Origin of the sequence: Roseivivax sediminis (assembly GCF_900112685.1) — a bacterium.
Lineage (GTDB): Bacteria > Pseudomonadota > Alphaproteobacteria > Rhodobacterales > Rhodobacteraceae > Roseivivax > Roseivivax sediminis.
Window position 1 is genome coordinate 1 of the sequence record NZ_FOMS01000011.1, and the last position, 110,745, is coordinate 110,745.

General features: G+C 68.1%; 108 protein-coding genes, 2 tRNA genes, 2 pseudogenes and 1 riboswitch (1 of these 113 only partly in view). Of the genes and pseudogenes, 58 read left to right on the forward strand and 54 right to left on the reverse strand.

Annotated elements, in window-relative coordinates; genetic code table 11:
- Nucleotides 1–275 (forward strand): annotated as a pseudogene (locus tag F3H57_RS16405) (hypothetical protein); the annotation flags it as partial.
- Between the two features lie 69 nt (nt 276–344).
- On the opposite strand, the gene F3H57_RS22305 reads toward F3H57_RS16405, so the two are convergent.
- The 6 genes from F3H57_RS22305 to F3H57_RS16435 all read right to left on the reverse strand — a co-directional run bounded on the left by F3H57_RS22305 (nt 345) and on the right by F3H57_RS16435 (nt 5,528).
- Nucleotides 345–773, reverse strand: a complete 429-nt coding sequence (locus tag F3H57_RS22305) for a hypothetical protein (RefSeq protein ID WP_188129721.1) — start codon at nt 771–773, stop codon at nt 345–347.
- A gap of 477 nt (nt 774–1,250) precedes the next feature.
- Nucleotides 1,251–1,733, reverse strand: a complete 483-nt coding sequence (locus F3H57_RS16415; RefSeq protein ID WP_149757023.1) for a YciE/YciF ferroxidase family protein — start codon at nt 1,731–1,733, stop codon at nt 1,251–1,253.
- 176 nt (nt 1,734–1,909) lie between these two features.
- Nucleotides 1,910–4,111: a pyrroloquinoline quinone-dependent dehydrogenase gene (locus F3H57_RS16420; protein ID WP_149757025.1), complete on the reverse strand. Its 2,202-nt coding sequence runs from the start codon at nt 4,109–4,111 to the stop codon at nt 1,910–1,912.
- Nucleotides 4,108–4,467: a hypothetical protein gene (locus F3H57_RS16425; protein WP_149757027.1), complete on the reverse strand. Its 360-nt coding sequence runs from the start codon at nt 4,465–4,467 to the stop codon at nt 4,108–4,110. The genes F3H57_RS16420 and F3H57_RS16425 overlap by 4 nt, the downstream gene beginning before the upstream one ends.
- Nucleotides 4,468–4,564: 97 nt before the next feature.
- Nucleotides 4,565–5,221, reverse strand: coding sequence for a winged helix-turn-helix domain-containing protein (locus tag F3H57_RS16430; RefSeq protein WP_394349842.1), 657 nt, complete (start codon nt 5,219–5,221; stop codon nt 4,565–4,567).
- A 19-nt stretch (nt 5,222–5,240) separates the two neighbouring features.
- On the reverse strand, nt 5,241–5,528 hold the full coding sequence (locus tag F3H57_RS16435) for a hypothetical protein (RefSeq protein WP_149757031.1): 288 nt from the start codon (nt 5,526–5,528) through the stop codon (nt 5,241–5,243).
- Nucleotides 5,529–5,675: 147 nt separating this feature from the next.
- On the opposite strand from F3H57_RS16435, the gene F3H57_RS16440 reads away from it, so the two are divergent.
- From F3H57_RS16440 to F3H57_RS16450, 3 genes are all read left to right on the forward strand, one after another.
- A complete protein-coding gene (locus tag F3H57_RS16440; RefSeq protein WP_149757033.1) occupies nt 5,676–6,299 on the forward strand; it encodes a ribonuclease HII in 624 nt (207 codons plus the stop codon).
- Between the two features lie 101 nt (nt 6,300–6,400).
- Complete coding sequence (locus F3H57_RS16445; protein ID WP_149757263.1) at nt 6,401–7,501, forward strand: site-specific DNA-methyltransferase; 1,101 nt, start codon at nt 6,401–6,403, stop codon at nt 7,499–7,501.
- 288 nt (nt 7,502–7,789) lie between these two features.
- A complete protein-coding gene (locus tag F3H57_RS16450; protein ID WP_149757035.1) occupies nt 7,790–8,668 on the forward strand; it encodes a DMT family transporter in 879 nt (292 codons plus the stop codon).
- A 34-nt stretch (nt 8,669–8,702) separates the two neighbouring features.
- Here the strand turns inward: F3H57_RS16450 and F3H57_RS16455 are convergent.
- Nucleotides 8,703–8,786, reverse strand: a tRNA-Tyr gene (locus F3H57_RS16455).
- Between the two features lie 157 nt (nt 8,787–8,943).
- Here F3H57_RS16455 and rlmB point away from each other — a divergent pair.
- Nucleotides 8,944–9,723 carry a 23S rRNA (guanosine(2251)-2'-O)-methyltransferase RlmB gene (rlmB, locus tag F3H57_RS16460; RefSeq protein WP_149757037.1) on the forward strand — a complete coding sequence of 260 codons (780 nt, stop codon included), beginning with the start codon at nt 8,944–8,946 and terminating at the stop codon, nt 9,721–9,723.
- Between the two features lie 6 nt (nt 9,724–9,729).
- Here the strand turns inward: rlmB and nusB are convergent, their stop codons facing one another.
- The 6 genes from nusB to F3H57_RS16490 form a co-directional block, all read right to left on the reverse strand.
- Nucleotides 9,730–10,218 (reverse strand): transcription antitermination factor NusB, encoded by a 489-nt coding sequence (gene nusB / locus F3H57_RS16465; RefSeq protein ID WP_149757039.1) that lies wholly within the window; start codon nt 10,216–10,218, stop codon nt 9,730–9,732.
- The gene (locus F3H57_RS16470) at nt 10,215–10,766 is read right to left on the reverse strand and encodes a 6,7-dimethyl-8-ribityllumazine synthase (RefSeq protein WP_149757041.1); all 552 of its coding nucleotides are present in this window, start codon (nt 10,764–10,766) and stop codon (nt 10,215–10,217) included. The genes nusB and F3H57_RS16470 overlap by 4 nt, the downstream gene beginning before the upstream one ends.
- A complete protein-coding gene (gene ribB, locus F3H57_RS16475) occupies nt 10,766–11,893 on the reverse strand; it encodes a 3,4-dihydroxy-2-butanone-4-phosphate synthase (protein WP_149757043.1) in 1,128 nt (375 codons plus the stop codon). Before ribB ends, F3H57_RS16470 begins: the two co-directional genes overlap by 1 nt.
- A 65-nt stretch (nt 11,894–11,958) precedes the next feature.
- Nucleotides 11,959–12,198: a hypothetical protein gene (locus F3H57_RS16480; RefSeq protein ID WP_149757045.1), complete on the reverse strand. Its 240-nt coding sequence runs from the start codon at nt 12,196–12,198 to the stop codon at nt 11,959–11,961.
- 322 nt (nt 12,199–12,520) lie between these two features.
- Nucleotides 12,521–13,273 (reverse strand): COG3904 family protein, encoded by a 753-nt coding sequence (locus tag F3H57_RS16485; protein ID WP_149757046.1) that lies wholly within the window; start codon nt 13,271–13,273, stop codon nt 12,521–12,523.
- Nucleotides 13,270–14,622: a hypothetical protein gene (locus F3H57_RS16490; protein ID WP_149757048.1), complete on the reverse strand. Its 1,353-nt coding sequence runs from the start codon at nt 14,620–14,622 to the stop codon at nt 13,270–13,272. Before F3H57_RS16490 ends, F3H57_RS16485 begins: the two co-directional genes overlap by 4 nt.
- 113 nt (nt 14,623–14,735) lie before the next feature.
- Here F3H57_RS16490 and F3H57_RS16495 point away from each other — a divergent pair, with 113 nt between their 5' ends.
- A complete protein-coding gene (locus F3H57_RS16495; RefSeq protein ID WP_149757050.1) occupies nt 14,736–15,203 on the forward strand; it encodes an MmcB family DNA repair protein in 468 nt (155 codons plus the stop codon).
- Here F3H57_RS16495 and F3H57_RS16500 read toward each other — a convergent pair.
- Nucleotides 15,181–15,381: a DUF6324 family protein gene (locus F3H57_RS16500; RefSeq protein WP_149757052.1), complete on the reverse strand. Its 201-nt coding sequence runs from the start codon at nt 15,379–15,381 to the stop codon at nt 15,181–15,183. The genes F3H57_RS16495 and F3H57_RS16500 overlap by 23 nt on opposite strands.
- Before the next feature lie 114 nt (nt 15,382–15,495).
- On the opposite strand from F3H57_RS16500, the gene F3H57_RS16505 reads away from it, so the two are divergent.
- From F3H57_RS16505 to gltX, 3 genes are all read left to right on the forward strand, one after another.
- Nucleotides 15,496–15,975 carry a GNAT family N-acetyltransferase gene (locus F3H57_RS16505; protein ID WP_149757054.1) on the forward strand — a complete coding sequence of 160 codons (480 nt, stop codon included), beginning with the start codon at nt 15,496–15,498 and terminating at the stop codon, nt 15,973–15,975.
- 54 nt (nt 15,976–16,029) lie between these two features.
- Nucleotides 16,030–16,106, forward strand: a tRNA-His gene (locus F3H57_RS16510).
- An 85-nt stretch (nt 16,107–16,191) separates the two neighbouring features.
- Complete coding sequence (gene gltX / locus F3H57_RS16515) at nt 16,192–17,529, forward strand: glutamate--tRNA ligase (RefSeq protein ID WP_149757056.1); 1,338 nt, start codon at nt 16,192–16,194, stop codon at nt 17,527–17,529.
- Nucleotides 17,530–17,580: 51 nt separating this feature from the next.
- Here gltX and F3H57_RS16520 read toward each other — a convergent pair whose 3' ends face one another.
- Nucleotides 17,581–18,045: a gamma-glutamylcyclotransferase gene (locus F3H57_RS16520; RefSeq protein WP_223163111.1), complete on the reverse strand. Its 465-nt coding sequence runs from the start codon at nt 18,043–18,045 to the stop codon at nt 17,581–17,583.
- Nucleotides 18,046–18,243: 198 nt separating this feature from the next.
- On the opposite strand from F3H57_RS16520, the gene F3H57_RS16525 reads away from it, so the two are divergent.
- From F3H57_RS16525 to metG, 5 genes are all read left to right on the forward strand, one after another.
- Nucleotides 18,244–18,747, forward strand: coding sequence for an RrF2 family transcriptional regulator (locus tag F3H57_RS16525; RefSeq protein ID WP_149757060.1), 504 nt, complete (start codon nt 18,244–18,246; stop codon nt 18,745–18,747).
- Nucleotides 18,748–18,767: 20 nt separating this feature from the next.
- Nucleotides 18,768–18,857: riboswitch (glycine riboswitch) on the forward strand.
- Nucleotides 18,858–19,032: 175 nt separating this feature from the next.
- Nucleotides 19,033–20,286 carry a glycine cleavage system aminomethyltransferase GcvT gene (gcvT, locus tag F3H57_RS16530; protein WP_149757062.1) on the forward strand — a complete coding sequence of 418 codons (1,254 nt, stop codon included), beginning with the start codon at nt 19,033–19,035 and terminating at the stop codon, nt 20,284–20,286.
- A 37-nt stretch (nt 20,287–20,323) separates the two neighbouring features.
- Nucleotides 20,324–20,686 (forward strand): glycine cleavage system protein GcvH, encoded by a 363-nt coding sequence (gene gcvH, locus F3H57_RS16535; protein ID WP_149757063.1) that lies wholly within the window; start codon nt 20,324–20,326, stop codon nt 20,684–20,686.
- Nucleotides 20,687–20,955: 269 nt separating this feature from the next.
- A complete protein-coding gene (gene gcvP / locus F3H57_RS16540) occupies nt 20,956–23,805 on the forward strand; it encodes an aminomethyl-transferring glycine dehydrogenase (protein ID WP_149757065.1) in 2,850 nt (949 codons plus the stop codon).
- 237 nt (nt 23,806–24,042) lie between these two features.
- On the forward strand, nt 24,043–25,752 hold the full coding sequence (gene metG / locus F3H57_RS16545; RefSeq protein WP_149757067.1) for a methionine--tRNA ligase: 1,710 nt from the start codon (nt 24,043–24,045) through the stop codon (nt 25,750–25,752).
- Nucleotides 25,753–26,018: 266 nt separating this feature from the next.
- Here the strand turns inward: metG and F3H57_RS16550 are convergent, their stop codons facing one another.
- A complete protein-coding gene (locus F3H57_RS16550) occupies nt 26,019–26,453 on the reverse strand; it encodes an FKBP-type peptidyl-prolyl cis-trans isomerase (protein WP_149757069.1) in 435 nt (144 codons plus the stop codon).
- A gap of 335 nt (nt 26,454–26,788) precedes the next feature.
- On the opposite strand from F3H57_RS16550, the gene F3H57_RS16555 reads away from it, so the two are divergent.
- From F3H57_RS16555 to F3H57_RS16565, 3 genes are all read left to right on the forward strand, one after another.
- Nucleotides 26,789–27,355, forward strand: a complete 567-nt coding sequence (locus F3H57_RS16555) for a L,D-transpeptidase (RefSeq protein ID WP_149757071.1) — start codon at nt 26,789–26,791, stop codon at nt 27,353–27,355.
- Between the two features lie 161 nt (nt 27,356–27,516).
- The gene (locus tag F3H57_RS16560) at nt 27,517–27,717 is read left to right on the forward strand and encodes a hypothetical protein (protein WP_149757073.1); all 201 of its coding nucleotides are present in this window, start codon (nt 27,517–27,519) and stop codon (nt 27,715–27,717) included.
- Nucleotides 27,718–28,033: 316 nt separating this feature from the next.
- Nucleotides 28,034–28,240, forward strand: a complete 207-nt coding sequence (locus tag F3H57_RS16565) for a cold-shock protein (RefSeq protein ID WP_085792329.1) — start codon at nt 28,034–28,036, stop codon at nt 28,238–28,240.
- A gap of 189 nt (nt 28,241–28,429) precedes the next feature.
- On the opposite strand, the gene F3H57_RS16570 is transcribed toward F3H57_RS16565, so the two are convergent.
- Nucleotides 28,430–29,092, reverse strand: coding sequence for an arylesterase (locus F3H57_RS16570; protein ID WP_188129722.1), 663 nt, complete (start codon nt 29,090–29,092; stop codon nt 28,430–28,432).
- An 18-nt stretch (nt 29,093–29,110) separates the two neighbouring features.
- Between F3H57_RS16570 and F3H57_RS16575 the strand changes: the two genes are divergently transcribed.
- Together F3H57_RS16575 and F3H57_RS16580 are read left to right on the forward strand one after the other, a co-directional pair.
- On the forward strand, nt 29,111–29,803 hold the full coding sequence (locus F3H57_RS16575) for an ABC transporter ATP-binding protein (protein WP_149757075.1): 693 nt from the start codon (nt 29,111–29,113) through the stop codon (nt 29,801–29,803).
- Nucleotides 29,800–32,316 carry an ABC transporter permease gene (locus F3H57_RS16580; protein WP_149757077.1) on the forward strand — a complete coding sequence of 839 codons (2,517 nt, stop codon included), beginning with the start codon at nt 29,800–29,802 and terminating at the stop codon, nt 32,314–32,316. The genes F3H57_RS16575 and F3H57_RS16580 overlap by 4 nt, the downstream gene beginning before the upstream one ends.
- A gap of 41 nt (nt 32,317–32,357) precedes the next feature.
- Here F3H57_RS16580 and F3H57_RS16585 read toward each other — a convergent pair whose 3' ends face one another.
- Nucleotides 32,358–32,648, reverse strand: a complete 291-nt coding sequence (locus tag F3H57_RS16585) for a DUF6476 family protein (RefSeq protein WP_149757079.1) — start codon at nt 32,646–32,648, stop codon at nt 32,358–32,360.
- On the opposite strand from F3H57_RS16585, the gene F3H57_RS16590 reads away from it, so the two are divergent.
- From F3H57_RS16590 to F3H57_RS16605, 4 genes are all read left to right on the forward strand, one after another.
- Entirely contained in the window at nt 32,647–33,699 is a 1,053-nt protein-coding gene (locus F3H57_RS16590; RefSeq protein WP_149757081.1) for an RluA family pseudouridine synthase, read from the forward strand. The two genes, F3H57_RS16585 and F3H57_RS16590, sit on opposite strands and share 2 nt — an antisense overlap.
- A gap of 148 nt (nt 33,700–33,847) precedes the next feature.
- Nucleotides 33,848–34,744 carry an RNA polymerase sigma factor RpoH gene (rpoH, locus tag F3H57_RS16595; protein WP_149757083.1) on the forward strand — a complete coding sequence of 299 codons (897 nt, stop codon included), beginning with the start codon at nt 33,848–33,850 and terminating at the stop codon, nt 34,742–34,744.
- A 114-nt stretch (nt 34,745–34,858) separates the two neighbouring features.
- Nucleotides 34,859–35,827, forward strand: a complete 969-nt coding sequence (locus F3H57_RS16600; RefSeq protein ID WP_149757085.1) for a Gfo/Idh/MocA family protein — start codon at nt 34,859–34,861, stop codon at nt 35,825–35,827.
- 28 nt (nt 35,828–35,855) lie between these two features.
- Entirely contained in the window at nt 35,856–36,158 is a 303-nt protein-coding gene (locus F3H57_RS16605; RefSeq protein ID WP_149757087.1) for a sll1863 family stress response protein, read from the forward strand.
- A 12-nt stretch (nt 36,159–36,170) separates the two neighbouring features.
- Here F3H57_RS16605 and phaZ read toward each other — a convergent pair whose 3' ends face one another.
- Nucleotides 36,171–37,439 (reverse strand): polyhydroxyalkanoate depolymerase, encoded by a 1,269-nt coding sequence (phaZ, locus tag F3H57_RS16610; RefSeq protein ID WP_149757089.1) that lies wholly within the window; start codon nt 37,437–37,439, stop codon nt 36,171–36,173.
- Between the two features lie 112 nt (nt 37,440–37,551).
- Here phaZ and F3H57_RS16615 point away from each other — a divergent pair, with 112 nt between their 5' ends.
- The 4 genes from F3H57_RS16615 to phaR all read left to right on the forward strand — a co-directional run bounded on the left by F3H57_RS16615 (nt 37,552) and on the right by phaR (nt 41,490).
- Nucleotides 37,552–39,357: a PHA/PHB synthase family protein gene (locus tag F3H57_RS16615; RefSeq protein ID WP_149757091.1), complete on the forward strand. Its 1,806-nt coding sequence runs from the start codon at nt 37,552–37,554 to the stop codon at nt 39,355–39,357.
- Nucleotides 39,358–39,485: 128 nt separating this feature from the next.
- Nucleotides 39,486–39,941, forward strand: a complete 456-nt coding sequence (locus F3H57_RS16620) for a phasin family protein (protein ID WP_149757093.1) — start codon at nt 39,486–39,488, stop codon at nt 39,939–39,941.
- A 299-nt stretch (nt 39,942–40,240) separates the two neighbouring features.
- Nucleotides 40,241–40,699: a phasin, PhaP gene (locus F3H57_RS16625; protein ID WP_149757095.1), complete on the forward strand. Its 459-nt coding sequence runs from the start codon at nt 40,241–40,243 to the stop codon at nt 40,697–40,699.
- A 242-nt stretch (nt 40,700–40,941) separates the two neighbouring features.
- A complete protein-coding gene (gene phaR / locus F3H57_RS16630) occupies nt 40,942–41,490 on the forward strand; it encodes a polyhydroxyalkanoate synthesis repressor PhaR (RefSeq protein ID WP_149757097.1) in 549 nt (182 codons plus the stop codon).
- A 42-nt stretch (nt 41,491–41,532) separates the two neighbouring features.
- Here the strand turns inward: phaR and F3H57_RS16635 are convergent, their stop codons facing one another.
- The 15 genes from F3H57_RS16635 to F3H57_RS16705 all read right to left on the reverse strand — a co-directional run bounded on the left by F3H57_RS16635 (nt 41,533) and on the right by F3H57_RS16705 (nt 54,953).
- Nucleotides 41,533–42,723 (reverse strand): DegT/DnrJ/EryC1/StrS family aminotransferase, encoded by a 1,191-nt coding sequence (locus tag F3H57_RS16635; RefSeq protein WP_149757099.1) that lies wholly within the window; start codon nt 42,721–42,723, stop codon nt 41,533–41,535.
- A gap of 102 nt (nt 42,724–42,825) precedes the next feature.
- On the reverse strand, nt 42,826–44,130 hold the full coding sequence (locus tag F3H57_RS16640) for an NAD(P)/FAD-dependent oxidoreductase (RefSeq protein ID WP_149757101.1): 1,305 nt from the start codon (nt 44,128–44,130) through the stop codon (nt 42,826–42,828).
- A gap of 85 nt (nt 44,131–44,215) precedes the next feature.
- On the reverse strand, nt 44,216–45,577 hold the full coding sequence (locus F3H57_RS16645) for a glutamine synthetase family protein (protein ID WP_149757103.1): 1,362 nt from the start codon (nt 45,575–45,577) through the stop codon (nt 44,216–44,218).
- Entirely contained in the window at nt 45,574–46,257 is a 684-nt protein-coding gene (locus tag F3H57_RS16650; RefSeq protein WP_149757105.1) for a type 1 glutamine amidotransferase, read from the reverse strand. Before F3H57_RS16650 ends, F3H57_RS16645 begins: the two co-directional genes overlap by 4 nt.
- A gap of 118 nt (nt 46,258–46,375) precedes the next feature.
- Nucleotides 46,376–47,710 carry a glutamine synthetase family protein gene (locus F3H57_RS16655; RefSeq protein ID WP_149757266.1) on the reverse strand — a complete coding sequence of 445 codons (1,335 nt, stop codon included), beginning with the start codon at nt 47,708–47,710 and terminating at the stop codon, nt 46,376–46,378.
- Between the two features lie 32 nt (nt 47,711–47,742).
- The gene (locus F3H57_RS16660; protein ID WP_149757107.1) at nt 47,743–48,549 is read right to left on the reverse strand and encodes an ABC transporter permease; all 807 of its coding nucleotides are present in this window, start codon (nt 48,547–48,549) and stop codon (nt 47,743–47,745) included.
- Nucleotides 48,550–48,640: 91 nt separating this feature from the next.
- Entirely contained in the window at nt 48,641–49,525 is an 885-nt protein-coding gene (locus F3H57_RS16665; RefSeq protein WP_149757109.1) for an ABC transporter permease, read from the reverse strand.
- Nucleotides 49,526–49,528: 3 nt separating this feature from the next.
- Nucleotides 49,529–50,341 (reverse strand): alpha/beta fold hydrolase, encoded by an 813-nt coding sequence (locus tag F3H57_RS16670; RefSeq protein WP_223163112.1) that lies wholly within the window; start codon nt 50,339–50,341, stop codon nt 49,529–49,531.
- A gap of 48 nt (nt 50,342–50,389) precedes the next feature.
- Nucleotides 50,390–51,115 carry a transporter substrate-binding domain-containing protein gene (locus F3H57_RS16675; RefSeq protein ID WP_149757113.1) on the reverse strand — a complete coding sequence of 242 codons (726 nt, stop codon included), beginning with the start codon at nt 51,113–51,115 and terminating at the stop codon, nt 50,390–50,392.
- A gap of 29 nt (nt 51,116–51,144) precedes the next feature.
- Nucleotides 51,145–51,915: an ABC transporter ATP-binding protein gene (locus F3H57_RS16680; RefSeq protein ID WP_149757115.1), complete on the reverse strand. Its 771-nt coding sequence runs from the start codon at nt 51,913–51,915 to the stop codon at nt 51,145–51,147.
- Between the two features lie 283 nt (nt 51,916–52,198).
- Nucleotides 52,199–52,639 (reverse strand): tellurite resistance TerB family protein, encoded by a 441-nt coding sequence (locus tag F3H57_RS16685; RefSeq protein ID WP_149757117.1) that lies wholly within the window; start codon nt 52,637–52,639, stop codon nt 52,199–52,201.
- Nucleotides 52,640–52,681: 42 nt separating this feature from the next.
- Entirely contained in the window at nt 52,682–53,095 is a 414-nt protein-coding gene (locus F3H57_RS16690; RefSeq protein WP_149757119.1) for a tellurite resistance TerB family protein, read from the reverse strand.
- Between the two features lie 89 nt (nt 53,096–53,184).
- Complete coding sequence (locus F3H57_RS16695; protein WP_149757121.1) at nt 53,185–53,967, reverse strand: 23S rRNA (adenine(2030)-N(6))-methyltransferase RlmJ; 783 nt, start codon at nt 53,965–53,967, stop codon at nt 53,185–53,187.
- Between the two features lie 39 nt (nt 53,968–54,006).
- Nucleotides 54,007–54,330, reverse strand: a complete 324-nt coding sequence (gene cutA / locus F3H57_RS16700; RefSeq protein ID WP_149757123.1) for a divalent-cation tolerance protein CutA — start codon at nt 54,328–54,330, stop codon at nt 54,007–54,009.
- Nucleotides 54,327–54,953 carry a DUF2306 domain-containing protein gene (locus F3H57_RS16705; protein WP_149757126.1) on the reverse strand — a complete coding sequence of 209 codons (627 nt, stop codon included), beginning with the start codon at nt 54,951–54,953 and terminating at the stop codon, nt 54,327–54,329. The genes cutA and F3H57_RS16705 overlap by 4 nt, the downstream gene beginning before the upstream one ends.
- 446 nt (nt 54,954–55,399) lie before the next feature.
- Here F3H57_RS16705 and F3H57_RS16710 point away from each other — a divergent pair, with 446 nt between their 5' ends.
- Together F3H57_RS16710 and F3H57_RS22990 are read left to right on the forward strand one after the other, a co-directional pair.
- A complete protein-coding gene (locus tag F3H57_RS16710; protein WP_149757128.1) occupies nt 55,400–56,260 on the forward strand; it encodes an inositol monophosphatase family protein in 861 nt (286 codons plus the stop codon).
- A 72-nt stretch (nt 56,261–56,332) separates the two neighbouring features.
- Nucleotides 56,333–56,555 (forward strand): annotated as a pseudogene (locus F3H57_RS22990) (ATP-dependent Clp protease adaptor ClpS).
- Nucleotides 56,556–56,871: 316 nt separating this feature from the next.
- Here the strand turns inward: F3H57_RS22990 and F3H57_RS16720 are convergent.
- On the reverse strand, nt 56,872–57,477 hold the full coding sequence (locus F3H57_RS16720) for a hypothetical protein (RefSeq protein ID WP_149757130.1): 606 nt from the start codon (nt 57,475–57,477) through the stop codon (nt 56,872–56,874).
- A gap of 235 nt (nt 57,478–57,712) precedes the next feature.
- Between F3H57_RS16720 and modA the strand changes: the two genes are divergently transcribed.
- From modA to F3H57_RS16790, 14 genes are all read left to right on the forward strand, one after another.
- Complete coding sequence (modA, locus tag F3H57_RS16725; RefSeq protein WP_149757132.1) at nt 57,713–58,465, forward strand: molybdate ABC transporter substrate-binding protein; 753 nt, start codon at nt 57,713–57,715, stop codon at nt 58,463–58,465.
- A gap of 3 nt (nt 58,466–58,468) precedes the next feature.
- The gene (gene modB / locus F3H57_RS16730) at nt 58,469–59,161 is read left to right on the forward strand and encodes a molybdate ABC transporter permease subunit (RefSeq protein ID WP_149757134.1); all 693 of its coding nucleotides are present in this window, start codon (nt 58,469–58,471) and stop codon (nt 59,159–59,161) included.
- The gene (modC, locus tag F3H57_RS16735) at nt 59,158–60,246 is read left to right on the forward strand and encodes a molybdenum ABC transporter ATP-binding protein (protein WP_149757136.1); all 1,089 of its coding nucleotides are present in this window, start codon (nt 59,158–59,160) and stop codon (nt 60,244–60,246) included. Before modB ends, modC begins: the two co-directional genes overlap by 4 nt.
- A 366-nt stretch (nt 60,247–60,612) precedes the next feature.
- Nucleotides 60,613–61,656 carry an aldo/keto reductase gene (locus tag F3H57_RS16740; protein WP_149757138.1) on the forward strand — a complete coding sequence of 348 codons (1,044 nt, stop codon included), beginning with the start codon at nt 60,613–60,615 and terminating at the stop codon, nt 61,654–61,656.
- A 31-nt stretch (nt 61,657–61,687) separates the two neighbouring features.
- A complete protein-coding gene (locus F3H57_RS16745; RefSeq protein WP_149757140.1) occupies nt 61,688–62,581 on the forward strand; it encodes a DMT family transporter in 894 nt (297 codons plus the stop codon).
- Nucleotides 62,582–62,670: 89 nt separating this feature from the next.
- Nucleotides 62,671–63,624 (forward strand): zinc-binding metallopeptidase family protein, encoded by a 954-nt coding sequence (locus tag F3H57_RS16750; RefSeq protein WP_149757143.1) that lies wholly within the window; start codon nt 62,671–62,673, stop codon nt 63,622–63,624.
- A gap of 47 nt (nt 63,625–63,671) precedes the next feature.
- Nucleotides 63,672–64,382 carry a tRNA (guanosine(46)-N7)-methyltransferase TrmB gene (gene trmB / locus F3H57_RS16755; protein ID WP_149757145.1) on the forward strand — a complete coding sequence of 237 codons (711 nt, stop codon included), beginning with the start codon at nt 63,672–63,674 and terminating at the stop codon, nt 64,380–64,382.
- Between the two features lie 72 nt (nt 64,383–64,454).
- Entirely contained in the window at nt 64,455–65,804 is a 1,350-nt protein-coding gene (gene aroA, locus F3H57_RS16760; RefSeq protein WP_149757147.1) for a 3-phosphoshikimate 1-carboxyvinyltransferase, read from the forward strand.
- Nucleotides 65,804–66,430 carry a (d)CMP kinase gene (locus F3H57_RS16765; RefSeq protein ID WP_149757149.1) on the forward strand — a complete coding sequence of 209 codons (627 nt, stop codon included), beginning with the start codon at nt 65,804–65,806 and terminating at the stop codon, nt 66,428–66,430. The genes aroA and F3H57_RS16765 overlap by 1 nt, the downstream gene beginning before the upstream one ends.
- A gap of 131 nt (nt 66,431–66,561) precedes the next feature.
- Nucleotides 66,562–67,038 (forward strand): DUF4168 domain-containing protein, encoded by a 477-nt coding sequence (locus tag F3H57_RS16770; RefSeq protein ID WP_149757151.1) that lies wholly within the window; start codon nt 66,562–66,564, stop codon nt 67,036–67,038.
- A gap of 273 nt (nt 67,039–67,311) precedes the next feature.
- Entirely contained in the window at nt 67,312–69,018 is a 1,707-nt protein-coding gene (gene rpsA / locus F3H57_RS16775) for a 30S ribosomal protein S1 (protein WP_149757153.1), read from the forward strand.
- A gap of 296 nt (nt 69,019–69,314) precedes the next feature.
- The gene (ihfB, locus tag F3H57_RS16780; RefSeq protein WP_085792311.1) at nt 69,315–69,599 is read left to right on the forward strand and encodes an integration host factor subunit beta; all 285 of its coding nucleotides are present in this window, start codon (nt 69,315–69,317) and stop codon (nt 69,597–69,599) included.
- 1 nt (nt 69,600) lies between these two features.
- A complete protein-coding gene (locus F3H57_RS16785) occupies nt 69,601–69,951 on the forward strand; it encodes a lipopolysaccharide assembly protein LapA domain-containing protein (RefSeq protein WP_149757154.1) in 351 nt (116 codons plus the stop codon).
- Nucleotides 69,952–70,073: 122 nt separating this feature from the next.
- Nucleotides 70,074–70,751 (forward strand): phosphoribosylanthranilate isomerase, encoded by a 678-nt coding sequence (locus F3H57_RS16790; RefSeq protein WP_149757156.1) that lies wholly within the window; start codon nt 70,074–70,076, stop codon nt 70,749–70,751.
- A 16-nt stretch (nt 70,752–70,767) separates the two neighbouring features.
- On the opposite strand, the gene F3H57_RS16795 is transcribed toward F3H57_RS16790, so the two are convergent.
- Nucleotides 70,768–71,820, reverse strand: coding sequence for a quinone-dependent dihydroorotate dehydrogenase (locus F3H57_RS16795; protein WP_149757158.1), 1,053 nt, complete (start codon nt 71,818–71,820; stop codon nt 70,768–70,770).
- A complete protein-coding gene (locus F3H57_RS16800) occupies nt 71,820–72,158 on the reverse strand; it encodes a DUF952 domain-containing protein (RefSeq protein ID WP_149757160.1) in 339 nt (112 codons plus the stop codon). Before F3H57_RS16800 ends, F3H57_RS16795 begins: the two co-directional genes overlap by 1 nt.
- A gap of 102 nt (nt 72,159–72,260) precedes the next feature.
- On the opposite strand from F3H57_RS16800, the gene F3H57_RS16805 reads away from it, so the two are divergent.
- Nucleotides 72,261–73,820: a bifunctional metallophosphatase/5'-nucleotidase gene (locus F3H57_RS16805; protein WP_149757162.1), complete on the forward strand. Its 1,560-nt coding sequence runs from the start codon at nt 72,261–72,263 to the stop codon at nt 73,818–73,820.
- Between the two features lie 103 nt (nt 73,821–73,923).
- Here F3H57_RS16805 and F3H57_RS16810 read toward each other — a convergent pair whose 3' ends face one another.
- Nucleotides 73,924–74,286 (reverse strand): DUF1428 domain-containing protein, encoded by a 363-nt coding sequence (locus tag F3H57_RS16810; protein WP_149757164.1) that lies wholly within the window; start codon nt 74,284–74,286, stop codon nt 73,924–73,926.
- Nucleotides 74,287–74,354: 68 nt separating this feature from the next.
- Between F3H57_RS16810 and F3H57_RS16815 the strand changes: the two genes are divergently transcribed.
- The 5 genes from F3H57_RS16815 to rpoC all read left to right on the forward strand — a co-directional run bounded on the left by F3H57_RS16815 (nt 74,355) and on the right by rpoC (nt 85,014).
- On the forward strand, nt 74,355–74,846 hold the full coding sequence (locus F3H57_RS16815; protein WP_223163113.1) for a MarR family winged helix-turn-helix transcriptional regulator: 492 nt from the start codon (nt 74,355–74,357) through the stop codon (nt 74,844–74,846).
- Between the two features lie 439 nt (nt 74,847–75,285).
- Nucleotides 75,286–75,804, forward strand: coding sequence for a 50S ribosomal protein L10 (gene rplJ / locus F3H57_RS16820; protein ID WP_149757166.1), 519 nt, complete (start codon nt 75,286–75,288; stop codon nt 75,802–75,804).
- A gap of 76 nt (nt 75,805–75,880) precedes the next feature.
- Entirely contained in the window at nt 75,881–76,264 is a 384-nt protein-coding gene (gene rplL / locus F3H57_RS16825; RefSeq protein WP_149757168.1) for a 50S ribosomal protein L7/L12, read from the forward strand.
- 253 nt (nt 76,265–76,517) lie between these two features.
- Nucleotides 76,518–80,657 carry a DNA-directed RNA polymerase subunit beta gene (gene rpoB, locus F3H57_RS16830; RefSeq protein WP_149757170.1) on the forward strand — a complete coding sequence of 1,380 codons (4,140 nt, stop codon included), beginning with the start codon at nt 76,518–76,520 and terminating at the stop codon, nt 80,655–80,657.
- Between the two features lie 97 nt (nt 80,658–80,754).
- Nucleotides 80,755–85,014, forward strand: coding sequence for a DNA-directed RNA polymerase subunit beta' (gene rpoC / locus F3H57_RS16835; RefSeq protein ID WP_149757172.1), 4,260 nt, complete (start codon nt 80,755–80,757; stop codon nt 85,012–85,014).
- 283 nt (nt 85,015–85,297) lie between these two features.
- On the opposite strand, the gene kdsA is transcribed toward rpoC, so the two are convergent.
- From kdsA to F3H57_RS16855, 4 genes are all read right to left on the reverse strand, one after another.
- Nucleotides 85,298–86,119 (reverse strand): 3-deoxy-8-phosphooctulonate synthase, encoded by an 822-nt coding sequence (gene kdsA / locus F3H57_RS16840; RefSeq protein ID WP_223163114.1) that lies wholly within the window; start codon nt 86,117–86,119, stop codon nt 85,298–85,300.
- A complete protein-coding gene (locus F3H57_RS16845) occupies nt 86,116–86,910 on the reverse strand; it encodes a 3-deoxy-manno-octulosonate cytidylyltransferase (protein WP_149757176.1) in 795 nt (264 codons plus the stop codon). The genes kdsA and F3H57_RS16845 overlap by 4 nt, the downstream gene beginning before the upstream one ends.
- A gap of 130 nt (nt 86,911–87,040) precedes the next feature.
- Complete coding sequence (locus F3H57_RS16850; protein WP_149757178.1) at nt 87,041–87,442, reverse strand: hypothetical protein; 402 nt, start codon at nt 87,440–87,442, stop codon at nt 87,041–87,043.
- Nucleotides 87,443–87,454: 12 nt separating this feature from the next.
- Nucleotides 87,455–88,657 carry a pyridoxal phosphate-dependent aminotransferase gene (locus F3H57_RS16855; RefSeq protein ID WP_149757179.1) on the reverse strand — a complete coding sequence of 401 codons (1,203 nt, stop codon included), beginning with the start codon at nt 88,655–88,657 and terminating at the stop codon, nt 87,455–87,457.
- A gap of 97 nt (nt 88,658–88,754) precedes the next feature.
- Between F3H57_RS16855 and F3H57_RS16860 the strand changes: the two genes are divergently transcribed.
- From F3H57_RS16860 to F3H57_RS16870, 3 genes are all read left to right on the forward strand, one after another.
- The gene (locus F3H57_RS16860; RefSeq protein WP_149757181.1) at nt 88,755–89,150 is read left to right on the forward strand and encodes a helix-turn-helix domain-containing protein; all 396 of its coding nucleotides are present in this window, start codon (nt 88,755–88,757) and stop codon (nt 89,148–89,150) included.
- On the forward strand, nt 89,147–89,419 hold the full coding sequence (locus F3H57_RS16865) for an FAD assembly factor SdhE (RefSeq protein WP_316633608.1): 273 nt from the start codon (nt 89,147–89,149) through the stop codon (nt 89,417–89,419). Before F3H57_RS16860 ends, F3H57_RS16865 begins: the two co-directional genes overlap by 4 nt.
- A gap of 84 nt (nt 89,420–89,503) precedes the next feature.
- Complete coding sequence (locus tag F3H57_RS16870; RefSeq protein WP_223163115.1) at nt 89,504–90,001, forward strand: MarR family winged helix-turn-helix transcriptional regulator; 498 nt, start codon at nt 89,504–89,506, stop codon at nt 89,999–90,001.
- A gap of 150 nt (nt 90,002–90,151) precedes the next feature.
- Here the strand turns inward: F3H57_RS16870 and F3H57_RS16875 are convergent, their stop codons facing one another.
- The 9 genes from F3H57_RS16875 to F3H57_RS16910 form a co-directional block, all read right to left on the reverse strand.
- Nucleotides 90,152–91,156 (reverse strand): P1 family peptidase, encoded by a 1,005-nt coding sequence (locus F3H57_RS16875; protein ID WP_149757274.1) that lies wholly within the window; start codon nt 91,154–91,156, stop codon nt 90,152–90,154.
- A complete protein-coding gene (locus tag F3H57_RS16880; protein WP_149757183.1) occupies nt 91,153–91,893 on the reverse strand; it encodes a glucose 1-dehydrogenase in 741 nt (246 codons plus the stop codon). Before F3H57_RS16880 ends, F3H57_RS16875 begins: the two co-directional genes overlap by 4 nt.
- A complete protein-coding gene (locus tag F3H57_RS16885) occupies nt 91,884–93,485 on the reverse strand; it encodes an ABC transporter ATP-binding protein (protein ID WP_149757185.1) in 1,602 nt (533 codons plus the stop codon). The genes F3H57_RS16880 and F3H57_RS16885 overlap by 10 nt, the downstream gene beginning before the upstream one ends.
- Nucleotides 93,482–94,297, reverse strand: coding sequence for an ABC transporter permease (locus F3H57_RS16890; RefSeq protein WP_149757187.1), 816 nt, complete (start codon nt 94,295–94,297; stop codon nt 93,482–93,484). Before F3H57_RS16890 ends, F3H57_RS16885 begins: the two co-directional genes overlap by 4 nt.
- Nucleotides 94,294–95,238, reverse strand: a complete 945-nt coding sequence (locus F3H57_RS16895; RefSeq protein WP_149757189.1) for an ABC transporter permease — start codon at nt 95,236–95,238, stop codon at nt 94,294–94,296. Before F3H57_RS16895 ends, F3H57_RS16890 begins: the two co-directional genes overlap by 4 nt.
- A gap of 10 nt (nt 95,239–95,248) precedes the next feature.
- Nucleotides 95,249–95,410 carry a hypothetical protein gene (locus tag F3H57_RS22310; RefSeq protein ID WP_188129723.1) on the reverse strand — a complete coding sequence of 54 codons (162 nt, stop codon included), beginning with the start codon at nt 95,408–95,410 and terminating at the stop codon, nt 95,249–95,251.
- A gap of 65 nt (nt 95,411–95,475) precedes the next feature.
- Nucleotides 95,476–96,945, reverse strand: a complete 1,470-nt coding sequence (locus F3H57_RS16900; protein ID WP_149757191.1) for an ABC transporter substrate-binding protein — start codon at nt 96,943–96,945, stop codon at nt 95,476–95,478.
- A gap of 96 nt (nt 96,946–97,041) precedes the next feature.
- Nucleotides 97,042–98,316 carry an acetylornithine deacetylase/succinyl-diaminopimelate desuccinylase family protein gene (locus F3H57_RS16905; RefSeq protein WP_149757193.1) on the reverse strand — a complete coding sequence of 425 codons (1,275 nt, stop codon included), beginning with the start codon at nt 98,314–98,316 and terminating at the stop codon, nt 97,042–97,044.
- A gap of 116 nt (nt 98,317–98,432) precedes the next feature.
- Nucleotides 98,433–99,368, reverse strand: coding sequence for a DUF2125 domain-containing protein (locus F3H57_RS16910; protein WP_149757195.1), 936 nt, complete (start codon nt 99,366–99,368; stop codon nt 98,433–98,435).
- Nucleotides 99,369–99,433: 65 nt separating this feature from the next.
- Here F3H57_RS16910 and F3H57_RS16915 point away from each other — a divergent pair, with 65 nt between their 5' ends.
- From F3H57_RS16915 to F3H57_RS16925, 3 genes are all read left to right on the forward strand, one after another.
- Nucleotides 99,434–99,973 carry a gamma-glutamylcyclotransferase gene (locus F3H57_RS16915; protein WP_149757197.1) on the forward strand — a complete coding sequence of 180 codons (540 nt, stop codon included), beginning with the start codon at nt 99,434–99,436 and terminating at the stop codon, nt 99,971–99,973.
- Nucleotides 99,974–100,039: 66 nt separating this feature from the next.
- A complete protein-coding gene (locus F3H57_RS16920; RefSeq protein WP_223163116.1) occupies nt 100,040–101,257 on the forward strand; it encodes a biopolymer transporter ExbB in 1,218 nt (405 codons plus the stop codon).
- Between the two features lie 3 nt (nt 101,258–101,260).
- Nucleotides 101,261–103,228: a peptidoglycan -binding protein gene (locus F3H57_RS16925; protein ID WP_149757199.1), complete on the forward strand. Its 1,968-nt coding sequence runs from the start codon at nt 101,261–101,263 to the stop codon at nt 103,226–103,228.
- A 39-nt stretch (nt 103,229–103,267) separates the two neighbouring features.
- Here F3H57_RS16925 and F3H57_RS16930 read toward each other — a convergent pair whose 3' ends face one another.
- The 3 genes from F3H57_RS16930 to gloB form a co-directional block, all read right to left on the reverse strand.
- Complete coding sequence (locus tag F3H57_RS16930) at nt 103,268–104,227, reverse strand: M23 family metallopeptidase (protein ID WP_149757201.1); 960 nt, start codon at nt 104,225–104,227, stop codon at nt 103,268–103,270.
- Nucleotides 104,224–106,551: an ATP-dependent Clp protease ATP-binding subunit ClpA gene (gene clpA, locus F3H57_RS16935; RefSeq protein ID WP_149757203.1), complete on the reverse strand. Its 2,328-nt coding sequence runs from the start codon at nt 106,549–106,551 to the stop codon at nt 104,224–104,226. Before clpA ends, F3H57_RS16930 begins: the two co-directional genes overlap by 4 nt.
- A 174-nt stretch (nt 106,552–106,725) precedes the next feature.
- Nucleotides 106,726–107,493: a hydroxyacylglutathione hydrolase gene (gene gloB / locus F3H57_RS16940; protein WP_149757204.1), complete on the reverse strand. Its 768-nt coding sequence runs from the start codon at nt 107,491–107,493 to the stop codon at nt 106,726–106,728.
- A 66-nt stretch (nt 107,494–107,559) separates the two neighbouring features.
- Here gloB and F3H57_RS16945 point away from each other — a divergent pair, with 66 nt between their 5' ends.
- The 3 genes from F3H57_RS16945 to atpA form a co-directional block, all read left to right on the forward strand.
- Entirely contained in the window at nt 107,560–108,297 is a 738-nt protein-coding gene (locus tag F3H57_RS16945) for a class I SAM-dependent methyltransferase (RefSeq protein WP_149757206.1), read from the forward strand.
- A 544-nt stretch (nt 108,298–108,841) separates the two neighbouring features.
- Entirely contained in the window at nt 108,842–109,402 is a 561-nt protein-coding gene (locus F3H57_RS16950) for a F0F1 ATP synthase subunit delta (protein ID WP_188129724.1), read from the forward strand.
- On the forward strand, nt 109,403–110,745 hold the 5' portion of the coding sequence (gene atpA, locus F3H57_RS16955) for a F0F1 ATP synthase subunit alpha (RefSeq protein ID WP_149757210.1). It continues 196 nt past the right edge of the window; only the first 1,343 of its 1,539 coding nucleotides appear in the window; its start codon is at nt 109,403–109,405; its stop codon lies off the right edge, out of view. It begins immediately after the preceding gene.

A 110,745-nucleotide genomic window follows, 5' to 3' on the forward strand; every position in this document is an offset into this window, starting at 1 on the left:
GCCAGGAACGAGGCGCTGCGCGCAACGAAATACCTCGGCCGCGCCATCTGACGAAAGTGGAGCGGGTACCACCGCCGAAGCCGCGCCGAGACGAAACCTCTCGTGACATTGCTGCGCAATGCACTGCCGGTCAATGGATGCATTGCGTAAAGCTGCTGGGTCAGAGCCTGATGGCACGCGATTTCGATCGTCAGGTTGCAGAACTCCAGGTCCGCGCCGCCGTACTCAACGGCTACACCGCGCTCGGCATACCTGTCACAGAGCCCATGGGATAAGTGCGTCTGGGGAAAGGGGAGGTCCGCACTTCACGTTCTTTGCGCAACAAAGCCGCGCCGATGGTACAATCAAACCCGCCTGCCGACGTTCTTTGTTGATGGCCCTGACGTGCCCGCAGGCGCGTCCCGCCGCTGGATCAGGGCCAGACCGAAGCTGTCACTGGCTTGCGTAAGCCTTCTCTTATTCGTGCCTGTCACGGTGCAGGCCCGAGCGAAGCCGGACGGCCCGGATTCATAGACGACATGCTTGATCCGGCAGCGAAGGCCGGAAAGCTGCGCGGCAAGAGCATCTTCCCCTGCCGGACAGGTCCACGTCTCGACCGGACCATCCTGCGGATTAAAGAGCGCGACCGAGTAGGTCTTCTTGTGAACGTCAAGCGCGGCGACTCGGCTGCCGCGATGAAGCGTGTGATGCGCGATGCCCTCTTGACCATGCTGAACCTCCCGAGGCTGAAGAACCCCAGCATCGCAGCCCGCAAGCGCAACGCCGTCCAGCATAGTATTTTTGGCTCTGACCGTTGGGGCTAGGCACTGCCCGTCCGGCACCTTTGGTGCGCAACAGGTGCACTTCGTCTGGCCCTGTTGGTACTGTGTTGCCGATCCCGGACGCGGGCGGGGCCGAAACGGCGAAGGCCCCGGCGGAACCGCCGGGGCCTTGCTTTCGAGTACCTCGAACTGTCGGGATTCAGCGCGGCTTGCGCGCATGGTCCCAGACGATCGCGCCGCCCGAGACGAGCGCGAAGCCGATGATGGCGACGGTGATGATTTCGACGAACATGGGCGGTGTTCCTGTAGTGCGGGTGGGCGTTGCGGTGACAGGGGGCATATAGGGATCGAGTTGACGAAACCCGACTCTCAAAGCGTCTCTTCGATGTCCGAAAACGACCTCTGGGCCGATTTATTTCCGACAATTCGAGCGGCCTGGCCGGATCGGCCAAGCGCGCGCCGGCCCGAGGGTCGACGCGCGGGGGCAGCTTACGCCGCTTCCTTGTTGATCTCGGTCTTGCCGAGCTTCGACAGCTTCTGGTCGGCCGCGTATTCCTGTTGCAGGTTGCGGTTCAGCAGCTCCGCGATCTCGGGATGGCCGAGCTGCTTGGCCCAGGCGACGAGCGTGCCGTAGCGGGTGATCTCGTAATGCTCCACGGCCTGTGCGGCCGCGATCATGCCGGCGTCGCGCGTCTCTCCCGATTCCGCTTCGTCCATGATCTCGGAGCCTTCCTCGAGGATGCCCTCGATCGCCTCGCAGGTGACGCCCTTGACCTTGAGCCCGAGGCTCTCGAACGCCTTCTTGAGGTTCTCGATCTGCTCTTCGGTCTCTTCCTGGTGCTCCTCGAAGGCAGCCCGCAGATCGTCGTCGGTCGCCTTGCGGGCCATCTTGGGCAGGGTCTTCAGGATCTGCTTCTCGGCATAGTAGATGTCGCGCAGGAAGTGTTCGAAAAGTCCGCTGAGGTCTTTCATGTCAGTCTCCTTATCGCGTCCGGCGGGGCACCGTGCCGCCGCCATGCGAGCCGGAAACAGGTGGCGCGGTGCTTCGTTCCGGCGTCGGGAGACCGATTGAATTATAGCAATCGCCCCTGCATCGGCGGGAACATGCAGGGCGGCCCCGCGCGGCGTACGCGGAGCCGCCCGGATCGTCACTCCGGCAGGGCGTAGACGGCGATCTGGTCACCGACCTGCGGTTTGAGGATCGTGTTGCCGCCGCCGATGAAGGCGACGTATTGTCGGCCCTCGTGCTCGTAGACGGCCGGGTTGGACACTGACGGCGCCTCGACGGTGTCTTCCCACAGCTCCTCGCCGGTCTCGATGTCGAAGGCGCGCACCTTGGCGTCCATGGTCGAGCCGATGAACACCACACCGCCCGCCGTGACCGCCGGGCCGCCGATTGTGGGCGAGCCCATGCTCTCGGGCATGTAGAAGCCGAACTTCTGCGACGATCCCAGCGGCTCGCGCCAGTTGACGTCGCCGGTCTTCATGTCGATGGAGACAAGCTCGCCGTAGGGCGGCTTCCAGCAGGGCATGCCGAGCCAGTTCATCGCCACCTGCAGCGACATCCCGTAGGGTGCGCCGATCTGCGGGTAGTAGCCCGCCTCGTTGCCCGAACCGCCCTGGATCTCGTCGAATTCCTCGCGGGTATAGAGCTGGATGTACTGCGCGATGTGCGAGGTGTTGACGATCGCGGTCTGGCTCTCGGGATCGAACGCGACGCCGCCCCATTGCACACCGCCGGCGCTGTCGGGGAAGGTGTAGACGCCTTCACCCTCGGTCGTGGGCGGGGTGTACATGCCTTCGTACCAAAGGTCGTCGAAGAGGCGGGAGCACTGTCCGAAGCCGACAAGATCGGCGAGCCACCAGACATCCGCCTTCTCGGCCTGGTCGAGCAGGGGCGCGGGTTTGGTCGGGAAGGGCTGGGTCTCGGCGTATACCTCGCCCTCGACGGTACCGTCGCCGGTGGGCACTTCGCGTTCCTCGATGGGCCACACGTCCTCGCCGGTTTCGCGGTTCACCACGAAGAGGAACCCCATCTTTGTCGCCTGCATCAGCGCCGGGATCTCTTCGCCGTCGACGGTGATGTCCATGAGCGTGGGGGCGGAGTTGGTGTCGTAGTCCCAGATGTCGTGATGCACCCACTGGCGCGACCACTCGACCTCCCCGGTCTCCAGGTCGACGGCGGTGGTCGAGGTGGCGAGAGGGATCTCCTGCGTGCGGTTGCCGCCCCAGTAATTCGGGGAGGGGGAGGCCACCGGCAGGTAGACCATGCCCAGTTCCTCGTCGACGGACATCGCCGTCCAGACGTTCGCGGTGCCGGTCTCCTGGCGGATGTCTTCGGGGATCGTGTCGACCGCCCATTGAAGCTCCCCGGTTTGCGGATCGACGGAAAAGACCGATCCCGGCGGTGCCTCGGCGTATTTCCAGTCATTGCCGGCCCAGCCGATGATGACGTGGTTGCCCGCGACCGTCGGTGGTTGCAGCAGCGAGAACGGCCACTTGTTGTTGGTGTCGTTCCACTGGTTCACGTCAAGCGCGCCGTTGTCGCCGAAATCCGAGCAGAGTTCGCCGGTATCGGCATCCATCGCGAAGAGCCGCGCGTCCATCGTGCCGAGATAGATGATCTTCTGGCAGGTTTCGCCCTCGACCGGGTTTTCCGCTTCCCAGTATGACACGCCGCGGTTCTTGAGCGCCGGCTGGGTCAGCGCCTCGAGCCGGCTTTCGCTGTCGAAGCTCCAGACTTCCTCGCCGGTGGCGGGGTCGAGCGCGAGGACGCGGTAGAAGGGCGTGCCGATGTAGAGCAAGCCGTTGGCGTAGACCGGCGTGGCCGACCAGACGGTCGTGGGCAGATCGCCCGATCCGTCCGATACGTCGCCGGTATGCACTTCCCAGACCTTTTCGAGATCGCCGACATTGTCGGGCGTGATCTGGTCAAGCGGGGAATATTTCTGCGCCGAGAGCTGCCCGTGGAAGCTGTTCCAGGTGGGTTCTTCGGGGACCAGCGGGACGGGCGTGCGCTGCGTGGCCTGTGCGCCCTGTCCGGTGGCCGAGCCGTCGCCGGTGGCCTCTGCGTCCTCGGTGCCGGCCCCGGTTTCCGCTTGCGGGGCCTCTTGGCCCTCGGTGTCCTCATCCGGGGCCGATGGTTCTTCGGGGTTTTCGCCTTGCGTGCCGTCCTCCGACGTGGAGGTGTCGCCGGACTCTCCGGCGGTCGTGTCGCCTTCGGCGCCGTCGCCTTGTCCGGTGTACTGACCGGAGCCCTCGTCCGTGCCGGTGTCCTGCGCCAGCAGGGGCAGGGGGGCGGTGCTGATGGTCAGAGCGGCGGCGAGGGTGAGCGTGCCTGTACGGATCATGTCGCGGCTCCTTGTTCCTTGCGGACCGGGCCGATGCCGTCGAGGACGATGCCGACCAGCGCGACGATCATCGCCACGACGATCCACCAGCCATGCAGGAAAGCGGCGGCGATGGCGGTGCCGATGATGCCCAGGATGGTCAGCCAGCGCCAGACGGGGTGGCCCGTCGTGGCAATCAGGATTGCGCCGAGCGCAACGAGGAGCGCGGCCACCACGACGATCAGCGCGCCGATCGTGCCGGTCACGCCGGTCAGGGGCGTCAGGTAGAGGTAAAGGGCGAGGCCGGCGCCGGCGAGCGCGGCGAGGGCCGTCACCGTGGCCCCGAGGGGCGAGCGACGTTTTCGGGTATGGGCCATTCGAAATTCCTTCTGTTCCCTATTCGGGAATGGTCGAAGGCCCGCGATGTTCCCGGAAAATGGCGGGTTCCCGCCGATTGCATGACTGTGATCGGTCTCAGACGACCTCTATCACGCCCTTGTCGACGGCCAGCACGTAGCCGCGCCGCGCGATCGTCTTGACGATCAGTTCCGACACGAGCTGGTTGCCGAGACCGTCGCGCAGGCGCTTCACGCGGGTCGCGCCGGAAGCTTCCTCGCAATCCGCCTCGGGCCGGCCGGTGATCATCGCCTCGATCTGCGCACCGGTCAGCATCTCGTCGTCGAGCCGCGCCTCGGCAAGGATCGCCAGCGTCTCCATCATCGCCTCGGTGAGCTTGAAACCCATCGTGTTGAGATAGACGGTATTCTCTTCCCGGCTGACGATGAGTGACGACACCTCGATGCCCGAGCGCTCGATCTCCGCCATGCGGCGGTTGAGCGTGACCAGCATCACCAGGAACACCAGCGCGGCGATCATCAGCGCGGTGGCGAAGACCAAAAGCACGAAGATCGCCATCCGGTAGGAGGCGAGCGTTTCGGAGAATGCGGTGCCCGACTGGGCGAGGATCTCAAGCAGCGTGACCTCGGCCGCGCCGGTGAGGGTGTCGTTCTCGACGAAGATCCGCTCCACCCGGTCGTTGAAGGCGCCCGCCTCCGGCAGGGTCAGGAGCAGCCACGCGCCCGCGCCGAGAAGCAGCAGGACGATGGCGGCGATCCCGCCGGTGACGATCAGGGAGCCCGAGCGGCGGGCCTCAGTAGCGAAGGAAGTTCTGGCCGGCACTGTCGCGTCTTTCCTCGAGCCCGCTTTCGTCGAACACCGATACCACGTTGAGAAGCGTCCATCCCGCCTGCGCGAGGCGCGGCGCCAGTTCCTGCCGCGCCGCGGCCCGGCCGCATTCGCCGCCTATCTCGGCCACACCGTAATGCAGGCGCAAGGGGGACTCGCGCTTGGCCTTGTAGTCCGCGTAGCACGCGGCCCGTGCGGCGCCGGGGACCAGGATCGGCACGAGAAGCGCCAGGATGAGCAGGTATCGGATCATGACCCCTTGATGCGCAGCAGCGCGCTGAAAGGCAATGACCGGGTGGCGGCGCCGGGCGGTTATCGCATGACCGCGTCGTGGGTGGACTGGCCCCCGCCCCCCCGGTCGCGGTAGACCGTCGCACGGGACAACGGTGAAACGGACGGTATGGACGACAGTCACGAACGGGCGTTGATCACGCGCGGGGCGCGCAGTGTCGCGGGTGTCGACGAGGTCGGGCGCGGGCCGCTTGCCGGCCCGGTGGTGGCGGCGGCGGTGCTCTACGATCCGGCGACGCTGCCCGAGGGGCTGCGCGACTCCAAGGTGTTGACGCCCAAGCGGCGCGAGGTCCTGGCCGAGGCGCTGCGCGGCGTCTGCGCCTTCGGGGTCGGCATCGCCTCGGTCGAGGAGATCGACGAGGTGAACATCCTGCGTGCCTCGCACCTGGCGATGATGCGGGCGGTCGCGGCGCTGCCCGAGCCGCCGGGCCATCTGCTGATCGACGGGCGCGACGTGCCCCGCACCTGCACGCTTCCGGCCACCCCGCTGATCGGCGGCGACGGGCTGTCGGTGTCGGTCGCGGCGGCCAGCATTCTGGCCAAAGTTGCGCGCGATGCGCTCATGCGGGATTTGGCGCAACACTTCCCAGGTTACGGCTGGGAGACAAACATGGGCTATCCGTCACAAAGCCACAGATCGGCGCTCCGAAATCTGGGGGTGACCCCTCACCATAGGCGCAGCTTCCGGCCCGTGCGCAATATCTTGTATCAAGGCGATTTGCCAAGTTCCTGATTCAAAAATGGAATTGACGACGAATCGCCTTTGACTCATCCTTCTGTCCAAGCAAGACGCGCCCGTCAGAGGCGCCGCGAACGAGGCAGAGAATGACGAAGATGGACCGGCTCAAGAGCGCCCAGGCGCTCCCTCTCAACACGATTCTGGCCGGCGACTGCGTCGCCGGGATGGCCGCGCTTCCCGCGGCCTCGGTCGACCTGATCTTCGCGGATCCGCCGTATAACCTGCAACTCAGGGGTGACCTGCACCGGCCTGACAACAGCCGGGTCGATGCCGTCGACGACGACTGGGACCGGTTCGAGGGCTTTTCGAGCTACGATGCCTTCACCCGTGCCTGGCTGAAGGAGGCGCGGCGCGTCCTCAAGCCGGACGGTGCGATCTGGGTGATCGGATCGTACCACAACATCTTCCGCGTCGGCGCGGCGCTCCAGGACGAAGGCTACTGGATCCTCAACGACGTGGTGTGGCGCAAGTCCAACCCCATGCCCAATTTCCGCGGCAAGCGCTTCACCAACGCGCACGAGACGCTGATCTGGGCTTCGCGCAGCGAAGGTGCGCGCTACCAGTTCAACTACGAGGCGCTGAAGGCGCTGAACGAGGGTATCCAGATGCGTTCGGACTGGGTGCTGCCGATCTGCACGGGGGGCGAGCGTCTGAAGGACGCCGCCGGCGATAAGGCGCATCCGACGCAGAAGCCGATCAGCCTGCTGCACCGGGTTCTGGTGGGCTGTTCCAAGCCCGGGGACGTGATCCTCGATCCGTTCTTCGGGACGGGGACGACGGGCGCGGTGGCCAAGATGCTGGGCCGCGACTGGATCGGCATCGAGCGCGAGGCGAAGTACCGCGAGGTCGCCGAGGCGCGCATCGCCAAGATTGCCAAGTTCGACAAGGCGGCGCTGGAGGTCACCCGCGCCAAGCGCGCCGAGCCGCGCGTGCCCTTCGGCACGCTGATCGAGCGCGGCATGCTGCGTCCGGGCGAGACGCTTGTGTCGGCCACGGGCAAGAGCGCTCGGGTGCGCGCCGACGGCACGCTCGTCGGGCTCGACGTGACCGGATCGATCCACCAGGTCGGCGCGGCGCTCGAGGGGGCCCCGTCCTGCAACGGCTGGACCTACTGGCATTTCACCAAGGACGGCGCCCAGGTGCCGATCGACGTGCTGCGCCAGCAGATCCGCGCGGAGATGCGCGAGAGCGGCTGAGCCCCGAGACTTCAGGACTTCATGGTTACCGCCAGCGCCCGCGGATCTCCGCAGGGCGCCACTGGCCCCGCCTGCCTGGCAGGCGGGGTCCTTTTCGTTCCCGGCCGTTGTGCAGGGTGGCTGGGGTTGGAGCGAGGGGCCAGCCCCTCGCGCTCCCCGGGATACTTATGGGCAGATGAAAACCAGGGGCCGGATCGGAAAGGGGGCGGTTTCCGGGGTGGCGATCGTCTTGACCCCGGGGCGCGGGCGCGGTCTTGTGCGCGCCACTGCGCCGGGCCGGGAGACATCATGGACATTCGCGCCAGCCTCATGGGCTTCGCCTTCGCGGCGATGTGGTCGTCGGCCTTCACCTCGGCGCGGATCATCGTCACCGCCGCGCCGCCGCTGTCGGCGCTGGCGCTGCGTTTCCTCATATCCGGGCTGATCGCCGTGGCGCTGGCGCGCGCGCTTGGGCAGAGCTGGCAGCTGACGCGGCCACAATGGCGCGCGACGATCGTCTTCGGGATCTGCCAGAACGCCCTTTATCTCGGGCTCAATTTTGTCGCGATGCAGAGCGTCGAGGCATCGCTCGCGGCGATCATCGCGTCGACCATGCCGCTTATGGTCGCCTTCGCGGGCTGGGCGATCTTCGGAGAGCGGCTGCCCGTGATGGGCGTGCTCGGGCTGGTGGCCGGCGTGGCGGGGGTGAGCGTGATCATGGGCGCGCGGCTGTCCGGTGGCATGGACCCGGTGGGCGTGGCGCTCTGCGTCGTCGGTTCTGCCTCTCTCGCCGCGGCGACCCTGTCGCTCCGGCAGGCCAGTTCGGGTGGCAACATGCTCATGGTCGTGGGGCTGCAGATGCTGGTGGGGGCGGCCGTGCTCGCGGTGCCGGCGGGCTTCGAGACGCATGTGGTGGAGCCGTCCTGGGCGCTGTTCTGGGCCTTCCTTTACACCACGCTGGTGCCGGGGCTGGCGGCGACGCTGGTGTGGTTCTGGCTGGTGGACCGGATCGGCGCGGTACGGGCCGCGACCTTCCACTTCCTCAACCCGTTCTTCGGTGTGGCGATCGCGGCGGTCCTGCTGGGCGAGGCGCTCGGCCCGCTCGATGCCATTGGCGTGGCGATCATCGCGGGGGGTATCCTCGCGGTGCAGCTTGCCCGGGCGCGGGTGCGCCGGGCCGCGGTCTGAACGCGGAGCCATCTTGCGAAATCGGGGTGGAGAGTGGTGGGCGACCCTGGAATCGAACCAGGCGTGGGTCTCCCCGGCGGATTTACAGTCCGCTGCCGCACCTTGCAGCGCGTCGCCCACGGCGGCGAAAAGGCAAGGCCCCGCGCCGACGTGACGGCGGACATACAAGCGGCCCCCGAGGGGGTCAACAGGAAATTCCCCGGCGCTGCGACCTGTCCGGCTTGTATCGCGGCGCGGGCGGTGCGAAGGCATCGAGAGGCCGCGCGGAGAGAGCGATGAAGAAGCCCGACTGGGTGATCCGGAAGGAACAGGCGGCGCGCGCCGGCGCGCGCGAGACGCTGTGGCTGTTCGGGCTGCACGCGGTGCGGGACGCGCTTGCCAATCCGCGCCGGGAGCGGCTGCGCCTGATCGTGACGGAGAACGCGCGGGCGAAGCTTGCAGACGTCATCGGGGCGGCAGGGATGGAGCCGGAAATCAGCGATCCGCGCCGGTTTGCCGCGCCGCTCGATCCGGGGTCGGTGCATCAGGGGGCAGCGCTCGAGGTGCGTCCCCTCGACTGGGGATCGCTGGACGAGGTGGCGATCTCTGGCGAAGGCGCGGCGCCGGTTGTGGTTCTACTCGACCGGGTGAGCGATCCGCATAACGTCGGGGCGATCCTGCGCTCGGCGGAGGTGTTCGGGGCGCGCGCGGTGATCGGCACGCGGCACCATTCAGCGCCCGAGACCGGCGCGCTCGCCAAGACAGCGAGCGGCGCGCTGGAGCGCCAGCCCTACCTGCGCGAGCGCAACCTGTCGGACGCGATGACGCGGCTGAAGGACATGGGATTCGTGCTGCTCGGCCTCGACGGGGAGGCGGACACGACGCTCGAACAGGCGCTGTCGGATGCATCGGATCGGCCCGTGGGGCTCGTGCTCGGGGCGGAGGGGCCGGGTCTGCGGCCAAAGACGAAGGCGACCTGCGACCGGCTGGTGCGGATCGACTTTCCCGGCGCGTTCGGCTCGCTCAACGTGTCGAACGCCGCGGCGGTGGCGCTTTACGCCGCTTCGCGGCGCTGACGGCGCTCAGAACGCGTCGGGGCGCGCCTCCCGCGCCATGTGGTCGAGGACGGCGTTGACGAAGCGCGGCTCGCGCCCATCGGGGTAGAACGCTTTCGCGATCTCCACGTATTCCACGATGATGACCTTGGGCGGCGTCTTGGTGGCGACGAATTCCGCCCCGGCGGCGCGGAAGAGCGCGCGCAGCGTCGGGTCGATCCGGTCGATCGGCCACTTGGCCACCAGCGCCCGGTCCGTCATCTGGTCGACGCGCGCCTGCCAGTTCACCGCCTCGTCGATGACCATGCGGAAATGGTCGATGTCGCCGTCGATCATCTCCTCGCCCTCTTCGAGCTCCAGCCCGAAGCGGTGCGCCAGGAATTCCTCGCGCACCTGATCGGAGGAGAGCGACGAATGCTCCATCTGGAACAGCGCCTGCACCGCGTGCAGCCGCGCGGCGGAGCGGCGCAGCTTCTTCAGTTCGCGGGCGTCGGGCTGGGCGGGGTCTGCGGTCATGTCGTCTGGGGGTCCTCGGGCTGGCCGGCGATGCGGTATTCCTCGCGCGCGGGCACGAAGCCGATGCCCTTGCGCGAAGCGCCCCACTTGCGCGAAAGCGCGAGCAGATGCAAGGCCGCCGCGGCTGCGCCGCCGCCCTTGTTCTGACCGTCCGGATCGGCCCGGACCTCGGCCTGGCCCATGTTCTCCACCGTCAGGATGCCGTTGCCGATGCACAGGCCCTGCAGGCCGAGCAGAGTCAGCCCGCGGGAGCTGTCGTTGCACACGGTTTCGTAATGCGTGGTCTCGCCGCGGATCACGCATCCGAGCGCGACATAGGCGTCGAAATCGGACATCCGCCCGGCGATGCCGATGGCGCTCGGGATCTCCAGCGCGCCGGGGACTTCGGCGGTGTCGTACCAGCCGCCCGACGCCTCGATCTCGGCCCGGGCGCCGGCGATCAGCGCATCGGCGATGGCGCGGTAGTAGGGCGCGACCACGATCAGGACCTTGGGGCCCTCCTCGAAGGTGGGGCGGGGCAGCGTGTAATGTTCCGTGGCGGAGGCCATCAGCCGAGCTCCGATATCTTGCGGGTGCCGACGATCTCGAGCCCGTAGGCCTCGAGGCCCACGACCTTGGGGGTCGGCGAATTGGTGAGAAGGGTGAGCTTCGAGAGCCCCAGCGAGGACAGGATCTGCGCGCCGAGCCCGTATTGCCGAAGCGTCTTGGGACTGACGCTGTCCGGCACGTCGAGTTTCATCGCGGTGTCACGCAGAAGCACCACGACGCCGCGGCCCTCGGCCTCCACCGCGCGCATGCAATCGCGGAACTCGTCGGCGCGGCCCGCGGGGCCGGTGCCGACGACATCGAGCATCGGGTCCATGGCGTGCATCCGCACCAGTACCGGATCGTCGCCCGACACGTCGCCCTTGGTCAGCACGATGTGTTCGTCCCCGTGGGTGGTGTCGGAATAGATCCGCATCCGCCACGTGCCGCCGAACTCGGAGGTGATCGTTTCTTCCTTCTGGACGCGGACGAGGTTGTCGTGCCGACGGCGGTAGCCGATGAGGTCCGAGATCGTGCCGATCTTGATGCCGTGTCGCTGCGCGAAGCCGATAAGCTCCGGCAGGCGGGCCATGGAACCGTCCTCGTTCATGATCTCGCAGATCACGCCGGCGGCGTTGAGACCGGCGAGCCGGGCGATATCGACCGCGGCTTCGGTGTGGCCCGCGCGAACCAGAACGCCGCCGTCCTTGGCGCGCAGCGGGAAGACATGGCCGGGCGTGGCGATGTCCTGCGGTCCCTTGGAGCTGTCGATCGCCACCTGGATCGTGCGCGCGCGGTCGGCGGCGGAGATGCCGGTCGTCACGCCCTCGCGCGCCTCGATCGACACGGTGAACGCGGTCTCGTGGCGCGAGGAATTGTTCGACGACATGAGCGTCAGGCCAAGCTCTTCGATCCGGTCTGTTGTCATCGCAAGGCAGATCAGTCCGCGCCCGTGCGTGGCCATGAAGTTGATCACGTCGGGTGTGGCCCATTGGGCCGGGATCACGAGGTCGCCCTCGTTCTCGCGGTCCTCGTGGTCGACGAGGATCACCATGCGCCCGTTGCGCGCGTCCTCGAGGATGTCCTCCACGCCCGAGATGGCGTCGTGCCATTCGTTCTCGACCGGGCCGGGGTTCTCGTAATCGGTCATGCGCGCATCCTTTCCGCCTGCGGGGGCGAAATAAGCCACGCGGGCGCCGATGACCAGAGCCGGGGTCAGCCTTCGGAAAACAGGCGGGCGGAGAGGTCGCGGTGCAGATCGCCCCGGGGTGCGGCCGGTGGCAGGTCATGGGCGAGCCCGCCGAGCCAGCCGGCCCAGGCGCGCACCTCGCGTCGCAGGGCCGTATCGTGGACGAGCCGGAGGGCGACGCGTCGCTCCTCCTCCGGCGGCAGCAGGCGCAGCACGAATTCCGCGGCAAGCACCGTCGGATCTGGCTGGGCCGTGCTGTCCTGCATGGGTGATGGCCTTCCACGTCGCCTCGGCCGGTCCGGGGCGCGCGCAAGGAATGCCTCGACCCGGCGTGACTGGATCGAATACACGCGATCGGGAGCGGCGGGGTTTCAACGAAGAAGGCGGCGGGACCACCGCAACCGTGAGGTTATCTCATTCCCGAGGACCTGTATATACAGGTGGGCGCCAGGTAACCAGACCACGGCCTGGACAGAGCCAGCTCCCTCGGAATTGCTTAAGGCCACCGGAATGCAACCGTTTCACGGGAAGGGCAGAACCCGCCTGCGAACACAGCTAAGCGCGGCGCGGAGGTCTGGCAAGGGGCGGTCACTCGTCCGGCGTCACGAAATTGTAGCGCTCCAGTTCCTCTTGCATCAGGACGTAGATTTCGTCCGGCGGTGTGGCGAGCGCATGGGTCATCACCATCGGGTCGATCCCCATGTCCGACAGGTAGGCCATGACCTCGCCCTGGCCGCGCTGGATGTCCTCCACCGCGAAGCGGGCGGGCAGGAGGGAGTTCTCGCCGAAATAGTGCTGGTGGACGCCGACGGCGGCGTCGTCTGCGATCTCGCGCGGTGTGCCGCCGGCCAGGATGTAGGGGCAGGCGGAGAAACAAGATTCGCCTGCCAGCATCCGCGTGCCGATCCCCTCTTGGCGCAGGTGCCGACCGAGTTGCAGCGCATCCGTGACCGATCCGCCGGGGGAATGCAGCACAAGCGTTTCGGGCGCCGGGCTGACCTCGCCGAGGCGGGTGGCGATGCGCTCCGCGTCACCTTCCGATATCCCGCCCTCGAGCCGGTAGGTGCCGCAGTCGATTCGCGTCAGGGTCAGCCGTTCCGGCAGGTCTTGGGTGGTCTGGCCGGGCCGGGTTCCGGGAGCGAGGCGGGCGGGGTCGTAGACGCGGCGCTGGTCTCCGGGTCGCACGGGTTCGGTCAGCGCCGGCGCGCTTGGCCCGAAGCCCGGCAGCCGCAGACCGCCGGGCCGCGCGCCGATATCGCCGAGGACCAGAAGCGCGCCGAGACCCATCTGCACCGCCAGAACGCTCTTGAGCGTACGCCCGATGTTGCGCGCATCGCTCATGGCCGACCGCCGGTGAACGGCTTGACCTCCGATACAGGGCGGGCCGGCGCATCCGGCTGCTCGGGCGAGGCGGGCGTCTCGGGCTGCGGCTCGGGCACGGGCGGCGCGACGGCGGGCCGGTCGAGCGCACCGGTTGCCGTCTCCATGTCGCGCACCGCCGAGAGCGCGGCGCGCAGCTCGGCCAGGGTCAGTGTGTCCTCCACCCCGGCGCCGTCGCGGCCAGACCGGATCGCGGCTTGCGTGACGGCCAGGATGAACACCAGCACCGCCGGCAGAAGGTCGATGGCGATGGCCCCCGCCCAGGACGGCACGAAGTTGCGGGCATAGAGGATCACCGCGTCGGCCGAGGAGATCGGCGTATAGGTCACTTCCTGCGCCGGGGCCATCTCCTGCACCGCCTGGGCCGCGCGTTCGAGCGTCTGCGCGCGCGAGGCGAGCACGTCGAGCACCGAGGAGATCGTCGCCTGCTGGCTGCCGCGACTGGCTTCGGTGGAGCCATCAAGCTCGGGCAGGACGACCGAGGCGGCGAGGTCCTGCGCCGCGCGCTCCACGAGCGTCGCGACCGAGAGTTGCCGGAGCCGGGTGATCAGGCCCTGAAGCTGCACCGCGGCCTCGGAGAACTCGACGGAGCGGGGCGCGATCGGCCCCTGTTCCACGGTCAGCGCGCGCATCCGCGACAGGATCGAATTGCCCTCCGCGAAGGTCTGGTCCACGAGCGGGGTCTGGCTGGCGATCTGGTCCTCGAGCGCGGCGAGTTCCTCGGATTTCTGCGTCAGCACACGGAAGACGGCGCCGCGGCCGGCGAGGCCCGAAAGGGTGCCCGCGGCCTCCTGTTCGGAGAGGTCCTGAAAACTTTGCCGGACGCGCGCCACGTCGCGTTCGAGCGCCTGGCCCGACAGCGCGACCTCGTGCGCGCGTTCGAGGCTGGTCTGGTAGTCCTGCACCGTCGTCGCGAGGTGCTGCTCGACCGCCGCCGACCCGGCGAGCGCGGCGGCGTTCAGCCAGGACGACATCGCCACGATGGCCAGCGAGCCGACGCCCATCGCCGCGAAAAGTCCCGCCCGCGCGCCGGAGGATCTGACTGCGGGGAAGAGGCGCAGCAGGTAGGACCAGAAGACGAAGATGCCGACCGACACGGCGGTCGAATAGGCGATGGCGGCGAAGACCGACATCGCGCCGTTGTCCTCCAGCAGGGAGGACACGCCGAGATAGGTGTAGATGCCCGAGGCGACGGCCAGCACCCCGAGCGCGGTGCCCGAGAAGGTGTCGAGCCAGCTCACATGACCTTCGAGCTCGCGCGCATAGCGCACGCCGCGCGCCTCGGCCTGGGTCAGACGCTCATCACTCATTGGCCCCCTCCGTCGGACATTCGTCCAAGGTAGGCGATGCGCGGCGAAGCGCAATCGGGGCCGCGCAAACGTGAGGGGTTGCCTGTGTTCTTATATTGTTCTTAATTCGGGGCATGGTAGCCGAATCCGACACCCTGATGATGCCCGGTCAGCTTCTGGCCCGCGGCACGGCGCGGCACCTTGCCGGCGCACTCGGCTTTGCGGTGGTCGAGGAATTCGTGCCCGAGCGCGGCAAGCGCGTCGACGTCATGGCGCTCGGCCCCAAGGGCGAGATCTGGGTGGTGGAGTGCAAGTCGAGCCGGGCCGATTTCATGTCGGACGGCAAGTGGGAAGGCTATCTCGACTGGTGCGACCGCTATTTCTGGGCGGTGGACCAGGCGTTTCCGACCGAGCTTCTGCCCGAGGAGACCGGTCTGATCGTGGCCGACGCCTATGACGCGGAGATTCTCCGCATGGCGCCGGAGCATCGGCTGGCCGGCGCGCGGCGCAACGCGCTGATCCGCAAGTTCGCCTTCCACGCCGCCCGGCGGGCGCAGGCGGCGCGCGATCCGGATGCGGTCAGCGCCTGGACTTCGGTTTGATGCGGGCGGCGGCGTCGGCCGCGGCAGAGATTTCCTCGGCGATCTCGCGGGCCTCGTCGGGCGAGAAGTCCATCGGGATCTCGGCCCCGTCGCCGGAGATGTAGAGGCGCACCATGCCCTGGTCGGTGGGGCCGATCTGCAGGTTCGCCTCGATGTCGCGTTCGGTGTTGATACTCATGGCCCCGGCCTTTCGTGCAGCTCATCCGCCCTTGCGGGCGTCTTCGCCCGTCATCCGGCGGAGGTACGGCCGGGGGCGTTGAAAATCAAGAAGCGGCGTGGCTCTGTACCGTGCATGAATGTCGACCTTCGCCCCTTCACCCACGCCGATGCCGACTGGCTGGTCGCCGCGCACGCCGACCTTTACGCGGCCGAGGCGGGGTTCGATGCCGGTTTCGGCGCGCTCGTGGGCGAGGTCGTCGCGGCGTTCCTGCGCGATCACGACCCGGCCTGCGAACGTGGCTGGATCGCCTGGCAGAGCGATGCGCGGCTGGGCAGCATATTCTGCGTGCGGGCCGCGCCGGAGGTCGCGCGGCTGCGGCTTTTCCTGCTGATGCCGGAGGCGCGGGGGCAGGGCGTCGGCCGCCGGATGCTGGAGACCTGCATGGGCTTCACGCGCGATCGCGGCTACGCGCGGCTGATCCTGGACACGCACGAGAGCCACCGGGCGGCCTGCGCGCTCTACCGCCGGGCGGGATTCACCTGCCTGTCCTCCCGGCCCGTCCGCAGCTTCGGGCAGAACCTCGTGCAGCAGCGGTTCGAGATCGCACTCTGACGCCGCGAGCGGGGTTGCAACCGCCGCGCCGAGGCGCTATCTCGCGCACCCAGTGCCGCCTTAGCTCAGTAGGTTAGAGCGCTAGATTGTGGATCTAGAGGTCCCCCGTTCGAGCCGGGGAGGCGGTACCATCCCCCACACGCACACATTCGGGCGATATGGACATCGCGGGCGCACTGTGCTTGGACCCGCAGCGCAGCCGAGGAGCCCTGTGAGATGACCACCACCCGCTTCGCGCCGTCGCCCACCGGCCATATCCACGTGGGCAACCTGCGCACCGCGCTCTTCAACTTCCTGATCGCGAAGAAGGCTGGCGGGGAGTTCATCCTGCGCATCGACGACACCGACCCCGAGCGGTCGAAGGAAGAATACGTCGACGGCATCAAGCGCGACCTCGAATGGCTGGGCCTGCATTGGGACCGGCTGGAGCGGCAGTCGCTCCGGCTCGACCGTTACGCCGCCGCCGCCGACGCGCTGCGCGACAAGGGCCGGTTCTACGAGGCGTTCGAGTCGCCGACGGAACTCGACCTCAAGCGCAAGAAGCAGCTCAACATGGGACGCCCGCCGGTCTACGACCGCGCGGCGCTGGCGCTGTCCGAGGGTGACAAGGCGGCGCTGCGGGCCGAACGCGGCGACGGGCACTGGCGCTTCAAGCTCGATCACGAACGCATCGTCTGGCAGGACGGCATCCTCGGCGAGATCTCCATCGACGCGGCCAGCGTGTCGGACCCGGTGCTGATCCGCGGCGACGGGCAGGTGCTCTATACGCTCGCCTCGGTGGTTGACGACACCGAGATGGGGGTGACGCACGTGGTGCGCGGCTCGGATCACGTCACCAACACCGCGACGCAGATCCAGATCATGGCGGCGCTGGGCCACGATCATCCGATTTTCGCGCACCATTCGCTGCTGACCGGGCCGCAGGGCGAGGGGCTGTCGAAGCGCCTGGGGTCGCTCGCTCTCAAGGATCTGCGCGCGGACGGGGTGGAGCCGGAGGCGCTCCTGTCGCTGATGGCGCGGCTCGGGTCGAGCCAGCCGGTGGAGCTGCGCGCCTCCCTCGACGAGATCGCCGAGGGGTTCGATCCGTCGCAGTTCGGCTCGGCGCCGACGAAGTTCGACGTGAACGACCTCTATCCGTTGACCGCGCGCAAGCTGCACGCGCTGCCCTACGCGGCGGTGGCCGAGGACATCCGCGCGCTGGGCGTGCCGGACGACCGGGCGGAGCTGTTCTGGAGCGTCACGCGCGAGAACATCACCACGCGGCACGACCTGGCCGCCTGGTGGCGGATGTTCAGCGAAGGGGCGGAGCCGAAGATCGCCGACGAGGACCGGGAGTTCGTGACCGAGGCGATGGCGCTTCTGCCCGAGGCGCCGTGGACGCGCGACACCTGGGGCGAATGGACCGCGGCGGTAAAGGACAAGACCGGGCGCAAGGGCAAGGGGCTGTTCATGCCGCTGCGCCGCGCGGTCACGGGGCAGGACCGGGGGCCGGAGATGGCCGACGTGATGCCGCTGATGCAGCGAATTCCGGCGCGGGATCTCGCCCGGGGCTAGGTCATGTCGCGGGGCGGATGCAGCGCCTGCCAGTCTCGCGCACGAACCGTCTCATGGGCGGCGCGGAACCCTGCCGCGTGCGGCGAGCGCGGCGTCGACCCTGTCGCGCGTGTCCGGCGCCAGAGGCTGCGCCCTAGGATAGAGCGGCTCCGCCCGGTCGTCGAGAAAAGGCACCTCCCAGCCGTCCGTCGTCTCGAGAAAACGGTCGAGCCCGCTTTCCCCGAAGACGTCGAGATAGCCCTGCGCGACCACGTCGAGATAGCTCAGCAGCACCGGCGCGGCGTCATGCGGCGCCATCGAGCGCGATTCGGGCACGGCATAGAGCGCAACCGCTCCCGGCCCGGGCGCAGAGTCGCGCGAAGCCCGGGTTGCCTGCGACACATCGTGCCGATCATAGAACGCCTCGCGCGTGTTGAGCGTATCCCACTCCTCCGGCGCAACCGCGGCGATCAGCCCGTCGATGACCCCTTCGGGATCTGGAATTGCGGTCAGAAAGGCCAGATCGCGGCCCGGCAATGCCCGCCAGGCTCTTCGCCAGCCCGATAATTTCGCGGGGTATATCGGATGATTGGAATGTGTCCGGCAATCGACGAGACTGCCATAGCCGAAAAAATAAGCGTATCCGGACAATGGTGACAGGTTACCTTTATGTGCTATACCCATTCGGGTTCATCACGGTGAGGGGGCCGTGGGGCGAGTTGTGAGGTCATCGGAATGAGAATAACGAAACGCGCGAACATCGCGATGCGAGTGCTGATGTATTGCGCGTCCCATCCCGATCTTCGGATCACCAAGACGTCGATTGCCGAGGCATGCAATGCATCTGAGCATCATCTGGGCCAGATCGTCAATCAACTGGCGCAGATGGGATATCTGAAGACATGGCGGCGCCGCTACGGGGGCATCGCGCTTGGCCGGCCGGCCGACCAGATACAGCTTGGCGCTGTCTTCCGGGAATTCGAATCCGGGGTGCCGATCGCCGAGTGCTTCGCGATCGAGACCAACACATGCCCGCTCGTGGATGCCTGCCGTCTGCGCCCGGCGCTGGCCCTTGCCGGGCAGGCTTTCTACCAGGTGCTCGACTCGGTCACGCTCGACGCGCTGATCCATGGCAACCACGGTCTGCGCACGCTCTTCGCGGCAACCGAGACCGGCGGCGCCACGCCCTCACTCCGCAATCGGGGCGATAAGGGCGGCCGGCAGGTTGCCACCGGCTGAGCGCTGCTCTAACGTCCGGCTCGACCGCGATGGGAGAACCGGCGCCCTTGCCGGTGCCGAAGGAGCAACCGCCCCGGAAACTCTCAGGCCAGACGGACCGTCGCGGCTGCACGACTCTGGAGAGAGGTGCGGGCATGGCCCCGCACCCGCCGAAGGGATAACGATCTCAGGCGGAAGGACAGAGGGGGCGTTGGGACGGCGGGCGCATGGCGCGCGGGCCGTCCGGGAACGCCCTGCGGCGGCCTGCCGGGCCGTGCGCGGGCCAGGCGCGAGAGGACCGGGGATATGGCCGAGACCGGCGACGACCGATATGCACATCTGGAAACGCGCGACATCTGCGGCTGCGGTGTCCCGCACGGGCCCGGAGAGCATCACCACCACCCTCCGCAACAGCAGCAGGCCGCGGCGGAGGAGGAGGAGGGCGGGCTGAAGCGCACGCCCCTCCATGCGCTGCACGAGGAACTGGGCGCGAAGATGGTGGAATTCGCCGGCTACGAGATGCCGGTGCAGTATCCGATGGGCGTGAAGGACGAGCACCTGCACACCCGCGCGCGGGCCGGGCTGTTCGATGTCAGCCACATGGGCCAGGTGATCCTGCGCGCCCGCGCGGTCGATGTCGCCGCAAGGCTCGAGGCACTCGTTCCGGCGGATATCGTGGGGCTGACGGAGGGGCGCCAGCGCTACGCCGTCCTGACCAACGACGAGGGCGGGATCGAGGACGACCTAATGGTCGCCAATCGCGGCGATCACCTTTTCCTCGTGGTCAACGCCGCCCGGAAAGAGGCCGACATCGCCCTTCTGCGCGCGGGGCTGGAGCCCGACGTGACCGTGAAGGTGCTGGAGAACCGCGCGCTTCTTGCGCTGCAGGGGCCGGCGGCGGAAGGTGTGCTCGCGGCGCTCGCGCCCGAAATCGCAGAGATGCGCTTCATGGACGTGGCGACCGTGGAATTAGAGGGGGCGGAGGCCTGGATCTCGCGCTCGGGCTATACCGGCGAGGACGGGTTCGAGATCTCGGTCCCCGCGGCGGCGGCCGAGGGGCTGGCGCGCAAGTTCCTGAGCTACGAGGACGTCGCGCCCATCGGTCTCGGCGCGCGGGACTCGCTGCGGCTCGAGGCGGGGCTCTGCCTTTACGGTCACGACATCGGCGAAGACACCTCGCCGGTGGAGGCGGCGCTTTCCTGGTCGATCGGCAAGGCGCGCCGGTCGAGCGGCGCGCGCGCGGGCGGATTTCCCGGCGCCGGGCGGATCCTGAGGGAACTCGCCGAAGCCGGGCCGCGTATGCGTGTCGGTTTGAAGCCGCAGGAGCGGGCGCCGATGCGCGAGGGCGTGGAATTGTACGCCGCCGAGGATGGCGAGAGCCCGGTCGGCCGGGTCACCTCGGGCGGGTTCGGCCCGAGCGTTGGTGGCCCTGTCGCGATGGGGTACGTCCCGGCCGCGATGGCGGCGCCGGGCACCGTCCTTTACGGCGAATTGCGAGGCAAGCGACGGCCGGTGGAGGTCGCGCGACTGCCCTTTGTCGCACCCGGGTTCAAACGCTGAAACCCCCGAACACAGGTCCAGCAGGAGACGACAGGACATGAAGTTTACCGAAGAACACGAATGGCTGAAGCCCGAGGACGACAACATTGTCACGGTGGGCATCACCGCCCACGCGGCCGAGCAGCTGGGGGACGTGGTGTTCATCGAACTGCCCGACGTCGGCACCACGGTGTCGAAGGATGACGAGGTGGTGGTGATCGAAAGCGTCAAGGCCGCCTCCGACATCCTCGCGCCGGTCGACGGCGAGATCGTCGAGGTCAACGACGCGATCGTCGAGGACCCGTCGAAGGTGAACGACGACCCCGAGGGCGACGCGTGGTTCTTCAAGGTGCAGATCGAGGATCTCTCTGCGCTCGACGATTACATGGACGAGGCGGCCTACAAGGAATTCATCGGCTAGGCCGACGTGCTCCGCCGGGTCGCGGTGGGTGAAGCGCCCTCCCTGCAAGATGCGGCGGAGATGGGGCGCAGGACTCGACCGGCGCAGCGCGGGCCTGCCGTGACGGTGCCCGGCACCTGCAGGGTGGAAAATCTGCCCACGACCGCCAGAGCGGCGCCACCGGCGCCGACCTGAACACACCCTGCCGCGGCGCGAGCGCGCGGCGGGGCAAGGATCCGAAGCAACATGCCTGGCCTGGCCCCGCGCCGGTCCGGCAGGGAGAGGACGCGATGGGTTTCGAGCCGACCGACTACCAACCTTACGACTTCGCCAACCGGCGCCATATCGGGCCGTCCCCGGCCGAGATGGACGCGATGTTCACCGAGCTGGGCGTCGCCGATGTCGACGGTCTCATCTCGGAGACGGTGCCGCAATCCATCCTTCAGTCGCAGCCGCTGCAGACCGGCAAGCCGATGTCGGAGCGTCAGCTTCTGTGGTGGATGCGCCAGATCGCCAAGAAGAACACGGTCCTGACCTCGCTGATTGGGCAGGGCTATCACGGCACGATCTGCCCGCCGGCGATCCAGCGCAACATCCTCGAGAACCCCGCCTGGTACACCGCCTACACGCCCTACCAGCCCGAGATCAGCCAGGGCCGGCTCGAGGCGCTGCTGAACTACCAGACGATGGTCTCCGACCTCACCGGGCTGGAGATCGCCAACGCCTCGCTTCTCGACGAGGCGACCGCCTGCGCCGAAGCGATGACCATGGCCGGCCGCGTCGCGAAATCGAAGAAGAAGGCGTTCTTCGTCGACGAGAACTGCCACCCGCAGAACATCGCCGTGGTCAAGACCCGGGCCGAACCCCTGAACATCGAGATCATCGTCGGCGACCCCGACGAAATGGATGCCTCCGCCGTGTTCGGGGCGCTGTTCCAGTATCCCGGCACGCACGGGCACGTGCGCGACCTGACCGATCACATGGCGCGGCTGCACGGCGAGAACGCGGTCGGCATCGTCTCGGCCGACCCGATGGCCCTGTGCCTCCTGAAATCGCCCGGCGAGATGGGCGCCGACATCGCCGTCGGCACGACCCAGCGTTTCGGCGTTCCGATGGGCTATGGCGGCCCGCACGCCGCCTACATCGCCTGCCGCGACGCCTACAAGCGGTCGCTTCCCGGCCGCATCGTGGGCGTGTCGGTGGATGCGCGCGGCAACCGCGCCTACCGCCTCGCCCTCCAGACCCGCGAGCAGCACATCCGGCGCGAGAAGGCGACGTCGAACGTCTGCACCGCGCAGGCGCTTCTGGCGGTCATGGCCGGCTTCTACGCCGTCTTTCACGGGCCCGACGGGCTACGCGCGATCGCGGAGCGGATCCACCGCAAGACCGTGCGGCTGGCGCGCGGGCTGCAGGAGGCCGGCTTCGACGTGGAGCCCGAGAGCTTCTTCGACACGATCACGGTGGAGGTGGGCCTCTTCCAGCAGACGGTGCTCGATGCCGGCGTCCGCGAGGGCGTGAACATGCGCAAGGTCGGGACCACGAAGATCGGCATCTCGATCGACGAAACCACCCGTCCCGCGAAGATCGAGGCGGTCTGGCGCGCCTTCGGCGTCACCCGCAAGGACGAGCCGGCAAGCCGGGAGTACCGACTGCCGGAGCCGCTGGTCCGCACCTCGCCCTACCTCACGCACGAGGTCTTCCACATGAACCGGGCGGAGACCGAGATGGTGCGCTACATGCGCCGGCTCGCCGACCGGGACCTCGCGCTCGACCGGGCGATGATTCCGCTGGGGTCCTGCACCATGAAGCTCAATTCCGCGGCAGAGATGATGCCGCTGAGCTGGCACGAGTTCGCCAACCTGCACCCCTATTGCCCGGCCGATCAGGCGGCGGGCTATCACGAGTTGATCGAGGGGCTGAACGCCAAATTGTGCGAGATCACCGGCTACGACGCGATCTCCATGCAGCCCAATTCGGGCGCGCAGGGCGAGTATGCCGGTCTTCTGACCATCGCCGCCTACCACCGCGCGAACGGGGAGGGGCACCGGAACGTCTGCCTTATCCCGGTCAACGCGCACGGCACCAACCCGGCCTCCGCGCAGATGGTCGGCTGGAAGGTCGTGTCGGTGAAATGCGACGACATGGGCTCCATCGACCTCGACGATTTTCATGCCAAGGTCGAGAAGCACTCCGCCGACCTCGCCGGCATGATGATCACCTATCCCTCGACCCACGGCGTGTTCGAGGAGACGGTGAAGGAGGTCTGCAAGACCGTCCACGATCATGGCGGGCAGGTCTATATCGACGGCGCGAACCTCAACGCCATGGTCGGGATCTCGCGGCCCGGCGATCTTGGCGGCGACGTGAGCCACCTCAACCTGCACAAGACCTTCTGCATCCCGCATGGCGGCGGCGGCCCCGGCATGGGGCCGATCGGGGTGAAGGATCACCTGACCGCGCATCTGCCGTCGCATCCGCTGGCCGGCGAGGGGCCGGGGCCGGTGGCGGCGGCGCCCTTCGGGTCGCCCTCGCTTCTGCCGATCTCCTGGGCCTACGTGCAGATGATGGGCGGCGAGGGGCTGACGCAGGCCACGCGTATCGCCATCCTCAACGCCAACTACATCGCCAAGCGGCTGGAAGGGGCGTACCACGTGCTCTACCGCGGGCCGAAGGGCCGGGTGGCCCATGAATGCATCCTCGACACGCGGCCCTTCGAGAAGAGCGCCGGGGTGACGGTCGACGACATCGCCAAGCGGCTGGTCGATTGCGGCTTCCATGCGCCCACCATGTCCTGGCCGGTGGCGGGCACGCTGATGGTGGAGCCCACGGAAAGCGAGACCAAGGCCGAGCTCGACCGCTTCTGCGACGCGATGCTGGGCATCCGCGAGGAGATCCGCGCCATCGAGGAGGGGCGGATGGACCGCGAGGACAACCCTCTCAAGCGTGCGCCGCACACGGTCGAGGATCTCGTCGGCGACTGGGATCGCGGCTATTCGCGCGAAGAGGGCTGCTTCCCGCCGGGCGCGTTCCGGGTCGACAAGTACTGGCCGCCGGTGAACCGCGTGGACAACGTCTACGGCGACCGGAACCTGATCTGCACCTGCCCGCCGATGGAGGACTATGCCGAAGCGGCGGAGTAGATGAAGGCCGGAGGGAGCGGGGGCCAGCCCCCGCACCCCCGGGATATTTCCGGGCAGATGAAACCGTGGCCTGTTCGGGCGGACGGGCCACTGAAGGTGGGCGCGTGACTGCACCGAATGCGTCGCGGCCCCGATGCGCGCGTGCAGCGAAGATCGGCGCGGGCGGGCCGGGCGGCCACTGGCCCCGCAGCTGGCGATCCGCTAAGGACGGGGGCGGAACGATTGCGGCGGAGCGACATGGCACGGCATCTCATCACCTCGGCCATCCCGTACATCAACGGGATCAAGCACCTGGGCAACCTCGTGGGCTCTCAGCTGCCCGCGGATCTCTACGCCCGTTACTGCCGGGCGCGCGGGCATGAGGTGCTGTTCCTCTGCGCCACGGACGAGCACGGCACCCCGGCGGAGCTTGCCGCCGCGAAGGCCGGCCAGCCGGTGGCCGAGTACTGCGCCGAGATGCACGCGGTGCAGGCAAAGCTGGCCGAGGGCTTCCGCCTGTCCTTCGATCATTTCGGCCGCTCGTCCTCGCCGCAGAACCACCGTCTGACGCAGGCTTTCGCCAAGAGCCTCGACGAGGCCGGGCTGATCCGGGAGGTGAGCGAGACGCAGATGTATTCGCCGCAGGACGGCCGATTCCTGCCCGACCGCTACATCGAGGGGACGTGTCCCAATTGCGGCTTCGAGTCTGCGCGCGGCGATCAGTGCGACAATTGCACCAAGCAGCTCGACCCGGTGGACCTGATCGAGCCGCGCTCGACCATCTCGGGTGCCACGAACCTCGAGATGCGCGAGACCAAGCACCTGTTCCTGCGCCAGTCGGCGATGAAGGACGATCTCGAGGCCTGGATCGACACCAAGACTGACTGGCCGGTCCTGACCACCTCCATCGCCAAGAAATGGCTGAACGATGGCGACGGCCTGCAGGACCGCGGCATCACCCGCGATCTCGACTGGGGCGTGCCGGTGCAACGCGACGACGCGCCGTGGCCGGGCATGGAGGGCAAGGTCTTCTACGTCTGGTTCGATGCGCCGATCGAATACATCGCCTGCGCGCAGGAATGGGAAGAGGCCGGCAAGGGCACCGATTGGGCACGCTGGTGGCGCACCGACAAGGGCGCTGACGACGTGCGCTACACCCAGTTCATGGGCAAGGACAACGTGCCCTTCCACACCCTGTCCTTCCCGGCGACGATCCTCGGCTCGGGCGAGCCGTGGAAGCTCGTCGATTACATCAAGTCGTTCAACTACCTCAATTACGAGGGCGGCCAGTTCTCGACCTCGCGCGGGCGCGGGGTGTTCATGGACCAGGCGCTGGAGATCCTGCCGCCGGACTACTGGCGCTGGTGGCTGCTGAGCCACGCGCCGGAATCGAACGACGCGGAGTTCACCTGGGAGAATTTCCAGACGTCGGTGAACAAGGACCTCGCCGATGTACTCGGCAATTTCGCGTCCCGCGTGACCAAGTTCTGCCGCTCCAAGTTCGGAGAGGAAGTGCCCGCCGGCGGCACGTTCGGCGACCGCGAACGGCAGCTTGTCGCGGACCTTTCGGCGAAGATAGCCGAGTACGAGGCCCAGATGGAGGCGATCGAGGTCCGCAAGGCCGCAGCCGCCCTGCGCGCGGCGTGGGTGCTGGGCAACGAGTACCTGCAGGAGGCTGCGCCCTGGTCCACCTTCAAGGAGGATCCGGAGACCGCGGCGATGCAGATCCGGCTCGGGCTGAACCTCATTCGCCTCTACGCGGTAATCTCCGCGCCGTTCATCCCGGACGCGTCGGCGCAGCTTCTGGGCGCGATGAAGGCCGAGGGGGCCGACTGGCCCTCCGACCTCGATTCTGATCTGCAGGCGCTGGTGCCGGGCCACATCTTCGCGGTGCCCGACGTCACCTTCCGCAAGATCGGGGACGCCGAGCGCGAGGATTGGCAGGCCCGATTCTCGGGCCGTCGCTGATCTCGCCGCGCTACTGGGTGCCCGGCCCGCGGCCTTCGGTTCCCGGACGAAAGAGGGCACCCCCCGGGCGCCGCGCCCCTTCCTTCTTCTCGTTGCAAATACTCCTGCCGGAGGCGCCGCCCGAGCCACTCGCACGCAATGCCGGCATCGGCGCCCTCCGCGCCAAGAGAAAGGGCGCGCGCCGCTCTCCACGGCACACGCCCCGATAGTTTTCCCGTCGAGGAAGTGTCCTGCCCGGGCTGTTCGGCCGCTGCCGGGACAGGCGCTCAGGCGGCCTTGATCTCAACCAGCTCGATGTTGAAGTTCAGATCGTGCCCGGCGAGCGGGTGGTTGGCGTCCAGCATGACCTCGCTCTCGGTCACGTTGGAGACGACCACCGGCACGGTCTCGCCATTCGGGGTCTGCACCTGCAGCTGCGTGCCGAGGTCGAGCGGAATGTCATCCGGAATCTCGGTGCGCGGCACGGCCTGCAGGGCCTCGGGGTTGCGCGCGCCGTAGGCTTCGTCGGCCGGCACTTCCACGGATTTCTTGTCGCCGACCGTCATGCCGGGAAGCGCCTTGTCCAGGCCGGGGATGATCTGGCCCGATCCGACGGTGAACTCAAGCGGGTCGCGTCCTTCGCTGGAATCGAAGGTGGACCCGTCGGTGAGGGTGCCGGTGTAATGAATGAGAACGGTATCGCCCGCTTTGACTTCGGTCATGCGTTGTCCACTTCGTGGCTTGGCGTGGGTTTGGTCCGACGAGGCTGGCCTTTCTCTTCCGTCTTGCCAAGTCGCCCGCCGGGCGCCGTATGCGCTCCTTAGCATGGAATCGTAATGATCCTTGACGCCGATTGCAAAGGGGTCCGCCCGATTTGAAACGAGCGGATCGTCATGCGTGGCTGCATGACTTGACGTCAGGGAGAAACCGCGCCGACCTCTTCGCGTTTGTGTGGCAAACCTGCCATGTGTGCGGAGCCCCACACGGGACGTTGCTTTGATTCCCGGGGCCGCTTCCGCACTATACGCGTGTCATCTCAAGTCGAAAGAGTGCTGCCATGATTTCCCGCCGCCATTTCATTGCCGCCGCCGCGGCAAGCACCGCATTGCCCGCCGCCGCCGAAGCCCAGTCCGGCGGCTTTCAGATTCAGCCGATTTACCGTCCGCAACGCGTGCGCATCAAGCAGGACCTCGGGGCGCCGCAGATCCTGATTCTGCCGCGCGCGCATTTCCTGTATTATGTCGACCAACCTGGCTCGGCGCTGCGCTACGGCGTGGGCGTGGGCCGTGCGGGCCTGGAATTTCAGGGTCAGGCGGTGATTCAGGTCAAGAAGGAATGGCCCACCTGGCGCCCGACCGACGAGATGATCGAGAGAGAGCCGGAGACTTACGGGCGTTTCAAGGGCAACGACTACGTTCAGCCGGGCGGGCCTGACAATCCGCTAGGCGCGCGTGCGCTCTATCTCTTCCAGAACGGCCGTGACACGTTCTACCGTATCCATGGCACGACGCAGCCGCAATCGATCGGACGGTCGGTGTCGAACGGCTGCATCCGGATGCTCAACGAGCACGTCATCGATCTTTACAACCGCGTCGAGATCGGGACCCGAGTCACCGTACTCTGACAGGGGCTCCGGTCGGGCAGGGCGGGTGGCCAGCGTCCCGCCCTTGCCCGCGGTGTGCCTCAATTCCGCCACGCTGCTCTGGCGATACTTCCCCCACGATTACGGGACTTGGCGCAAACGACGCATGGCCCGTAGCCTGGACCCGGAGGAGGACGAGCGGCATGATTGCAGCATCCCTGATCGTCGGCAGCATCGCGGGCGCGTGCGCCGCGCTCTGCGGGGTCTTGCTCACGGGGATGAGCGTGACCGCCGCATTCGGTCTCTACCTCGCGACTCCGCTCGCGCTATCCCTGGTGGTGATCGTCGCGCAGATGATCCGTGCTGCGATCAGCGCGCTGCCCGGGTCGGCCGAGACCGCCTGACTGCCGCGCATCGCGGGTTCGCCCAGGTACGGGACGCGCGCGGCCGTCCGGAAGCAGCGCCCTGCCGGAAAGGCGCGCGTCAACTCCCCGGGATCGTTGGTCTTTGACGTGAACTTTGGTCGTCCGGGCCAAGGGGCGGCCGGCGGCCCGAACGCATTCAGGACTTGTGCGAATCCGTGACCGGCCCCATAAAGCGGCCTGCAAAGTTATCTCTATCGACCTGTCCTCTTCGAAGGCTCAGTCCCTCGATCAAGCAATGACTGAGCCGACCTGCCGCAATCCCGCGGGCAGCCGAAGATCCGAGAGGAGCACGACGATGGCCACCGGCACCGTCAAATGGTTCAACGCCACCAAGGGCTACGGCTTCATCGCCCCCGATGGCGGTTCGAAGGACGTTTTCGTTCACATCAGCGCCGTGGAGCGCTCGGGCCTGACCGGCCTGCAGGACAACCAGAAGGTGTCCTTCGAGATTCAGTCCGGCCGTGACGGCCGCGAATCGGCGGTCGACCTGCAGCTCATGTGAGCGCGCGGCGGGCCGCCGATCCGCCAGTTGCGATACGGTCAGTCGACCGTCGGGCCAAGGCGCGGCGCGCGCCTTGGCTGTTCTAATTTCTCCCGAAATCCAGACCGCGAAGGTCTCCGGCGCCGGCAGCGGGCCGATCCTGTCGTGGATCGCCGAGAGCGCCCTTGATGAAGAGCCGCCCCGGCATCGTCAGTCGGCCGCGCCGAGCAGCGCCTCGACCTCGGGCCCGATGGCCTCCACGATCCGCGCCACGCCCCGCGCGTTCGGGTGGATGCCGTCTTGCTGCATGTAGTCCTGCATCGACGCGGGATCGTCGCCGTCGCGCAGCGGACCGAGGAAATCGGCGAATAGGCGCGCGTCGTACTCTTCCGCCAGATCGGGATAGATCGCTTCGAACTCCTGCTTGTAGCTGGCGCCGTAATTTCCCGGCGCGGTGAGCCCGGCAAGGAGCACGGGCAGATCGCGCTCCGCCGCCGCCTCCAGGATGCCGGTCAGGTTCTCGCGGGTGACCCTGGGCTCGATCCCGCGCAGCAGGTCGTTGCCGCCGAGCGCGACAATCATCGCGTCGGTGTCCTCGCTCAGCGACCACTCGACGCGCGACAGGCCACCGGCGGAGGTGTCGCCCGAGACGCCCGCGTTGATCACGTCCACGTCATGTCCGCGCCCGGTCAGCCAGGCCTCGAGCTGCGGGACGAAGCCGTCGGATTCCGGTAGGCCATAGCCCTGAGTGAGCGAATCGCCCATCGCGACCAGTTCCAGCGGCTCGGCCGCCGCGGCGGGCGCGAGGACGAGCAGCACCAGGGCCGCCTTGCTGCGCCGCAACAAGGCCCCATATCGCGTCAGGCGTTCCATCGAGGTGTTCTCTCCGTCATGTCCGATTCCGTTCTCGCCCTGAAAGATGTGACCCTGCGGCTGATGGGCAATGCCGGCCCGGTCGAGATCCTTCACGGGATCACGATGGACGTGCGCCGGGGCGAGACGCTGGGCCTCGTCGGCCCTTCAGGGTCGGGCAAGTCGTCGCTCCTGATGATCATGGGCGGGCTCGAGCGGGCCACCGGCGGGACGGTCCATGCACTCGGGCAGGATCTGACGGCGATGGACGAGGACGGGCTTGCCCGGTTCCGCCGCGATCACATGGGCGTCGTCTTCCAGAGCTTCCACCTGATCCCGACGATGACCGCGCTGGAGAACGTGGCGACGCCGCTGGAGCTTGCCGGCGACCCGGACGCCTTCGACAAGGCGCGGGCGGAGCTGGAGACGATGGGCCTTGGCGAGCGGCTCGACCATTACCCGTCGCAGATGTCGGGCGGGGAACAGCAGCGCGTCGCGCTCGCTCGGGCTGCGGCGCCCCGGCCCGAGATCCTCCTGGCGGACGAGCCGACCGGTAACCTCGATGGGCAGACCGGGCAGGCCATCGTCGACCTTCTCTTCGGCCTGCGCGACCGCCACGGGGCGACGCTGGTTCTCGTTACCCACGCCCCCGCGCTGGCCGAGCGCTGCGACCGCGTCTTGCGTCTGCGCGACGGCCGTGCCGAAACGGGCAACCTGCGGGCGGCGGAATGAGCCTGAGGACGGCGGCGACCTTTGCGCGGCGGGAGCTTCGGGGCGGCCTGAAGGGCTTTCGCATCTTCCTTGCCTGCCTCGCACTCGGCGTGGCGGCGATCGCGGGCGTCGGCTCCGTGCGATCGGCCATCCAGGCGGGGCTGGAGGATCAGGGCGCGGTGCTACTGGGCGGCGATGCGCAGGCGGAGTTCACCTATCGCTTCGCGACCGACGACGAACGCGCGTGGCTGGAGGAGATCGCGACCGAGGTGTCGGAGATCGCCGATTTCCGCTCCATGGCCGTGGTGCCGGGGGCGGAGGGCAGCGACCGCGCGCTGACACAGGTGAAGGCGGTCGACGACGCCTATCCCCTTCTCGGCGCGGTGGAGCTTGAACCCGCGATGTCGCTGGGCGAGGCGCTCGACGGGAATGGCGCGGTGATGGCGCCGATCCTCGCCGACCGGCTGGGGCTGGAGCCGGGCGATACGTTCCGGCTCGGCGACAAGGACTTCACGCTGTCGGCGCGGCTTCTGACGGAGCCGGACGACGCCAGCGGCGGCTTCTCTCTCGGTCCCCGGACGATCGTGCGCAGCGCGGCGCTGGAGGGCACCGGCCTTCTGTCGCCCGGCACGCTGTTCGAAACGCAATACCGGCTGACATTGCCCGAGGACGCCGACCTCGACGCGCTCGCGGCCGAGGCCGAGCGGCGCTACCGCGACAGCGGCATCCGCTGGCGCGACGCCCGGAACGGCGCGCCGGGCACGGCTCAGTTCGTCGAACGGCTGGGCGCGTTCCTGGTGCTCGTGGGGCTCTCGGGCCTCGCGGTCGGCGGGATCGGCGTGTCCTCGGCCGTGCGCGCGTATCTCGCGCGCAAGACCTCCGTGATCGCGACGCTCCGGACGCTCGGCGCCAGCCGCGCGACGATTTTCCAGACCTATTTCCTGCAGGTCGGCGCGCTCGCGGCGCTCGGCATCGCCATCGGGCTGGTGCTGGGCGCGGCGCTGCCGATGGCCTTCGCGCCGCTCATCTCGGACGCGCTGCCGGTCCCGACGCTCTTCGGGCTGCATCCCCGCCCGCTGATCGAGGCGGCGATCTACGGCGTGCTGACCGCGCTTCTCTTCACGCTCTGGCCGCTGGCGCGGACGGAGGAGGTCCGCGCCGCGACCCTGTTCCGCGATGCATTGTCCTCGGCAAGGGCCTTGCCAGCGCCGCGCTACGTGGTCGCGACGGCGGTTCTGACCGCGCTTCTCGTCGGCATCGCGATGGCGTTCTCGGGCGCGGTGGAGCTGACGCTCTGGACTGCCGGGGGCATCATCGGATCGCTCGCGATCCTCGTTGCCGCCGCCTTCGCCCTGCGCTGGCTGGCGCGGCGGGCGGCGCCGGGCGCGCGCGGCCGGCCGGCGCTGCGCTGGGCGCTGGGGGCCATCGGCGGGCCGCGTGACGAGGCCGCGTCGGTGGTGCTGTCGCTGGGCCTCGGCCTCGCCGTCCTGTCGGCCATCGGGCAGATCGACGGGAACCTGCGCGCCGCGATCAGCCGCGATCTGCCCGATGTCGCGCCGTCGTTCTTCTTCGTGGATATCCAGAAGGACCAGATGCCGCGCTTTCTCGAGATCGTGGAGGGCGATGCGGCGGTCGAGAAGGTCGAGTCCGCGCCGATGCTGCGCGGCATCATCACCGAGATCAACGGCACCTCCGCTCAGGAAGTCGCGGGCGATCACTGGGTGATCCAGGGCGACCGCGGCGTGACCTATTCCGATCGACCCTCCGAGGAGACGCGGATCACCGAAGGCGAATGGTGGCCCGAGGACTACGACGGCCCGCCGCAGGTCAGCTTCGCCGCCGACGAGGCGGCGGAAATCGGGCTGTCGCTGGGCGACGAGATCACCATGAACATCCTCGGCCGCGACATCACCGCCGAGATCACCAGCTTCCGCGTCGTGGATTTCTCCACCGCCGGGATGGGCTTCGTGATGTCGATGAACCCGGCGGCGCTGGAGGGGGCGCCGCACACCTTCATCTCCACCGTCTACGCCGATGCGGAGGCCGAGGCGGGCGTGCTGCGCGCCGTCGCGGACGAGATGCCGAACGTCACGGCGGTCGGCGTCAGGGACGCCATCGACCGGGTATCGCAGCTTCTGGCCGGCGTGTCCGAGGCGGTGCGCTGGGGCGCGGCGGCGACGCTGCTGACCGGGTTTCTCGTGCTGATCGGAGCGGCGGCTGCTGGCGAGCAGGCGCGCACCTACGAGGCGGCGGTGCTGAAGACGCTGGGCGCTTCGCGCGCTCGGATCCTGACGAGCTTCGCGCTTCGGGCCGCGCTTCTGGGCGCGGGGGCGGGCGTCGTGGCGATCGTCGCGGGGATCGGCGGCGGCTGGGCCGTGACCGCGTTCGTGATGGAGACGACCTTTGCGCCGATCTGGCCCTCGGCGCTGGGCATCGTGATCGGCGGCGTGGTGGCGACGCTGGTGGCGGGGCTCGCCTTCGCGTGGCGGCCGCTGGCGGCGCGGCCGGCGCAGGTGCTGCGGGCGCGCGAATAGGCGGCCGCCGCAGGGGTGGGCAGATTGCCCACCCTAGGGGATCAGGGCGTAACGGTGACGCGCTGGCGCAGATCCCCGGTCAGGCGGTCGTAGATCAGGATCTCGCCCCCGTCGGTCACGATCGCGTACCAGTCCGGCCCTTGGGTGAACGCCGTCGCCGTGGCGCCGTCGGGCAGCGCGATCTCGGACGGCAGTGTCGGCGGATCGGTCCGCAAGCGCATGACAAGGAGCGCCGTGATCGTTAGAACCCCGCCGATCATGACCACCGTCAGCACCGTGACGAGGGTCTTGAGCCAGCGCAATTCGGGGGCCGGATCGGGAGACTCGTCCATGGCAGAGCGCGTCCTTCGCGTGGTGATCGGGGCGGCGCCGCCCCCGCGTCTTGATAAGGCGCTGGCGCGCGACGTGCCAGAGGCGGAGGCGCTGTCGCGCACCCGCCTTGCGCGGCTGATCGCGGAGGGGGCCGTAACGCGCGGTGGCGCGCCCGTGACCGACGCCAAGGCGGCGGCGGCCGAGGGCGACGCGTTCGAGATCCGCGTGCCCGAGGCGGCGGAGGTGGCGATCGCGCCCGAGGCCATCCCGCTCGACATCCGTTACGAGGATGCCGACCTCTGCGTGGTGATGAAACCCGCCGGAATGGTCGTGCACCCCGCGCCGGGCAATCCCTCGGGCACGCTGGTCAACGCGCTTCTGGCGCATTTCGGCGCCGACCTGTCGGGTGTCGGCGGGGAGCGGCGGCCCGGCATCGTGCACCGGATCGACAAGGATACGAGCGGTCTTCTGGTGGTGGCGAAGTCCGACCGGGCGCATCACGGCCTGGCCGAGCAGTTCGCCGCGCACGACGTGGAGCGGCGCTACCTCGCGCTCTGTCACGGCGTGCCCGAGGTCGGCGATCCGCGGCTGCGCGGCACCCGCGGCGTGGACGTGGAGTCCGGCGGCGTGATCCGCATCGCCACCGGGATCGGCCGGCATCGCACCGACCGTCAGCGGCAGACGGTGCAGTTCGAGAGCGGGCGGCGCGCGGTGACGCGGGCGCGGGTGGTTGAAACCTTCGGGACGCCGCCGGCATTGGCTCTGGTGGAATGTCGGTTGGAGACCGGGCGCACGCACCAGATCCGGGTCCACATGGCGCATGCCGGGCACGGGCTGGTCGGCGATGCGGTCTATGGCGGACGACGCGTGAAGGCACGGGCCTTGCGGCCGGAGGCGGCCGAGGCGGTCTCCTCGTTCCCGCGGCAGGCGCTGCACGCGGCGAGCCTTGGGTTCGTGCATCCGGGGACCGGCGAAATGCTGCGCTTCGAGGCGGATCTGCCGGCCGACATGGCCACTCTTATCACGATTTTGCGAACAGATGGACGCGAAACACACAGCACAGGTGCGTGAGTGCACGTAGAAATGGGATCAACTCCGACGGGTTCGGCGTTATGCCTTCGTTAAAGGAATCGAACGATCCTAGCTTGAAACCCCTCGGGCGGCTTCCCACCTCAGAGCGAAGGGGATGTTAAGCCCTTAAACATATGGAGGGACGGTCATGAGCAACTACGGAAATCTGCCGGCACCGTCGCCGGAGGCGGGTCTCAGCCGCTATCTCCAGGAAATCCGCAAGTTCCCGCTCCTCGAGCCGGAAGAAGAATACATGCTGGCCAAGCGCTGGGTGGAGGATCAGGACGCGGAGTCCGCGCACAGGCTCGTGACCTCGCACCTGCGCCTCGCCGCGAAGATCGCCATGGGGTATCGCGGATACGGCCTGCCGCAGGCGGAAGTTATCTCGGAGGCGAATGTCGGCCTGATGCAGGCGGTCAAGCGCTTCGATCCGGAGAAGGGCTTCCGCCTCGCAACTTACGCGATGTGGTGGATTCGCGCGTCAATCCAGGAATACATCCTGCGGTCATGGAGCCTCGTGAAGCTCGGCACCACGTCGGCGCAGAAGAAGCTGTTCTTCAACCTGCGCAAGGCCAAGAGCCGGATCGGCGCGCTGGAAGACGGTGATCTGCGCCCCGAACACGTGCAGAAGATCGCCACCGATCTCGGCGTGACCGAGGACGAGGTGATCTCCATGAACCGGCGCCTGTCGGGTTCGGACGCTTCGCTCAATGCCCAGGTCGGGCAGGAAGGCGAAGGGACGATGCAATGGCAGGACTGGCTGGAAGACGAAGACGCCAACCAGGCCGAGGATTACGAGGCCAAGGATGAGCTTGAATCGCGCCGGGCGATGCTGGCCGAGGCGATGGATGTGCTCAACGACCGAGAAAAGGACATCCTGACCAAGCGCCGCCTCGCCGACCAACCGATGACTCTGGAAGACCTGTCGGGCGAATATGACGTCAGTCGCGAACGTATCCGCCAGATCGAGGTGCGCGCCTTCGAGAAGTTGCAGAAGCGGATGACGGAGCTTGCCCGCGAACAGGGCATGCTGACCAGCGCCTGAGGCGCCGAAGTATCCGACATGCGACACGGGCGGTGGCGGGCCTGTTCCGCCGCCGCCCTTTGCTTTCCGGGACATGCGCGCCACCTTGGGCGTGACATATCCGGAGGGCAGACCATGACCGATCACATTCGCTGGGGCATCCTCGGTGCCGCGAACTTCGCAAAGGCGCAGATGGGGCCGGCGATCCACGCCGCCCGCCGGGGCACGCTTTCGGCGCTGGCCACTTCGAGCGCCGAGAAGTCCGCCGGGTTCACGGCGTTCGCCCCGGGCCTGCGCGTTCACCAAGACTACGACGCGCTGCTGAACGATCCCGAGATCGACGCGATCTATATCCCGCTGCCGAACCACATGCATGTCGACTGGACGCTGCGCGCGCTCGATGCCGGCAAGCACGTCCTATGCGAGAAGCCGCTCGCGATGCAGGAAGGCGCCTTCGACGACGTCATCGCCGCGCGTGACCGCACCGGCAAGCTTGCGGCCGAGGCGTACATGATCGTTCACCATCCGCAGTGGCAAAAGGCGAAGGCGCTCTACGAGGACGGCGCGATCGGCAGCCTCGTCACGGTGAATGCGATGTTCGCCTTCCACAACGACGACCCCACGAACATCCGCAACAAGGCAGAGACGGGCGGCGGGTCGATCCCCGATATCGGCGTCTACATCTACGGCTCCACCCGCTTCGTCACCGGCGAGGAGCCTCAGGAGATCGTGATGACGGATATCGCACGCGACAACGGCGTCGACACGCGCGCTCACGTCGCCGCGCGTTTCCCGTCCTTCCTGTTCACCGGCTACACTTCCACCCGCATGGCCCCGTATCAGCAGATCGTCTACCACGGCACGGAAGGCATCATGCGCCTGACCGCGCCGTTCAATCCGATGGTCTATGGCGAGGCGCAAATCGTCCTGCAGGACGCGGAACAGAGGGTCACCACGCTTCGTTTCCCCTCGGACAACCACTACGTGCGGCAGGTGGAAGCCTTCAATGCCAGCGTTCTGGATGGCACGCCCTATCCATGCCCGCTGGAGTTCTCGCGCGGGACGCAGGCCATGATCGACATGGTGCTCGCCGCCGAAGGATGACCCGCCGCAGCAAGCGCAGGAGGACGCCATGACCGATCACAATGATCCCGAAGACAAGAGCGCCTATCAGCGCCGCGTCGAGGCCAAGCTCGACGAATGGCAGGCCGAGATCGACCGCCTGCGCGCCAAGGCGCGCGGCGAAGCGGCCGAGAAGCAGATCGAGTACGAGCGCGAGGCGAAGGATCTCGAGATCAAGAAACAGGAAATGCGCCAGCGCTACGACGAGCTCAAGCGCAATTCCGGCGAGGCGTGGCGCGACGTGCGGCAGGGCCTCGACAGTGCCTGGGACAGTGTCGAGGCGGCCTTCAAGAAGGCGCGGGCGCGGTTCTGAGCCGCGCCGCGCTCAGTTGACGACGGACAGGCCGGTCTGTCCGTCGACGCTGTCGGAGTTCTGGTCGATGAAATCGAGAACGAGGGGCCGGATGTTGTTGCGCCAGCTCCGCCCGGCGAAGATGCCGTAATGTCCCGCACCGGGTTCAAGATGGCTCGCCTTTTTCTCGGGCGGCAGGCCGGTGAGCAGGTCCAGAGCGGCCACGCATTGTCCGGGGGCGGAGATATCGTCGTTCGCGCCCTCGACCGTCTTCACTGCGACTGTGGTGATCTTGCCGATATCGACCGGTTTGCCTTCGACGGTGAACGCGTTCTTGGCGATCTCGCGGTCCTTGAAGATCCGCTCCACCGTCGAAAGATAGAACTCGGCGGGCATGTCCATCACGGCGAGGTATTCGTCGTAGAACTTGTTGTGAGCGTCGTGATCCCCGGCCTCGCCGCGCGCGACGCGCATGATCTGCTCGGTGAACGCCTTGGAATGCCGGTCCATGTTCATCGACATGAAGGAGCTGAGCTGCAGCAGCCCCGGATACACCCGCCGGCCGACCCCGGCGTATTTGAAGCCGACCCGCTGGCACATCGTTTCCTCGAGCTGGCCCATGGTGACGCGGTGGCCGAAATCGGTCACGTCCGTGGGGGTCGCGTCAGGGTCGATCGGCCCGCCGATCAGGGTGAGCGACCGCGGCTGCGCGCTGGGATCCTCCTCGGCGAGATAGGCGGTCGCGGCGAGCGTCAGCGGCGCCGGTTGGCATACCGCCACGACATTGGTGTCGGGACCGAGATGGCGCATGAATTCCACGAGATAGAGGGTATAATCCTCCACGTCGAACTTGCCGGCGCTGACCGGAATGTCCCTCGCATTATGCCAGTCGGTGACATAGACTTCGCAATTGGTGATGAGGGACTTGACGGTCGAGCGGAGGAGCGTCGCGTAATGGCCCGACATCGGCGCCACGAGCAGGATCTTGCGTGGTTGCGGCGCGCGGCCGGCGACCTCGAAATGCAGAAGGTCGCCGAAAGGGCGTTCGACAACCGTGCGCACGTTCACGAGGTGGTCGCGCCCGTCGTCGCAGGTGATCGTGTCGATGCCCCAGTCGGGCTTGGCGACCATACGTTCGAAGCTGCGCTCCGTCACCTCGCCCCAGGCGGCCATCCACCGGATCATGGGGTTGGGAAGCATCGCCATGTGCGGATAAGAGGCAAGTGTACGCGCCGTCGCGCCGAGCCACTGATTCGTGTTCCGCACGGTCTCCATCATGTCGTAGGTCGCCATGTAGCGCATGATCTGCGTCTCCTTTTGCCGGAATACAGACCGGCTCACTTGCCGTCGCACGCGCCTCGTGCACAGGGCGGCATATGCTGCACTGCGGAGAACCTAGGGGGGAATGTCAGCAATGGCAACTGAGACCAATGCCGTACCGGAGCTCAACGTGGCACGGTTGAATGAGAATTTGGCTAAGGTCGAGGAACTGTCGCAGCGTCTCATCAACGCCATGACGCAGAAAAAGACGGTGAATCCCGCGCTTTCCGGCCCCAGTCAGGATCTCTATGCCAAGGCGGTTACCGCCTACTGGCAGGAATGGCTTCACAATCCGGCAAAGGTAATGGAGCATCAGATCGAATTCTGGGGCCAGTCGGTCACCCATTACCTGGAGGCCCAGCAGGCGCTGGCATCCGGCCGGCTTCGGGCGCCAGACGATCCCGGCCCTTCCGACAAGCGGTTCTCCAATCCTCTGTGGGACACGCATCCCTATTTCAACTTCATAAAGCAGCAATACCTGATCAACAGCCGCGCAATCGAACAGGCGGTCGCCGACATCGAGGATATGGAGCCGACCGAGAAGCGGCGCCTGAAATACTTCGCACGGCAGATCGTCGACATGATGGCGCCCACCAATTTCCTCGCCACCAATCCCGAGGCACTGGAAAAGGCGGTGGAGACCGAGGGCGAGAGCCTCGTGCGCGGCATGGAAAACCTGATCGCCGATCTGGAGGCGAACGACGGCGAGCTTGTGGTGCGCCTCGCTGACGAGAGCGCGTTCGAGATCGGGGGGAACATCGCCACGGCGGACGGAGAGGTGATCTTCCGCAACCGCATGATGGAGGTGATCCAGTACAGCCCCACAACCGAGAAGGTGAAGGAGACGCCTATCGTCCTCTTCCCGCCCTGGATCAACAAGTTCTACATCCTCGACCTGAAGGAGAAGAACAGCTTCATCCGCTGGGTGGTCGATCAGGGCTACACGCTGTTCGTGGTCAGCTGGGTGAACCCGGACGAAAGCTACCGCGACGTGTCGCTCGACGATTACGTCGAAGAGGGATTCCTGACCGCCATCGAGACGGTGAAATCGGTCACCGGGCAGGACCGGATCAATGCCATCGGCTACTGTATCGCGGGCACGACGCTGTCGCTGACCCTGTCGCTGCTGAAGCAGCGCGGCGACAAGTCGATCAAGTCGGCGACCTTCTTCACCGCGCTCACCGATTTTTCCGACCAGGGGGAGTTCACCCCCTTCCTGCAGGACGATTTCGTCGACGGGATCGAGGCGGAGGCAGAGCGCGAGGGCGTGCTGCGGTCATTCATCATGGCGCGCACTTTTTCCTTCCTGCGCTCCAACGACCTGATCTACGGCCCTGCGATCAAGTCCTATATGATGGGCGAGACGCCGCCGGCCTTCGACCTTCTCTACTGGAACGGGGACGGGGCGAACCTGCCGGCGCGCATGGTGGTGCAGTACCTGCGCGACCTATGCCAGAAGAACGCCTTCTGCGAGGACGGTATGGAAATTCTCGGCGAGCGGGTGCACGTCGAGGACGTGGACGTGCCGCTGTGCGCCATCGCCTGCGAGACCGATCACATCGCCGCCTGGAAGGACTGTTATCGCGGCATGTCGCTGACCGGGTCGCGCCAACGCACTTTCATCGTCTCGGAATCCGGGCACATCGCCGGCATCGTCAATCCGCCGTCGAAGAAGAAGTACGGCCATTACATCAACGACGACCTTACCGGCACCGCCGATGAGTGGTTCGAGGGCGCGAGCTACCACGAAGGCTCGTGGTGGCCCGTCTGGGAAAGCTGGATCGCCAAGCGTTCGGGCAAGTGGGTGGAGGCGCGCACGCCGGGGGATTCGCGGCATCCGCCCATAGAGCCGGCACCGGGGTCCTACGTGAAAGTGAAGGCGCGTCAGTCCGAACAATAGCTTAGTGGATTCTTGCTGCGGCGCAGCGAAAATCCTTGAAATGCTGCGGTGCGGCGTCCATATTTCGAGCAGCAACGGAAGACCGGCGGGGGTGGCCCGCTGTCCGATGCAAGCGAGAGGGAATTGAGATGGCTGCAAAGACCCAGGACTTCACGACCATGATGAAGGACATGATGGGCGCGTTCCCGGTGGACACCGCCGCGATGGAAGACGCGTTCAAGACCACCGCCACGCTGAACGAGAAGCTTTCGGGCGTCGCGCTCGAAGCGGCCGAAAAGTCGACCGAGATCTCGTCCAAGTGGACCAAGGACACGCTCACCAGGCTCAGCGAAATGTCCAAGGCGAAGTCGGAGCCCGCCGACTACGCGAAGGCGATGACCGAGTTTGCTTCGGCCCAGGCCGAGATGACGGCAGAGCACATGGCCGCCTTCGCCGAGGTCGCCAAGAAGGTCCAGATGGACACAGTGGAGCTTATGATGGCAGCCGGCAAGGACATGTCCGAGGATGCGTCCGCCGCCATGAAGAAGGCGACTCAGGACATGACCGCGAACGCCAAGAAGGCGACCACCGCGGCCGCGAAGTAATCGCGATCGGATACGCGCCGCTCTCCTCCCAAATCGCGGTGCGCATGTCTGGCGGGTTCTCCGGAGCCCGCCTTTTTCGTGTCCGGTCGTCCCCTGATCGCGCCTTCGCGCCCGCAGCATTTTTCTCCAAAAGCGTCGGGAGTGCAGGGTAAAAGCATGATTTATTTGAGAAAAAATTTATGCTGCAGCGCAGCAAAAATGTCTTGAAACGACGCGCGACCCGGTCCATATCTTTGCCATGACGCGGGGGCACGAAAGACGCTCCCAACGGAACTCAGGACCGACCAGGAGAGCCCACCATGACCAAGCAAACCCAAGATTTCGAAGCCATGCTCCGCAATGCAATGGACGCCTTTCCCGTGAAGGGCGACGCGTTCGAAGCCGGCTTCAAGCGCAGCGCAGAGCTGAACGAGAAGCTCACGCAGATCGCAGTCGACGCCGCCGGCCGCAGCACCGAGCTGTCCTCCGAGTGGACCAAGGACACGCTGGCCCGGGTCACCGACCTGACGCGCGCCAAGCAGGATCCGGCTGATTACGCCCAGAGCTTCGCAGACTTCGGCGCCAAGCAGGCCGAAGCCACCATGGAGCGCATGACCGCCTTCGCGGAAATCGCCAAGGCGACGCAGATGGCCACCATCGAAGCGCTGATGGAAGCCGGCAAGTCCTCGACCGAGGCCGCTTCGAAGAATGCGACGGCCGCGGCCAAGAAGACCGCATCCACCGCGAAATCCGCGGCGTCCAACGCAAGCGCCAGCTAAGGTAGCCGCGGCGACTGCCCCGCAGCGTTGAGAACTGCCTCCAAACCGCGCCCGCACCCGGGCGCGGTTTTTCACATCCGGGCGCGCGACTCGGCGTCGTGGACGGCGGTCATGCCGCGGCTGCGAAATCCGCGACGAGGGAAAATCCGTTCCGCCACCGCAGGCTGCATCACAACGCTTGCCCCCGGCGCGGCCCTGCGCCTAGACTTTTCTGCACCTGCTCTGGTCCGGAGGAACCTGCCTTGCCCGACGCCGACAAGCCGCTGCTGATCAAGCGCTACGCCAGCCGTCGTCTCTACAACACGGAGACGAGCGACTACGTCACGCTCGAGGATATCGCCGGCTTCATCCGCGACGGCCGCGAGGTGAAGATCGTCGACCTGAAGTCCGGGGACGACCTGACCCGGCAATACCTGCTGCAGATCGTCGCCGAACACGAGAGCCGTGGCGAAAGCGTTCTGCCGATCAACGTGCTCACCGATCTCGTGCGCAGCTACACCACTCAGGCGACGTCCATGGTCCCGCAATTTCTTGCCGCTTCGTTCGACGCCTTCCGCTCCAGCCAGGAAAAATGGGTGGAGAACATGAATCAGATGAACCCTATGACGAAGATGCCGGGGTTCGAGGCGGTTCAGGCGCAGCAAGAGGCCTTCCTGAAGGCGATGACCGGCAACACCCCGGGATGGCCGAGCGGGCCCGCCCCGGAAGGGGAGGAGAAAGAAGAGGATCTCGAATCCATCAAGAAACAGCTGGCAGAGCTGCAGGAAAAGCTGTCCAAGATGAACAAGTAAGGCCGGCGGCGGGGCCCTATCGGGCCGCCGCCCCGCCGCGCTTCAGGTGCCGTAGGCGCGCGCCGGCCGCATGACGTGCTCGGCCGCGGCGACCAGCACACCGGCCACCGCCTCGCACTCCGCCGGCGTCAGCCGGGCCGGCAGCCGCGTGTCGCAGGCGCGCTGCAGCATCGCCCGGGTCTTCGGAAGCTCCGGCAGATCCTCGATGAAGGTCCAGTTCCAGAACGCGCGCGCATTGTCCTCGCTCAGCCCGAAGACCTGCACCTTGACGCCCGCGGCCTCGGCGGCGGCGGCGAAGGCCCGCACGTCGTCGTCACTCATGCCGCTGAGGTTGAATTGCAGCGAATCCGGCGCCCGCTCCTCCGGCCCGAGCTTCTCGGGCACCGAGATCCAGGGCGAGGTGTTGAGCTGTGCCGCCACCAGGTCGTGGTTGCGCCGGCCCTTGGCGACACGCGTCTGGATCAGGGGGATCTGCGGCCGGATGATCGCCGCCGACAGGTTCGACAGCCGCGTGTTGTAGAGCGGCAGCCTGTTCTGCCAGCGGGCGAAGGACTGGTGCAGCACCGGATGCTTCTTCCAGTTGTGTTCGTAGGCGCCCGACATGATGACGGCGCGCGCCATGATGTCGGGATCGTCCGACACCAGCAGCCCGCCCTCGCCGGCATTGACCAGCTTGTAGGACTGGAAGCTGAAACAGCCGATCTTGCCGATCGTGCCGATGTTGCGGCCGTGCCAGGTGGTCCCCAGCGAATGCGCCGCGTCCTCGACCACCGGCACGCCGCGCGCCTCGCTCAGCGCCATGATCCGGTCCATGTCCGAGGTATGCCCGCGCATGTGGCTGATCATCACCGCGTCGACATCCGGCAGCTTGGCCTCGAAATCCCGCATGTCGATCCGATAGTCGGTGCCGACCTCGCACAGCACCGGGATGCACTCGGCGTGCAGGACCGAGGACGGCACCGCCGCGAAGGTGAAGGCCGGGATCAGCACCCTTGCGTCGCGCGGCAACCCCAGCGCCTTCAGCGACAGGAACAGCGCGGCCGAACAGCTCGACACCGCCAGCGCGTATTTCGCGCCCAGATGCGCCGCGAATTCCTCTTCGAGGACGGCGACCGGGCTCGCCTCGGGCGCGGTGTAGCGAAACAGGTCCCCCGACCGAAGCAGACGGTCGATCTCGTCACGCGCCTCCGCCGGGATCGGCTCCGCGTCGTGCATGTCGGGGATCTGGGTCATGGTACCGTCCTTCGTCTACCCTTCAATTGTCATATGCCGGGAAGGCACTGTCCGCCAAGCGATATCGGGCGGGGCGCGCACGTGCCGCAGAGGGGCGTGGCGCTACAGCCCCAGCCGGTCGCGCAGCGCGTACCACGACATCGCGAGCGCCAGGAGCGGCGAGCGCAGGCCAGCGCCGCCGGGGAAGGTCCGCGCCGGCACCGCCGACAGCGTGTCGAAGCCTGAAGCCTCCCCGCGCACCGCATCCGCCATCAATTTGCCGGCATGGATCGCGGTGCCGAGCCCGTGACCCGAATAGCCCGAGGCCGACAGCACCCCCGGCGCCGGCCGCGCGAGATAGGGCATCCGGGTCATGGTGATCCCCAGCGTGCCCCCCCAGGCATAGTCGAGCCGCACGTCCCTCAGCGACGGGAACACCTTCAGCATCGGTTTCGACACGGTCGCCCGGATGTCGCGCGGAAAGCGGTAGCCGTAGCTCTCGCCGCCCCCGAACAGCAGCCGGCCATCGGCGCTGAGGCGGAAATAGTTCACCACGAAGCGCGCGTCGGCCACGGCGATGTCGCGCGTCAGCACCTCCGCCGTGCGCGCGCCCAGCGGCTCCGTCGCGACGATGAAGTTGTTGATCGGCATGACCCGGGCCGCGACCCCCGGCTCCAGCCCGCCGAGATAGCCGTTGGCGGCGAGGATCACCTGATCGGCGCGCACCGCGCCGCCATCCGTCTCCACCCGCGCCGTCGTGCCGGGCAGGACCTTCCGCACATGGCTGCCCTCGTGGATCCGCACGCCCGCCCGCTCGGCCGCGCGCGCCAGCCCGAGTGCCAGCCGCAATGGGTGCAGGTGCCCCGCATCCATGTCGACGATCCCGCCGGCATAATCCGGCGAAGGACAGATCGCCCGCCAGCTCTCGCGCCCATGCGTCTCGATCGCGTGGTAATCGTAGCGCTCCGCCAGGTGCCGCGCATAGGCGTGCAGATCCGCGACGTCGCCGTCCGACGACGCGGTCCAGGCCACGCCGGGGCGCAGATCGCAGTCGATCCCGTGCAGCGCGATCAGGTCCTTGACCAGCCGCTTGGCATCCTCGGCCAGATCCCACAGCACCCGCGCCGGCGCCGTCCCGACCATCTTCTCCAGCTTCACCTGGTCCGCCCGCTGCCCCGACCCGAGTTGCCCGCCATTGCGCCCGGACGCGCCGAAGCCCACCCGTTGCGCCTCCAGTAGCACCACGTCGAGGCCCGCTTCCGCAAGGTGCAGCGCGGCCGAAAGCCCGGTATAGCCTGCCCCGACCACGCAGACATCCGCCCGCGTCTCGCCCGCGAGCGCCGGCAACCGTGCCAGCGGCTCCGCCGTCGCCGCGTACCAGCTCTCGGGATATTCCCCATGACGATCATTGGCATAGAGCAGGTCCATGCGCCGCGCCCCTCTCTTCTTCTCGTCGAAAATACTCCGGGGAGCGCGAGGGGCCGGCCCCTCGCTCCCGCCCGGTGCCGCACGCTCAGACGTTGAGCAGCAGGTGCTCGCGCTCCCACGGGCTGATCACCTGCAGGAACTCCTCGTACTCCGCTCGCTTCACGATGGAATAGACCCGGGCGAATTCCGGCCCGAGGATCTCGTGCAGCGCACTCGCCCCGTCGAAGAGGTCGAGCGCCTGGCCGAGTACGCGCGGGATGTCCCCCTCGCCCTCGTAGGCATCGCCCTTGAACTGCTTGGAGGGCCAGCGCTCCTCCATCAGCCCGAGGTAGCCGCAGGCGAGCGACGCGGCGATCCCCAGGTACGGGTTGCAGTCCATGCCGGCGAGCCGGTTCTCGATCCGGCGGCTCTCGGGTCCCGACAGCGGGATGCGGATGCCCGTCGTGCGGTTGTCGCGCGCCCATTCGAGATTGATGGGCGCAGCGTGGTCGCGCACGTAGCGGCGGTAGGAATTGACGTAGGGCGCCAGCACCGCGATCGCCGAGGGCAGATGCGTCTGCATCCCGCCGATAAAGTGGAAGAAGGCGTCCGTCTCCCCGCCCTGCGGCCCCGAGAAGATCGACTTGCCCGACTCCAGATCGTTCACCGAATGGTGGATGTGCATGGCCGAGCCGGGTTCCTCGGCGATCGGCTTGGCCATGAAGGTGGCGAAGCAGTCGTGCCGCAAAGCCGCCTCGCGGATCAGCCGCTTGAAGAAGAACACCTCGTCGGCGAGCCGCACCGGGTCGCCGTGGCGCAGGTTGATCTCGAGCTGGCCGGCGCCGCCCTCCTGGGTGATGCCGTCGATCTCGAAGCCTTGCGCTTCGGCGAAATCGTAGATGTCGTCGATCACCGGGCCGAACTCGTCCACGGCGGTCATCGAATAGGCCTGCCGCGCCGCCGCGGGGCGGCCCGAGCGGCCCATCATCGGCGCGATGTCCTTGGCCGGGTCGACGTTGCGGGCGACAAGATAGAATTCCATCTCCGGCGCCACGACCGGCTGCCAGCCCTGTTTCTTGAACAGGTCGACCACCCGGCGCAGCACGTTTCGCGGCGCGCATTCCACCGGCCGGCCCTTGCGGTCGAAGGCATCGTGGATCACCTGCAGCGTCCAGTCGCCGGTCCAGGGCGCGGCCGAGGCGGTGGCCATGTCCGGGTAGAGGATCATGTCGCGCTCGATGAAGCCCTCGTCCTCGTCGGCGGCCTCTCCCCAGTCGCCGGTGATGGTCTGGTAGAAGATCGAATCCGGCAGGTGGAAATATTTCTGCCGGGCGAATTTCGATGCCGGCACCGCCTTGCCGCGGGCGATGCCCGGCAGGTCGGCGATGATGCACTCCACCTCGTCGAGCCGGCGGCCCTCGAGGTAGTCTTGCGCGGCCTGCGGCAGGGTTGCGATCCACTCGTTCATGTCAGCCGCCGTGTGCGAAAGAAGCGCTCGAACTGGTCGATGACCGACAAGCGGTCGCTGGGCGCGCCGAGCTTGGCGCGCGCGCCTTCGAGAAGCGCGTCGGGTACGATCCCCGGCCCGCGCTCGTCGATCAGCGCCTGGGTGAAGGCGTCGTCGAACTCCGGGTGGGCCTGCACCGTGTAGATGCTGTCGCCGTAGAGCAGCGCGGCATTCTCGCAGAACGGGTTCGTCGCGACGAGCTGCGCGCCCTCGGGCCGCGCGACGACCTGGTCCTGGTGCCAGGCGTTGATCGTCTTCGGCCCGTCGCCGAACTCGTAGGTATGCGCACCGACGGCCCAGCCACCGGGGTATTTCTCGACCGTGCCGCCGAGGGCCTGCGCGATGATCTGGTGGCCGAAGCACACCCCGACGAGCGGGCGGTCGCTGGCGTGGATGTCACGGATGAGTTCTTCGAGCGGCGGGATCCACGCGTGATCCTCGTAGGCGCCGTGCCGCGAGCCGGTGATGAGCCAGCCGTCGGCAGCCTCGGGGCCCGGAGGGAACTCGTTCTCGACCACGCTCCAGGCTTCGGTGTCGAAGCCGCGGGAGGTAAGCAGGGCGCCGAACATGTCCGAATATTGGCCCCACCGCGCGGAGAGGCTGTCGGGCACGAGCCCGGTCTGCAGGATTCCGATTTTCATGGATCACCGCGTTTGCGTTTCGCGCGTACCGTAGTCGTGTGCGGGCGCAGGGGCAAGCGGGGGCCTGACCGGTCAGGCCCCCGCACCCCAGGGCGGGCAATCTGCCCACCTCGCGCGCTCACACGGTGTCGAGGTAGATCGTCACCTGCTCGGAGGGGCTCAGCTGGTTCATGTAGAACACCTCCTGCCGCTTGGTCAGAAGCAGGTTGCGGATCAGTTCCGCCGGCAGGATGCGCGGGATGATCGGGCTCGCCTCGAAGGCGTCGATCGCCGATTCCCAATCCGACGGAATCTGCCGCAGCCCCTGCGCGTAGGCGTTGCCGGTGATCGGTTCGGGCGGCTCCGCCCCGCGCTCGATCCCGTCGAGCGCCGCCCCGAGGATCGCCGCGAGCAGCAGGTAGGGGTTCACGTCGCCCCCGGCCACGCGATGCTCGATCCGCCGCGCCTTGGGGTTGCCGGACGGCACCCGGATCGCGCTCGTGCGGTTCTCGTAGGCCCAGGAGACCCCGGTGGGCGCGTGCGCCTCCGGCACCAGCCGGTCGTAGGAGTTGAGATGCGGCGCAAAGATCAGGGTGGAGTCGAACATCGCCTCGAGGCATCCCGCCACCGCGCTGCGCAGGACATCCGTTCCCTTCGGCCCGCCGTCGTCGAAGATGTTGCGCCCGTCGCGGTCGAGGATAGAGAAATGCGTATGCAGGCCCGAGCCGGGATAATCCTCGTAGGGCTTGGCCATGAACGAGGCGGCAAAGCCGTGCCGCCGCGCCATTCCCTTCACCAGCATCTTGAAGAGCCAGGCGTCGTCGGCCGCGCGCAGCGCGTCGTCGCCGTGCATCAGGTTGATCTCGAACTGGCCCAGCCCCGCCTCGGAGATCGCGGTATCGGCGGGAATGTCCATCTCCTCGCAGGCGTCGTAGAGATCGGTGAAGAACACGTCGAACTGGTCGAGCGTGCGGATCGACATGGTCTCCGCCGCCTTGCGGCGCTTGCCCGAGCGCGGGCTGATCGGCACTTCGAGGTTGCGCCCCGAATCGTCGATCAGGAAGAATTCCAGCTCGCAGGCCACGACCGGCGTCAGCCCCTTGGCCCGGTAGCGCCCCAGCACCGCGCGCAGCGCATGGCGCGGATCGCCGTCGAAGGGGCGCCCGTCCTCGTGGAACATCCAGATCGGCAGCAGCGCCGAGGGCGCCTCCAGCCACGGCATCGGGATGAAGCCGCGCTCGGTGGGCCACAGGATCCCGTCGCGGTCGCCGCTCTCGAACAGAAGCGGGCTGTCGTCGATATCCTCGCCCCAAATGTCGAGGTTCAGCACCGACATCGGAAAGCGCGTGCCGTCCTCGATCACCTTATCGGCAAAGCGCGTCGGCACGCGCTTGCCGCGCGGCTGGGCGTTGAGATCCACCGCCGCCGCGCGGATCGTGCGGATCTGCGGGTTCTTCCGCAGGAAGGTCTTCATCTGGTCGGTGCGGGCCATTTGGGTCCTTGTCGTTAGCGCGCGAGCGTCGGGCGAAGCCGAAGCCGCGCGCGTCCATCCTGCGGAAGATGCCGGTTCAGCCGCCGGTTCACCAGCCCGAAGAGCGAAATGATTACCAGAGTCAGCAGGATGAAGTAGGCCGCAAGGATCGGGTAGGGCACGAACGGGTTGAACGTCTTGTCCGCGAAGTAGCTGGCGTAATAGAGCGCGTCGCCCTTCTGCTGGCGCGCCGGAAAGCCGGTGAAAAAGACCAGCGCGGTGGCGTGAAAGAGAAAGATCGCCTCGTTCGTGTAGGCCGGCCAGGCCAGCCGGAGCATCGTCGGCCAGGTGATCTTGCGGAACTTCGTGACGCCCGAGAAGCCGTAGGCATCCGCCGCCTCCAGATCGCCCTTCGGCACCGATTGCAGCGCGCCGTAGAAGATTTCCCCCGAATAGGCGGCGGTGTTGAAAAACAGCACGATCGTCGCGCCGAGCCAGGCGGAGGTGAACGGATCGAAGAACGGGTAGGCCGATTTCAGGCTGAGAAAGGCGAAATAGGCAAAGAAGAACTGGATGAAGAGCGGCGAGCCCCGGAAGAGGAAGATGAACCATTCCGACGGCTTGCGGATCAGCGGATGCGCCGACGCCTTGCCGAGCGCCACCGCGGTGGCCAGGAAGAACCCAGTCACAAGCGCCAGCGTGCCGAAATAGACGTTCCAGATCATGCCCGAGCCGATCAGCGTAACCTGCTGGCAGAGCGTGAACTCCGACCGCGGCAGTAGCCGCTCGCCATAGCCGAGCGAGCGGAAGGCGTAATCGGCGACGGTCTCCCAGCAGCTCATGCGGTCCTCCCGCCGGAAGCGGTGCGATGTGAGTATTTGGAACGAGAAGAAGCAGGGGCGCGGCGCGCAGGGGGTGGGGTGGGACGCATGGTCATGCCGCGGCCCTCTTGCGCTGGGCCTCGCCGGCGAGGGTGGCCTGCCCGCGGGTGAGGCGCGCGGTCACGCGGGCGAGCACGACCTCCGAGACGCGCGTGAAGGCGAGATAGAAGACCAGAAGCCCGAGGAAATACCACATCCGCCAGTCGCCGTGCGGGTAGGAGGTGAATTGCGGCGTCTTGGTCCCGCCAAGCTCGCGCGCCCAGTAGACGATGTCCTCGACGCCAAGCAGGAACAGCAGCGGCGTCGCCTTGATCAGCACCATCCACAGGTTCGACAGGCCCGGCAGCGCGTAGACCCACATCTGCGGGACAACGATGCGGCGGAAGACCTGTGCCTCGGTCATGCCGTAGGCGTGCCCGGTCTCGATCTGCGCGCGCGGCACAGCCCGCATCGCGCCGTAAAGGACGTTGGCGGCGAAGGCGCCGAAGACGATGGCGAAGGTCAGCACCGCGAGCGCGAAGCCGTAGACTTCGTGGATCCACTGGTCGGCGGTCGACAGCGGCAGCTTGGCCTGCGGGCAGACGACGAAGTCGTTGCCCTGCCAGATCGGCTGGTCCCAGTGGCCGCAGCGGATCTGGTGGCGCGCCCATTCGAACGCCTGGTCGAGGGCGATCACGAAGAACAGGAAGAAGGCGATGTCGGGCACGCCGCGCACGATGGCGATGTAGCCCTTGCCGATCCACGCCAGCGGTGCGATGCGCGAGCGTGCCAGGCTCGCGCCGCCGAAGCCGAAGGCGAGGGCGGCGGGCGCGGTCACGGCGAGCAGCAGCAGAACGGTGCCGAAGGCGCCGTAGAACGCCATGTGCTTGCCCGTCGTCAGGTAGCAGGCGAGCCAGGCGAGGCCCTCGAGGCTGGCGGGATCGGTGCAGTCAGGCATCGCTCAGCCCTCCAGCCGGGACAGGATCGCCCGCGCCACGCGCGGCGGATCCTCCAGTTGCGGCAGGTGCCCCAGCCCGTCCATTTGGGTCAGCGGCACGCCGATCCGCTCGGCCAGCGCCGCGCCGCGCGCGAGCGGAATCCAAGGATCGTCGGCGCCCCAGAGGACCGAGGCGGGGCAGCGCAGGTCGCCGTAGCGATCCTCCATCTCGGCGGTGAAGCGCTCGTCCGCGAGCGCGAATTGCCGCCAGAAGGCGGTCTGACCGTCCGGTGTCAGCCACGGCGCGTCGAGGCCGTCGTAATCGTCGGGCGCGATGGGATGGGCGAGCGCGCTGTCGATATAGGCGCAGACCACCGCCTTGTGGATATGCGGCGGCAGCCCGGTGAACGCGTCCACATGGCGCTTGACGTGTTCGAAGAAGTCCGATCCCCAGGGCCGCATCGCGACCACGTTCATCAGCACGAGCGCTGTGTAGTCACGCCCGCGGAGAAGATGCGCGCGCAAGGTGACCGCGCCGCCGAAATCGTGCGCGACGACGCGCGGCGCATCGAGGCCCCAATGGTCCAGCATCTCGCAGAAGACCTCGCCCTGCACGTCGATCGATGGCGGCCGCGCCCCGTCCTTTTGCGATCGGCCGAAGCCGGGCATGTCATAGGCGTGGACGCGGAACCGCGCCTCCAGCGCCGGGGTGATGCGGTGCCAGCTGTAGGAGGACCACGGCCAGCCATGCGCCAGCACGAGCGGCGGGCCGTCACCCGCCACACGCGCCACGACAGTCCCGGCGCTCGTCTCGAAGGTCTGGTCAAGGCTCCACATCGCGGGCATGCCGCGGGGCGGGCGATCCGCCCACACCCCCCCTGGCGCTCAATACTGGCCGATATCCTCTCCGAACCACTTCACGAGCATCTCGTTCAGCGTGCCGTCCTCCTTCATGGAGGTGATGGCGGCGTCGAAGGTTTCCTTCAGCTCGGTGTCGCTCTCGCGCAGGCCCATGCCGATCCCGTCGCCAAGCGGCACCGGCTCGCCCACGAAGACCAGCTCGCCGCCCGAGGCGTCGACGAGCGGCTTGAGGTAATCGTAATCCGCGAAGACCGCGTCGGCCTCGCCGTTGCGGACCGCCGCCACCGTCTCCTCGGGCGTCGCGAACTCGATCAGCGCGGCGTCGCCCTCGGCCACGTGCGCGGCCTGGATCGTCGCGGCCTGGCCGGCGACCACGCCGGTTTCCCAGTCGGCGTCCTCGGAGGTGGCGACATAGGCGCTCTCGGTCGGCGGGTAGTAATCCTGGGTGAAGTCGATGACCTCGTCGCGCTCGTCGGTGATCGACATGCCGGCCATGATCGTGTCGTAGTTCGACGACACCAGGTTGGGGATGATCGAATCCCAGTCGTTTGTGACCCATTCGCAGGTCAGTTCGGCCCGGGTGCACAGTTCGTTGCCGAGCTCGATCTCGAAACCGTCGACGTCGCCGGCATCGTTGATGAAGTTGTACGGAGGATAGGCGCCCTCCGTGCCCATGCGGATCACGTCCTGGGCGAGGGCGGCCGAGGCGGCAAGCGACAGCGCCGCGGCGGTGGTCAGAAGCGTTTTCATGAATGGTCTCCCTGGTATTTTGCGGGGGTCTACGCCCCGTGGGTGGAACTTAGAAAGCCGCGCAGCCGCTCGGAGCGAGGGGTTCCGAACAGGTCGTCCGGCGCGCCCTCTTCCTCGATCAGCCCGCGGTGCAGGAACACGACATGCGAGGACACGTCGCGCGCCATCTTCATGTCGTGGGTGACGATGATCATCGTGCGGCCCTCGTCGGCGAGCGCCTTGATGACGCGGACCACCTCCTGCTCCAGCTCGGGGTCGAGTGCGGAGGTCGGCTCGTCGAAGAGGATCGCCTCGGGCTCCATCGCCAGCGCGCGCGCGATCGCCGCGCGCTGCTGCTGGCCGCCCGAAAGGTGTGCGGGATAGGCCTCGCACTTGTCGCCGATGCCGACCTTGGCGAGGTAGTCGCGCGCCGCCGCCTCGGCCTCCGACCGGTCGCGGCCGAGCACGGTGACCGGCGCTTCCATCACGTTCTGCAGGATGGTCATGTGGGACCACAGGTTGAACTGCTGGAAGACCATCGACAGGTTCGTGCGGATGCGGATGACCTGTTTCCGGTCGGCGGGGCGCCGGTCATGGCCCTCGCCGCGCCAGGTCACCGGCTCGCCCTTGAAGCGGATCTCGCCTTGCTGGCTGTCCTCCAGGAGATTGGCGCAGCGCAGCAGCGTCGACTTGCCCGATCCCGACGACCCGATGAGCGAGACGACCTCGCCGGCGCGCGCGGTCAGGTCGATCCCCCTCAGCACCTCGAGCGAGCCATAGCTCTTGTGCAGGTCGCGGATGGCGATGACGGGTTCGGTCACGGGGGGCTGTCGCGCGCTCTCTTCCTGTCGGTCCGGGGGAGCATGGAGCGAAAGGGCCGGGCATTGCAACGTGCATTCCGGCCGGAATGCCGCCACGACATGCTCTCTGACGAAGCGTCAGCCCGTTTCCCGGGCACCACCCGTGCCGGCCCGTCGTCCCCGCCGCTCCCCCTCCTTGCCGCTCCGGGGCTTCATCTGCCCGAAAATATCCCGGGGGAGTCGCCGCCACTGGCGGCGACGGGGGCAGCGCCCCCTGACAGGCCCTCCGGCGCGGACGCCGTGGTCAGCCCCGCGCTTCCACCCTCTGACGCGCGAGGGCGCTGTCGCGGTCGGAGATGCCCAGGAGGTTCGACACCAGCCGCAGGAGCGAATCCTCCTCGGGGTCTCGAACCCCGTCTGCGAGCACCACGGACCACAGTGCCTCGATCACGCCCATGCGGTCCTCGTAGGCCACCGCGTCCTTGATCGCTCGGGTGAAGCGGACGGTGTCCGGCGCCTCGCTTTCCAGCGCCTCGGCCTCGCCGCGCAGCGCCGTGGCCTCCTCGGGCGGCAGTCCGTAGCGGGTGGCGGCGATACGGTCGATCCGCGCGCGTTCGTCGGAATCGTAGTCGCCGTCGGAGCGTGCGATGCGCACCAGCAGGGCGGTCAGGGCGAGCCGCGCGTCGTCGTCGGGCAATGTCGCGGGGGCGGGCGCCGTGAGGCGGTTGATAAGATCAGCGAACATGAAGGGTCATATAGACCGCGTGCCCGGCGGCGCAAACCGCCCTCAGGCAATGTCGGCAGAGGCGAGCGCGCCGTCCGGCAGGCCGAAGGTGCGGGCGACCGACGCGGCGGCCCGCGGGCCGCGCCCGGCTGCGGCGACGTGCAGGAGGCAATGTGCAAAGGCCGCACGTTCCTCGGCCGGGACGTGCTGCGCCACCAGCCTCTGGTAATCGCAGCCCGGCGGCAGGCGCGCGGCCACGTCCTCGCAGATGCGCCGCATCTCCGCGGCCTCCCGGCGTGTCAGATCGTAGCGATGCGCGAGCACCGCGTCGATGCGCTCGGCCACCGGCAGGAGCTCGGCGAGCACGCCTTCTGAGGACAGGCGCACGGTCAGCGCGCCGAGCGCCACCGGCGTATCCGCCGGATCGAGCCAGGCGGCGTCCGGTCGCGAGGCCCAGAAGATCAGTCTCATGGACATGGACGCCTCCCTGCGCGCAGCCCGAAAGCGGCCGGACGGGACCGGCTGCCCGGCAGCGTGACGCGCGCGGGGCGTCTTGTCCAGCCTCCCTAGGTCGCTGCCGCCATCGCTCGGCCGATTGCGGCGAGCGCGGTATCGAGCCCGTAGGGCGGGTTCACGACGAAGAGCCCCGAGCCGCGCATCCGGTGCCCCGGCCGCACCGGCGGGAAGCCGACCTCGTGGCGCAGCGCGCCGGGATGGTCGCGGACCAGCCGCTCCAGCATCGGTCGGTGCGGCGCCGCTTCGAGCACCGGGTACCACAGCACCAGGATGCCGACGTTCCAGGCGCGCGCGAGCTTGGCGAAGAGCTTCGGGATGTCCTCGTAGTCCCGCTTCACCTCCCAGGACGGATCGCAGAGCAGCAGCCCGCGCCGCGGCGTCGGCGGACAGAGGCTGCGGGCGAGGTCCGTCCCGTCCTGTCGGTGGATCCGCACACGCGCATCGGCGCCGAGCGTCTCCGCCAGCGCCGCATGCTCGGCCGGGTGCAGTTCGGCCAGGTGCAACCGGTCCTCGGCGCGCAGCAGCGTCGCCGCCAGGAGCGGCGAGCCGGGATAGGCCGCGTCGCCATGACGGGCCCGGATCGCCGCGAGCGCGGCGCGGTAAGGATGATCGGCGGCGAAGGCCGCCTCGGCCCGGCCGATCCCCGCCGCCGCCTCCCCGGTCTTCAGCGCCTCGGCGCCGGTCAGGTCGTATAGCCCGCGACCGGCATGGGTCTCCAGATAGCTCAGCGGCTTCGGCTTCCGCGTGAGGTAGGACAGCATCCACGCCAATGCGGCGTGCTTGTGCACGTCCGCCGGGTTACCGGCGTGGTAGGCGTGCTGGTAGGAGAGCATGGGCGGGCCTTCCTTGCGGGGATGGGCAGATTGCCCACCCTAGGGGCGGCCGGGCGCGGCCACACTCGTTTCGATCCAGCCGAGATAGCCCTCGGACCCCGCGTCGATCTCGTGCGCCCAGAGCGCCGGTTCGTCGTAGGAATGCGTCTCGAGGATCAGCGCGGCGAGCGCGTCGTAGCCTTCGCGCGTGGTCTTGAACAGCAGGCGCCATTCGGCATCCTCCTGCACGCCGTCCCATTCGTAGACCGACGAGATGGCGGTGATCTGCACGCAGGCGGCGCGTCTATCGGTCACCGCGCGGCGGGCGAGGGCGCGGGCGGCGTCCTCCGAGTCGATGGTGGTAAAGACGGCGAGGGCGGTCATCGGCGCTCCTGTCTGAGCCAGAGTTCGAGGGCGGCGAGGTAGGGCAGGTAGAACCCTGCGAAGTTGAAAAGGTCGAAGGGGCCGGTGAAGGCCGCGTTCGACCCCGCGCCCCCGGTCGCGGCATACCAGACCCAGTAGTGCAGGCGATAGAGGAAGGAGCCGAGCGCCAGCACCGTCAGCCTGAGCGCCCAGCGGCGATGCCGCGCCCGGTCCTTGTCGAGCGCATGATAGGCGGTGTTCGCTGCGGCCAGAAGCAGCAGCGCCCCGTAGAGCGCGAAGCCCGCCGACATCAGCGTCCCGCCGATCGTGCCTTTCAGCGCGATGTAGCCGAGGCCGCAGATCCCGGTGATCGTCGCGGCACCCAGCGTGACGTAGCCGAGCACGCGGTGGGCGCGCGGACGGCGGATGCGGATACGCTCGATCAGTTGGAGCGGCGCGAGGCAGGTCGCGAGGGCGCCGGTGGCCATGTGGGTGAAGATCAATGCGTTGGGAAGCGGCGTGGTGAAGAACCGCGTGTCTTCCGACAGGTCGGCCGTCAGCCCGCGCAGGCCGAACCCCGCCGAATAGAGCACGAAAGGCAGGGCAAGAAGGCCGAGGATCACGAGGGCGGCACGGCGGGGCATGGCCTCAAGGTGCGGCGGTGCGACCCGCCGGGCAAGCGTCCCGGTGCGCGACGCATGCGGAGTCGCAGGTCGCTTGCCCGGGCCGGCCTATCGGCGCCATGCCGTGCGCTTTGGCGGCGCCGGGCGGAGCGAGGGGCCGGCCCCTCGCGCTCCCCGGAGTATTTGAAGCCCAAAGAAGCTGCACGCGCGCCTGTTTCTTCTCGTTGCAAATACTCCCGCCGGAGGCGTGTTTCGATGCCGCCAGGTGAGGCGGCCGGACAGGGGCGGGCACGGGCCTTTTCGGACGTGACCGAGGCGATCCCGGGGGCTGCCTTCGGGTTGCCGGACAAGCTGGCGCAATCCGGCCGTGGCGCAAACGGCGCCGCCGACCCCGCCCATTCGGCTTGAACGCCGCGCCTCACCCCCCTAAGCCGTGATCGCGAGACCTCCGCCGAAGGGAATCCCCGATGACCGAGAGCCTGCCCGCCCCGCTTTCCGCGCAGATCACGCGCGCGCAGAAGACGCAGGTGCTGAACCTCGTCCGCCGCGCCGCCCGGGCCGAGATCATGCCGCGCTTCCGCAATCTCGGCGCCGCCGACATCGATCGGAAGTCCGGGCCGCAGGACCTCGTCACCGACGCCGACCGCGAGGCCGAGAAGATGATCGCCCGCGGGCTGCAGGCGCTCTGGCCCGATGCCGTCATCGTCGGGGAGGAGGACGCCAGCGCCCGCCCCGAGGTGGTGGACGGGCTGCCGGAGGCGGCGCTGGGTTTCACCATCGATCCGGTGGACGGAACCTGGAACTTCGCCAATGGCCTGCCGCTCTTCGGGGTGATGGTGGCGATGACGCGCTACGGCGTGCCGGTGTTCGGGCTGCTTTACGATCCGGTGATGGACGATTGTATCTGGGCCGAGACCGGCGAGGCGGCCGAGCTCGTCAAGGGGCGCCAGCGGCCGCGCCCCCTGCGCGCCTCTTCGGGCGGCACGCTGGAGGACCTGGTCGGGTTCGCCTCGCCCTACCTCTTGCCGCGCGACCGGCAGGACTCCTTCGTCGCGACCTTGCCGCGCCTGTCGCGCGCGGTGTCGATGCGGTGCGCCTGCCACGAATTCCGCACCTTCGCGCAGGGCGGTGCGGATTTTGTGCTCGCGACCAAGGTCACGCCGTGGGACCACACGCCCGGGGCGCTCATCGCCGAACGGGCGGGCGGCTACGTGCGCATGCTCGACGGCTCTGACTACCGCGCCGGCACGACATCGGGCTATCTGCTGGCGGCGTCCGACAAGACGACGTGGCAGCGGCTGCGTGATCTCTGGGCGTTCCTGCTGTAGCGCTGAGGCGCGCCCGCCGTCGGGACTGGACCGGGCGCCGCGCCTCGGCGAGACTTGGCGCTGAGGTCTGCGATGCCCCGGACCGTGACGGCGCCGACCTCGGAAGCCAAGACGCGACCGCAGCAACCGCCGCTCTACAAGGTGATCCTGCTGAACGACGATTTCACGCCGTGCGACTTCGTCGTGGCGGTGTTCCGGATGTCCGAAGGAGGAGGCGTTGGGGGTCATGCTCACCGCGCATCGCCGCGGCGCCTGTGTCATCGCCGTCCTCACCCGGAAGGTGGCCGAGGAATAGGCCGGGCGCGCGAACGACAAAGAGCCGCGCGGCGGGCTATCCACTGGCGTTTACCATCGAGAAGGAGTGAGCCGGGCGGGCCTCCCGGCAGAACATGCGCCCCGGCGTGAAAATGGCTGCGCGGCCTGAGGCGGTTTGACCCGGTCCGCATTGCCGAGGGCCGATCTGAGCCACGCCATGAGGCGCGTGCCGGTGGATCGCCGCCTGGGGGCAATACCGGTTCTCTCAGGGCGTGCCGGGGCGCCTGCACCTGCCGTTGATGCGGGGTCCTGCCTCGTCTGCGCTCCCGAAGCCTCCGGGCCGCCCGCCCGTCGCGCTACGCCATCGCCACCTCCGCCGGCCCCTCGATCGCGGACGGGCCGAGATGCCAGGTCCGGGGCGGCGCCATCCGCGCGCGCAGCCGCTCGAGCCGCCAGCGCCCGGCGCTGCCGATATGCGCGGGCTCCATTCGCAGCCGTGTCTCCACCCCTTGCGCGCCGCCCGCGCCCGGCGTCAGGATCAGCCCGAGGGGCCCGCCCCGCCCCGCCGCCGCCCCTGCCTCGGCGGCCAGGTGCAGCCGGCGCACCGGAGTCAGCGGCGGCGGCTCCGGCAGCTCGGCCACCACTGCCGAGGCCACGCCCGCGCGCAGGCTCTCCTCCATCGCCCAGAGCAGATCCTCCGGCCGTCGCGCAGCGATGAAAACCACGCCGCCGGGATCGCACCACTCGGCCATCCCCGGCGGGTGCAGCGGATCGCGCCCCCAGGCTGGCGCGATCCAGATCGCCGGGGCGCCCGCCGCCGCCAGGGCACGCAGCGCCAGCGTCCGCCGCGCCCGTCCGCAGATCTCGTGCACCCGACCCAGCGTCAGGGGCACTTCGTCCCAGAGGGTGAGGGCGGGCGGCGCCCCGTGCGGGACGCGGCGAAGAGGGGGGGCGAGGCTCATGCAACTCATCCTAATATGTTCGCTAAATGTTCTCAACGTCGATCCGTCCCCGATCAACGGCGCTCCGCTGCCGTACAGCGCCTCGCCCACGGGTTTCATCTGCCCGAAAATATCCCGGGGGGTGTAGGGGGCAGCGCCCCCACGCGACGGCAGCCGCCGGGCGCGGCGCCGGACCCCTTGCCCTCGCTCCGGCCAGGGACGACAGTGCCGCCGTTCCGTACCGAGAGCCTCGCCGATGATCCGCGCCCTCCTTCTCGCCTGCCTTTTCGCCACGCCGCTCCGCGCCGCGGAGATCACCGTCTTCGCCGCCGCGAGCCTCGGCCCCGCGCTGGAGGAGGCGGCGGACGCCTGGGCCGAGCAGTCCGGCCACCGCGCCGTGGTCTCGCCCGCCGGGAGTTCCGCGCTCGCGCGGCAGATCGCGCAGGGCGCGCCGGCCGACGTGATCCTGTCGGCCAATCCCGACTGGATCGACTGGCTGGAGGACCGCGACCTGATCGATTCGGCGACGCGCCGGGTGCTCATGTCCAATCGGCTGGTGCTCATCGCCCGTGGCGCGGGCGACGACAGCGCCACACCGGTCACGGCCGACACGGACATCGCCGGCGATCTCGGCGACGGGCGACTCGCCATGGCGCTGGTGCAGGCGGTGCCCGCGGGCATCTACGGGCGCCAGGCGCTCACCACGCTCGGCCAGTGGGAGGCGCTTGCCCCTCGCGTCGCGCAGGCCGACAATGTCCGTGCCGCGCTCGCGCTCGTGGCGCTGGGCGAGGCGCCGCTCGGCATCGTCTACGCCACCGATGCGGCGGGGGAGAAGCGGGTGCACGTCGCCGGCATCTTCCCCGAGGGCAGCCACGATCCGATCCTCAATCCCGGTGCGGTCACCGCGAACGCCGCAGAACCCGAGGCCGCGCGCGCCTTCCTCGACTGGCTGGGCGGCCCCGCGGGCCGGGCGATCCTCGACGCCCACGGCTTCGGCCCGGCCCGCTAGGCGATGGAGGCGCTCGGCCCCGAGACCTGGCAGGCCGTGGCGCTGAGCCTGCGCGTCGCGCTGGTGGCGACGCTTCTAAGCCTGCCCTTCGGCATCGGCATCGCATGGCTCCTGGCGCGGCGGGATTTTCCCGGCCGCGGCGTGCTGAACGGGCTCGTGCATCTGCCGCTGATCCTGCCACCGGTGGTCACCGGCTACCTTTTGCTGCTGCTCTTTGGCCGTCAGGGGCCGCTCGGCGGGCTGCTGCACGACCTCTTCGGGATCACGCTCGCCTTCCGCTGGACCGGCGCCGCGCTCGCCGCCGCGATCATGGCCTTCCCGCTCATGGTCCGCGCCATCCGCCTCGCCTTCGAGGCGGTGGACCCCCGGCTCGAGGCCGCCGCCGCCACGCTCGGCGCCTCCGCCCCGCGGGTCTTCGCCACGGTCACGCTGCCGCTCATCGCGCCGGGGATCGTCGCCGGCGCCATCCTCGCCTTCGCCAAGGCGATGGGCGAGTTCGGCGCCACCATCACCTTCGTGTCTAACATTCCGGGCGAGACGCAGACCATCCCGTCGGCGATCTACGCCTTTTTGCAGGTGCCGGGGGGCGAGGGCGCGGCGCTGACGCTGGTGGCGATCTCGGTTGCCATCGCGATGGGCGCGCTCGTCGCCTCCGAATGGATCGGCGCGCGCATCGCACGGCGGATCCGCGGATGAGCCTCGCCGTCGCACTCCGCCACCGGCAGGGCGACTTCACGCTCGACGTCGATTTCGCCGCGCCGGAGGGGGTCACTGTGCTCTACGGCCGCTCGGGTGCGGGCAAAAGCTCGGTGATCGGCGCCGTGGCGGGGCTCGTGCGGCCCGAGGCGGGGCGGATCGCGGTCGGCGCGCGCACGCTGTTCGACAGCGCCGCCGGCACCGACGTGCCGGTCCATCGCCGCCGCGCCGGCGTCGTCTTCCAGGAGCCGCGGCTCTTTCCGCACCTGACCGTGCGCGAGAACATGCTCTATGCGCGGCGCGTGACCGGGCGCCGGGGCGCCGGGGCTCTGGACGAGGTGACGCAGCTTCTGGGGATCGGCGCGCTACTGGACCGGCGCCCGCGCACGCTGTCGGGCGGGGAGGCGAGCCGCGTCGCCATCGGCCGCGCGCTCCTGTCGGAGCCGGAGATCCTGCTCATGGACGAGCCGCTGGCCGCCCTCGACGAAGCCCGGCGGGCCGAGATCCTGCCCTATCTCGAACGCCTGCGCGATCACGCGCGGATGCCGATCCTCTATGTCAGCCACAACCTCGGAGAGGTGGCGCGGCTGGCCACTCACCTTGTCGTGCTGGAAGGCGGCCGCGTGGTCCGCGCCGGCCCGCCCGAGACGCTGCTTGCGGACCCGTCGCTGGTGCATCTTCTCGGCCTGCGCGAAGCGGGATCGGTGATCGCCGCGCGCGTTGCCGCCCATGCCGGGGACGGGGTGACGGAGCTTTCGATCTCTGGTGGGCCGCTCTACCTGCCGCGGATCGAGGCGGAGGTGGGCACGGCGCTGCGGGTGCGGATCCTGGCGCAGGACGTGCTTCTGGCGACGAAGCGGCCCGAGGGCCTCTCGGCGCTCAACGTGCTGCCGGTGGAGGTTGTGTCGCTGCGCTACGGCGGCGGGCCGGGGGTGACGGCGCAGCTACGGGCCGGGGAGGATCTCCTGCTGGCGCGGATCACCCGGCGCAGCACCGACGCGCTCGGCCTGCGGGAGGGGATGCGCTGCTTCGCGGTCCTGAAGTCGCTGGCGGTGGCGCCCACGGATGTCGGCGGGCCGGGGTAAGCGTCTCCACCGGCCGGAAGGTGACGGGGCAGCGCCGGCCCGTGGGGCGGCGCTAAAGACCTCGGAGGTCCGTGGTTTATTTCAGCCAAGCCCCTCTGCCATCCGAGCGTTACACAAGGATGACAAAGCGCCGACCCGCGGGGACGGGCCGGCGCTGGCCCGGCGCCTTCGGCTTGTTCCGGGCCGGTCAGCGCGGGGCTCGGCCCTGGTATGGGAAGCGGCCTCGGTGGCCGCCCAGCCTTATGCCCCCGAGACGGATGGAACTGGGCCGGACCTCCATCTTCTGTCCGACCCGCACCACCCACCGCCTTGCACCCGCCGCTCGGTCCACTAGGAGTGTCCGCGCGACCCGCGAAGGAGCCCCCCATGCAGTATCGCCCGCTCGGCCGGACCGGCCTTTCCGTCTCCGAACTCTGCCTCGGCACGATGACCTATGGCAGCCAGACCGGGCCGGAGGATGCCCACGCCCAGATCGACCGGGCGCTGGAGGCCGGGATCAATTTCATGGACGCCGCCGAGATGTACCCGGTGAACCCCGTCGCGAAGGAAACCGTCGGCCGCACCGAGGAGATCGTCGGCGACTGGTTCGCCAAGACCGGCAAGCGCAGCGACTGGATCCTCGCGACCAAGATCACCGGCGAAGGCCAGATGGCCGTGCGCGACGGCGCGCCGATCACGCCCGAGACCCTGACCGAGGCGCTCGAGGGCTCGCTGCGGCGCCTGAAGACGGATGTCATCGACCTCTACCAGCTCCACTGGCCGAACCGCGGCAGCTATGCCTTCCGGCAGATGTGGTCCTACACGCCCTGGCAGCAGGACCGCGAGGCCACGCGCCAGCACATGCAGGATGTGCTGGGCTGGATGCAGGAGCAGGTCGCCCGCGGCACGATCCGCTTCTTCGGCCTCTCCAACGAATCGGCCTGGGGCACGGCGGAATGGCTTCGCCTTGCGCGCACGGGCGATCTGCCCGAGGTGCAGTCGGTGCAGAACGAGTATTCGCTGGCCTACCGCATGGCCGACACCGACCTTGCCGAACTCCTTGTGAACGAGGGCGTCGGCCTGCTGCCCTATTCGCCGCTCGCCGGCGGGCTTCTGACCGGCAAGTACCAGGGCGGCGCGGTGCCGGCGGGCTCCCGCATGTCGGTCAACGAAACGCTCGGCGGGCGCATCAGCGACCGCGTCTTCCCGGCCGTCGCGGCCTATCTCGATGTCGCGCAGCGCTTCGGGATCGACCCGGTGCACATGGCGCTGGCGTGGTCGGCGCGGCGGCCCTTCGTGGCGTCCTCGATCCTCGGCGCGCGCACGCTGGATCAGCTCGACCACGCGCTCGGCGCCACCGACGTGAGCATTTCGGACGAACTGGCCGCAGAGCTGGACGCGGTGCACAAGGCGCATCCGTTCCCGTTCTGAAGCCCGCGCCCGTGCTCCGGGGATAGACGGCGTGGAACTCTGGATCCTCTTCACGCTGATCGCGGCAAGCGTGCAGACCCTGCGCTTCGCGCTTCAGAAGGTGCTGAGCCTCGGCGGGCTGTCTCCGACCGGATCGACCTTCACCCGCTTCGCCTTCGGCGCGCCGTTCGCGGCGCTGACGGCGGCGTTCTGGCTGTGGTCGACCGGCGCGCCGCTCCCCTCGCTTGGTCCCGGCTTCTGGGGCTTCGCGCTCGCCGGGGGCGCGGCCCAGGTGCTGGCGACGGTGTGCATGGTGGCGCTGTTCTCCGAACGTCATTTCGCCGTCGGCATCGCGCTGATGAAGACGACGGTGCTGCAGACGGCGATCCTCGGGCTCCTGGTGCTGGGCGATCCCCTGTCGGCCGGCGGCTGGGCGGCAATGGCGATCGGGGTGGTCGGCGTGGTGATCCTGTCGCGTCCGCCCGAGGGCCGCGGCTGGCGGCTCAACCCGCGGGCGCTGGCGCTGGGGCTGGGCGCGGGGTTCCTGTTCGCGATCTCGGCGGTCGGCGTGCGCGGCGCGACGCTGGCCGTCGCCTCGGATGATCCCTTCCTGCGGGCGAGCGTGACGCTGGCGCTGATCACGCTTGGCCAGGCGCTGGGCATCGCCGCCTGGCTGCACCTGCGCGAGCCGGGGGAACTGGGGCGGATCTGGCGCGCGCGGCGCACCGGCGCGATGGTCGGGCTGACCTCCATGGCCGGCAGCGTGTGCTGGTTCACCGCCTACACGCTGGAGCGCGCGGCCTACGTGCAGGCGTTGGCGCAGGTGGAGGTGATCCTGTCGATCCTCGCCGGGGTGACGTTCTTCCGGGAACGCATCTCTCGCCGCGAGGCCGGCGGCATCGCGGTGCTCACCCTGTCGATCCTTATGATCGTGGCGCTTGCCTGAACGCGCGAGGCAGGGAACAACGGACGCCGACAGGGGTTCGCCCCGGCGTCGTACATCGGTCCGGCGCATCCCGATCCGGCAAGGCTATCATGCAAATCTTCACCTGTCCCGCCTGCGGCGGCGCCACCTACCTCCACAACCTCGCCTGCGGCTGCGGGCACGCCATCGAATTCGACCCCGATGCGCAGGCGATGCAATCGCTCGACGCCCCGTGCGGCAACCGCGACGCCATCGGCTGCAACTGGCGGGCCGAAAGCGACGGGCTCTGCCGGTCCTGCGCGATGACGGAGGTCGTGCCGGACCTGCGCGAGGACACCAACCGCCCGCTCTGGGCCGAGACCGAGGCCGCCAAGCGCTGGATGCTGGCGACGCTCGGCCGCTGGGGCTGGTTCACCGCCTCCGATCCCGGCGACCGGCCGGTGTTCCGGCTGCTGTCCGAGAAGACTGCCACCGGCGAGGCGGGCGTGGTCATGGGTCATGCGAACGGCGTCATCACCATCAACGTGAGCGAAGCGCGGAGCGCAGTTCTGGCGGAGCGGCAGGAGGAACTGGGCGAGCTCTACCGCACGATGCTGGGCCACATGCGGCACGAGACGGCGCACTTTCTGCAATTGCGCCTGCTGTCGAGCCCCGGCTTCCCGGAGGCGTTCCGCAAGCTTTTCGGCGACGAGCGCGCCGATTACGGCGCGGCGCTCAAGGCGCATTACGCCGATCCCAAACCGGCGGGCGACGATCACGTCACCAGCTACGCCACCGCCCATCCTCACGAGGACTGGGCCGAGACGCTGGCGCACCTTCTGCATCTCGTCGACCTTCTCGACAGTGCCGCGGCGGCCCGTCTGCAACTACCCGACGGCCCGCCGCGCGGCTACGACGCCTATGCCGAGACCGACACCGAAACGCTGCTGCACTTCGCCGTGGGGATGTCGATCGCCGTGAATCACGTGAACCGCGCGCTCGATCTGCCGGACCTCTACCCGTTCGTGATCCGCTCCGGCGTGCGCACGAAGTTGGCCTTCGCGCATCGCTGGCTGCACGGCTGACCGCGCGCCGTTGCACCGCGCCGCGCCGCGCGCTATCCGGCGCCGCCATGACTGACAGGCATCATAGCGGTGCGCCCTGGCGCAATTTCTACGGCCGGCTCAAGGGCAAGGCCCTGCGGCCCGCGCAGGAGCGGTACCTCGACGAGGATCTGCCGCGCTTGCAGATCCCGGGCATCGGTTGGGACGAGAACCCGGACCGCGCGCGGCTCGATCTGGGCGGGGTGTTCGGCGACCGCCCCGTTGTGCTGGAGATCGGTTTCGGCGGCGGTGAGCACCTCGTCCACATGGCCGAAAGCCGCCCGGATGCCGGGTTCATCGGCTGCGAGCCCTATATCAACGGCGTCGCCATGCTACTGGGCAAGCTGCGCGAGAGCGGTGCCGATAACGTCCGCGTCCATGCCGGCGACGTGCGCGACCTCTTCGACGTGTTGCCCGAGGGCGCGCTGTCGGCGGTCTACCTGCTCTATCCCGACCCCTGGCCGAAGAAGAAGCACCACCGCCGGCGGTTCGTCACGCCCGAGCACCTGGAGCCTCTGCATCGCGCGATGGCGCCGGGCACGGTGCTGCACGTCGCGACGGACATCCCCGACTACGTGCGCCAGACGCTCGAAGAGGTGCCCAAGGCCGGCTTCGAATGGCTGGCCGAAGGGCCGTCCGACTGGCGGCAGCCCTGGGCCGGCTGGCCCTCCACCCGCTACGAGCAGAAGGCGCTGCGCGAGGGGCGGGTGCCGCATTACCTCACCTTCCGGCGGGTCTGAGGCCGGCGCGCGATGGACGGCGGGCGGGGCGCTTGCTAACAGGGCCTCCGAGCCACGAAAGGACCAGCGAAGATGTCGAGCCACGGCACGCCCATCCCGATGACCGCGCAGCGCTCCGGGCCGCTTTCGGGCACGGCGGAGGTGCCGGGGGACAAGTCGATCTCTCACCGCGCGCTGATCCTCGGCGCGCTGGCGGTGGGCGAGACGCGCATCACCGGCCTTCTGGAGGGCCAGGACGTGCTCGACACCGCCGCGGCGATGCGCGCCTTCGGCGCGGAGGTGGAGCGCCGTGACGGCACCTGGCACGTGCACGGCGTCGGCGTCGGCGGCTTTGCCGAGCCCGAGACCGTGATCGATTGCGGCAATTCCGGCACCGGCGTGCGGTTGATCATGGGGGCGATGGCGACCTCGCCGATCACCGCGACCTTCACGGGGGACGCCAGCCTCAACCGTCGGCCGATGGCGCGGGTGACCGATCCGCTCGCGCTTTTCGGGGCGCGTACGGTCGGGCGCGCCGGTGGGCGGCTGCCGATGACCATCGTCGGCGCGGCGGACCCGCTGCCGGTGCGCTACGCCACGCCCGTGCCGTCGGCGCAGGTGAAATCCGCGGTGCTGCTCGCCGGCCTCAACGCCCCCGGCGAGACGGTGGTGATCGAGCGCGAGGCGACGCGCGATCACAGCGAGCGGATGCTGACCGGCTTTGGCGCCGAGGTCCGCACCGAGGACACCGACGAGGGCCGTGTCATAACGTTGACCGGCCGGCCGGAACTGCGCCCGCAAATCATCGCGGTGCCGCGCGATCCGTCCTCGGCCGCCTTCCCGGTCTGCGCCGCGCTGATCACCGAGGGCTCGGACGTGCTGGTGCCCAATATCGGCCTCAACCCGACGCGCGCGGGGCTCTTCACAACGCTGCGCGAGATGGGCGCCGACCTGACCTACGAAAACGAGCGCGAAGAGGGCGGGGAGCCGGTGGCCGATCTGCGCGCGCGCTTCTCGCCCGCCATGCGCGGGATCGACGTGCCGCCCGAGCGCGCGGCGTCGATGATCGACGAATATCCGGTGCTGTCGGTCGTCGCTGCCTGCGCGGAGGGCGAGACCCGGATGACCGGCGTGAAGGAGCTTCGGGTGAAGGAAAGCGACCGGATCGACGCAATGGCTCAAGGTTTGCGCGCCTGCGGCGTCGAGGTCGCCGAGGGCGAGGATTGGTGGTGCGTGACCGGCCGCGGCGCCGGCGGCGTGCCCGGCGGCGCGACGGTGGAAAGCCGGCTCGACCACCGTATCGCGATGTCCTTCCTGGTGCTCGGTCTCGCCGCGCGGGCACCGGTGTCGGTTGACGACGGCGGGCCCATCGCCACTTCCTTCCCGATCTTCGAGCCGCTGATGACGGCGCTCGGCGCGCATATAGAACGGGAGGCTTCGTGATGGCTTTCACGGTTGCGATCGACGGGCCGGCCGCATCCGGCAAGGGCACCGTCGCCAAGCGCGTCGCGGCGCATTACGGGCTGGGGCACCTGGACACGGGGCTTCTTTACCGCGCGGTCGGGCGCCGGATGCTCGACGGCGAGGACCCGGTCGCGGCGGCCGAGGCGCTGAAGCCCGAGGACCTGGATCGCGAGGGATTGCGCACCGCTCAGGTGGGCGAGGCGGCTTCACGCGTGGGCGCCATTGGCGCGGTGCGGGCGGCGCTGCTGGATTTCCAGCGCGCCTTCGCGCGCCGTTCCGGGGGCGCGGTGCTCGACGGGCGCGACATCGGCACGGTGATCTGCCCGGAGGCGGAGGCAAAGCTCTTCGTGACCGCCTCGGCCGAGGTGCGGGCCGAGCGGCGGTTCCGCGAACTGGTCGCTGCGGGCATCGACACACGGCTGGAGGCGGTGCTCGCCGATATCCGCGCGCGCGACGAGCGCGACACCGCGCGCAGCGATGCACCGCTGCGCGCGGCCGACGATGCGGTCACAATCGACACCACGCGTCTGGACATCGAGGCGGCGGTCGCGGCGGCGATTGCCGCGGTGGAGGCGGCGCGCGCGGGCGGACGGCCGCCCGGCTAACGCGACGTGAACGCAAGATTTCGCTGACGGTTCTGGTCCGGGTTTGGCCCCGGCGCGCAAAGGCCCCATGTCCTTGCCAACCGGACGCAGGCGCTGCGCCGGAGCATTGAACCGAAAGGAAAGGAGCAGTCATGTTCCCGACTCGCAAGATCACCGCCGGCGCGCTTGTCGCCACCGTTGCCGCTCTTCCGGCCACCTTCGCTCTCGCGCAGGATGCCGAAAGCGACATGCAGACCCAGACCCAGCCGCAGACCGAAACGCAGCAGAGCGATCAGGCGATGCCGCAGAACGGCGCCGGCGAGATGGGCGAAACCGCCGAGGCGCCCGACTTCGACGATTCGCAGATCGAGGCGTTCGCGTCCGCAGTGATCGAGGTCACCGAGATCCGTGACCAGTACGCGGCCGAACTGCAGGGCGTCGATGACGAGGCGCAGCAGCAGGAGCTGATCGAGCAGGCGAACACCGAGATGCGCGGCGCCATCGAGTCCACCGAGGGCCTGACCATGGACGATTACATGGCGATCAACCGCGCCGCGTCGATGGACGAGGAGCTGAACCAGAAGATCGCGCAGCGCCTCGAAGAGATGCAGACCGAGGATGCGGGCTGACCCCGTCTCCATGTACCGATTCCGGGCTTCGGGCGGATCCTTTCGGATCCGCCCTTTTTCGTGCGCGGGCGTGGGGCGAGCCGGCGGACTCGGCCGGACACCCCTCTACCCTTGTCATGCAGCGCCTCAGTCGCTATGACGCCTGCGTCGACAAGGCGCAAACGCCGCGATGCGAAGAGATCGGGCAGGGTCGGGACTTCTCCGGCCCTCTTTGTTTTGCGGGCACCTGACCAACCCAAAGACCGGCGGAGACAACCGCGCGGCCGGAAAACGATGACGTCAAAGGATACCGACACACATATGCCGAACGCATCTATGGAGGAATTCGAGGCCCTCCTGAACGAAAGCCTCGAAATGGACACGCCCGACGAGGGCACTGTCGTCAAGGGCAAGGTCATCGCCGTCGAGGCGGGCCAGGCCATTATCGACGTCGGCTACAAGATGGAAGGCCGCGTCGATCTCAAGGAATTCGCAAATCCCGGCGAAGAGTCCGGCATCACCGTCGGCGACGAGGTCGAGGTCTACCTGCGCGCGGCAGAGAACGCCCGCGGTGAGGCCGTCATCTCGCGCGACATGGCACGCCGCGAGGAAGCCTGGGATCGTCTCGAGAAGGCCTATGCCGATGATGCGCGCGTCGAAGGCGCGATCTTCGGCCGCGTCAAGGGCGGCTTCACCGTCGACCTCGGCGGCGCCGTGGCGTTCCTGCCCGGCTCTCAGGTCGACGTGCGCCCCGTGCGTGACGCTGGTCCGCTGATGGGCCTCAAGCAGCCGTTCCAGATCCTCAAGATGGATCGCCGCCGCGGCAACATCGTGGTTTCGCGCCGCGCGATCCTCGAGGAGAGCCGCGCCGAGCAGCGCGCCGAAGTCATCGCCAACCTCGAAGAGGGGCAGGCGGTCGACGGTGTGGTCAAGAACATCACCGAATACGGCGCCTTTGTCGATCTCGGCGGTGTCGACGGCCTCTTGCACGTCACCGACATGGCATGGCGCCGGGTCAACCACCCGTCCGAGATCCTGTCGATCGGCGAGACGGTCAAGGTTCAGGTCATCAAGATCAACCGCGAGACCCACCGCATCAGCCTCGGCATGAAGCAGCTGCAGGAAGATCCGTGGGATCTGGTGGCGGCGAAATATCCGCTGGCATCGGTGCACACCGGGCGCGTCACCAACATCACCGATTACGGCGCCTTCGTGGAGCTGGAGCCGGGGGTCGAGGGCCTTGTCCACGTCTCCGAAATGTCCTGGACCAAGAAGAACGTGCATCCGGGCAAGATCGTCTCCACCTCCCAGGAGGTCGAGGTGATGGTGCTGGAGATCGACCAGGCCAAGCGCCGCGTGTCGCTCGGGCTCAAGCAGACCCAGCGCAACCCGTGGGAAGTCTTCAACGAGCAGTTCCCGCCGGGCACCGAGGTCGAGGGCGAGGTCAAGAACATCACCGAATTCGGTCTGTTCATCGGTCTCGAAGGCGACATCGACGGCATGGTCCACCTGTCGGACCTTTCCTGGGACGAGCGCGGCGAGGACGCGATCCAGAACTACCGCAAGGGCGACGTCGTCCAGGCGGTCGTGCAGGATACCGACGTCGAGAAGGAGCGCATCTCGCTCTCCATCAAGGCGCTGGGCGGTGACAAGTTCGCCGACGCGGCCGGCGGCATCAAGCGCGGCTCGATCGTGACCGTCGAGGTCACCGCGATCGAGGACGGCGGCATCGAGGTGGAATACGAGGGCATGAAGTCCTTCATCCGCCGCTCCGATCTGTCGCGCGACCGTGCCGAGCAGCGCCCCGAGCGGTTCTCGGTGGGCGACAAGATCGACGTGCGCGTGACCAACGTGGACATGAAGTCGCGTCGCCTCGGCCTGTCGATCAAGGCGCGCGAGATCGCCGAGGAGAAGGAAGCGGTCGAGCAGTACGGCTCCTCCGATTCCGGGGCGTCGCTGGGCGACATCCTTGGCGCTGCGCTGAACCGCGACGACGAGTGATACCGGCCGGCGCTTCGGCGCCTGCCGCACAGCATCGACGGCCCCGGTCCGGCTCGGACCGGGGCCGTTTCGTTTGACCGAATCGTGATCCGAGGGCGCGGCGGCGCACCGGTGCGGCCGGCCGCCGCGTCCCCGATGCCGCGGCGCGGCAGGCCTCAATCCGGTGCGATGCGGGCGAAGTGGCGTCGAGCAAGGCATTTTTTGCCTTGGTTTCGGTTTCGGAATGGCCTCCTTGGTCGTATAGTCCGGTCGTATAACCGGCGGGGAACAACCGGCGTTCACGGGGGCATTGCGCGATGATTAGGTCCGAACTGATCCAGAAGATTGCGGACGAGAACCCGCATCTCTACCAACGCGACGTGGAGCGCATCGTGAACACGATCTTCGAGGAGATCGTGACGGCCATGGCCCGCGGCGACCGGGTGGAGCTGCGGGGCTTCGGTGCCTTCTCGGTCAAGAAGCGCGATGCGCGCGTCGGTCGCAACCCGCGCACCGGAGAGGCGGTTGACGTCGAAGAAAAACACGTGCCTTTCTTCAAGACCGGAAAACTGCTCCGTGATCGACTGAACGGAAAGGCCTGAGATGCGCTACATCAGATACGTGTTCCTTGCCGCCTTGGCGGTGGTTCTGATCTGCGTGGCTCTGGCCAACCGTGGGCTGGTGACGCTGCAATTGCTGCCGCCGGACGTGGCGGAACTGTTCGGCGTTCAGTACGGGATTGACCTGCCGCTGTTCCTGGTGATCTTCGCCGGCATCGTCGCGGGGCTCTTGATCGGCTTCGTGTGGGAATGGCTGCGCGAGTACAAGCACCGCGCCGCCGCCTCGCGCAAGGACGCCGAAGCGCGGCGGCTGGAACGCGAGTTGAAGCGCACGCGGGCCGAGCGCGACCGCGGCAAGGACGAGGTGCTGGCGATCCTCGACCAGCCGCGCTGAGCCGGCGGCGCGCTGCGCTGCGGCGCACGTGTCTGGCGCCCTGATCGCGGACGATCAGGGCGCGGGCGGGAGCCACCCTCGCCCGCGCAAGGGGCGCAATCGCCCCGGGGTTTGTCGACCAGATGAAGGAGAGGGACGTGCCGGAGGTGCGGGTAAAGATCTGCGGATTGACGCGGGGGGCGGATGTCGAGGCGGCGGCGCGGGCCGGTGCGGTCTATGCCGGGTTCGTGTTCTTTCCGCCGTCGCCCCGATGTGTTTCGGTGAAGGCGGCGCGCGAGCTTGCCGCTTGCGCGCCTGTCGGACTTCTCAAGGTCGGGTTGATGGTCGATCCTGACGACGCGCTTCTGGACGCGGTGTTTGGAGCGGTGCCGGTCGACATGGTGCAGCTCCACGGGCGCGAGACGCCGGAGCGGGTGGCGGAGGTGCGGGCGCGCACAGGGTTGCCGGTGATGAAGGCGGTCGGTGTCGCGGGGCACGAGGACGTGGCACGGATCGCCGCCTATGCGCGGGTTGCCGATCAGATCCTGATCGATGCCAAGGCGCCCGCGGGCGCGGCGCTGCCGGGGGGCAACGGGCTCGCCTTCGACTGGCGGCTGATCGCGGGGCTGCGCGTTGCCGTCCCATGGATGCTCGCCGGGGGGCTGACGCCGGAGAACGTGGGCCGCGCGGTGGCGATGACCGGGGCGCGGCAGGTGGACGTGTCTTCGGGCGTGGAGGCGGCGCCCGGTGAGAAGGACGCCGAGAAGATCGCCGCCTTCGTCGCGGCGGCCGCGCGGGCCGAGGTGCCGCCGGTTCTCTGACCCTTCCGCGGTGCGCTCAGAGCCAGGCGTCACGACCGGTGCCGACGGCGTCCGCGACGTTTGCGAAACCGTCGGCGGCAAGGCGGGACTCGAGCCCTTCGGCGATGCTGCGCACGAGGCCGAGGCCGTCGAAGGTCAGCGCGGTATAGAGTTGCACGGCCGACGCTCCCGCGCGGATCTTGGTATAGGCGTCGGCCGCCGAGCCGATACCGCCGACGCCGATCAGCGGGATCTCGGCGTTCGTGAGTTGCGACAGGTGCGCCAGAACGCGGGTCGAGCGGTCGAAGAGGGGGGCGCCGGAGAGGCCGCCGGCTTCCGCCCCGTGGGTCGAGCGCAGGCCGTCGCGGGAGAGCGTCGTGTTGGTCGTGACGATGGCGTCGACGCGCCTTTCGCGCGCGACCTCGGCGACGTCGCGAAGCCCGCGCGTGTCCAGATCCGGCGCGATCTTGAGGAAGACCGGAACGCGGCGTGGCAGGCTGTCCCGCGCTTCGATCACCCCGGCCAGAAGCGCGGCGAGGGCATCGCGCCCCTGCAGGTCCCGCAGCTTTTCGGTGTTGGGCGAGGAGACGTTGACCGTGGCGAAGTCGAGCCACGGCCCGCAGCGGCGCAGAACCGTTGCGAAGTCGGCGGCACGGTCGGCGCTGTCCTTGTTGGCGCCGAGGTTGAGGCCGATCACCGCCTCGCGCGGGCGGGCCGCGAGCCGCTCCGCCGCCGCCTCCATCCCGTCGTTGTTGAAGCCGAAGCGGTTGATCGCGGCGCGATCCTCGGTCAGCCGGAAGAGCCGAGGGCGGGGATTGCCCGGCTGGGGACGCGGGGTGATGGCGCCGACCTCCAGGAAGCCGAAGCCGGCGCGGGACAGCGGCGCCAGCGCCGTCGCGTTCTTGTCGAAGCCCGCGGCGAGGCCGACGGGGTTGTCGAGGCTGAGCCCTGCCACCTCGGTCCTCAGCCGGTCGCTGGTGATCCGGCCCGGAAGCGGTACCAGCCCGGAGTGCAGCGCCCGCAACGCGAGACCGTGCGCCCGTTCGGGATCGACGCGGCGCAGAAGCGCGAGGCCGGCGCGCTCCAGCATCAGCCCTCCGCGGGGTCGAAGTTGTGGCGCCCGCCTTCGAGCGGCAGCTTCTGCGCCCAGGCGACGTCCTCGGCCTTCAGCCGCCGGTAGAGATGCGGGAAGAGTTCGCCGCCGCGCGACGGTTCCCACTTGAGGTCCGGGGCGAGCGCGGCGTCGTCGCAGGCCACCAGCATCAGCCCGTCCTCGCCGGCGAAGTGCCTGGCCGCCGTCTCCTCCGCCTGCTCGGGGGTGGAGAAATGGATGTAGCCGTCGGCGAGGTCGATCGGCGCCCCGGCGGTCTCTCCGTCGCGGAGAAAGTCGGCGTATTCGTGTTCGCGGAAGATCTTGTAGATGAGCATGGGCCGGTCATGGCGTGCCGGCGCGATCCGGTCAAGCTTGCCGCTGGACAGATCCGGTGCCGCGCGGCAGCATCGGGGCCGCATCACCGAAAGGAAGTCCCGATGTCCAGATCCCTCATGGTCAGTGCCGCCGCCCTTGCGATCGGCGCCGGCGCGGCGCAGGCCGATGTCACGCTCACCATCCTGCACACGAACGATTTCCACGACCGCTTCGAGCCGATCTCGGCCTACGATTCGACCTGCGCCCCCGAGGACAACGAGGCCGGCGAGTGTTTCGGTGGCATCGCCCGGCTCGTCACCGCGATCGACGCGGCCCGGGAGGGCGCGCAGAGCGATGTTCTGCTGCTCGATGCGGGCGACATGTTCCAGGGCTCGCTCTTTTTCACCGAATACGGCGGCGAGATCGCGGCGGAGTTCATGAACCGCCTCGGTTACGACGCGATGGCGGTGGGCAACCACGAGTTCGACAACGGGCCGGAGGGGCTCGGGGAGTTTCTCGATCTCGCCGAGTTTCCTGTCCTGTCGGCGAATATCGACGTGAGCGGGGCCCAGGGTCTTGGCGATCTGCGGAAATCGGTGGTGCTGGAGACCGAAGGCGGCACGCAGGTCGGTGTCGTGTCGGTGCTGGCCGAGGACACGCCGGAAACGTCCTCGCCGGGCGACAACGTGATCTTTTCCTCCACCGTCGACGCCGCGCAGGCCGAGATCGACGCGCTGACCGAACGGGGCATCGACAAGATCGTGCTGCTGACCCATGTCGGCCTGCCGGAGGATCGGCGCCTCGCCGAGGAACTGACCGGCGTCGATCTGGTCATCGGCGGGCACAGCCACACGCTTCTGGGCGACATGGAAGGCGCGGCCGGTCCCTATCCGGTGATGGTCGGCGACGTGCCGATCTTCACCGCCTATGCCTACGGCAAGTACCTGGGCGAGATCGAGGTGACATTCGATGACGTTGGGACCGTGACCGAGGTGTCGGGGGCGCCGCGCCTTCTGGATTCGAGCGTGTCGGAGGACGAGGAGGCCAAGGCGCGGGTCGCGGAACTGGCGGAGCCGCTGGAGGAACTGCGTCAGGAGGTCGTGGCCGAAAGCACCGAGGCGATCGAAGGCTCGCGCGAAGCCTGTCGCGCCGGGGAATGCCAGATGGGCAACCTCGTGGCCGACGCGATGCTGGCACGGGTCGCCGATCAGGGCATCGAGGTGGCCATCACGAACGGCGGGGGCCTGCGCGCTTCCATCGACGAAGGCGAGGTGACGATGGGCGAGGTTCTGACCGTGCTGCCGTTCCAGAACACGTTGTCGACCTTCCGGGTGACAGGCGCGGCGCTGAAGGAGGCGCTGGAGAACGGCGTGAGCCAGATCGAGGAGGGCGCCGGGCGCTTCCCGCAAGTGGCGGGAATGTCCTTTGCCGTCGACGCGTCCGCCGAGGTCGGATCGCGCGTCTCGGACGTGATGATCGGCGGCGAGCCGCTGGAGGAGGATAAATTCTACGGCGTGGTGTCGAACAATTACGTGCGAAACGGCGGCGACGGGTACGCGATGTTCGTGGACGCCCGGGACGCCTACGATTTCGGCCCCGATCTGGCCGACGTGACGGCGGAGTACCTGGCGGACGAAACGCCGTACGAGCCCTATACCGACGGGCGCATCACGATGCAGTGACGTCGAGACATTCGGGGCCGGGCGGTCGCGCGTCGGCCCCGAGCTTGAGAAAGGCAGCAGGCGCCCCGGGGCTTATGGGCCCAGGGCTCGAGGCCGCGCGGGTTTAGGCCGGCTGTCCGAAGGTGACGAGCGGTTCGAACCCGCCCCACATCATGCGCATGCCGTCGAAAGGCATTTCGGGTATTTCCTGCATGCGCGGATCGGCCATCATCTTTTCCCACGCCGAATCGCAGGTCTCCTTGTTGGGCCACACCATCCAGGAGAACACGACCGTCTCGTCTTCCTTCTTCTGCACTGCCATCGGGAAGGACGTGACCTTGCCGTCCGGCGTATCGACGCCCCAGGTCTCGACGCTGCCGAGGCAGCCGAATTCCTGGAACATCGGCCAGACGGAGTCGGCCATCGCCTTGTAGGCGTCGCGGTTGGCGGTCGGCACCGCGAGCAGGAAGCCTTGGTAATAGGGCATCGCGAATCTCCTTTGGGGGTGGGGATGCCCCTTGAAGCTGCGCCGAAATTGCGTTGATATCAACGTTAATGAGTGACACCCGCGAAACGCCGCCGGGCATGGACCCGGACCTGCCTCTGTCGGTGACGCTCGAGGTGCGCGACCGCTGCCTGTGTCTGCACCTTCAACGCGCCGCTCGCATCGTGGCGCGGCGCTTTGACGAGGCGCTGGCGCCGCTGGACCTGTCCAACAAGCAGTTTTCCGTGTTGATGGCGCTCAACCGGCCCGACGGGCCGCGCTTGGGCGCGTTGGTGGAGGTGCTGGGCATGGACCGCACGACGCTGACGGCGGCCCTGAAACCGCTGGAGCGGCGCGGGCTCGTGGAATCCTCGCCCGATCCGGCGGACGCGAGGGCCCGGCGGCTTCGTCTGACGCCGGCGGGGCAGGGGGTGCTGAAGGCGGCGCTGCCGGTTTGGCGGGAAACGCATGACGCGATCGACGCCGCTGCGGGGGCTGAGGCCGTCGCGGGGCTGACCGCCGGACTGGCGGAACTCGCCGGGCCGGAGGGGAGCTTAAAATAATCTGTCGTGTCCCGCGGCAGCGGGCCGCGGCCCCTTCCGGGGGTGCGTGATGCCGGCGAAGTCCCTGACGTGACTGGAATTTGCCTTCGGCTTGGCGACCCCGGGAAAACGTGCTAGTCTATTTTTCGCATGCCGAAAGAGTGCGCGCCCAGTGTCGCTGCGCTCTTGGCATTTCTTTCCAGATTGTCTATTGCGCCCTTTACGGCGGGCTTGCGCGATTCGCGTCATGCCCTGTCGTGTCGTCCGAGACGGTGGGCAAGCCGAGGGTAACCGACGCTGCTAAGTCCTGCCTGAGACGGGAGAGAACATTCGGCCTGTTGGCGCTCCGGCGCCTCCGGGCAAGCGATTGTGACGCCCCGATCGGACCTTGGGGCCGGGCAGTGATTGTCCGGCTTTAAAAGAGCCGGAGGGGTCGCCCCTCCAGAACTTGGAGTGAACTGTGGATAGAGCCCAGAAAGAGAAAGTGGTCGAGGAACTCGGCCAGATCTTCGAAAGCTCTGGCGTCGTGGTGGTTGCACACTACCAGGGCCTCACGGTTGCCGAGATGCAGGACCTGCGCGGCCGCGCCCGAGAGGGTGGCGCGTCGGTTCGTGTCGCCAAGAACAAGCTCGCCAAGATCGCCCTGGAGGGCAAGGCCTGCGAAAGCATGTCGACGTACCTCGAGGGCATGACCGTCCTCACCTATTCCGAAGACCCCGTGGCCGCGGCCAAGGTGGTCGAGGATTTCGCCAAGGATAACAAGAAGCTGCAGGTCCTTGGCGGCGCAATGGGTGGGGAGGCCCTGGACCGGGCCGGTGTCGAAGCCGTGTCGAAGATGCCGTCGCGCGAAGAGCTTCTCGCTCAGATCGCCGGCATGCTTGGCGCCCCTGCTTCGAACATCGCCGGTGCGATCGGCGCGCCTGCTTCGAACATCGCCTCCATCCTTTCGACCATCGAGGAAAAGGCCGAGGCGGCCTAAGGCATCCCGTGAGTCCCATGCGCGAAAGCTTGTATTCGCGGCGTTGGATCACATCTAGATATGGAAAGAAGTCACAATGGCTGATCTGAAGAAACTTGCCGAAGAGATCGTGGGTCTGACCCTCCTCGAGGCACAGGAACTGAAAACCATCCTCAAGGACGAGTACGGCATCGAGCCCGCTTCGGGCGGCGCCGTCATGATGGCCGGCCCCGCCGACGGTGGCGGCGCAGCCGAGGCCGCCGAGGAGCAGACCGAGTTCGACGTCATCCTGAAGTCGGCCGGCGCATCCAAGATCAACGTGATCAAGGAAGTCCGCGGCATCACCGGCCTGGGTCTGAAAGAGGCCAAGGAGCTGGTCGAGGCCGGCGGCAAGCCGGTCAAGGAAGGCGCGTCCAAGGACGAAGCCGAAGAGATCAAGAAGAAGCTCGAAGACGCAGGCGCGGAAGTCGAGCTCAAGTGATCGCGGCGAGGGTGGGCGAATCGCCCGCCCTGCGGCATTCGAAGGCTGGATCCGGGCCGCCCCCGGGTCCAGCCGAACCCGTCTTGGCAAGGGCCGTGCGCGACCCTTCCCCAGGCGAGGTTCCAAGGGTCGGGAGGCTTCCGGTGGGACGGAGGCCGCGCATTGACCGGAACACGCTCTCTCGGATGAGCCCGCGGCCGGGGCCCGACGGCCCGCGCGCTCAGGTGAGACGACAGACAAGGTGACGACACCCATGGCGCAATCCTATCTCGGTCAGAAACGCCTTCGCCGCTATTACGGCAAGATCCGCGAAGTTCTCGAGATGCCGAACCTCATCGAGGTTCAGAAAAGCTCCTACGACCTGTTCCTGAAGTCCGGCGACCAGCCCCAGCCGCTCGACGGCGAGGGGATCAAGGGCGTGTTCCAGTCGGTCTTCCCGATCAAGGACTTCAACGAGACGTCGGTCCTCGAGTTCGTGTCCTACGAGCTTGAGAAGCCGAAATACGATGTCGAGGAGTGCATGCAGCGCGACATGACCTATTCGGCGCCGCTGAAGGTCACTCTGCGCCTGATCGTGTTCGATGTCGACGAGGACACCGGGGCCAAGTCCGTCAAGGACATCAAGGAACAGGACGTCTTCATGGGCGACATGCCCCTGATGACGCCCAACGGCACGTTCATCGTGAACGGCACCGAGCGGGTCATCGTTTCCCAGATGCACCGCTCGCCGGGCGTGTTCTTCGACCACGACAAGGGCAAGACGCATTCGTCGGGCAAGCTGCTCTTCGCCTGCCGGATCATCCCCTATCGCGGCTCCTGGCTCGACTTCGAGTTCGACGCCAAGGACATCGTCTATGCGCGCATCGACCGTCGCCGCAAGCTGCCGGTGACCACGCTTCTGTACGCCCTGGGACTCGACCAGGAAGCGATCATGGATGCGTATTACGACACGGTCGATTACGAACTGGTTAAGGGCAAGGGCTGGAAGACGAAGTTCTTCCCCGAGCGTGTGCGCGGCACGCGCCCGACTCATGACCTCGTGGACGCCGATTCCGGCGAGGTGATCGCCGAGGCGGGCAAGAAGGTCACGCCGCGCGCGGTCAAGAAGCTGATCGACGAGGGCGAGGTGAAGAACCTGCTGCTGCCCTTCGACCAGATTGTCGGCAAGTACGTCGCCAAGGACATCATCAACGAGGAAACCGGCGCCATCTACGTCGAGGCCGGCGACGAGCTGACCTGGACCGTCGACAAGGACGGCGAGGTGTCCGGCGGCACGCTCAAGGAGCTGATGGATGCCGGCGTGACCGAGATCCCGGTTCTTGACATCGACAACGTCAATGTCGGCCCGTACATGCGCAACACCATGGCGCAGGACAAGAACATGGGCCGCGACACCGCGCTCATGGACATCTACCGCGTCATGCGCCCGGGCGAGCCGCCCACGGTGGAGGCCGCCTCGGCCCTGTTCGACACGCTGTTCTTCGATTCCGAGCGCTACGACCTCTCGGCCGTCGGCCGGGTGAAGATGAACATGCGCCTGGCGCTCGAAAAGCCCGACACGACCCGCACGCTCGACCGCGAGGACATCGTCGCCTGCATCAAGGCGCTGGTGGAACTGCGTGACGGCAAGGGCGAGATCGACGACATCGACCACCTCGGCAACCGCCGGGTGCGGTCCGTCGGCGAGCTGATGGAAAATCAGTACCGCGTCGGCCTCCTGCGCATGGAGCGCGCGATCAAGGAGCGCATGTCCTCGGTCGAGATCGATACGGTCATGCCGCAGGACCTGATCAACGCGAAGCCCGCCGCCGCCGCGGTGCGCGAGTTCTTCGGCTCCTCGCAGTTGTCGCAGTTCATGGACCAGACCAACCCGCTCTCGGAAGTGACGCACAAGCGGCGCCTGTCGGCCCTCGGGCCCGGCGGTCTGACGCGTGAGCGTGCCGGCTTCGAGGTGCGCGACGTTCACCCGACGCACTACGGCCGGATGTGCCCGATCGAGACGCCGGAAGGTCCGAACATCGGTCTCATCAACTCGCTCGCCACCTTCGCGCGGGTGAACAAGTACGGCTTCATCGAAACGCCGTACCGCGTCGTGAACAACGGCCAGGTGACGGACGAAGTCCATTACATGTCCGCGACCGAGGAGATGCGCCACACCGTCGCCCAGGCGAACGCGCAGCTCGACGAGACCGGCAAGTTCGTCAACGACCTCGTGTCGACCCGCCAGTCGGGCGACTACACGCTGGCGCCGAACGAGACCGTCGACCTGATCGACGTCTCGCCCAAGCAGCTGGTGTCTGTCGCGGCGTCGCTGATCCCGTTCCTCGAGAACGACGACGCCAACCGCGCGCTGATGGGTTCCAACATGCAGCGGCAGGCGGTGCCGACGCTGCGCTCCGAGGCGCCGCTCGTCGGCACCGGGATCGAAGAGGTCGTGGCCCGCGATTCCGGCGCGGCGATCACCGCGCGCCGCGGTGGCGTGATCGACCAGGTCGATGCGCAGCGGATCGTGATCCGGGTGACCGACAACATCGATCCGGGCGATCCGGGCGTCGACATCTACCGTCTGCGCAAGTTCCAGCGGTCGAACCAGAACACCTGCATCAACCAGCGTCCGCTGGTGAAGGTGGGCGACACTGTCGGCCAGAACGAGGTGATCGCCGACGGCCCGTCCACCGACATGGGTGAGCTGGCGCTCGGCAAGAACATCATCGCCGCGTTCATGCCGTGGAACGGCTACAACTACGAGGACTCGATCCTGATCTCCGAGCGCATCGCGCAGGACGACGTGTTCACCTCCGTCCACATCGAGGAATTCGAAGTGGCAGCGCGCGACACCAAGCTCGGGCCGGAAGAGATCACCCGCGATATCCCGAACGTCGGCGAGGAAGCCCTGCGCAACCTCGACGAGGCGGGCATCGTCTATATCGGCGCCGACGTGGAGCCGGGCGACATCCTCGTGGGCAAGATCACGCCGAAGGGCGAAAGCCCGATGACGCCGGAGGAAAAGCTCCTCCGCGCGATCTTCGGCGAGAAGGCGTCGGACGTGCGCGACACCTCGCTGCGGGTGAAGCCGGGCGATTACGGCACCGTGGTCGAGGTCCGCGTCTTCAATCGCCACGGCGTTGAGAAGGACGAGCGCGCCCTGCAGATCGAGCGTGAAGAGATCGAGAGCCTCGCGCGTGACCGCGACGACGAGCTGGCGATCCTCGACCGCAACATCTACGCGCGCCTCAAGGGCATGATCCTCGGCAAGACCGCGGTGAAGGGGCCCAAGGGCGTCAAGGCGAACTCCGAGATCACCGAGGAGCTGCTGGAGACGCTCACGCGTGGCCAGTGGTGGCAGCTCGCCCTCGGGGAAGAGCAGGACGCCAAGAACATGGAGGCCCTGAACGAGCAGTACGAGGCGCAGAAGCGCGCGCTCGACGCCCGTTTCGAGGACAAGGTCGAGAAGGTCCGCCGGGGCGACGACCTGCCGCCGGGCGTGATGAAGATGGTCAAGGTCTTCGTCGCGGTGAAGCGCAAGCTGCAGCCGGGCGACAAGATGGCCGGCCGTCACGGCAACAAGGGCGTCATCTCGCGCGTCGTTCCGATCGAGGACATGCCGTTCCTCGAGGACGGCACGCCGGTCGACTTCTGCCTCAACCCGCTCGGCGTGCCGTCGCGCATGAACGTCGGTCAGATCCTCGAAACGCACATGGGCTGGGCCGCGCGCGGCCTCGGCATCCAGGTCGACGAGGCGCTGAAGGACTACAAGCGCACCGGCGACCTGACCCCGGTTCGCGAGGCGATGAAGATCGCCTACGGCGACGAGGTCTACGGCGAAGGGCTCGAGGACATGGACGAAGGCCGTCTGGTCGAGGCGGCGAGCAACGTCACGCGCGGCGTGCCGATCGCGACCCCGGTCTTCGACGGTGCGAAAGAGCCTGACGTGAACGACGCCCTGAAGCGGGCCGGCTTCGACGAAAGCGGCCAGTCGAACCTCTTCGACGGGCGCACCGGAGAGCCGTTCTCGCGCCCCGTGACGGTCGGCGTGAAGTACCTGCTGAAGCTGCACCACCTCGTGGACGACAAGATCCACGCGCGCTCGACCGGGCCCTACAGTCTCGTCACGCAGCAGCCGCTGGGCGGCAAGGCGCAGTTCGGCGGTCAGCGCTTCGGCGAGATGGAGGTCTGGGCGCTGGAAGCCTACGGTGCGGCCTACACCCTGCAGGAGATGCTGACGGTGAAGTCCGACGACGTGGCGGGCCGGACCAAGGTCTACGAGAGCATCGTCAAGGGCGAGGACAACTTCGAGGCCGGCGTACCGGAATCGTTCAACGTTCTCGTCAAGGAGGTCCGGGGTCTGGGCCTCAACATGGAACTCCTGGATGCGGAAGAGGACGAGGAGTGAGCCGGATGCCGGGCTGAGGCCCGGCCTACGGCCCCTTGGGTAGGCCGGGTTTCAGCCCGGCCAGCCCCGTCCTTCCCGCGCTATTCGAGGTATCAAGATGAACCAGGAACTGACGAACAACCCGTTCAACCCGCTGACCCCGCCCAAGGTGTTCGACGAGATCAAGGTCTCGCTGGCCTCGCCCGAGCGGATCCTCAGCTGGTCCTTCGGCGAGATCAAGAAGCCCGAGACGATCAACTACCGGACGTTCAAGCCCGAGCGTGACGGCCTTTTCTGCGCGCGCATCTTCGGTCCGATCAAGGATTACGAGTGCCTGTGCGGCAAGTACAAGCGCATGAAATATCGCGGCGTCGTCTGCGAGAAATGCGGCGTCGAGGTCACGCTCCAGAAGGTCCGGCGCGAGCGCATGGGCCACATCGAGCTGGCCGCGCCCTGTGCCCACATCTGGTTCCTGAAATCGCTGCCCTCGCGCATCGGGCTCATGCTCGACATGACGCTGCGCGATCTGGAGCGCGTACTCTACTTCGAGAACTACGTGGTGATCGAGCCGGGCCTGACGGACCTCAACTACGGCCAGATGCTGACCGAAGAAGAGTTCATGGACGCCCAGGACCAGTACGGCATGGACGCGTTCACGGCGAATATCGGCGCCGAGGCGATCCGCGAGATGTTGGCCGCCATCGACCTCGAGTCGGAGGCAGAGCGCCTGCGCGAGGACCTCAAGGAGGCCACCGGTGAGCTCAAGCCGAAGAAGATCATCAAACGCCTGAAGGTCGTCGAGAACTTCCTCGAATCCGGCAACCGTCCGGAATGGATGGTCATGACGGTGATCCCGGTCATCCCGCCGGAACTGCGTCCGCTGGTGCCGCTCGATGGCGGCCGCTTCGCGACATCGGACCTCAACGACCTCTATCGCCGCGTCATCAACCGGAACAACCGCCTCAAGCGGCTGATCGAACTGCGCGCGCCGGACATCATCGTCCGCAACGAGAAGCGGATGCTCCAGGAATCCGTTGACGCGCTGTTCGACAACGGCCGTCGCGGCCGCGTCATCACAGGTGCCAACAAGCGCCCGCTGAAGTCGCTCTCCGACATGCTCAAGGGCAAGCAGGGCCGGTTCCGTCAGAACCTTCTCGGCAAGCGCGTCGACTTCTCGGGCCGGTCGGTCATCGTGACCGGGCCGGAACTCAAGCTGCACCAGTGCGGCCTGCCCAAGAAGATGGCGCTCGAGCTGTTCAAGCCGTTCATCTACTCGCGGCTCGAGGCCAAGGGTCTGTCGTCCACGGTGAAGCAGGCGAAGAAGCTGGTCGAGAAGGAGCGCCCGGAAGTCTGGGACATCCTCGACGAGGTGATCCGCGAGCACCCCGTGCTTCTGAACCGCGCGCCGACGCTGCACCGTCTGGGCATCCAGGCGTTCGAGCCCACCCTGATCGAGGGCAAGGCGATCCAGCTTCACCCGCTGGTCTGCTCGGCGTTCAACGCCGACTTCGACGGCGACCAGATGGCCGTGCACGTTCCGCTGAGCCTGGAGGCGCAGCTCGAGGCGCGCGTCCTGATGATGTCCACGAACAACGTGCTGTCGCCGGCGAACGGCGCGCCGATCATCGTGCCGTCGCAGGACATGATCCTCGGCCTCTACTACCTCACCATCATGCGTGAGGGCATGAAGGGCGAGGACATGATCTTCGGCTCCGTCGAAGAGGTGGAGCACGCGCTCAACGCCGGCGAAGTGCACATGCACGCCAAGATCCAGTGCCGCGTGAAGCAGATCGACGACGAGGGCCAGGAGATCGTCAAGCGCTACGAGACGACGCCCGGCCGCGTGCGGCTCGGTGCGCTGCTGCCGATGAATGCCAAGGCGCCCTTCGATCTGGTCAATACGCTGCTTCGCAAGAAGGACGTGCAGCGCGTGATCGACACCGTGTACCGCTATTGCGGCCAGAAGGAATCGGTCATCTTCTGCGACCAGATCATGTCCATGGGCTTCAAGGAGGCGTTCAAGGCGGGCATCTCCTTCGGCAAGGACGACATGGTCATCCCTGAGTCGAAGTGGCCGATCGTGGAAGAGACCCGCGCCCAGGTGAAGGACTTCGAACAGCAATACATGGACGGCCTGATCACCCAGGGTGAGAAGTACAACAAGGTCGTCGATGCCTGGTCGAAGTGCAACGACAAGGTCACCGAGGCGATGATGACCACCATCTCGACCTCCAAACACGCCGAGGACGGCTCCGAGATGGAACCGAACTCGGTCTACATGATGGCCCATTCCGGTGCGCGGGGCTCGGTCACGCAGATGAAGCAGCTCGGCGGGATGCGCGGCCTGATGGCCAAGCCGAACGGCGAGATCATCGAGACGCCGATCATCTCGAACTTCAAGGAAGGCCTGACCGTGCTGGAGTACTTCAACTCCACCCACGGCGCGCGGAAGGGTCTGTCGGACACGGCGCTGAAAACGGCGAACTCGGGCTACCTGACCCGCCGTCTGGTGGACGTGGCGCAGGACTGCATCATCCGTATGCCCGATTGCGGCACCGACCGGTCGATCACCGCCGAGGCGGCGATCAACGACGGCGAGGTGGTGGCCTCGCTGGCGGAGCGTCTGCTCGGCCGCGTCGCGGCAGAGGACATCCTGCGCCCGGGCTCCGACGAGGTGATCGTCAAGGAAGGCCAGCTCATCGACGAGCGGCTGTCCGACGCGGTGGACGAGGCAGCGGTACAGACCGCGCGCATCCGCTCGCCGCTGACCTGCGAAGCCGAGGAAGGCGTCTGCGCCATGTGCTACGGGCGTGACCTCGCGCGCGGCACCATGGTGAACGTCGGAGAAGCCGTCGGCATCATCGCGGCGCAATCGATCGGCGAGCCGGGCACGCAGCTTACGATGCGGACCTTCCACATCGGCGGCGTCGCCCAGGGGGGGCAGCAATCGTTCCTCGAAGCGTCGCAATCGGGCGTGATCCAGTTCGAGAACCCGAACACGCTGGTCAATGCCGCGGGCGAGACGCTGGTGATGGGCCGCAACATGAAGGTGATCATCGCCGGAGAGGACGGGGCCGAACGCGCCAGCCACAAGGTCGGCTACGGCACCAAGCTCTTCGTCACCGAAGGCCAGGAGATCGAGCGGGGCGACAAGCTCTTCGAGTGGGACCCCTACACGCTGCCGATCATCGCCGAGAAGGACGGTGTCGCCCGTCACGTCGACCTCGTGAACGGGGTCGCCGTACGGGAGGAAACTGACGACGCGACCGGCATGTCCCAGAAGATCGTGACCGACTGGCGCGCCGCGCCCAAGGGCAACGAGCTCAAGCCCGAGATCATCCTGATGAACGAGGATGGCGAGCCGGTGCGCAACGATCAGGGCAACCCGATCACCTACCCGATGTCGGTGGACGCGGTCCTGTCCTGCGAAGACGGCCAGGAGGTCAAGGCCGGCGACGTCGTGGCGCGGATCCCGCGCGAGGGTGCGAAGACCAAGGACATCACCGGCGGTCTGCCGCGTGTGGCCGAGCTCTTCGAGGCGCGCCGTCCGAAGGATCACGCGATCATCGCGGAGATCGACGGCTATGTCCGCTTCGGCAAGGACTACAAGAACAAGCGCCGGATCGCGATCGACCCGGTGGACGACAGCCTCGAGACCAAGGAGTACATGATCCCGAAGGGCAAGCACATTCCCGTTGCGGAAGGCGACTATGTCCAGAAGGGCGATTACATCATGGACGGCAACCCCGCGCCGCATGACATCCTCTCCATCATGGGTGTCGAGGCGCTGGCCAACTACATGATCGACGAGGTGCAGGACGTCTACCGGCTGCAGGGCGTGAAAATCAACGACAAGCACGTCGAGGTCATCGTCCGCCAGATGCTGCAGAAGTGGGAGATCCTCGATTCGGGCGACACCACGCTCCTCAAGGGCGAGCATGTCGACAAGATCGAGTTCGACGAGGCCAACGCCAAGGCCGAGAAGAAGGGGGGCCGCCTCGCACAGGGTGAGCCCATCCTGCTGGGGATCACCAAGGCATCGCTGCAGACGCGGTCCTTCATCTCCGCAGCGTCGTTCCAGGAGACCACGCGCGTGCTGACCGAGGCGTCGGTGCAGGGCAAGGTCGACAACCTGGTGGGCCTCAAGGAGAACGTGATCGTCGGCCGCCTGATCCCGGCGGGCACCGGCGGCGCGACCCAGAAGGTGCGCAAGATCGCGACCGACCGCGACAACGTGGTCATCGACGCGCGCCGCGCCGAGGCAGAGCATGCCGCACGCCTCGCCGCTCCGGCCGAAAGCGCCTCGGGCGAGGGCGACGTGGTCGGCGGCGACGAGTTCGACACGCTGATCGTCGACACCCCCGAGAGCCGCGAATAAGCGGCCTCGGGTATCTGACAGCAGAAGCGCCCCCGGGTCCTCCCGGGGGCGCTTTTTGGTTTGTTTGACGTATCCGAGGGCTGCGCCGTGGCCGCGCGCGAGCCCGACACGCAACGCTGCGCCCCTTTTCTGCTGGAGGCAACCGCCCACCAAGGAAGCCACCGCCGGTAGCCGGGCCGCCGCGCCCCGCACCTGCGGTGCCGTTCGGGCCATCGCCACCTTGCTCGACTGATTGGAAGCGGGCCCGTCGGGAAGCTGTGAGGCGGCTATATCCCGCCGCCGCTCAGCCCTGCTTCGCCAGCCGGTCGAACGCCTTCAACCGCGCCAGTAGGGCGTCGAGCCCGGCCAGGGGCATCATGTTGGGTCCGTCCGAAGGCGCGTTGTCCGGGTCCTCGTGCACTTCCATGAAGACCGAGGCCGCCCCCACCGCCAGCGCCGCCCGCGCCAGCACCGGCACGAATTCCCGCTGCCCGCCCGAAGATGTGCCCTGGCCGCCCGGCAGCTGCACCGAATGGGTCGCGTCGAATACCACCGGGTAGCCCGTCTCGCCCATGATCGGCAGCGACCTGAAATCCGACACCAGCATGTTGTAGCCGAAGCTCGTCCCCCGCTCGCAGAGCAGAATCCGACCGTTCCCCGTCGAGGCGATCTTGCCCGCCACGTTGCTCATGTCCCACGGCGCGAGGAACTGGCCCTTCTTGACGTTGATCGCGCGCCCCGTCTCTCCGGCGGCGAGCAGAAGGTCGGTCTGCCGCGACAGGAAGGCGGGGATCTGCAGGATATCCACGGCCTCGGCCGCGCGTTCGGCCTGCGGGATATCGTGCACGTCGGTGATCACCGGGCAGCCGAACTCGTCCCGGATCGCGGCGAGGATCTCCAGACCCGCCTCGATCCCGAGTCCGCGCTTGCCCGACAGCGACGAGCGGTTCGCCTTGTCGTAACTGGCCTTGAAGACGAAGGGCACGCCATAGCGCGCCGCGCTCTCGCCGATCCGCGACGCCAGCATCCGCGCATGGTCACGGCTTTCCAGCTGGCAAGGTCCGGCGATCAGCACGAAGGGCCGCGCATTGCCGAAGGTGACCGGTCCGACCTCGACGTCCGTCACGTCCTCTGCTCCTTCAGCACTGCCTCGATCCGCGCCACATCCTGCGGGTTGTTGAGTTCCCAGAACACCCGCCCCCGCGAATCCACCTCCACGCATTGCATCCGCGCGCCGTTCTCGAGGAACCGCAACTGCTCCAGCCCCTCCAGCCGCTCCAGCGGTCCCTCGGGCCAATCCTGGTAGCGCCGCAGCGTCTCGGGCCGGTAGGCATAGACCCCGACATGGTGAAAGACCGGCACTTCGCCCGCGGAAAACGCGCGCCCTTCGACGAACGGAATCACTTCCTTGGAGAAGTAGAGCCCGCGGCCCGCCCGGTCGAAGACCGCCGTGGTGCCGCCCACGCGGCCCGCGCGACGGTCCTCCTGTAACAGCGCCAGCGTCGCGGGCTCGCAGCGCAGCACCGGCGTCGCCGCGTCGAGCGTCGGGTCCGCCCGCATCGCCGCGATCAGCGCCGACAGGAACCAGGGCGGCGTCAGCGGCGCGTCGCCCTGAAGGTTCACCACGATCTCCGGTGCCAGCCCGGCGCGCTCCAGCGCGTCCGCGCAGCGCTCGGTGCCGTTGCGGCAGCTCCCGGAAGTCATGATCACCTCGGCGCCGAAACCGCGCGCCGCCTCGGCGATGCCGTCGTCGTCGGTGGCAACGTAGACCGCGTCGGCCTCCGGCACCTCCAGCGCCGCCCGCCATGTGAGCTCGATCAGCGACCGACGCACCCCGCCGCCGATATCCAGCTCGGCCAGCGGTTTGCCCGGATACCGGCTCGACGCGTAGCGCGCCGGAATGATCACCGTGATCATCGCGACCTCCCTCTCGGCACGTCCCCGCGCCCCTGCTTCTTTGGGCCGGCAAATACTCCGGGGGTGTGGGGGCTGGCCCCCACGAGGACCCCTGCCAACCCGCGCTGCCCGCCGGTATCTTGCACGGCGCTCATTCCTTCGCCAGCCGATCGGCTTTCTTGCGCACCAGAACCGTGCGCAGGTCGTGCATCGCCAGAAGTAGCGCGTCAGTCACTTCCTCCAGCTGCTCGTCCGCCGCGCGGCTCTGCGCCCAATGCGCCGTCAGGTTGAGCTGGTCGACCGTGCGGTGGATGTCGTCGATGTCGCGCATCGCCAGAAGCGCCTGCCGTTCGGTCATCCAGGCGCGGATCTCCGCCATGTCGCGGTCCGACAGCTCCCGCGCGCCGTGCGGCCTGATCTCGCCGCTCCGTGTGTTGACCACCGCGATCTGCTCCATCTCGATCCGCCGCTGCCGGGTCTCGGCATCGACGCGGAAAACGGCAGCGCCGTTCTCGCGGACGCGGAAATAATAGTCCGGCAGGGCTCCCGACATGATGTCTCCTCGTCAGGTCAGGCCGTCGCAGAAGGCGCGCAGCCGTGCCATCGCCTCGGTCAGCATGGCGTCCGACGCGGCATAGCTGATGCGGATGTGCGGCGACAGCCCGAAGGCGGCGCCGAAGACAACGGCGACGCCGGTTTCCTCCAGCAGCGCCGCCGCGAAGGTCTCGTCATCGTCGATCCGGGCGCCCCCGGCCGAGGTCTTGCCGAGGCAGCCGGCGACCGACGGGTAGACGTAGAAGGCCCCCTCCGGCACCGGGCATGAGACGCCGGGGCAGGCGTTCAGCGCTTCGACCACCCTGTCGCGGCGAGTGCGGAACACCTCCGCCCGCTCGGCCAGGAAATCCTGCGGTCCGCTCAGCGCTTCGACCGCGGCCCACTGGCTGATCGAGCACGGGTTGGTCGTCGATTGCGACTGGATCTTGCGCATCGCCGCGATCAGTTCTTCGGGGCCGCCGGCATAGCCGATGCGCCAGCCGGTCATCGCATAAGCCTTGGAGACGCCGTTCACGGTCAGCGTGCGGCCGTGAAGCGCCGGCTCCACCTCCGCCGGCGTTGAGAAAACGAAATCGTCATAGGCCAGGTGCTCGTACATGTCGTCCGACATCACCCAGACATGCGGATGGCGCAGCAGCACCTCGGTCAGCGCGGAGAGCTGGTCGCGCGTATAGCCCGCCCCGGTCGGGTTTGACGGAGAGTTGAAGATCAGCCACTTGGTCCGCGGCGTGATCGCCGCCTCCAGCGCCTCGGGCGTCATCCGGAACCTGGTATCGATCGAGGTCTCCACGATCACCGGCGTGCCACCCGCGAGGCGCACCATGTCGGGATAGCTCACCCAGTAGGGCGCCGGGATCACCACCTCGTCGCCGGGGTTCAGCGTCGCCATCAGAGCGTTGTAGAGAACCTGCTTGCCGCCGGTCGACACGGAGATCTGCGCCGGCGTGTAGTCGAGCCCGTTCTCGCGCCGGAACTTGTCGCAGATCGCCGCCTTCAGCTCCGGGATGCCGTCGGGCGCGGTGTATTTCGTCTCCCCGCGCTCGATCGCGGCGATGGCGGCGCGCTTGACGTTCTCCGGCGTGTCGAAGTCCGGCTCCCCGGCGCCGAGGCCGATGATGTCGCGCCCTTCGGCCGCGAGCTCTCTCGCGCGCTGGGTGACGGCGACGGTGGGCGAGGACTTGACCCGGGAGAGCGTGTCGGAAAGCAGTCCCATCGCGTCGGCTCCGGTTTGAAATGGCGCAGCCACTGTCATACGGTTCCACCCAGGCACGTTCAAGCGGACGCAGGGAGAGGTCCGCGTAAGGAGTGACATGGACGACGAGACGGATTGGTACGGACCGGAGGCCGCCACGTTCGGCGACCGGCTGGCGGCGGCGCGCGAAGCCGCGGGCATGAGTTCGGAGGACCTGGCCAAGCGGCTCGGCGTCAAGCACTCGACGCTGCAGGGCTGGGAAGCCGACCGCAACGAGCCGCGGGCGAACCGGCTGCAGATGCTCTCGGGCATTCTCAACGTCAGCATCGTGTGGCTCTTGACCGGTGAAGGCGACGGTGTCGACGCGCCCGGCTCGGATCACCTGGAGACCTCGGACATGCGGGCGCTTCTGACCGACCTGCGCGCCGTCCAGGCCGAGATGAAGACGACGGCCGAACGGGTCGGCCGGCTCGAGAAGCGCCTGCGCCAACTCGTGCGGGAGGCTTCGGGGTGAGCGCGGCCGAAGAACCCGCGGAGGTCCGGCTGAAGCGTCTGCGGATGCGCTCGGCGCGCCGCGGCACCAAGGAGATGGATCTCATTCTGATCCGGTTCTCGGAAACGGAGCTGGGGGCACTCGGCCCCGAGGATCTCGACCTGTACGAGGACCTTCTGTCCGAGAACGATCAGGATCTCTACGCCTGGATCAGCGGCCAGCGGCCCGCGCCCGACCGTTACGGGGCGCTGGTTGCGCGGATCGCAGGGGTCATGTCGCAGAAGGTCTAATAATTTTCGCACGGATGCGCCAAGCTTAACAGCTTGTCAGGGATTTTCGTCGAACCTCCGGTTCAGAGTGAATTGGAGAAGACGATGAGCGTGCACACGTCAATGGCCTCGGCGGAGCGGTCGAGCTTCATGGCGAGCTATCTCGATGCGCTGTCGCTGGTGGAGCGGCTGCACCGGCTGCTGCTCGACGTGATCAAGGACGAATTCGAACGGGTCGGCATCCTCGAGGTCAACGCGGTGCAGGCGCTCTTGCTGTTCAACATCGGCGACAACGAGGTCACGGCGGGCGAGCTGAAAACGCGCGGCTACTACCAGGGCTCGAACGTGAGCTACAATCTCAAGAAGCTCGTGGACGCGGGTTACATGCACCACCAGCGCTGCGAGATCGACCGCCGCTCCGTCCGTGTGCGCCTGACCGAACGGGGCCGGGAGATCCGCGACATCGTGGCCGAGCTGTTCTCGCGCCACGCCGAGGGGCTCTCCTCTAGCGGGGCTGTCGGGCGCGAAGGCTTCGACGACATAACCCACACGCTGCGACGGGTAGAACGCTACTGGGCCGACCAGATCCGCTACATCTACTGATGCGCCGGGCGGGCCTGCCATGCAGGGCAGACCTGCTGGGCCAGCGGGCGTGATGACACGAGGTTTGATGCGGTATCGTGGGGTCGTTCTTTGCGCAGCGCGATCGGCCGAGGCTGGGCAGAGTGCAAGACCCGGCTTGGTGCGATGATGCTAGAGACCAAGGCTCTGGCGCGCCGTGGGCAGGCTATCGCCCGGCGACGGTGTCGCCTCCCAGACCGCGCGCGCGATAGCGCGGGCCATTGCGACGGAAGCCGCGTGCCCGAGAAGGGCAAGCTCCGTCAGCGGATCGTCCAGAGGGCGCGCGCCGGTGGAGGCCGCGAAGATGAGGTCGCCGTCATGCGGGGCGTGCGCGGGCACCAGCGCGCGGGCGTAGCCGTCATGCGCCGCGATGGCGAGCCGCCGCGCCTGCGCCTTGTCGAGCGCGGCGTCCGTCGCGACGATCCCGATCGTGGTGTTGCCCTGCGCCGCCATCGCGGCGGCCTTGCGGCTTGCGGGCAGGGCTTGCAGACCGACCTTCGGGTCCGGGCCAAGACCGCCGAACTCGGCGCCCACCTCGAACGGCGCGGCCCAGAAATGCCGGCCCGACGGTGTGAGCGCGCAACCCGTGGCATTGACCGCGACGAGCGCGCCGACACTGGCCCCCGACGGCAGCACGAAGGAGGCGGAGCCGAGACCGCCCTTGACCTGCCCCGTCTGCGCGCCGGTACCCGCGCCGGCGGTGCCGAGCGCGAAGTTCTCCCCCGCGCTCTCCCATGCAGCACGACCGAGCGCGGGATAGGGATTGTCCCGCCATCCCTTCTCGCCGCCGTTCAGCAGATCGAAGAGGATCGCCGCCGGCACGATGGGCACTCGTGCCGACAGCACCGCAAATCCGCGGCCCGCATCATGCAGCGCCGCCATCACGCCGTCCGCGGCGGCGAGGCCGAAGGCGCTGCCGCCCGACAGGACCAGCGCATCGACGCCGGGGGCGATCTTGTCCGGATCCAGAAGGTCCGTCTCCCGCGTGCCGGGGGCGCCGCCCTGCACCGCGACACCGCAGGTCAGCGGCGCGGCTCCGGTCAGGACCGTGGTCCCGGATTTCAACCGCGCGTCCTCCGCGTTTCCCACGCGCAGGCCCGCGACATCGGTGATCAGGTTGCGCGGTCCCGGCGTCAGATGCATCGCCCGCCGTCCACTTCCAGCACCGTCCCCGTGACCATCGAGGCGTCGTCCGAACACAGGTAGAGCGCCGCGCCCCCCATGTCCTCGGGCGTGGAGAACCGTCCCATGGGGATCGTCGACAGGAACTTGGCCCGCGTCTCCGGCGTGTCCTCGCCCAGGAACCGGCGCAGAAGCGGCGTTTCCCCCGCCACGGGGGCGAGCGCGTTCACCCGGATGCCCGCAGGCGCAAGCTCCACCGCCATCGCCTTCGTCGCGGTGATCATCCAGCCCTTGGAGGCATTGTACCAGTTGAGCCGCGGCCGCGGCGACAGCCCGGCGGTCGAGGCGACGTTGAGGATGACCCCCGCGCCGGCGCGCTTCATCGCTGGCACCAGTGCCCGCGCGGTCAGGTAGACCGATTTGCAGTTCACCGCGAAGACGTGGTCGAACTCCTCTTCCTCCACGTCCTCGAGCGCGGTGGGCATGTGGGTGATGCCGGCATTGTTGACCAGGATGTCGACACCGCCCATGCGCTCGGTCGCGGCCCCCGCCATCCGCTCCACGCTGCCCCTGTCGGCCACGTCTACGGCCTGCGCGATGGCGCCGATCCTCCGGGCGATGCCCTCGGCCGGGCCGGCGGCGATGTCGGCGACCATCACCGTCGCGCCTTCCTCGGCGAAGCGCTGCGCGATGCCCGCCCCGAAGCCCGAGGCGGCGCCGGTGACGATGGCCCGCTTGCCTTTCAGTCGCATGTCGTCTCCTCCTTCGCTCTGCCCGCGCTGTCGGGCAGCACCGGCGCCGCCTCCAGCAGCGCCCGCGTGTGCGGATGCTCCGGCGCGGCGAACAGATCCTCCGCCGGACGGTCCTCCACGATCTCGCCCTCCTGCATCACCACGATCCGGTCGCAAATCCCGCGAACCACGGACAGATCGTGGCTGATGAAGAGGTAGGCGAGTCCAGCCGACCGGCTGAGTCCCGCGATCAGGTCGAGGATACCGGCCCGAACGCGCACGTCGAGGGCGGAGACCGCCTCATCGAAGATCACCAGCTCGGGCCGGGTGACAAGCGCGCGGGCGATGGCGATGCGCTGGCGCTGTCCGCCGGAAAACGCATGGATCGACTTGTGCGCGTCCGCAGGGTCGAGCCCGACGGAGGTCAGCGCCTCGGCCACCCGCTCCGCGCGGTCCTCCACCGGGCCGAGCAGGTGCAGCGGCTCGGCGACCAGCCGCGCGACCGGGTGGCGCGGGTTGAAGCTGGCATAGGGGTCCTGGAACACCACCTGCATCTTGCGCCTCAGCGCCGGGTCGCGGCGGTCCGCGCGCACGCGCGCACCATCGAGCGTGACGATGCCCTTCGCCGGCGCCTCCAGCCCCAGGATCGCGCGGGTCAGGGTGGATTTCCCGCATCCCGATTCGCCCACGAGACCCACCCGTTCGCCCTTGCGGATATCGAGGTCGATGCCCCGCAGCGCGGTCTGCGACCGTGCCTTCGCGAAGGGGTGCGGGCGCGGCAGGGGATAGTCCTGCCGCAGCCCGCGGACCTCGAGCAAGGGGCCGTAGGTGCGCCGCTCTCCCAGCGTCGCGCGATGGCGAGAGGCGGCGAAAAGCGCGCGCGTGTAGGGGTGCGCCATCTCTGCGAACACGCGGGCTGTCGGGCCGGTCTCGACCACGCGGCCCTTGTTCATCACCGCCAGCCGGTCGGCGCGGCCGTGCACCACCGCCAGATCGTGGGTGATGAGCAGAAGGCCGAGGTCGTCCTCGCGCACGATGCGCGTCAGCAGATCGAGGATCTTCGCCTGCGTCGTGACGTCGAGCGCCGTGGTCGGCTCGTCGGCGATGAGCAGGCGCGGGCGCAGCGCCAGCGCCATGGCGATCCCGACCCGCTGGCGCTGCCCGCCCGACAGCTCGTGCGGATAGCGCGACGGCGGGATGCGCTCGGGGTGAAGGCCCATTCGGGCGAGCGTGTCGGCGGAGCGCGCCTCTGCCTCCGCGCGGGGCGTGCCGCGCAGGCGCAGCGTCTCGGCGACCTGGTCGCCGATGCGTTGCACTGGGTTGAGCGCCGTCATCGGCTCCTGAAAGACCATGCCCATCGCTTGGCCACGGAACTGGCAGAGGTCGCGTTCGGAGAGTGTCAGAAGGTCGGTGCCGCCGAGCCGGATGTGCCCGGACGCGCGCGCGCCCGCCGGTAATAGGCCCATCGTGGCGAGCGCGGTCATCGACTTGCCCGACCCGCTTTCGCCGGTGACGGCCACGATCTCTCCGGCGGCGACGTCAAGCGACACGCCATGCAGGATTTCCGTCGCGCCGATCTTCAGCGTGAGGTCTCGGACCGACAGAAGGCTCATGTCCGAAGGTCCCGCAGCCGCGGGTCGAGCACGTCGCGCAGCCCGTCGCCCAGAAGGTTGAGGCCCAGCACCATGAGCACGATGGCCAGCCCCGGCATCAGCGCGACATGGGGGGCGATGGCGGTGAGGGTCTGCGCCTCGGCCAGCATCCGGCCCCAGGACGGCACCGGGGGCTGCGCGCCGAGGCCGACATAGCTCAGCGCCGCCTCGGCGAGGATGCCGAGCGAGAACTGGATGGTGCCCTGCACGATCAACAGGTTGGTAACGTTCGGCAGGATATGCTCTGCGCTGATCCGGGGCGCGCCCTTGCCGGCGACGCGGGCGGCCATGATGAAGTCCCGCTCCCAGAGGGCGAGCGCCGCGCCGCGCGTCAGGCGGGCGAAGACGGGGATGTTGAAGATGCCGATGGCGACGATGGCGTTGACCGCGCCGGGGCCTGCGATGGCGGTGATCAGGATGGCGATGACGAGGCTCGGGAAGGCGAAGACCAGATCGTTGCCGCGCATGATCACCTCGTCGAGGAGCGTGCCGCGCATGGCGGCGGCGGCGAGGCCCAGCGGCACGCCGGCGGCCATGCCGATTCCGACCGCGACCAGCGCCACGGCGATGGAGGTGCGCGCGCCCACCATCAGCATGGCGAGAAGGTCGCGCCCGAGGTGATCGGTGCCGAGCCAGTGCTCGGGCGACGGCGGCTGCAGCTTGGACGCGATATCGACGCCGGTGACGTCCCCCGGCGTCCACACGTAGGACACCAGCGCCGCAAGGACGAAGAGCGCCGACAGGACCGCGCCGGGCACAAGCCGCCGGATCATCGCCGCCGCCTCAGCCGCGGATCGACCCAAGCATAGGCCAGATCGGTCAGGAAGGTGACAAGGATCACCGCGAAGACCAGCAGCATCACCACCGACTCGACCACGATCAGGTCGCGCTGGGAAATCGCCTGGAAGATCAGCCGCCCGAGGCCGGGCAGGAAGAACACCTGTTCGATGATGATCGCCCCGGCGAGAAGGAAGGAAAATTGCAGCCCGACGATGGTCAGCACCGGGATCAGCGCGTTGCGCACCCCGTGCCGCCAGAGCGCCTGGAACCGCGTGAGGCCCTTGGCGCGGGCGGTGCGGATGAAATCCTCGCCGAGCACGTCGATGAGCGAGGAGCGCAGCACCCGCGCCAGGATCGCCGCCTGCGGCAGCGCGAGCGCGAAGGCCGGCAGGGTCAGCGCCTTGATCGCCGCAAGCGGGTCGGACCAGCCGGGAAAGCCGCCGGCCGAGAACCAGCCGAGATTGATCGAGAAGAGCAGCACCAGCAGCATCGCGAACCAGAAGTTCGGCACCGCGATGCCGAGCTGCGTGGCGCCCATGACCGCGACATCACCGGCCCGCCCGCGCCGCGCCGCGGCATAAAGGCCCGCCGGAAAGGCCAGCAGGGTGGAAAGCGCGAGCGCGTAGAGCGCCAGCGGCAGCGACACCCAGAGCCGGTCGGCCACCATCCCCGCCACCGGCGTGCGGTAGGTGTAGGAGGTGCCGAAATCGCCCGAGAGCATGCCGCCGGCCCAGCTCAGGTATCGCTCCAGCTTGGGCTGATCGAGGCCGAGCTCGGCGCGAAGCGCGGCGACGGTGTCGGGCTGCGCGCCGGTGCCGAGCATGAAGCCCGCCGGATCGCCGGGTGCGACCTCCACCACCAGGAAGATCGCCAGCGACGCGACAGCGAGGCTGAGCGCGAGCGAGATGAGCCGGCGAAGCGCGTAGGACAGCATGGGGTGCAGGTTAGGGCTGCGCTTCGGGCCGGTCCACCGGGACCGGCGCGGCGAGATCGTGGCGCTTGCAGATGCGCCCCGGCAGCGTGCGCCAGGTGTGGAAACCGATCGCCTCGCAATAGGCGGGGCCTTCGGTGTCGCCGCTCCGGGTCGGCCGGATCGTGATGTCCATGATGGCTCCTGCCTTTTCGTGCTCGGGGTGGGCAGATTGCCCGTCCCAAGGGGCCGCGCGCCGTGTCATTCGGTCCAGCGGACGTCCGCGAGCGGGTTCGCCTGGGTTGGCTGGTTGGCCCAGAGCCCCTCGATCCCCGCTGCCGCGACGGTCGGCCAGGCGAGCTGGAAGAGGTATCCGTTCACGTAATCCTCCGCGATCGTGGTCTGAGCCTCGGCCAGAAGCTCCGAGCGCTCTTCGGGATCGGTCGTGGCCTTCAGGGTCGCCATGATCTGCTGGAACGCGGGGCTGGCGTACTGGAAGTAGTAATCCGGCCGCGCGTAGATGCCGATATCCATCGGCTCGGTATGGCTGACGATGGTCAGGTCGAAGTCCTGGCCGCGGAACACCTCCTCCAGCCATTGCGCCCATTCGAGGTTGACGATCTCGGTCTCGATGCCGATCTCGCGCAGCTGCGCCGCCACGATCTCGCCGCCGCGGCGGGCATAGGGCGGGGGCGGCAGTTTCAGCGACAGCCTCAGCCCCTCCGAAAGCCCGGCCTCGGCCAGCAGCGTGCGGGCCCTCTCCTGATCGTGGGCCGAGAGGCCGAGAAGATCGACGTAATCGGGATGATGCGGCGCGAAATGCGTGCCGATCGGCGTGCCGATCCCGTACATCGCCCCGTCGATGATCGCCTCGCGGTCGATGGCGTGGGCGATGGCCTGCCGCACCAGAACGTCGTCGAGCGGCGGCTCGGCGTTGTTCATGGCCAGGATCGTCTCGCCCTCGGAAGAGCCCATGATCACCTGGAATCGCGGATCGTTCTCGAATTGCGGCAGGTTTTCGGGCGCGGGGAAGTTGGAGAAGACATCGATGTCGCCGGCCATCATCGCCGCGAAGGCCGCCGTGGGGTCGGAGATGAAGCGGAAGGTCGCGGTCTCCAGCGCCGGGGCCTCGCCCCAGTAATCGCCGTAGCGGGCCAGCTCGATCCGGTCGCCCTGCACCCATTCGTCGAAGACGAAGGGGCCGGTGCCAACGGGGGCGGACTTGATGTCCTCCGCGCTCTCGGGCGCGACGATCACCGCGTCGCCCCAGGCGAGGTTGAAGGGCAGCGCCCCGTCCGGTTCGGCGAGCGTGATCTCCACCGTCTGCGGATCGACGACCGCGACCTCCTCGATGCCCTCGAAAAGGACCTTCTGGGCGTTCGTGCTGTCCTCGCCGCGCGCGCGGTCGAGCGTGAATTTCACGTCCTCGGCGTCGAAGGCGCTGCCATCGTGGAAGGTCACGCCCTCGCGTAGCGCGAAGGTGTAGGTGGTGCCGTCCTCGCTCACCTCCCAGCTTTCGGCGAGCGCCGGTTCGATGCTGCCGTCGGACGCGAAGCGGGTCAGCCCCTCGAACACGTTGGCATAGAGAACCGAGTCGATCGCGCCGGCGGCGGCGGAGGTCGGGTCGAGATGCGGGGGCTCCAGCTGGATCGCGAGCGTGAGGCCGGTCTCCTGCGCGACGGCCGGCAGGGCGCAGAGGACGAAGGCGGGGGTGAGGATGCGGGATCTCATCGGGCTCTCCTGTTGGGGTGCGGCGTGACGCGCTTGGCCGGAGCTTGACCCGGAAGGCGTGGCGCGTTCAAGCGCCGCCGGCCCGGCCCGCGCGCTTCAGGGCAGCAACAGCCGTTCCAGCACGCGCCCCATGACCCGCGCGGAATCGCGCATGTCGGTGATGCCGACCCATTCGTCCGGCTTGTGCGCCAGCTCCAGGATGCCCGGCCCGTAGGCGACGCAGTTCCTCAGTGCGCCGATACGGTCGATATGCTTCTGGTCGTAGCTGCCGGGGGAGGCGACGAAGGCGGCCTCCGCCCCGAGCGTGTCGGCGATGGCGGCGCGCAGGGTGGTGACCACCGGCGCATCCTCGGGGGTCATCGACGGGATCACGCGGTTGATCTCGCGCAGGCGGTAGTCGAAGCCGGGCCGGGTCTCCTTCAGCCGCTCCAGCAGCGCGCCGATTTCGGCCGCCGCCGCGTCGACGCCTTCCTCGATCAGCACGCGCCGGTCGATCTGCAGGGTGCAGCGGTCGGGCACGTTGCAGGCGGGCAGGGAGGTGTCGCCGGGTCCGCGCGCCGGCTCCCCGCCGTGCAGGGCGTTGAGGTTCATCGTCGCCTGCCGCGCACCGTCGGGGATCACCGGCATCTCCGTGCGCCGGGCGGCGAGCGCGGGGAAAAGCTCCGCCTCGAACGCGGCGAGCACCGCGCCCATGTGGCGCACGGCGCAATCGCCGAGGAAGGGCATGGAGCCGTGGGCGATCTCTCCCAGCGTCTCGATCTCCGCCCACCAGGCGCCGCGATGGCCGAGGCAGATCCGGTCCTTGCCGAGCGGTTCGGGGATGATGACGTGGTCCACCCGGCCCGGCGCGAACCAGCCCTCGCGGGCAAGGTGGGCGACGCCGCCGTAGCCGCCGGATTCCTCGTCGGCGGTGCCGCTGATCTCGATCGCGCCGGCGAAACCGGGGTGTTCGTCGATGAAAGCCTCCGCCGCGACGATGGCGGCGGCGAGCCCACCCTTCATGTCGCAGGTGCCGCGGCCGTAGATCCGGTCCCCCTCCACCGCGCCGCCGAAAGGGTCGCGCGTCCAGCCGTCGCCCAGCGTGACCACGTCGGTATGGCCGTTGAAATGCACGCAGGGGCCGGGGCGCGCCCCCTCGCGCCGTGCGACGATGTTCCAGCGGGGGTAGGCTGCGCTGTCGCCGGGGGCGCCCTCGGCCCGGATCCAGGCGCCGGCGAAGCCGCGCGGGGTGAGCCGCGCCTCCAGCGCCGCGCAGATCTCGCGGTAATTCTCACCGGGCGGGTTGCGCGTGGGGATGCGGACGAGGTCTTGCGTCAGCGCGACGAGGTCGTCGCGGCGATCCTCGATGCGGCGGGCGAGGGCGTCTGTCATGGCGGCTCCGCTCCTGTCTTGCCAGCGAAGTGTCGGGCGGCGCGGGGGCATGCGCAAGGCCCGGATGCCCGGTGCATGACCGGCCGGGGCGGCTCTGCCCGATATAGGGCAGAGCCTCAGCGCACCGGGATGCGCGGCGCCTCGCCCAGCGTCACCGGGCCGAGCCGGATCGTCCCGTCATCGAGCCGCAGTCCGACATCGAGTGTGTCCGACCCCCCGCGCAGGCTCGCCACGAGGTCGAGCGCCAATTCGGCCGCCTCCGCCCATTCCTCCGGCACACGGCCTTCGCTCACCGCACTGTCGAGAAGCGCCTGCCAATCTTCGGCTCGCAGGTCGATGTCGCCCGACAGGCGCCCGCGGTCGTCGACGTCCAGATCGCCCGACAGGCGCAGCCGCGCGTCGGGCAGTACGTAATCCAGCGTGTCTATGTCGAGGCCGGTCAGACGCGCGCCCCCGCCGGACAGCGAGGGTGGCGCCTCGAAATTCAGCTCCGCGCGCACCGTGATCTCGCGGTCGGCTTCCGGTCCGTCGCGGGACGAGACGGCCAGCCGATAGTCCGAGGCGCCCTCCGACACCGCGTCGAGATTGGCGCGCAGCCCGCTCAGGTTCACCCGCGTGTCCGGCCCGTCGACCGCCAGCGTATCCGCTTCCACGTGCAGCCGGCCGAGCGTGGCATCGGGGCCGAGCACGAGGCTCGCCCGCAGGCCGTCGCCTTGCGCCACGTAGGTATCCCCGTTCACCGTGACCTCCTGCCGCTGGGCCAGCGCGAAGATGTAATGCGAGCGGTCGTAGATCAGCCGGAACACCTCGAAGCGTGGCGCCTGCCAGCCGGTCTCGGTCTCGGGGTCGTAGATCGTCACGTCGCGCAGTCGCACGTCCACCCGGTTGGGAAAGCCGCCGACGCTCAGCTCGCCATAGGCGGCGTCGCGCCCCTCGGCGCGCTGTGCGGCGAACCAGTCTTCGACCGCGCCGCGGACCGCGCGCGACTCGATGACCCACCAGGCCGACCAGAAGGCCGCGGCGACGACGATGACGATTGCCAGTTTCTTCATGGCGAGGCCCTTTCAGCGCGCATCAGCATGGTGTTTACAGGCGCCGGCAGACAAGGACCATGGCCATGACATTTTGGGTGTTCGGATACGCCTCGCTTCTTTGGAATCCCGGTTTCGACGTGGCCGAGCGTCGGCCGGCGCGGCTGAACGGCTATCACCGCAGTTTCTGCATGCGCTCCATCCATCACCGCGGCAGCCCCGAGGAGCCGGGGCTGGTGCTCGCGCTCGACGCGCAGACGGGGGCGCATTGCGACGGGCTGGCGCTGGCCGCGCGTCCCGAGGAGACGGAGGCGGTGCTCGCCTATCTGCGGGAACGCGAACTGGTGTCCTCGGCCTATCTCGAACGGCTGCTGGAGCTTGAGACGGACGAGGGGCCGCTGACCGCGGTCGGTTACGTGATCGACCCCGACCACGTGCAATACGCGGCAGACCTCGATCTCGAGGAACAGGCACAGATCATCGCCCGCGCGGTGGGCGGGCGCGGACCGAACACCGAATACCTTTGGAACACCACCCGGCACCTCGCGGAACTGGGCATCCCGGATGCAGAACTGCAATGGTTGAGCGATCGTGTTCGCTGCCTTGCAGCGGCGCGCTTGGCTTGATCCGGGAACCCGCTTAGGGTCCGCAAGAGGTGTCAACCCTTTAAGCCGTAGGAGGCGCCCATCGCGATGGACCAGCCGGACGCCCATCCGCAATTCGCCCAGCCGATCCGCCAGGTGCTGGCGATGGTCGCGGTGCTGGCGCTCGCGGGAGTCGGCGCGGTCATGGCGCTGCCCCGGGTGCTGCCGGTGTTCCAGGCCAATCCGTATCTCAACGGCTTCATCCTGCTGGTCTTCGTGGTCGGCGTGCTGGCCTGTTTCTGGCAGGTGGCGCAGATCATAACCTCGGTCCGCTGGATCGAGGCCTTCATCGGCGGCGGCGGGGACGAGGCCGGGCGCGCGCCGCGTCTGCTGGCGCCGCTTGCGGCGCTCCTACGGTCGCGTGGACGGCGGATGCAGATCACCACGACCTCGTCGCGGTCGATCCTCGATTCGGTGGCCCAGCGGATCGACGAGGCGCGAGAGATCACGCGCTACATTGTGTCGTTGCTGATCTTCCTCGGTCTTCTCGGCACGTTCTACGGGCTCGCGACCACGGTGCCGGCTCTCGTCGACACGATCCGCTCGCTGGTCCCCCAAGAGGGCGAGAGCGGCACGGAGGTGTTCTCGCGCCTGATGAACGGCCTCGAAGGCCAGCTTGGCGGCATGGGGATCGCCTTTGCCTCCTCGCTCCTCGGACTCGCCGGTTCACTCATCGTCGGGCTGCTGGAACTCTTCGCGGGCCACGGGCAGAACCGGTTCTACCGCGAGCTGGAGGAATGGCTGTCCTCGATCACCCGCATCGGCATATCTTCATCCGAGGGCGGGGACGAGATGTCGGGCGCTGCCGTCGCGCTCGAACAGGTCGCCGACCAGATGGAGGCGATGCAGGACCTCTACGCCCGGTCCGAGGAATCGCGCGGGGAGATCGAATCGCGCCTCGGCCAGCTTGCCGACTCGATCGAGCGGATGACCGAGCGGATGGAGGCGACGGCGCCGTCTTCCACGGCGCTGGCACGTATCGCCGACGGGCAGGAGCGGCTGATCGAGGTGTTGTCGAGCCGCGAGAGCGACGGCGGGCTTGACGCCGAAAGCCGGATGCGCCTGCGGTCCATCGACGTGCAGATGCTCCGCCTCCTGGAAGAGATCTCGGCCGGCCGGCAGGAAAGCATGGCCGAGCTGCGCACCGATCTTGCCGGTCTGTCGCGCACGCTGACGCAGATCAGCCGGCAGGCCGCGCCGAAAACCGGCAGCGCGCCGACCGTGCGCGCGCAGCGCTTCCAGCCCAAGCAGAGCCAGGAGGGCTGATCCATGGCGCTGGCGCGCCGATCCGGCCAACGCTTCCAGGCGGCGATCTGGCCGGGCTTCGTGGATGCGATGACCGGCCTGCTGCTGGTGCTGATGTTCGTGCTGACCATCTTCATGGTCATCCAGTTCGTCCTGCGCGAGACCATCACCGGCCAGGAAAGCCAGCTTCAGACCCAGGAATCGCGGCTGTCGCAACTGACGTCGGAGGTCGAGTCGCTGTCTTCGGCGCTGGGCCTCGCGGAGCGGGAGAACACGCAGCTCGAAAGCCGTCTGGGAGAGCTGGATGCCACGCTCGACGACAGGGAGACGCGGCTCGCCGAACAGGACGCGATCATCCGCTCTCTGACGCAGGCGCAGGAGGCAAGAGAGGCCGAACTGACCGCCGCGCGGCAAGAGATCGCTTCTTACGAGGATCGGGTCTCGGCGCTGCTCTCGCAGCGGGACTCGGCGCAGGCGCAGGTCGAGACGCTGACCGGCGAGGCCGAGGACGCCGAGGCGCGCATCGCTGCGCTGACGGCCTCGGAGGAGAGCCTCGAGGAGGCACAGGCCGCCCTGACCGAGGAGCGCGACGCGCTGGAACTGGCGCTCGCGCAGGCGCGTGACGAGGTGGACCGCGAGACGGAAGCCGCGCGGCTCGCCGCGGCGAGGCGGGAGGCTCTCGAGGCGCTGGTCGCCGATCTGCGCAGCGAGAACACCGAAGCGTCCGAGCAGGTGTCGGCGCTCTCGTCAGAGGTCGACGCGCTGTCGTCCGAACTGAGCGAGGAGGAAGCGCAGCGCCTGGCGGAGGCCGAGGCAGCCGAGGCCCTGCGCGCCCGGCTCGAGTCGGCGGACGCGGAACTCACGGCGATGACGCTGGCGCTGGAGGCGCAGCGGGCGGAGGCAGAGGAGACGCTGACGCTGCTGGCGGCGGCGCGCGCGGCCGAGGAGGATCTGAACGCGCGGCTGGCCGCGGCGCTTCTGGCCGAGGAAGAGGCGGAGCGGTCGCTGTCGAGCGCGCTTGCGGAACGCGAGGAGGCGTCCGATCTGCAGGACCGGCTGGCGGCGGCAGAGACGCGCGCCGAGGGCCTCTCCGGCGAGGTCGCGGATCTGCGCGCGCGCCTTGCCGCCGCGCTGGCGGAACAGGAGGCGGCGGAGATGTCGGCCGAGGAGGTGCGCGAGCGCCTCGTCGCGGCGCTCGCGGCACGGGACGAGGCCGCCGCCGAGGCCGAGCAGGCGATGACCCGGTCGGAAACGCGCGCGGCGCTTCTCGAGACGGCGCGGTCGGAGCTGGAGAGCGAAGCCGAGCGCGCCGACGCGGCGGTGCGGCAGACCGAGTTGTTGAACCAGCAGGTCTCCGCGCTGCGCACGCAGCTGTCGCGCCTGCAGGGCCTTCTGGACGCGTCCGAAGCGCGGGACGCGGAGGCGCAGGTCGAGTTGCAATCTCTGGGCCAGGACCTCAACCAGGCGCTTGCGCGGGCGGCGGCGGAAGAGCGGCGGCGGCGCGAGCTCGAGGAAGCCGAGCGCCGTGATCTGGAGCGCTACCGGTCGGAATTCTTCGGGCGGATGCGCGAGATCCTCGGCGACACGGAGGGGGTGCGGATAGAGGGCGACCGCTTCGTGTTCTCCTCCGAGGTGCTGTTTCCCTTGGGCAGCGACACGCTGTCCGAGCAGGGGCGGGCGGAAATCGCGCGGGTGGCGACGATCCTCAAGCGTGTGGCCGACGACATTCCCGACGAGATCGACTGGGTGATCCGTGTGGACGGGCACACCGACAGCACGCCGCTGCGCGCCAATGCGCGGTTCGAGGACAATTGGGAACTGAGCCAGGCGCGGGCGCTGTCGGTGGTGCGCTACATGAGCGATTTCCTGGGCCTGCCGCCGGAACGGCTGGCGGCGAACGGATTCGGACAATACCAGCCGATCACGGAAGGCGACACGCCGGAGGCGCGGGCGCGGAACCGGCGGATCGAATTGAAACTGACGGAGAAATAGAGGCGCTCGGTCCGCCCTGGCGGGCGTCCTCGCCGGGACTCAGCGAACGGTGATTTCGGCGTGGCGCACGGCGATGAGCGTGTCGCCGCGCATCTGGGTCACGGTGCCGCGGTAATCGCCCGCGGGCCAGCCGCTATCGGGGGCGCGGCGTCCGTACGCTCGGAACAGCTGCACCTGCGGATCCTCGAGCTCGATCTCGGTTGAAAACACCTCACCCGCCGGACCGGTGGCGGACATTTCCAGCACGTCGCCGTCCTCGGGGTGGAAGGCATGGGCGTAGAGCACGAGGTTTTCGCCCGGTGCGGCAGTGGCGCGGCGGGCGGTGCCCGATTTCACCGCCTCGAAGGAGGGCACGACGATGGAGAACCCGGCGGTGAACAGACCCGAGGGCGTGTAGGCCGGCGGATCGGTCCAGAGCGTGTCGCCGTCGGCGCCGCAGCTTTCGGTGCTCTCTGGCGCGAAGGGATCGACGCGCGCGCCGTCCTTCAGGAGCGACAGGTGCAGGTGGGGGTAGTTCGTCTCGCCCGAAAGGCCGATCTGGCCGAGCACGTCCCCGGCTTCGACCCGGTCGCCGGCGGAGACCGCGAGCGAGCCGTTCTTCATGTGGCAATAGAGCGTCTGGTAGCCGTCCTCGTGTCCGATGCGGACGGCGTTGCCGCATTCGCGGCCTTCGATCTCGGCCGCGCGGTCGGGGGTGAGGGCGATGTCGGGCTCTCCGTCGCGCGCCGCCTCCACGGTGCCGGCGGCGGCGGCAAGGACGTCGACGCCCGCCTCCATCGCCTCGAAGCTCGGCAGCGCGAAGTCGGTGCCGCGGTGATTGTCGCGCGACTTCAGCCCGCAGGTGTAGTCGGTTTGGCCGGGGCCGGGCTGCGCGTCGTGGTAATCCTCGATGAAGCAATCCTGCCCGAGCGTGCAATCGACGGGCAGCGACAGAAAAGCCTCCGCCGCGGCGGGCGCGGCGGAGGCAAGAAGGATCAGGGCCGAAGCCCGGAGCGTCATTCCGCCGTCAGAAGTGGCGGGCGCTTGGAGGAAAGCTGCCGTTTCTCGGGTCCGTCGAGGTCGAGCTTGAGCTTGTCGTCCTCGACCGAGACGCGCACCACGCCACCCTTCTGCAGCTTGCCGAAGAGCAGTTCCTCGGCCAGCGGCTTCTTGATGTGCTCCTGGATCACGCGGCCGAGCGGGCGCGCGCCCATCTTGTCGTCGTACCCCTTCTCGGCCAGCCATTCGGCCGCCGGGCGGGTCAGCTCGATGGTCACGCCGCGGTCGAGCAGTTGCGCCTCGAGTTGCAGGACGAACTTTTCGACCACCTGCAGGATGGTGCTGCGCGGCAGCGGCTTGAACGAGATGACCGCGTCGAGCCGGTTGCGGAATTCCGGCGTGAAGGTGCGTTCGATCGCAGCCGTATCCTCGCCCTCGCGGCGGTCGCGGCCGAAGCCGATCGCGGCCTTCGCCTGTTCCGTGGCGCCGGCGTTCGACGTCATGATCAGGATCACGTTGCGGAAGTCGACCGTGCGGCCGTTGTGGTCCGTCAGCGTGCCGTGATCCATTACCTGCAAGAGAATGTTGTAGACATCCGGATGCGCCTTCTCGATCTCGTCGAGCAGGAGCACGCAATGCGGGTGCTGGTCGACGCCGTCGGTCAGCTGGCCGCCCTGGTCGAAGCCGACATAGCCCGGAGGCGCGCCGATCAGGCGCGAGACCGCGTGCTTTTCCATGTATTCCGACATGTCGAAGCGCAGCATCTCCACGCCGAGCGTGTCGGCGAGCTGCTTGGCGACCTCCGTCTTGCCGACGCCCGTGGGGCCGGCAAAGAGGTAGTTGCCGATCGGCTTGTCGGGCTCGCGCAGGCCGGCGCGGGCCAGCTTGATCGCGGACGACAGCGCCTCGATCGCCGGATCCTGGCCGAAGACCACGCGCTTGAGCGAACCTTCGAGATCGCGCAGCACCTCCGCGTCGTCCTTGGAGACGTTCTTGGGCGGGATGCGGGCGATCTTGGCCACCACGGCCTCGATCTCCTTGGTGCCGATGGACTTCCGGCGCTTCGACTCGGCCACGAGATGTTGCGCCGCGCCGGCCTCGTCGATCACGTCGATGGCCTTGTCGGGCAGCTTGCGGTCGTTGATGTAGCGCGCCGAGAGTTCCACCGCGGTCTTGATCGCGTCGTTGGTGTACTTGATCGAGTGGTGTTCCTCGAAATAGGGCTTGAGGCCCTTGAGGATCTTCACGCTGTCCTCGACCGTCGGCTCGTTGACGTCGATCTTCTGGAACCGGCGGCTGAGTGCGCGGTCCTTCTCGAAGTGCTGGCGGAACTCCTTGTAGGTGGTGGAGCCCATGGTGCGCAGACGGCCGCCCTGAAGCGCGGGCTTCAGCAGGTTGGAGGCGTCCATCGCGCCGCCCGAGGTGGCGCCGGCGCCGATCACGGTGTGGATCTCGTCGATGAAGAGGACGGCGTCGGGATGCTCCTCGAGCTCGTTGACGACGGCCTTCAGACGCTCCTCGAAATCGCCGCGGTAGCGGGTGCCGGCCAGCAGCGCGCCCATGTCGAGCGAGTAGATCGTGGTATGGGCGAGCACTTCGGGCGTGTCGCCGTTGACGATCTTCCGCGCGAGCCCCTCGGCGATGGCGGTCTTGCCGACGCCGGGATCGCCCACCAGGAGCGGGTTGTTCTTGCGCCGGCGGCACAGCACCTGGATGCAGCGCTCGACCTCGCCGTCGCGGCCGATCAGCGGATCGACGTCGCCCTTGCGGGACTTGGCGTTGAGGTCGACGCAATACTTGGCGAGCGCGGATTCCTTCTGCTCGCCGCTCTGCGGGGCGTCGGTGGCCTGCGCCTCTTCTTCCTCCGCGGCGCCCTGGACGGGGCGGGATTCGCCGTAGGCGGGGTTCTTGGCGACGCCGTGGGCGATGAAGTTGACCGCGTCGTAGCGGGTCATCTCCTGCTCCTGCAGGAAGTAGGCGGCGTTCGACTCGCGCTCCGCGAAGATGGCGACGAGGACGTTGGCGCCCGTCACCTCCGTCCGGCCGGAGCTTTGCACGTGGATCGCGGCACGCTGGATCACGCGCTGGAACGCGGCGGTCGGCACCGCCTCCGACCCCTCGATGTCGGTGACGAGGTTGGACAGATCGCCATCGATGAAATCGACGAGGTTGGTGCGCAGTTCCTCGGTGTCGACGTCGCAGGCTTTCATCACGCGCGCGGCGTCGGGTTCGTCGACGAGCGCCAGCAGGAGGTGTTCGAGCGTCGCGAATTCGTGGCTGCGCGAATTGGCGAGCGCCAGGGCTGCGTGGATGGCCTGCTCAAGAGTGTTCGAGAATGAAGGCACGGGGTCTGTGCTCCTCTTGTCTGCGCCGGGGGCGGCGGCCCCCAGCATTGCCTCTTGAAGTTAAAGTTCGGTCGATCGACCCACTCCTTCAAGCATTTTCTGTGGCCGGCGCGCTCACAATCGTCGTGACGGGCGCGGCTGCGTCACCTCTGGGCGCCCGGAAGGGGTCGGGTGTCAAAAGGCGTCCTTGCGGCGCCGGATCTCCGCGAAGACCTCGGCGGCGGGGGCATCCATCATGCCGAGGGAGCGGCGCACGGGTTCGTCGGCGGCCCTCAGGAACGGATTGGTGGCGAGTTCATCGGAAAGTTTCGACGGCACCGTGGGCTCGCCACGCGCCCGGGCCGCCGCGATCGCGTCATACCGGGATTTAAGCGCTGAACTGTCCGGTTCAATAGTGAGCGCAAAGTCTGCATTCTTCTGGGTGTATTCGTGGCCCGAGCATATCGTCGTGCCGGGGTCGAGGCTCAGGAACTTCTGCAGGCTGTTCCACATCTGCTCCATCGTTCCCTCGAAGACACGTCCGCAGCCGAGCGCCATCAGGCTGTCCCCGGTGAACGCGATGCCTGCGCCGGGCAGGTGAAAGGCGATATGTCCGACGGTATGGCCAGACACGTCCAGAACATGAACCTCCTCGCCGCCGAAGTCGAAACTGTCGCCCTCCGAAACCGCGCGGTCGAGCGGTGGCAGCCGGTGCTTGTCGGCCAGAGCGCCGGTCACCTTCGCGGGGTGCCCGGCCAGCAGCGCCTCGACCCCCTGGATGTGGTCGTCGTGGTGATGGGTGAGCCAGATCTCCGACAGCGTCCAGCCGCGTTCGGTCAGCGCCGCGTCGAGCGGGCCAGCCTCCGGGACGTCGATTGCGGCAGTGGCGCCGCTTTTCGCATCGTGCAGCAGAAAGGTGTAGTTGTCCGACAGCGCCGGAAGGGTGACGAGATCCAGGGTCATTTCCATTTCGCTCCTGAGGAGTCAGAGTCGCATTCAGAGGCTAGGACGTAGCCCGGGGGCGCCGCAATGCATCTCGACGTGCGCACGTTGCGCGATTTTTACTACCGAAACGCGCTGGGGCGCGTGGCGCAGAAGATCGTGCGCGACAGGGTGCGGGCGATCTGGCCCGACACCCACGGGCGTACCGTGGCCGGCTACGGTTTCGCGGTGCCGCTGCTGCGTCCGTTCCTGCCCGATTCGCGTCGCGTGGTCGGGCTGATGCCGGCGCCGCAGGGGGTCATGCACTGGCCCGCGGGCCTGCCCAACGTGTCGGTGCTGTGCCACGAGACCGAATGGCCGCTGGAGACCGGGCATGTCGACCGGCTGGTGCTGATGCACGGGCTGGAGACCTGCGACAACGCCTCTGCGCTGCTCGATGAATGTTACCGGGTGCTGGGGCCGGGGGGCGAGGCGCTGTTCGTGGTTCCGAACCGGTCGGGGCTCTGGGCGCGGTCCGACCGCACGCCCTTCGGTTACGGTCGACCCTATTCGCTCGGCCAGCTCGAGGCGCAATTGAAGGCGCACGATTTCATAACGGAAGACCACGTCTCTCTGCTCTATCAGCCGCCGTCGACGCGCCGGTTCTGGATGCGGACGGGGCCGATCTGGGAGCGGATGGGCCGGTCGATTCCGGCAGTGATGGCCGGCGGCGTGATGCTGGTGCGCGCCTCCAAGCGCTACCCACCGACACGGCGCGGCATCGGACAGCGCGTGCGCGAGCCGCTGGGCGCGCTGGCGCCCAAGCCGGTGGCGAAACCGGTCTGACGATCCGAACCGGGCCGTGCGGCGCGGGGCAGGTGGGGCCACCCGACACCTTGCGGTGGCCGAGACACCGGATCGGGTGCCCTGCCGCGGTTGCTCTGCGGATCTTCGTCGAGCGGTTTCGCTAGCGCGACCCGCTGCGCCACGGCTGTGGGCGGCACATTCCGGGAGCCCGCCCGAGCCACCGGCCCCGGGCAGCGGTGTCGCGGCGGTCGCACCGGCCCTTGCAATTGCACGAACATGCCCGCACCGGTGGCAGAGGGCGGGTGCCTGCCGCGGCGCGAAGCGGTCGGGAATCGCGCATCGGCTCACGAAAAAGCGAACGAAGCGAACCACATGCCCCGCGCAATAAGTCGCACTATGCCCGATGTGCCTGAAATCACGGCGTTTCGGGCAATGGCTAAAAACCTCTTACCATGTTGCGGGGTGGGGGAGGCTCTGCTACATCCGCGCTGATTTTGACGCCCCGGCTCTTACCCGGGGCCAAGGCTCCGCCTCCTGGTCACCTGATCGCGGCCACGGGGGCTCGACATACGGAAGGGTGGACGTGTCCGAACCAGCTTCGATTTCCTCCGGTATCGCCGAGCGCTACGCAGCCGCTGTCTTCGACATCACCAAGGGTGAGGGCGCGCTCGACAAGCTCGAACAGGATGTGGATGCGCTCGCCCAGGCCCTCGCCGAGAGCGCGGATCTGCGCGACCTTATCCATTCCCCGATCTATTCGCGTGCCGCGCAGCAGCAGGCGATCATGGCGGTGGCCGACAAGATGGGCCTGTCGAAGTCCCTGAAGAACACGCTCGGCCTGATGGGGTCGAAGCGGCGCCTGTTCGTGCTGCCGGCGATGCTGACGCAGCTGCGGGAGATGATCGCGGAAGAGAAGGGCGAGGTCACCGCCGATGTGACCAGCGCGATCGAACTGACCAAGGCGCAGCGCAACGAGCTTGCCAAGACGCTCAAGGCCAAGGTCGGGCGCGACGTGAAGCTCAACACCATTGTGGACGCCGGTCTGATCGGCGGTCTGATTGTCAAGGTGGGCTCGAAGATGATCGACACCTCGATCCGCTCGAAGCTCGCCTCCCTCCAGAATGCCATGAAAGAGGTCGGATAAATGGGTATCCAAGCAGCCGAAATTTCTGCGATCCTGAAGGAGCAGATCAAGAACTTCGGTCAGGAGGCCGAGGTCGCGGAAGTGGGTCGCGTGCTGTCGGTCGGCGACGGGATCGCCCGCGTGCACGGCCTCGACAACGTCCAGGCCGGCGAGATGGTCGAATTTCCCGGCGGCATCCGCGGCATGGCGCTCAACCTCGAATCCGACAACGTCGGCATCGTGATCTTCGGCTCCGACCGCGAGATCAAGGAAGGCGACGTCGTCAAGCGCACCAACTCCATCGTGGACGTGCCGGTGGGTGACGGGCTGCTCGGCCGCGTGGTCGACGGCCTCGGCAACCCGATCGACGGCAAGGGTCCGATCGAGTCCTCGCAGCGCTCCGTTGCGGACGTGAAGGCGCCGGGCATCATGCCGCGCAAATCGGTTCACGAGCCGATGGCGACCGGCCTCAAGGCCGTCGACGCGATGATCCCGATCGGCCGCGGCCAGCGCGAGCTGATCATCGGCGACCGCCAGACCGGCAAGACCGCCGTGGCGCTCGACGCGATCCTGAACCAGAAGACCTACAACGAAGCCGCCGGCGACGACGAGAGCCAGAAGCTCTACTGCGTCTACGTGGCTATCGGCCAGAAGCGCTCCACCGTGGCGCAGCTGGTCAAGAAGCTCGAGGAAAGCGGCGCCATCGAGTATTCGATCGTCGTCGCCGCGACCGCGTCGGACCCCGCGCCGATGCAGTACCTCGCGCCCTACACCGCGACCGCGATGGGCGAGTTCTTCCGCGACAACGGCCGCCACGCGCTGATGGTCTATGACGATCTGTCCAAGCAGGCCGTCGCCTACCGCCAGATGTCGCTGCTGCTGCGCCGTCCGCCGGGCCGCGAAGCCTATCCGGGCGACGTTTTCTACCTGCACTCGCGCCTGCTGGAACGCTCCGCGAAGCTGAACGAGGAAAACGGCGCAGGCTCGCTCACCGCGCTGCCGATCATCGAAACGCAGGGCGGGGACGTGTCGGCGTTCATTCCGACCAACGTGATCTCGATCACCGACGGCCAGATCTTCCTCGAGACCGACCTGTTCTACCAGGGCATCCGCCCGGCCGTGAACACCGGTCTGTCGGTGAGCCGCGTGGGTTCGTCCGCTCAGACTTCGGCAATGAAGTCGGTCGCCGGCCCGGTGAAGCTGGAGCTCGCGCAATACCGCGAGATGGCGGCCTTCGCGCAGTTCGGCTCCGACCTCGACGCGGCGACCCAGCGCCAGCTGAACCGCGGCGAGCGCCTGACCGAGCTGATGAAGCAGCCGCAATATTCGCCGCTGACCAACGCGGAGATCGTCGTGATCATCTT

Excerpts from the sequence above, each read along its gene's own strand:
- F3H57_RS22305 (WP_188129721.1), bottom strand. The coding sequence starts at position 773 with ATGCTGGACGGCGTTGCGCTTGCGGGCTGCGATGCTGGGGTTCTTCAG.
- F3H57_RS16415 (WP_149757023.1), bottom strand. The coding sequence starts at position 1,733 with ATGAAAGACCTCAGCGGACTTTTCGAACACTTCCTGCGCGACATCTAC.
- F3H57_RS16420 (WP_149757025.1), bottom strand. The coding sequence starts at position 4,111 with ATGATCCGTACAGGCACGCTCACCCTCGCCGCCGCTCTGACCATCAGC.
- F3H57_RS16425 (WP_149757027.1), bottom strand. The coding sequence starts at position 4,467 with ATGGCCCATACCCGAAAACGTCGCTCGCCCCTCGGGGCCACGGTGACG.
- F3H57_RS16435 (WP_149757031.1), bottom strand. The coding sequence starts at position 5,528 with ATGATCCGATACCTGCTCATCCTGGCGCTTCTCGTGCCGATCCTGGTC.
- F3H57_RS16440 (WP_149757033.1), top strand. The coding sequence starts at position 5,676 with ATGGACGACAGTCACGAACGGGCGTTGATCACGCGCGGGGCGCGCAGT.
- F3H57_RS16445 (WP_149757263.1), top strand. The coding sequence starts at position 6,401 with ATGGACCGGCTCAAGAGCGCCCAGGCGCTCCCTCTCAACACGATTCTG.
- F3H57_RS16450 (WP_149757035.1), top strand. The coding sequence starts at position 7,790 with ATGGACATTCGCGCCAGCCTCATGGGCTTCGCCTTCGCGGCGATGTGG.
- rlmB (WP_149757037.1), top strand. The coding sequence starts at position 8,944 with ATGAAGAAGCCCGACTGGGTGATCCGGAAGGAACAGGCGGCGCGCGCC.
- nusB (WP_149757039.1), bottom strand. The coding sequence starts at position 10,218 with ATGACCGCAGACCCCGCCCAGCCCGACGCCCGCGAACTGAAGAAGCTG.
- F3H57_RS16470 (WP_149757041.1), bottom strand. The coding sequence starts at position 10,766 with ATGGCCTCCGCCACGGAACATTACACGCTGCCCCGCCCCACCTTCGAG.
- ribB (WP_149757043.1), bottom strand. The coding sequence starts at position 11,893 with ATGACCGATTACGAGAACCCCGGCCCGGTCGAGAACGAATGGCACGAC.
- F3H57_RS16480 (WP_149757045.1), bottom strand. The coding sequence starts at position 12,198 with ATGCAGGACAGCACGGCCCAGCCAGATCCGACGGTGCTTGCCGCGGAA.
- F3H57_RS16485 (WP_149757046.1), bottom strand. The coding sequence starts at position 13,273 with ATGAGCGATGCGCGCAACATCGGGCGTACGCTCAAGAGCGTTCTGGCG.
- F3H57_RS16490 (WP_149757048.1), bottom strand. The coding sequence starts at position 14,622 with ATGAGTGATGAGCGTCTGACCCAGGCCGAGGCGCGCGGCGTGCGCTAT.
- F3H57_RS16495 (WP_149757050.1), top strand. The coding sequence starts at position 14,736 with ATGGTAGCCGAATCCGACACCCTGATGATGCCCGGTCAGCTTCTGGCC.
- F3H57_RS16500 (WP_149757052.1), bottom strand. The coding sequence starts at position 15,381 with ATGAGTATCAACACCGAACGCGACATCGAGGCGAACCTGCAGATCGGC.
- F3H57_RS16505 (WP_149757054.1), top strand. The coding sequence starts at position 15,496 with ATGAATGTCGACCTTCGCCCCTTCACCCACGCCGATGCCGACTGGCTG.
- gltX (WP_149757056.1), top strand. The coding sequence starts at position 16,192 with ATGACCACCACCCGCTTCGCGCCGTCGCCCACCGGCCATATCCACGTG.
- F3H57_RS16525 (WP_149757060.1), top strand. The coding sequence starts at position 18,244 with ATGAGAATAACGAAACGCGCGAACATCGCGATGCGAGTGCTGATGTAT.
- gcvT (WP_149757062.1), top strand. The coding sequence starts at position 19,033 with ATGGCCGAGACCGGCGACGACCGATATGCACATCTGGAAACGCGCGAC.
- gcvH (WP_149757063.1), top strand. The coding sequence starts at position 20,324 with ATGAAGTTTACCGAAGAACACGAATGGCTGAAGCCCGAGGACGACAAC.
- gcvP (WP_149757065.1), top strand. The coding sequence starts at position 20,956 with ATGGGTTTCGAGCCGACCGACTACCAACCTTACGACTTCGCCAACCGG.
- metG (WP_149757067.1), top strand. The coding sequence starts at position 24,043 with ATGGCACGGCATCTCATCACCTCGGCCATCCCGTACATCAACGGGATC.
- F3H57_RS16550 (WP_149757069.1), bottom strand. The coding sequence starts at position 26,453 with ATGACCGAAGTCAAAGCGGGCGATACCGTTCTCATTCATTACACCGGC.
- F3H57_RS16555 (WP_149757071.1), top strand. The coding sequence starts at position 26,789 with ATGATTTCCCGCCGCCATTTCATTGCCGCCGCCGCGGCAAGCACCGCA.
- F3H57_RS16560 (WP_149757073.1), top strand. The coding sequence starts at position 27,517 with ATGATTGCAGCATCCCTGATCGTCGGCAGCATCGCGGGCGCGTGCGCC.
- F3H57_RS16565 (WP_085792329.1), top strand. The coding sequence starts at position 28,034 with ATGGCCACCGGCACCGTCAAATGGTTCAACGCCACCAAGGGCTACGGC.
- F3H57_RS16570 (WP_188129722.1), bottom strand. The coding sequence starts at position 29,092 with ATGGAACGCCTGACGCGATATGGGGCCTTGTTGCGGCGCAGCAAGGCG.
- F3H57_RS16575 (WP_149757075.1), top strand. The coding sequence starts at position 29,111 with ATGTCCGATTCCGTTCTCGCCCTGAAAGATGTGACCCTGCGGCTGATG.
- F3H57_RS16580 (WP_149757077.1), top strand. The coding sequence starts at position 29,800 with ATGAGCCTGAGGACGGCGGCGACCTTTGCGCGGCGGGAGCTTCGGGGC.
- F3H57_RS16590 (WP_149757081.1), top strand. The coding sequence starts at position 32,647 with ATGGCAGAGCGCGTCCTTCGCGTGGTGATCGGGGCGGCGCCGCCCCCG.
- F3H57_RS16585 (WP_149757079.1), bottom strand. The coding sequence starts at position 32,648 with ATGGACGAGTCTCCCGATCCGGCCCCCGAATTGCGCTGGCTCAAGACC.
- rpoH (WP_149757083.1), top strand. The coding sequence starts at position 33,848 with ATGAGCAACTACGGAAATCTGCCGGCACCGTCGCCGGAGGCGGGTCTC.
- F3H57_RS16600 (WP_149757085.1), top strand. The coding sequence starts at position 34,859 with ATGACCGATCACATTCGCTGGGGCATCCTCGGTGCCGCGAACTTCGCA.
- F3H57_RS16605 (WP_149757087.1), top strand. The coding sequence starts at position 35,856 with ATGACCGATCACAATGATCCCGAAGACAAGAGCGCCTATCAGCGCCGC.
- phaZ (WP_149757089.1), bottom strand. The coding sequence starts at position 37,439 with ATGCGCTACATGGCGACCTACGACATGATGGAGACCGTGCGGAACACG.
- F3H57_RS16615 (WP_149757091.1), top strand. The coding sequence starts at position 37,552 with ATGGCAACTGAGACCAATGCCGTACCGGAGCTCAACGTGGCACGGTTG.
- F3H57_RS16620 (WP_149757093.1), top strand. The coding sequence starts at position 39,486 with ATGGCTGCAAAGACCCAGGACTTCACGACCATGATGAAGGACATGATG.
- F3H57_RS16625 (WP_149757095.1), top strand. The coding sequence starts at position 40,241 with ATGACCAAGCAAACCCAAGATTTCGAAGCCATGCTCCGCAATGCAATG.
- F3H57_RS16635 (WP_149757099.1), bottom strand. The coding sequence starts at position 42,723 with ATGACCCAGATCCCCGACATGCACGACGCGGAGCCGATCCCGGCGGAG.
- F3H57_RS16640 (WP_149757101.1), bottom strand. The coding sequence starts at position 44,130 with ATGGACCTGCTCTATGCCAATGATCGTCATGGGGAATATCCCGAGAGC.
- F3H57_RS16645 (WP_149757103.1), bottom strand. The coding sequence starts at position 45,577 with ATGAACGAGTGGATCGCAACCCTGCCGCAGGCCGCGCAAGACTACCTC.
- F3H57_RS16650 (WP_149757105.1), bottom strand. The coding sequence starts at position 46,257 with ATGAAAATCGGAATCCTGCAGACCGGGCTCGTGCCCGACAGCCTCTCC.
- F3H57_RS16655 (WP_149757266.1), bottom strand. The coding sequence starts at position 47,710 with ATGAAGACCTTCCTGCGGAAGAACCCGCAGATCCGCACGATCCGCGCG.
- F3H57_RS16660 (WP_149757107.1), bottom strand. The coding sequence starts at position 48,549 with ATGAGCTGCTGGGAGACCGTCGCCGATTACGCCTTCCGCTCGCTCGGC.
- F3H57_RS16665 (WP_149757109.1), bottom strand. The coding sequence starts at position 49,525 with ATGCCTGACTGCACCGATCCCGCCAGCCTCGAGGGCCTCGCCTGGCTC.
- F3H57_RS16670 (WP_223163112.1), bottom strand. The coding sequence starts at position 50,341 with ATGTGGAGCCTTGACCAGACCTTCGAGACGAGCGCCGGGACTGTCGTG.
- F3H57_RS16675 (WP_149757113.1), bottom strand. The coding sequence starts at position 51,115 with ATGAAAACGCTTCTGACCACCGCCGCGGCGCTGTCGCTTGCCGCCTCG.
- F3H57_RS16685 (WP_149757117.1), bottom strand. The coding sequence starts at position 52,639 with ATGTTCGCTGATCTTATCAACCGCCTCACGGCGCCCGCCCCCGCGACA.
- F3H57_RS16690 (WP_149757119.1), bottom strand. The coding sequence starts at position 53,095 with ATGTCCATGAGACTGATCTTCTGGGCCTCGCGACCGGACGCCGCCTGG.
- F3H57_RS16695 (WP_149757121.1), bottom strand. The coding sequence starts at position 53,967 with ATGCTCTCCTACCAGCACGCCTACCACGCCGGTAACCCGGCGGACGTG.
- cutA (WP_149757123.1), bottom strand. The coding sequence starts at position 54,330 with ATGACCGCCCTCGCCGTCTTTACCACCATCGACTCGGAGGACGCCGCC.
- F3H57_RS16705 (WP_149757126.1), bottom strand. The coding sequence starts at position 54,953 with ATGCCCCGCCGTGCCGCCCTCGTGATCCTCGGCCTTCTTGCCCTGCCT.
- F3H57_RS16710 (WP_149757128.1), top strand. The coding sequence starts at position 55,400 with ATGACCGAGAGCCTGCCCGCCCCGCTTTCCGCGCAGATCACGCGCGCG.
- F3H57_RS16720 (WP_149757130.1), bottom strand. The coding sequence starts at position 57,477 with ATGAGCCTCGCCCCCCCTCTTCGCCGCGTCCCGCACGGGGCGCCGCCC.
- modA (WP_149757132.1), top strand. The coding sequence starts at position 57,713 with ATGATCCGCGCCCTCCTTCTCGCCTGCCTTTTCGCCACGCCGCTCCGC.
- modB (WP_149757134.1), top strand. The coding sequence starts at position 58,469 with ATGGAGGCGCTCGGCCCCGAGACCTGGCAGGCCGTGGCGCTGAGCCTG.
- modC (WP_149757136.1), top strand. The coding sequence starts at position 59,158 with ATGAGCCTCGCCGTCGCACTCCGCCACCGGCAGGGCGACTTCACGCTC.
- F3H57_RS16740 (WP_149757138.1), top strand. The coding sequence starts at position 60,613 with ATGCAGTATCGCCCGCTCGGCCGGACCGGCCTTTCCGTCTCCGAACTC.
- F3H57_RS16750 (WP_149757143.1), top strand. The coding sequence starts at position 62,671 with ATGCAAATCTTCACCTGTCCCGCCTGCGGCGGCGCCACCTACCTCCAC.
- trmB (WP_149757145.1), top strand. The coding sequence starts at position 63,672 with ATGACTGACAGGCATCATAGCGGTGCGCCCTGGCGCAATTTCTACGGC.
- aroA (WP_149757147.1), top strand. The coding sequence starts at position 64,455 with ATGTCGAGCCACGGCACGCCCATCCCGATGACCGCGCAGCGCTCCGGG.
- F3H57_RS16765 (WP_149757149.1), top strand. The coding sequence starts at position 65,804 with ATGGCTTTCACGGTTGCGATCGACGGGCCGGCCGCATCCGGCAAGGGC.
- F3H57_RS16770 (WP_149757151.1), top strand. The coding sequence starts at position 66,562 with ATGTTCCCGACTCGCAAGATCACCGCCGGCGCGCTTGTCGCCACCGTT.
- rpsA (WP_149757153.1), top strand. The coding sequence starts at position 67,312 with ATGACGTCAAAGGATACCGACACACATATGCCGAACGCATCTATGGAG.
- ihfB (WP_085792311.1), top strand. The coding sequence starts at position 69,315 with ATGATTAGGTCCGAACTGATCCAGAAGATTGCGGACGAGAACCCGCAT.
- F3H57_RS16785 (WP_149757154.1), top strand. The coding sequence starts at position 69,601 with ATGCGCTACATCAGATACGTGTTCCTTGCCGCCTTGGCGGTGGTTCTG.
- F3H57_RS16790 (WP_149757156.1), top strand. The coding sequence starts at position 70,074 with ATGAAGGAGAGGGACGTGCCGGAGGTGCGGGTAAAGATCTGCGGATTG.
- F3H57_RS16795 (WP_149757158.1), bottom strand. The coding sequence starts at position 71,820 with ATGCTGGAGCGCGCCGGCCTCGCGCTTCTGCGCCGCGTCGATCCCGAA.
- F3H57_RS16800 (WP_149757160.1), bottom strand. The coding sequence starts at position 72,158 with ATGCTCATCTACAAGATCTTCCGCGAACACGAATACGCCGACTTTCTC.
- F3H57_RS16805 (WP_149757162.1), top strand. The coding sequence starts at position 72,261 with ATGTCCAGATCCCTCATGGTCAGTGCCGCCGCCCTTGCGATCGGCGCC.
- F3H57_RS16810 (WP_149757164.1), bottom strand. The coding sequence starts at position 74,286 with ATGCCCTATTACCAAGGCTTCCTGCTCGCGGTGCCGACCGCCAACCGC.
- F3H57_RS16815 (WP_223163113.1), top strand. The coding sequence starts at position 74,355 with ATGAGTGACACCCGCGAAACGCCGCCGGGCATGGACCCGGACCTGCCT.
- rplL (WP_149757168.1), top strand. The coding sequence starts at position 75,881 with ATGGCTGATCTGAAGAAACTTGCCGAAGAGATCGTGGGTCTGACCCTC.
- rpoB (WP_149757170.1), top strand. The coding sequence starts at position 76,518 with ATGGCGCAATCCTATCTCGGTCAGAAACGCCTTCGCCGCTATTACGGC.
- rpoC (WP_149757172.1), top strand. The coding sequence starts at position 80,755 with ATGAACCAGGAACTGACGAACAACCCGTTCAACCCGCTGACCCCGCCC.
- F3H57_RS16845 (WP_149757176.1), bottom strand. The coding sequence starts at position 86,910 with ATGATCACGGTGATCATTCCGGCGCGCTACGCGTCGAGCCGGTATCCG.
- F3H57_RS16850 (WP_149757178.1), bottom strand. The coding sequence starts at position 87,442 with ATGTCGGGAGCCCTGCCGGACTATTATTTCCGCGTCCGCGAGAACGGC.
- F3H57_RS16855 (WP_149757179.1), bottom strand. The coding sequence starts at position 88,657 with ATGGGACTGCTTTCCGACACGCTCTCCCGGGTCAAGTCCTCGCCCACC.
- F3H57_RS16860 (WP_149757181.1), top strand. The coding sequence starts at position 88,755 with ATGGACGACGAGACGGATTGGTACGGACCGGAGGCCGCCACGTTCGGC.
- F3H57_RS16870 (WP_223163115.1), top strand. The coding sequence starts at position 89,504 with ATGAGCGTGCACACGTCAATGGCCTCGGCGGAGCGGTCGAGCTTCATG.
- F3H57_RS16880 (WP_149757183.1), bottom strand. The coding sequence starts at position 91,893 with ATGCGACTGAAAGGCAAGCGGGCCATCGTCACCGGCGCCGCCTCGGGC.
- F3H57_RS16885 (WP_149757185.1), bottom strand. The coding sequence starts at position 93,485 with ATGAGCCTTCTGTCGGTCCGAGACCTCACGCTGAAGATCGGCGCGACG.
- F3H57_RS16890 (WP_149757187.1), bottom strand. The coding sequence starts at position 94,297 with ATGATCCGGCGGCTTGTGCCCGGCGCGGTCCTGTCGGCGCTCTTCGTC.
- F3H57_RS16895 (WP_149757189.1), bottom strand. The coding sequence starts at position 95,238 with ATGCTGTCCTACGCGCTTCGCCGGCTCATCTCGCTCGCGCTCAGCCTC.
- F3H57_RS22310 (WP_188129723.1), bottom strand. The coding sequence starts at position 95,410 with ATGGACATCACGATCCGGCCGACCCGGAGCGGCGACACCGAAGGCCCC.
- F3H57_RS16900 (WP_149757191.1), bottom strand. The coding sequence starts at position 96,945 with ATGAGATCCCGCATCCTCACCCCCGCCTTCGTCCTCTGCGCCCTGCCG.
- F3H57_RS16905 (WP_149757193.1), bottom strand. The coding sequence starts at position 98,316 with ATGACAGACGCCCTCGCCCGCCGCATCGAGGATCGCCGCGACGACCTC.
- F3H57_RS16910 (WP_149757195.1), bottom strand. The coding sequence starts at position 99,368 with ATGAAGAAACTGGCAATCGTCATCGTCGTCGCCGCGGCCTTCTGGTCG.
- F3H57_RS16915 (WP_149757197.1), top strand. The coding sequence starts at position 99,434 with ATGACATTTTGGGTGTTCGGATACGCCTCGCTTCTTTGGAATCCCGGT.
- F3H57_RS16920 (WP_223163116.1), top strand. The coding sequence starts at position 100,040 with ATGGACCAGCCGGACGCCCATCCGCAATTCGCCCAGCCGATCCGCCAG.
- F3H57_RS16925 (WP_149757199.1), top strand. The coding sequence starts at position 101,261 with ATGGCGCTGGCGCGCCGATCCGGCCAACGCTTCCAGGCGGCGATCTGG.
- F3H57_RS16930 (WP_149757201.1), bottom strand. The coding sequence starts at position 104,227 with ATGACGCTCCGGGCTTCGGCCCTGATCCTTCTTGCCTCCGCCGCGCCC.
- gloB (WP_149757204.1), bottom strand. The coding sequence starts at position 107,493 with ATGACCCTGGATCTCGTCACCCTTCCGGCGCTGTCGGACAACTACACC.
- F3H57_RS16945 (WP_149757206.1), top strand. The coding sequence starts at position 107,560 with ATGCATCTCGACGTGCGCACGTTGCGCGATTTTTACTACCGAAACGCG.